Annotated in this window: 105 protein-coding genes and 2 pseudogenes (1 of these 107 running past the window's edge); 34 read left to right on the top strand and 73 right to left on the bottom strand. The window is 44.3% G+C overall.

All coding sequences use genetic code 11. The features are described 5' to 3' along the window. The 4 genes from L4D74_RS09600 to L4D74_RS09615 all read right to left on the bottom strand — a co-directional run. On the bottom strand, positions 1-175 hold a 175-nt coding region (locus L4D74_RS09600; protein WP_428752112.1), incomplete at its 3' end, for a redoxin domain-containing protein. Between the two features lie 404 nt (positions 176-579). Next, the gene (locus L4D74_RS09605) at positions 580-1,254 is read right to left on the bottom strand and encodes a DUF1868 domain-containing protein (RefSeq protein WP_428751919.1); all 675 of its coding nucleotides are present in this window, start codon (positions 1,252-1,254) and stop codon (positions 580-582) included. Between the two features lie 21 nt (positions 1,255-1,275). After that, positions 1,276-2,400 (bottom strand): ROK family protein, encoded by a 1,125-nt coding sequence (locus tag L4D74_RS09610; protein WP_428751921.1) that lies wholly within the window; start codon positions 2,398-2,400, stop codon positions 1,276-1,278. 80 nt (positions 2,401-2,480) lie between these two features. After that, complete coding sequence (locus L4D74_RS09615) at positions 2,481-3,308, bottom strand: glycerophosphodiester phosphodiesterase (RefSeq protein WP_428751922.1); 828 nt, start codon at positions 3,306-3,308, stop codon at positions 2,481-2,483. 241 nt (positions 3,309-3,549) lie between these two features. On the opposite strand from L4D74_RS09615, the gene L4D74_RS09620 reads away from it, so the two are divergent. The 6 genes from L4D74_RS09620 (at position 3,550) to L4D74_RS09645 (ending at position 9,343) form a co-directional block, all read left to right on the top strand. Further along, a complete protein-coding gene (locus tag L4D74_RS09620) occupies positions 3,550-4,620 on the top strand; it encodes an ABC transporter ATP-binding protein (protein ID WP_428751924.1) in 1,071 nt (356 codons plus the stop codon). Next, the gene (locus tag L4D74_RS09625) at positions 4,617-5,486 is read left to right on the top strand and encodes an ABC transporter permease (protein WP_428751925.1); all 870 of its coding nucleotides are present in this window, start codon (positions 4,617-4,619) and stop codon (positions 5,484-5,486) included. Before L4D74_RS09620 ends, L4D74_RS09625 begins: the two co-directional genes overlap by 4 nt. Beyond that, on the top strand, positions 5,483-6,328 hold the full coding sequence (locus L4D74_RS09630; protein WP_428751927.1) for an ABC transporter permease: 846 nt from the start codon (positions 5,483-5,485) through the stop codon (positions 6,326-6,328). The genes L4D74_RS09625 and L4D74_RS09630 overlap by 4 nt, the downstream gene beginning before the upstream one ends. Positions 6,329-6,343: 15 nt before the next feature. Continuing rightward, entirely contained in the window at positions 6,344-7,441 is a 1,098-nt protein-coding gene (locus L4D74_RS09635; protein ID WP_428751929.1) for an extracellular solute-binding protein, read from the top strand. A gap of 330 nt (positions 7,442-7,771) precedes the next feature. After that, positions 7,772-8,392, top strand: coding sequence for a hypothetical protein (locus L4D74_RS09640; protein ID WP_428751931.1), 621 nt, complete (start codon positions 7,772-7,774; stop codon positions 8,390-8,392). A gap of 300 nt (positions 8,393-8,692) precedes the next feature. Further along, positions 8,693-9,343: a hypothetical protein gene (locus L4D74_RS09645; protein WP_428751932.1), complete on the top strand. Its 651-nt coding sequence runs from the start codon at positions 8,693-8,695 to the stop codon at positions 9,341-9,343. 503 nt (positions 9,344-9,846) lie between these two features. On the opposite strand, the gene L4D74_RS09650 is transcribed toward L4D74_RS09645, so the two are convergent. The 6 genes from L4D74_RS09650 to L4D74_RS09675 all read right to left on the bottom strand — a co-directional run bounded on the left by L4D74_RS09650 (position 9,847) and on the right by L4D74_RS09675 (position 15,226). Then, positions 9,847-10,185, bottom strand: a complete 339-nt coding sequence (locus L4D74_RS09650; RefSeq protein ID WP_428751934.1) for a HopJ type III effector protein — start codon at positions 10,183-10,185, stop codon at positions 9,847-9,849. A 258-nt stretch (positions 10,186-10,443) separates the two neighbouring features. Continuing rightward, on the bottom strand, positions 10,444-11,001 hold the full coding sequence (gene ahpC, locus L4D74_RS09655) for an alkyl hydroperoxide reductase subunit C (protein WP_428751935.1): 558 nt from the start codon (positions 10,999-11,001) through the stop codon (positions 10,444-10,446). Between the two features lie 550 nt (positions 11,002-11,551). Continuing rightward, complete coding sequence (locus L4D74_RS09660; RefSeq protein ID WP_428751936.1) at positions 11,552-12,568, bottom strand: HupE/UreJ family protein; 1,017 nt, start codon at positions 12,566-12,568, stop codon at positions 11,552-11,554. A 3-nt stretch (positions 12,569-12,571) separates the two neighbouring features. Next, a complete protein-coding gene (locus L4D74_RS09665; protein WP_428751937.1) occupies positions 12,572-13,375 on the bottom strand; it encodes a peptidyl-prolyl cis-trans isomerase in 804 nt (267 codons plus the stop codon). Between the two features lie 258 nt (positions 13,376-13,633). Then, positions 13,634-14,689 carry an arginase family protein gene (locus L4D74_RS09670; protein WP_428751938.1) on the bottom strand — a complete coding sequence of 352 codons (1,056 nt, stop codon included), beginning with the start codon at positions 14,687-14,689 and terminating at the stop codon, positions 13,634-13,636. Between the two features lie 120 nt (positions 14,690-14,809). Beyond that, the gene (locus L4D74_RS09675; RefSeq protein WP_428751939.1) at positions 14,810-15,226 is read right to left on the bottom strand and encodes a hypothetical protein; all 417 of its coding nucleotides are present in this window, start codon (positions 15,224-15,226) and stop codon (positions 14,810-14,812) included. 499 nt (positions 15,227-15,725) lie between these two features. On the opposite strand from L4D74_RS09675, the gene L4D74_RS09680 reads away from it, so the two are divergent. From L4D74_RS09680 to L4D74_RS09705, 6 genes and pseudogenes are all read left to right on the top strand, one after another. Continuing rightward, on the top strand, positions 15,726-16,829 hold the full coding sequence (locus L4D74_RS09680; RefSeq protein ID WP_428751940.1) for a dimethylarginine dimethylaminohydrolase family protein: 1,104 nt from the start codon (positions 15,726-15,728) through the stop codon (positions 16,827-16,829). A gap of 72 nt (positions 16,830-16,901) precedes the next feature. Continuing rightward, positions 16,902-17,651, top strand: a complete 750-nt coding sequence (gene tatC / locus L4D74_RS09685) for a twin-arginine translocase subunit TatC (protein WP_428751941.1) — start codon at positions 16,902-16,904, stop codon at positions 17,649-17,651. Positions 17,652-17,656: 5 nt separating this feature from the next. Next, positions 17,657-17,803, top strand: a pseudogene (tatA, locus tag L4D74_RS09690) (twin-arginine translocase TatA/TatE family subunit); the annotation flags it as partial. Positions 17,804-17,838: 35 nt separating this feature from the next. Continuing rightward, positions 17,839-18,030, top strand: coding sequence for a Sec-independent protein translocase protein TatB (gene tatB / locus L4D74_RS09695; RefSeq protein WP_428751942.1), 192 nt, complete (start codon positions 17,839-17,841; stop codon positions 18,028-18,030). A 37-nt stretch (positions 18,031-18,067) separates the two neighbouring features. Beyond that, complete coding sequence (locus L4D74_RS09700; protein WP_428751943.1) at positions 18,068-18,958, top strand: transporter family protein; 891 nt, start codon at positions 18,068-18,070, stop codon at positions 18,956-18,958. Positions 18,959-19,039: 81 nt separating this feature from the next. After that, positions 19,040-20,113 carry a GGDEF domain-containing protein gene (locus tag L4D74_RS09705; RefSeq protein ID WP_428751944.1) on the top strand — a complete coding sequence of 358 codons (1,074 nt, stop codon included), beginning with the start codon at positions 19,040-19,042 and terminating at the stop codon, positions 20,111-20,113. Positions 20,114-20,398: 285 nt separating this feature from the next. Here L4D74_RS09705 and L4D74_RS09710 read toward each other — a convergent pair whose 3' ends face one another. Further along, complete coding sequence (locus L4D74_RS09710) at positions 20,399-20,737, bottom strand: HopJ type III effector protein (RefSeq protein WP_428751945.1); 339 nt, start codon at positions 20,735-20,737, stop codon at positions 20,399-20,401. A 258-nt stretch (positions 20,738-20,995) separates the two neighbouring features. Beyond that, positions 20,996-21,553, bottom strand: coding sequence for an alkyl hydroperoxide reductase subunit C (ahpC, locus tag L4D74_RS09715; protein WP_428751946.1), 558 nt, complete (start codon positions 21,551-21,553; stop codon positions 20,996-20,998). A 260-nt stretch (positions 21,554-21,813) separates the two neighbouring features. Between ahpC (L4D74_RS09715) and L4D74_RS09720 the strand changes: the two genes are divergently transcribed. Continuing rightward, positions 21,814-22,794, top strand: coding sequence for a hypothetical protein (locus L4D74_RS09720; protein ID WP_428751947.1), 981 nt, complete (start codon positions 21,814-21,816; stop codon positions 22,792-22,794). A gap of 367 nt (positions 22,795-23,161) precedes the next feature. Here the strand turns inward: L4D74_RS09720 and L4D74_RS09725 are convergent, their stop codons facing one another. The 3 genes from L4D74_RS09725 to L4D74_RS09735 form a co-directional block, all read right to left on the bottom strand. Then, a complete protein-coding gene (locus L4D74_RS09725) occupies positions 23,162-24,319 on the bottom strand; it encodes a winged helix-turn-helix domain-containing protein (RefSeq protein ID WP_428751948.1) in 1,158 nt (385 codons plus the stop codon). 76 nt (positions 24,320-24,395) lie between these two features. Further along, positions 24,396-25,187, bottom strand: a complete 792-nt coding sequence (locus tag L4D74_RS09730; RefSeq protein ID WP_428751949.1) for a metallophosphoesterase family protein — start codon at positions 25,185-25,187, stop codon at positions 24,396-24,398. Positions 25,188-25,227: 40 nt separating this feature from the next. Beyond that, on the bottom strand, positions 25,228-25,503 hold the full coding sequence (locus L4D74_RS09735; RefSeq protein WP_428751950.1) for a hypothetical protein: 276 nt from the start codon (positions 25,501-25,503) through the stop codon (positions 25,228-25,230). A gap of 198 nt (positions 25,504-25,701) precedes the next feature. Between L4D74_RS09735 and L4D74_RS09740 the strand changes: the two genes are divergently transcribed. Next, positions 25,702-25,941 carry an RNA recognition motif domain-containing protein gene (locus L4D74_RS09740; RefSeq protein WP_428751951.1) on the top strand — a complete coding sequence of 80 codons (240 nt, stop codon included), beginning with the start codon at positions 25,702-25,704 and terminating at the stop codon, positions 25,939-25,941. Positions 25,942-26,074: 133 nt separating this feature from the next. Here L4D74_RS09740 and L4D74_RS09745 read toward each other — a convergent pair whose 3' ends face one another. From L4D74_RS09745 to L4D74_RS09795, 11 genes are all read right to left on the bottom strand, one after another. Next, positions 26,075-26,491 (bottom strand): GNAT family N-acetyltransferase, encoded by a 417-nt coding sequence (locus tag L4D74_RS09745; RefSeq protein ID WP_428751952.1) that lies wholly within the window; start codon positions 26,489-26,491, stop codon positions 26,075-26,077. Between the two features lie 29 nt (positions 26,492-26,520). Further along, positions 26,521-27,060 carry a GNAT family N-acetyltransferase gene (locus L4D74_RS09750; protein ID WP_428751953.1) on the bottom strand — a complete coding sequence of 180 codons (540 nt, stop codon included), beginning with the start codon at positions 27,058-27,060 and terminating at the stop codon, positions 26,521-26,523. 144 nt (positions 27,061-27,204) lie between these two features. Next, entirely contained in the window at positions 27,205-27,621 is a 417-nt protein-coding gene (locus L4D74_RS09755) for a hypothetical protein (RefSeq protein WP_428751954.1), read from the bottom strand. Positions 27,622-27,643: 22 nt separating this feature from the next. Continuing rightward, positions 27,644-28,063 carry a hypothetical protein gene (locus L4D74_RS09760; RefSeq protein WP_428751955.1) on the bottom strand — a complete coding sequence of 140 codons (420 nt, stop codon included), beginning with the start codon at positions 28,061-28,063 and terminating at the stop codon, positions 27,644-27,646. Positions 28,064-28,091: 28 nt separating this feature from the next. Continuing rightward, positions 28,092-28,514 carry a hypothetical protein gene (locus L4D74_RS09765; RefSeq protein ID WP_428751956.1) on the bottom strand — a complete coding sequence of 141 codons (423 nt, stop codon included), beginning with the start codon at positions 28,512-28,514 and terminating at the stop codon, positions 28,092-28,094. 106 nt (positions 28,515-28,620) lie between these two features. Then, positions 28,621-29,076: a hypothetical protein gene (locus L4D74_RS09770; RefSeq protein WP_428751957.1), complete on the bottom strand. Its 456-nt coding sequence runs from the start codon at positions 29,074-29,076 to the stop codon at positions 28,621-28,623. Continuing rightward, positions 29,076-29,459 (bottom strand): hypothetical protein, encoded by a 384-nt coding sequence (locus L4D74_RS09775; protein ID WP_428751958.1) that lies wholly within the window; start codon positions 29,457-29,459, stop codon positions 29,076-29,078. The genes L4D74_RS09770 and L4D74_RS09775 overlap by 1 nt, the downstream gene beginning before the upstream one ends. Before the next feature lie 275 nt (positions 29,460-29,734). Beyond that, positions 29,735-32,008: a hypothetical protein gene (locus tag L4D74_RS09780; RefSeq protein WP_428751959.1), complete on the bottom strand. Its 2,274-nt coding sequence runs from the start codon at positions 32,006-32,008 to the stop codon at positions 29,735-29,737. Between the two features lie 236 nt (positions 32,009-32,244). Further along, a complete protein-coding gene (locus L4D74_RS09785) occupies positions 32,245-35,361 on the bottom strand; it encodes a chondroitinase family polysaccharide lyase (RefSeq protein ID WP_428751960.1) in 3,117 nt (1,038 codons plus the stop codon). 87 nt (positions 35,362-35,448) lie between these two features. Beyond that, entirely contained in the window at positions 35,449-38,562 is a 3,114-nt protein-coding gene (locus L4D74_RS09790; RefSeq protein ID WP_428751961.1) for a chondroitinase family polysaccharide lyase, read from the bottom strand. A 29-nt stretch (positions 38,563-38,591) separates the two neighbouring features. Further along, a complete protein-coding gene (locus L4D74_RS09795) occupies positions 38,592-39,971 on the bottom strand; it encodes an autotransporter outer membrane beta-barrel domain-containing protein (protein ID WP_428751962.1) in 1,380 nt (459 codons plus the stop codon). A gap of 324 nt (positions 39,972-40,295) precedes the next feature. On the opposite strand from L4D74_RS09795, the gene L4D74_RS09800 reads away from it, so the two are divergent. The 3 genes from L4D74_RS09800 to L4D74_RS09810 all read left to right on the top strand — a co-directional run bounded on the left by L4D74_RS09800 (position 40,296) and on the right by L4D74_RS09810 (position 43,280). Further along, the gene (locus L4D74_RS09800) at positions 40,296-41,759 is read left to right on the top strand and encodes an OprD family outer membrane porin (protein ID WP_428751963.1); all 1,464 of its coding nucleotides are present in this window, start codon (positions 40,296-40,298) and stop codon (positions 41,757-41,759) included. A 116-nt stretch (positions 41,760-41,875) separates the two neighbouring features. Then, entirely contained in the window at positions 41,876-42,760 is an 885-nt protein-coding gene (locus L4D74_RS09805; protein ID WP_428751964.1) for a winged helix-turn-helix domain-containing protein, read from the top strand. A 1-nt stretch (position 42,761) separates the two neighbouring features. Continuing rightward, positions 42,762-43,280, top strand: coding sequence for a regulatory protein ToxS (locus L4D74_RS09810; protein WP_428751965.1), 519 nt, complete (start codon positions 42,762-42,764; stop codon positions 43,278-43,280). 122 nt (positions 43,281-43,402) lie between these two features. Here L4D74_RS09810 and L4D74_RS09815 read toward each other — a convergent pair whose 3' ends face one another. The 11 genes from L4D74_RS09815 to agaR form a co-directional block, all read right to left on the bottom strand. Next, the gene (locus L4D74_RS09815; RefSeq protein ID WP_428751966.1) at positions 43,403-44,128 is read right to left on the bottom strand and encodes a carbohydrate-binding family 9-like protein; all 726 of its coding nucleotides are present in this window, start codon (positions 44,126-44,128) and stop codon (positions 43,403-43,405) included. Between the two features lie 74 nt (positions 44,129-44,202). Further along, entirely contained in the window at positions 44,203-45,252 is a 1,050-nt protein-coding gene (locus tag L4D74_RS09820) for a glycoside hydrolase family 88/105 protein (protein ID WP_428752113.1), read from the bottom strand. 157 nt (positions 45,253-45,409) lie between these two features. Beyond that, positions 45,410-46,240: a 5-dehydro-4-deoxy-D-glucuronate isomerase gene (gene kduI / locus L4D74_RS09825; protein ID WP_428751967.1), complete on the bottom strand. Its 831-nt coding sequence runs from the start codon at positions 46,238-46,240 to the stop codon at positions 45,410-45,412. Positions 46,241-46,256: 16 nt separating this feature from the next. Further along, positions 46,257-47,414, bottom strand: a complete 1,158-nt coding sequence (gene nagA, locus L4D74_RS09830) for an N-acetylglucosamine-6-phosphate deacetylase (protein WP_428752114.1) — start codon at positions 47,412-47,414, stop codon at positions 46,257-46,259. Between the two features lie 3 nt (positions 47,415-47,417). Next, complete coding sequence (gene agaF, locus L4D74_RS09835) at positions 47,418-47,861, bottom strand: PTS galactosamine/N-acetylgalactosamine transporter subunit IIA (protein ID WP_428751968.1); 444 nt, start codon at positions 47,859-47,861, stop codon at positions 47,418-47,420. Positions 47,862-47,907: 46 nt separating this feature from the next. Next, on the bottom strand, positions 47,908-48,813 hold the full coding sequence (locus tag L4D74_RS09840) for a PTS system mannose/fructose/sorbose family transporter subunit IID (protein WP_428751969.1): 906 nt from the start codon (positions 48,811-48,813) through the stop codon (positions 47,908-47,910). Further along, the gene (gene agaW, locus L4D74_RS09845; RefSeq protein WP_428751970.1) at positions 48,803-49,573 is read right to left on the bottom strand and encodes a PTS N-acetylgalactosamine transporter subunit IIC; all 771 of its coding nucleotides are present in this window, start codon (positions 49,571-49,573) and stop codon (positions 48,803-48,805) included. The genes L4D74_RS09840 and agaW overlap by 11 nt, the downstream gene beginning before the upstream one ends. A 14-nt stretch (positions 49,574-49,587) precedes the next feature. Continuing rightward, complete coding sequence (agaV, locus tag L4D74_RS09850; protein WP_428751971.1) at positions 49,588-50,088, bottom strand: PTS N-acetylgalactosamine transporter subunit IIB; 501 nt, start codon at positions 50,086-50,088, stop codon at positions 49,588-49,590. A 13-nt stretch (positions 50,089-50,101) separates the two neighbouring features. Then, positions 50,102-51,265 (bottom strand): SIS domain-containing protein, encoded by a 1,164-nt coding sequence (locus L4D74_RS09855; protein ID WP_428751972.1) that lies wholly within the window; start codon positions 51,263-51,265, stop codon positions 50,102-50,104. Positions 51,266-51,274: 9 nt separating this feature from the next. Next, positions 51,275-52,558, bottom strand: a complete 1,284-nt coding sequence (gene kbaZ, locus L4D74_RS09860; protein WP_428751973.1) for a tagatose-bisphosphate aldolase subunit KbaZ — start codon at positions 52,556-52,558, stop codon at positions 51,275-51,277. A 63-nt stretch (positions 52,559-52,621) separates the two neighbouring features. Next, complete coding sequence (gene agaR, locus L4D74_RS09865) at positions 52,622-53,395, bottom strand: transcriptional repressor AgaR (protein ID WP_428751974.1); 774 nt, start codon at positions 53,393-53,395, stop codon at positions 52,622-52,624. A gap of 406 nt (positions 53,396-53,801) precedes the next feature. Here agaR and L4D74_RS09870 point away from each other — a divergent pair, with 406 nt between their 5' ends. Further along, positions 53,802-55,376, top strand: coding sequence for a sulfatase-like hydrolase/transferase (locus L4D74_RS09870; protein ID WP_428751975.1), 1,575 nt, complete (start codon positions 53,802-53,804; stop codon positions 55,374-55,376). A gap of 189 nt (positions 55,377-55,565) precedes the next feature. Here the strand turns inward: L4D74_RS09870 and L4D74_RS09875 are convergent, their stop codons facing one another. The 5 genes from L4D74_RS09875 to L4D74_RS09895 all read right to left on the bottom strand — a co-directional run bounded on the left by L4D74_RS09875 (position 55,566) and on the right by L4D74_RS09895 (position 61,825). Beyond that, entirely contained in the window at positions 55,566-56,168 is a 603-nt protein-coding gene (locus L4D74_RS09875) for a DJ-1/PfpI family protein (RefSeq protein ID WP_428751976.1), read from the bottom strand. A gap of 181 nt (positions 56,169-56,349) precedes the next feature. Continuing rightward, positions 56,350-57,204: a tagatose bisphosphate family class II aldolase gene (locus tag L4D74_RS09880; RefSeq protein WP_428751977.1), complete on the bottom strand. Its 855-nt coding sequence runs from the start codon at positions 57,202-57,204 to the stop codon at positions 56,350-56,352. Between the two features lie 113 nt (positions 57,205-57,317). After that, on the bottom strand, positions 57,318-58,799 hold the full coding sequence (locus L4D74_RS09885; protein WP_428751978.1) for a DUF2264 domain-containing protein: 1,482 nt from the start codon (positions 58,797-58,799) through the stop codon (positions 57,318-57,320). 141 nt (positions 58,800-58,940) lie between these two features. Then, entirely contained in the window at positions 58,941-60,545 is a 1,605-nt protein-coding gene (locus L4D74_RS09890) for a sulfatase family protein (RefSeq protein WP_428751979.1), read from the bottom strand. A 32-nt stretch (positions 60,546-60,577) separates the two neighbouring features. Beyond that, complete coding sequence (locus tag L4D74_RS09895) at positions 60,578-61,825, bottom strand: anaerobic sulfatase maturase (protein WP_428751980.1); 1,248 nt, start codon at positions 61,823-61,825, stop codon at positions 60,578-60,580. Positions 61,826-62,144: 319 nt separating this feature from the next. Between L4D74_RS09895 and L4D74_RS09900 the strand changes: the two genes are divergently transcribed. Together L4D74_RS09900 and L4D74_RS09905 are read left to right on the top strand one after the other, a co-directional pair. After that, the gene (locus L4D74_RS09900) at positions 62,145-62,885 is read left to right on the top strand and encodes a DUF6250 domain-containing protein (RefSeq protein WP_428751981.1); all 741 of its coding nucleotides are present in this window, start codon (positions 62,145-62,147) and stop codon (positions 62,883-62,885) included. Positions 62,886-62,896: 11 nt separating this feature from the next. Then, positions 62,897-64,441, top strand: a complete 1,545-nt coding sequence (locus L4D74_RS09905; protein WP_428751982.1) for a sulfatase family protein — start codon at positions 62,897-62,899, stop codon at positions 64,439-64,441. Between the two features lie 446 nt (positions 64,442-64,887). Here the strand turns inward: L4D74_RS09905 and L4D74_RS09910 are convergent, their stop codons facing one another. The 9 genes from L4D74_RS09910 to L4D74_RS09950 all read right to left on the bottom strand — a co-directional run bounded on the left by L4D74_RS09910 (position 64,888) and on the right by L4D74_RS09950 (position 77,662). Beyond that, positions 64,888-65,298: a hypothetical protein gene (locus L4D74_RS09910; RefSeq protein WP_428751983.1), complete on the bottom strand. Its 411-nt coding sequence runs from the start codon at positions 65,296-65,298 to the stop codon at positions 64,888-64,890. Next, positions 65,295-67,529, bottom strand: coding sequence for a pesticin C-terminus-like muramidase (locus L4D74_RS09915; protein ID WP_428751984.1), 2,235 nt, complete (start codon positions 67,527-67,529; stop codon positions 65,295-65,297). Before L4D74_RS09915 ends, L4D74_RS09910 begins: the two co-directional genes overlap by 4 nt. A 546-nt stretch (positions 67,530-68,075) precedes the next feature. Continuing rightward, the gene (locus L4D74_RS09920) at positions 68,076-71,174 is read right to left on the bottom strand and encodes a chondroitinase family polysaccharide lyase (RefSeq protein ID WP_428751985.1); all 3,099 of its coding nucleotides are present in this window, start codon (positions 71,172-71,174) and stop codon (positions 68,076-68,078) included. 466 nt (positions 71,175-71,640) lie between these two features. Further along, complete coding sequence (locus L4D74_RS09925) at positions 71,641-72,384, bottom strand: TerC family protein (protein WP_428751986.1); 744 nt, start codon at positions 72,382-72,384, stop codon at positions 71,641-71,643. A gap of 244 nt (positions 72,385-72,628) precedes the next feature. Further along, positions 72,629-73,267, bottom strand: a complete 639-nt coding sequence (locus L4D74_RS09930; RefSeq protein ID WP_428751987.1) for a hypothetical protein — start codon at positions 73,265-73,267, stop codon at positions 72,629-72,631. A gap of 12 nt (positions 73,268-73,279) precedes the next feature. Then, positions 73,280-74,278 (bottom strand): 5'/3'-nucleotidase SurE, encoded by a 999-nt coding sequence (locus L4D74_RS09935; protein WP_428751988.1) that lies wholly within the window; start codon positions 74,276-74,278, stop codon positions 73,280-73,282. A 135-nt stretch (positions 74,279-74,413) separates the two neighbouring features. Then, positions 74,414-75,496, bottom strand: coding sequence for a hypothetical protein (locus L4D74_RS09940; protein WP_428751989.1), 1,083 nt, complete (start codon positions 75,494-75,496; stop codon positions 74,414-74,416). Next, positions 75,490-76,314 carry a hypothetical protein gene (locus L4D74_RS09945; protein WP_428751990.1) on the bottom strand — a complete coding sequence of 275 codons (825 nt, stop codon included), beginning with the start codon at positions 76,312-76,314 and terminating at the stop codon, positions 75,490-75,492. The genes L4D74_RS09940 and L4D74_RS09945 overlap by 7 nt, the downstream gene beginning before the upstream one ends. Positions 76,315-76,777: 463 nt before the next feature. Continuing rightward, complete coding sequence (locus L4D74_RS09950) at positions 76,778-77,662, bottom strand: LysR family transcriptional regulator (protein WP_428751991.1); 885 nt, start codon at positions 77,660-77,662, stop codon at positions 76,778-76,780. 157 nt (positions 77,663-77,819) lie between these two features. On the opposite strand from L4D74_RS09950, the gene L4D74_RS09955 reads away from it, so the two are divergent. The 6 genes and pseudogenes from L4D74_RS09955 to L4D74_RS09980 all read left to right on the top strand — a co-directional run bounded on the left by L4D74_RS09955 (position 77,820) and on the right by L4D74_RS09980 (position 85,209). Continuing rightward, the gene (locus tag L4D74_RS09955; RefSeq protein WP_428751992.1) at positions 77,820-78,221 is read left to right on the top strand and encodes a RidA family protein; all 402 of its coding nucleotides are present in this window, start codon (positions 77,820-77,822) and stop codon (positions 78,219-78,221) included. Positions 78,222-78,324: 103 nt separating this feature from the next. Further along, positions 78,325-79,782, top strand: a complete 1,458-nt coding sequence (locus L4D74_RS09960; RefSeq protein WP_428751993.1) for an aldehyde dehydrogenase family protein — start codon at positions 78,325-78,327, stop codon at positions 79,780-79,782. Between the two features lie 93 nt (positions 79,783-79,875). Continuing rightward, positions 79,876-80,865: a membrane dipeptidase gene (locus L4D74_RS09965; RefSeq protein ID WP_265674237.1), complete on the top strand. Its 990-nt coding sequence runs from the start codon at positions 79,876-79,878 to the stop codon at positions 80,863-80,865. 230 nt (positions 80,866-81,095) lie between these two features. Then, positions 81,096-82,607, top strand: a pseudogene (locus L4D74_RS09970) (BCCT family transporter); the annotation flags it as partial. Between the two features lie 137 nt (positions 82,608-82,744). Continuing rightward, positions 82,745-84,484: a hypothetical protein gene (locus L4D74_RS09975; protein ID WP_428751994.1), complete on the top strand. Its 1,740-nt coding sequence runs from the start codon at positions 82,745-82,747 to the stop codon at positions 84,482-84,484. After that, on the top strand, positions 84,478-85,209 hold the full coding sequence (locus L4D74_RS09980; protein ID WP_428751995.1) for a DUF3726 domain-containing protein: 732 nt from the start codon (positions 84,478-84,480) through the stop codon (positions 85,207-85,209). The genes L4D74_RS09975 and L4D74_RS09980 overlap by 7 nt, the downstream gene beginning before the upstream one ends. A gap of 179 nt (positions 85,210-85,388) precedes the next feature. On the opposite strand, the gene L4D74_RS09985 is transcribed toward L4D74_RS09980, so the two are convergent. Together L4D74_RS09985 and L4D74_RS09990 are read right to left on the bottom strand one after the other, a co-directional pair. Further along, positions 85,389-85,544 carry a CCGSCS motif protein gene (locus L4D74_RS09985; protein ID WP_428751996.1) on the bottom strand — a complete coding sequence of 52 codons (156 nt, stop codon included), beginning with the start codon at positions 85,542-85,544 and terminating at the stop codon, positions 85,389-85,391. A gap of 289 nt (positions 85,545-85,833) precedes the next feature. Beyond that, positions 85,834-87,276, bottom strand: coding sequence for a PTS transporter subunit EIIC (locus L4D74_RS09990; RefSeq protein ID WP_265674242.1), 1,443 nt, complete (start codon positions 87,274-87,276; stop codon positions 85,834-85,836). A gap of 264 nt (positions 87,277-87,540) precedes the next feature. Between L4D74_RS09990 and L4D74_RS09995 the strand changes: the two genes are divergently transcribed. Further along, positions 87,541-88,740 (top strand): enolase C-terminal domain-like protein, encoded by a 1,200-nt coding sequence (locus tag L4D74_RS09995; protein ID WP_265674243.1) that lies wholly within the window; start codon positions 87,541-87,543, stop codon positions 88,738-88,740. Between the two features lie 46 nt (positions 88,741-88,786). Here L4D74_RS09995 and L4D74_RS10000 read toward each other — a convergent pair whose 3' ends face one another. Next, a complete protein-coding gene (locus tag L4D74_RS10000; RefSeq protein ID WP_265674244.1) occupies positions 88,787-89,494 on the bottom strand; it encodes a GntR family transcriptional regulator in 708 nt (235 codons plus the stop codon). Between the two features lie 375 nt (positions 89,495-89,869). Between L4D74_RS10000 and L4D74_RS10005 the strand changes: the two genes are divergently transcribed. Together L4D74_RS10005 and L4D74_RS10010 are read left to right on the top strand one after the other, a co-directional pair. After that, complete coding sequence (locus tag L4D74_RS10005) at positions 89,870-90,706, top strand: DeoR/GlpR family DNA-binding transcription regulator (RefSeq protein WP_428751997.1); 837 nt, start codon at positions 89,870-89,872, stop codon at positions 90,704-90,706. Between the two features lie 5 nt (positions 90,707-90,711). Continuing rightward, a complete protein-coding gene (locus L4D74_RS10010; RefSeq protein ID WP_428751998.1) occupies positions 90,712-91,752 on the top strand; it encodes an oxidoreductase in 1,041 nt (346 codons plus the stop codon). Between the two features lie 154 nt (positions 91,753-91,906). On the opposite strand, the gene L4D74_RS10015 is transcribed toward L4D74_RS10010, so the two are convergent. From L4D74_RS10015 to L4D74_RS10025, 3 genes are all read right to left on the bottom strand, one after another. Beyond that, positions 91,907-92,107: a hypothetical protein gene (locus L4D74_RS10015; RefSeq protein ID WP_265674247.1), complete on the bottom strand. Its 201-nt coding sequence runs from the start codon at positions 92,105-92,107 to the stop codon at positions 91,907-91,909. A gap of 427 nt (positions 92,108-92,534) precedes the next feature. Beyond that, complete coding sequence (locus L4D74_RS10020; RefSeq protein ID WP_428751999.1) at positions 92,535-92,792, bottom strand: hypothetical protein; 258 nt, start codon at positions 92,790-92,792, stop codon at positions 92,535-92,537. Between the two features lie 234 nt (positions 92,793-93,026). After that, on the bottom strand, positions 93,027-93,335 hold the full coding sequence (locus tag L4D74_RS10025) for a Fis family transcriptional regulator (protein ID WP_428752000.1): 309 nt from the start codon (positions 93,333-93,335) through the stop codon (positions 93,027-93,029). Between the two features lie 622 nt (positions 93,336-93,957). On the opposite strand from L4D74_RS10025, the gene L4D74_RS10030 reads away from it, so the two are divergent. From L4D74_RS10030 to L4D74_RS10045, 4 genes are all read left to right on the top strand, one after another. Beyond that, positions 93,958-94,350: a hypothetical protein gene (locus tag L4D74_RS10030; RefSeq protein WP_428752001.1), complete on the top strand. Its 393-nt coding sequence runs from the start codon at positions 93,958-93,960 to the stop codon at positions 94,348-94,350. Beyond that, positions 94,350-95,414 carry a hypothetical protein gene (locus L4D74_RS10035; RefSeq protein ID WP_428752002.1) on the top strand — a complete coding sequence of 355 codons (1,065 nt, stop codon included), beginning with the start codon at positions 94,350-94,352 and terminating at the stop codon, positions 95,412-95,414. The genes L4D74_RS10030 and L4D74_RS10035 overlap by 1 nt, the downstream gene beginning before the upstream one ends. Before the next feature lie 611 nt (positions 95,415-96,025). Beyond that, entirely contained in the window at positions 96,026-96,550 is a 525-nt protein-coding gene (locus L4D74_RS10040; RefSeq protein ID WP_428752003.1) for a hypothetical protein, read from the top strand. 628 nt (positions 96,551-97,178) lie between these two features. After that, positions 97,179-98,474, top strand: a complete 1,296-nt coding sequence (locus tag L4D74_RS10045) for a DEAD/DEAH box helicase (RefSeq protein WP_428752004.1) — start codon at positions 97,179-97,181, stop codon at positions 98,472-98,474. A gap of 173 nt (positions 98,475-98,647) precedes the next feature. Here L4D74_RS10045 and L4D74_RS10050 read toward each other — a convergent pair whose 3' ends face one another. Both L4D74_RS10050 and L4D74_RS10055 read right to left on the bottom strand, forming a co-directional pair. Continuing rightward, on the bottom strand, positions 98,648-99,436 hold the full coding sequence (locus L4D74_RS10050) for a helix-turn-helix transcriptional regulator (protein ID WP_428752005.1): 789 nt from the start codon (positions 99,434-99,436) through the stop codon (positions 98,648-98,650). A 35-nt stretch (positions 99,437-99,471) separates the two neighbouring features. Continuing rightward, a complete protein-coding gene (locus L4D74_RS10055) occupies positions 99,472-100,005 on the bottom strand; it encodes a YbhB/YbcL family Raf kinase inhibitor-like protein (RefSeq protein WP_428752006.1) in 534 nt (177 codons plus the stop codon). Between the two features lie 250 nt (positions 100,006-100,255). On the opposite strand from L4D74_RS10055, the gene L4D74_RS10060 reads away from it, so the two are divergent. After that, complete coding sequence (locus L4D74_RS10060) at positions 100,256-100,708, top strand: exoribonuclease R (protein ID WP_428752007.1); 453 nt, start codon at positions 100,256-100,258, stop codon at positions 100,706-100,708. Between the two features lie 100 nt (positions 100,709-100,808). On the opposite strand, the gene L4D74_RS10065 is transcribed toward L4D74_RS10060, so the two are convergent. From L4D74_RS10065 to L4D74_RS10130, 14 genes are all read right to left on the bottom strand, one after another. After that, entirely contained in the window at positions 100,809-101,654 is an 846-nt protein-coding gene (locus L4D74_RS10065; RefSeq protein WP_428752008.1) for a GNAT family N-acetyltransferase, read from the bottom strand. A 159-nt stretch (positions 101,655-101,813) separates the two neighbouring features. Continuing rightward, a complete protein-coding gene (locus L4D74_RS10070) occupies positions 101,814-101,963 on the bottom strand; it encodes a hypothetical protein (protein ID WP_428752009.1) in 150 nt (49 codons plus the stop codon). A 153-nt stretch (positions 101,964-102,116) separates the two neighbouring features. Further along, positions 102,117-102,998, bottom strand: a complete 882-nt coding sequence (locus tag L4D74_RS10075; RefSeq protein ID WP_428752010.1) for a hypothetical protein — start codon at positions 102,996-102,998, stop codon at positions 102,117-102,119. A gap of 185 nt (positions 102,999-103,183) precedes the next feature. Further along, complete coding sequence (copI, locus tag L4D74_RS10080; protein WP_428752011.1) at positions 103,184-103,834, bottom strand: copper-resistant cuproprotein CopI; 651 nt, start codon at positions 103,832-103,834, stop codon at positions 103,184-103,186. Between the two features lie 76 nt (positions 103,835-103,910). Further along, a complete protein-coding gene (locus tag L4D74_RS10085) occupies positions 103,911-107,069 on the bottom strand; it encodes an efflux RND transporter permease subunit (protein WP_428752012.1) in 3,159 nt (1,052 codons plus the stop codon). After that, a complete protein-coding gene (locus L4D74_RS10090) occupies positions 107,066-108,811 on the bottom strand; it encodes an efflux RND transporter periplasmic adaptor subunit (protein ID WP_428752013.1) in 1,746 nt (581 codons plus the stop codon). The genes L4D74_RS10085 and L4D74_RS10090 overlap by 4 nt, the downstream gene beginning before the upstream one ends. Positions 108,812-108,882: 71 nt before the next feature. Next, entirely contained in the window at positions 108,883-110,256 is a 1,374-nt protein-coding gene (locus L4D74_RS10095) for a TolC family protein (RefSeq protein ID WP_428752014.1), read from the bottom strand. Between the two features lie 89 nt (positions 110,257-110,345). Beyond that, on the bottom strand, positions 110,346-110,822 hold the full coding sequence (locus L4D74_RS10100) for a hypothetical protein (RefSeq protein WP_428752015.1): 477 nt from the start codon (positions 110,820-110,822) through the stop codon (positions 110,346-110,348). A 118-nt stretch (positions 110,823-110,940) separates the two neighbouring features. After that, complete coding sequence (ribB, locus tag L4D74_RS10105; RefSeq protein WP_428752016.1) at positions 110,941-112,050, bottom strand: 3,4-dihydroxy-2-butanone-4-phosphate synthase; 1,110 nt, start codon at positions 112,048-112,050, stop codon at positions 110,941-110,943. A gap of 12 nt (positions 112,051-112,062) precedes the next feature. Further along, positions 112,063-112,905 (bottom strand): sugar phosphate isomerase/epimerase family protein, encoded by an 843-nt coding sequence (locus L4D74_RS10110; RefSeq protein WP_428752017.1) that lies wholly within the window; start codon positions 112,903-112,905, stop codon positions 112,063-112,065. A 16-nt stretch (positions 112,906-112,921) separates the two neighbouring features. Further along, positions 112,922-113,836, bottom strand: a complete 915-nt coding sequence (locus L4D74_RS10115) for an AEC family transporter (RefSeq protein WP_428752018.1) — start codon at positions 113,834-113,836, stop codon at positions 112,922-112,924. Positions 113,837-113,839: 3 nt separating this feature from the next. Continuing rightward, on the bottom strand, positions 113,840-114,634 hold the full coding sequence (locus L4D74_RS10120; RefSeq protein WP_428752019.1) for a triose-phosphate isomerase: 795 nt from the start codon (positions 114,632-114,634) through the stop codon (positions 113,840-113,842). Further along, positions 114,631-115,263: a dihydroxyacetone kinase subunit DhaL gene (dhaL, locus tag L4D74_RS10125; protein WP_428752020.1), complete on the bottom strand. Its 633-nt coding sequence runs from the start codon at positions 115,261-115,263 to the stop codon at positions 114,631-114,633. Before dhaL ends, L4D74_RS10120 begins: the two co-directional genes overlap by 4 nt. A 3-nt stretch (positions 115,264-115,266) precedes the next feature. Further along, positions 115,267-115,343, bottom strand: partial view of a dihydroxyacetone kinase subunit DhaK gene (locus tag L4D74_RS10130; protein ID WP_428752021.1) — the end only. The gene runs 922 nt beyond the window's last position; only the last 77 of its 999 coding nucleotides appear in the window; its start codon lies beyond the right edge, outside the window; it ends in the stop codon at positions 115,267-115,269.

Consider the following 115,343-nt stretch of genomic DNA (forward strand, 5'->3'; position numbering starts at 1 on the left):
GCGTAGCGTAATGGTCTGCCAGGTCACCAAGCTCTGTAGGACATACAAACGTGAAATCTGCTGGGTAGAAGAAGAAGACTGCCCACTTACCTTTCACGTCTTGCTCTGTGATTTCTACGAAGTCGCCTTGTTTGAATGCCGTTGCTGAAAATGGCTTGATAGTCGTGTTAATCATAATATCGCTCTCTCTTAACTTGTTCTTTTTTAGAAGGTTAAGCGCTGTTTTGCGCCGATGGATGTATATTGCAACATCGGAGAGTTTTAGGAAATTCGTCTGTTCCTATCTATTTGATAGGAGTTTCCTATTAAAGGAGTGCAGTTCGAGAAAAGTCTTTATGAAACGGAAAAGGTGTAATGCCAGATGAACTGGCACTGATCATTCAACGAAGCGCCGCTTTACAGATAATGCCATCGGTATCACTGTTCAAAGCGGCTAAGAATGTTGATGTTTAGCTACTTCCAATATTGGAATAGACGCTGTGTTACATATTAAGAAACGCCCAAAAATCTGGGAAAAACATAATCTTGTATGAGATTGATGCCGTATTTAACGTTCACTTTATAGGAGCGAATGAAAGGTTAGACTAATTTAAGTACAGGTGTGAATTTAAACATGTCTTGGAAAGTACAGAACTCAACGGGTCCATGAGTCAATCTTCCAAAAGACTGACTCATACGTTCACTTATATTTTGTGTGACTTGTTCAATTTCGCTCTTATCTTGCTCTTCCAGCTCAATAACACGGTAGCTTAATGTAATATGAAAATGATAATCGTCGAAATCCGGAACACTGATGCCCGTCGCTAATTTTAAGGCTTCACGGCACTGTTTAAGCGCTTGGGCCGATTGCTCATTCGCCGGTTTAATGCGGATTGCAGTACCACCAATCGGGCAGTTGTAAACGTAGTCAAACATCATTTCGAAACCACCCTGCGCACCCACTAGGCTTGCTCTAGTCGCAAATAAATCGGTTGTTGCTGAAAGTTCAGCATCTAGGTCTAATTTCGATGTCCACTTATGCGCTTCACGAACCTGATCACATACGCCTTCAAATACCGTCATATGCATACTTTCAATCGGAAGAAAAGCGAATTTATTTCCGCAGTTCATAGACTTAAGCTGATTTTGTGCCCAACGTAATTCGTCAATTAAAGGTAACGATTGATTAAGATGACAAATAAAGGTGTTTCCTGGGAATGTTCTTACACTTCCATTTTCATGGAACTTAACACCCACACTTGGTGCATATTTCATAACAATTATCCGATGTTTTTATTAAATACCTAGCGTGCGAAATACAGGGAACATACATGCCCCATAGGTATTTAGCGACGATCCAATTTTTGAAGGGGAAAACTGAGCCATTGGGTACGAACGTTCAAACTCGACCCAATTTTTTTCAAGCGCCATTTCATCAATAAGGGCTTGGCTGATATGTTGTGGGCAAGAACCACCAATGATCACACAGTCTGGGTCAAACCAGCCTAGCGTCAGGACCAGCATTGGCTTTAATTGAATAGCAGCAAATCGAACCCATTCAGCCACTACCGCATTTTCCAAACCGGGAATATCTTCAGGCCCATCTAGCTCTAAACCTGACGCGACTAATTGATCCAATAAGCCACGGATCGTTGGCTTATTTTCTTCACCTAGCAGGTTAAAGTACGTTCCGATTTCACCGGCATTATGGCGGCTACCACGGTAAAGTTTACGATTGATGATCACACCACCACCCACACCATGGCCTAATTCGAACAACACCATATTTCTTACCTCTGGCCACTGACCAGAATAAAACTCTCCAACGGCTGCAACGTTACAGTCATTATCAATCCAAACTGGCCACTCGAACACATCACCAAAAACCGTGGCTAAATCGACATCGCGCCAATGCTCCATCTGAACAATCGTACGAATCGATTTTCCGTCACCCTCTGAAGGCCCCGGCATAGATACACCGATACCAAGAATTCGAGCATGTTGGATTTTGTGCTTATCCACTAGTACGTCGATTTGAGTTTTAATATTCTTCAGTACATCGACAATGGGTGCCTCTTCAGCGTAATCGATGATTTCAGTATCAATCACTTCACCACAGAAATTTGCCAAACCCACTTCAATCCTATGAATATGGAAGGCGATACCAAATGAAAAAGCTGCATATGGGTTCAACTGTAAAGGGATGATTGGCTGACCACGGCCAATTTTCTCTCTTGGCCCTTCTTTGATCATGTTCATTGCCAGTAACTCTTTAGAAATGCTAGTCACAGAACCACTACGCAAACCTGTTTTTTCAACAATTTTTGCACGCGGTACTGAGCTATGCTGTCGACAAACCGCCAGTAACTTCTTCTGTCCTGGTGTCAATTCTAGTTGTAATGGTTTTATCGGAGTTAACATGTTCAGCTATTCTCTATTTATGGTTCAGTCGTGCATTATTAGTTATGTAGATAGTGCATAATCAGTCAAAAAGTGCGGCGTTAAATCGCCTCCATACCCGCTTCTTGTACTAGCTCTTTCAGCATATCAATATCGTCATGGCTAATCATATCAATGAGACCTTCGCGCAACCATTGAATAATGTCACTATGTACGTCGTAGCCATAATATTGATTAAGCCATTGAGTTGGTTTCATATTTTTATCTTTGTTTGGTAAATACAAACGTGTGACTAAGCCCGAGTTTTTATAATCTTCGAGCACACTTCGCGTTGTATAAGGGTATTCCACGCACACAGCAGAAGCATTTGATTCCAATACGGCATTTAACTGATTTTGATAGCGAGCTAACGTCACGGCTTGCAATTGAATGTCCGGCAAACGAGTTTTCACCAGATTAATTACAGTATGGTCAAACCCCAGTAGTTGGATATACGCTGATGAATTCGGAGTGTGTTCGATCAATTCTGCAAACTTTTCAGCAAAACGGTGATGGTTTCGCCTTTGTTTCACCTCAACAATTAACCCAACGTCATGTTCAATCGCCCATTCAAGCACTGCGTTAAATTTAGGAATAGGCGTACTTTCAAATGACGAGTGGAACCAACTACCGAAATCCAAAGCTTCTAGTTCTGCTAACGTCATTTGTTCTACATAGCCACACCCATTAGAAGTGCGGTTAACACTTGGGTCATGGATCACCACCAGCTCTTCATCTGCTGTCATTGCGATATCGATCTCGATACAGCTGGTATTTCGCTCAACGGCACTAATGAATGCTGGCATGGTATTTTCGGGGCAGCGTATACAGTCACCTCTATGGCTATTTACTAGCACTTTTCCCGTTTTCGCCACATTAAAAGTAAACATAGAGCACCGTACATTAAGTTATATGAAAAAGGTTAATGTAGAATACAGAGATATAACACTTACTGTCAACAAACAAAATGCAACAAAAACCCAAAAACAAAACACACTTTAAAACAATTACTTATTAAACTTTCTGTGATCGACAAGTGATTTTAGCGTAAAAAAATCCGCTCAATAACAAAACTGAAATAAACTACAAATAATCTAACTACAAATTTAAACTTTCACAAAAAGGTTAATCATGGCAATTTTGGAACTTCGTTCTGTTACTAAAACTTATGGTGACTTTTACGCGTCTAAAGCGATCACTTTCTCTGTAGAACAAGGCGAATTTGTCACTCTGCTTGGCCCAAGTGGTTGTGGCAAAACAACATTGCTAAAAATGATCGGCGGATTCCAAACGCCAACATCAGGTGAAATCTTGATGAACGAGCGTGTAGTAAACCGAATTCCACCAGAAAAGCGCGAGACGGCAATGTGCTTTCAATCCTATGCTTTATTCCCACATCTAAGTGTTTCACACAATATTTGTTTCGGTATGGTTCAACAGAAAATCGACAAAAATGAGCAAAAACGTCGTTTAGCTGAAATCTTGTCTCAGGTTGGTCTCGTTGAGCACAAGGATAAGCTGCCAGCACAACTATCAGGTGGTCAACAACAGCGTGTAGCACTGGCTCGTGCGATGGTGACTCGTCCTGACATCATCCTATTTGATGAGCCATTATCTAATCTTGATGCGAAAATGCGTGAAGGTGTACGTTTCGAAATAAAAGAGCTGCAACGTCAGCATAATCTAACTTCTATCTATGTAACGCACGACCAAGCTGAAGCGTTGGCAATGAGTGACCGAATTGTCGTACTTAACGGTGGCAACATTGAACAAATAGGGACACCTGAAGATATTTATTACCGCCCAGCGAATCGCTTTGTCGCAGACTTTATCGGCGCTGCAAATATCCACCAAGCTTATGTTGAGCCAACTTCACAGAGCCACCAATACCGCGTGAGCTGCAACATGGGTGAATTCATCATTGAGTCCGCAGAGGAACCACAAGCGAGTGAGATCTTTCTTTGCTGGCGTCCAGAAGACGCTGAAATTTGTAAGAAAGGCGAACCGAACAGCTTTGAAGTCAAAGTCGAATCATCGGCTTTCCAAGGCAATAACTTGGACGTATTTGGTTGGATTGGGACAGAGACTCCACAAAAAATCCGTTTACAGCTGAGTGGCCGAGTTTCAGCTCACCAAGGTGAAACCATTCACGTCAAACTGCCTGAGTTTGGTATTCGTTTCTTAGAGGGAGTTGGAGCATGAATCTAAAACCCTACTTATTGCTGATTCCCGGAGTAGGCACCATTGCCTTGCTCATGGGAAGCGCGCTCTACGTGGTGGTCGCGCAAAGCTTTGGTTTGTTTAGTGTGATGGGCGAAACCAATGCGACTTTTGAATACTGGCAAACCACTCTGAGTGACCCTATTCTATGGCGCTCGGTGGCTTACTCTCTAAGAACTTCAGTACTCGGTACATTAGGCGCAGTTATGCTCGCCTACCCTATTGCGCTTTGGTTACATAAGCCTATGCCGGGTAAGCCTGCCATTATTGGTGTTTTACGTGCACCTATGTTTGTTCCTGGGCTCGTTGCAGCATTTTTACTGATGAACGTGATCGCTTATCACGGTATTTTTAACGAGTCACTATTAGCTCTCGGTATTATTGATAAACCGATGCGCCTGTCTAACGACAAGTTCGGCTGGAGCATTGTGGTGCTGCAAGTTTGGAAAAACTTACCGTTCGCATTAATCCTGATCAGCGGTTCAATTGCGAGCATTCGAGGCGATCTAATGGATGCAGCTCTAGACCTTGGCGCAACTCGCTGGGCAAGATTCTGTCAGGTGATTTTTCCATTAACGATTCCAGCATTACAAGCAGCGTCTATTCTAATTTTCATTGGCGCTCTCGGTGACTTCTCATTTGCTTCAGTAGCTGGTTCACGCAGTAGCTACTCACTGGCTATGTTAATGAACATTACCGCAACTCAGTACTACGAGTGGGAAAACTCGGCAGTTATCGCGATGGTCATTATGCTTCTAGCCGGTTTATCCGCTGTTGTTCTAACTTTACTAACTCAACCATTTGTTACACGTAAAAGCGTTGTTGTGGATATGGAGAAAGCATCATGAGTCGCCTACGCAACTTAACGAACACCCAATGGGTCATGTTGATTTCCATTGGCTTCTTTGTGCTAGTCAACTTACTGTGGCTTGGTGTGCCATTTGCGATGGCTATCATCTGGTCTCTTGTGGATCCAAACCACCCGTGGAGCTACCCAGACTTATTCCCACAAGTTCTCTCTTTTGGGCGTTGGGTTGAAGTGTGGGAAAATACTTCCCTCCCTGAAGCGCTGCGCAACAGTTATTCGGTTGCACCTGCGGTAGCTATTTTAACCATAACACTAGCAATGCCGACAGCCTATGCCTTTGGCCGCATGGAGTTTCGTGGCAAAAAGCTTGCTGAAATGGTGTCACTGCTACCTATGGTTATGCCTTCAATGATTTTGGCAGTCTTTTTCAGTGCAATGCTCCTTGAACTAGGGTTAACCGACCCATACGTCAACATTGTCATCGCTCACACAGTATTGGCTTTACCTTATGCTATTCGTATTTTGTCGGCCGGTTTTAAAGCCATTCCGCAAGATTTGATTGATGCCTGTTCAGACATGGGCGCAGGCAAAATTGGGACTTTTAAGCACGCCTTTTTGCCTATGCTTAAGCCAAGCTTACTTGCCTCATCAATCTTCTGTTTGGTTATCAGTATTGAGGAATTCAACATGTCCTACGTACTTGGTGCACCTGATTTTATTACGGTTCCAACCATCTTATATTCATTTTTGGGTTACTCCTTTATCAGGCCTGATGCTGCCGTTGTATCTCTGATCCTTGTAATTCCAAATGTACTACTGATGTTACTAATTGAACGTCTATTGAAAGGAAACTACTTGTCTCAATCGACAGGTAAAGCTTAATTTCGTGAGGATACAATGAAAAAAACTCTACTAGCAGCACTACTAAGCACCACAGCATTTTCTAGCTTTGCATACGATGTAAATACAATGACCTGGGAAGAAATTGAAACTCAAGCGAAAGAAGAGGGCTCGGTAACTTTCTCAGTTTGGTATCTTCAACCTGGTTTTCGAAAATTTGTGAAAAGCTTTGAATCAGAGACGGGGATTAAAGTTCGTATCCCTGAAGGCACTCACGATGGTAACCGCAACAAGCTTCAAGCTGAAAGCCGTCGTAATGAGGGCTCTATGGATGTCGTGGCACTTGGCCCAACAGCATTAAACACATTCAAGTTAGAAAACACTCTATTAAGCTTAGATAAACTGCCAGAAATTAAGAAGCTGAATCAATCAGCAGAAGGGATTAATTCTCAAGGCTATGGTGTGACGTTTTGGGGCAACCAAAGCGGACTTGCTTACGACCCTAGCCGTATCAGCGAATCTGATTTACCACAGACGTTCAAAGAGATGGAGAGCTACATCAAAAGCAACCCTAAGGCATTTGCTGTGAATGATCCTAATGGCGGTGGCGCAGGTCAGCGTTTCATCGAGTCAAGCATTCGTCATGTATCAGGCACGTTCGATATGACGGACAAACTTGATAAAAAAGTCGTAAAATCGTGGGCGCAAACTTGGGATTGGTACCAAACAAACGAAGAAGATATGCTGATCACAGCATCTAACGCAGACAGCTTAACTCGTATCAACGATGGTGAAATCACACTAGCTCCGGCTTGGGAAGATCACCTAGCCGGTTTACAAAAGCGTGGCGCGATTACTGATCGCATCAAATTCTACATCCCTGAGTTTGGTATGTCGGGTGGCGGTAACTTCGTTACAGTTGCAAAGAACAGCCAACATCAAGCTGCTGCTTTAGTTTTCATTAACTGGTTAACATCTGCCGAGACTCAAACCGCATTAAACGCAGAGTTTGGCACAGCACCACAGCACCCTGATGCCGACGCATCTAACGCACTAATCTCACAAGAGATGCGCAGTAACTCAACTGAACCGTTTAACTCTGAGTATAGTGCTTACCTGAAGAAGCAATTCACTCGTAACGTGCTAATGCGCTAGTGTCTCGTTAACGATCGATACACTCAAAAATACTAAGGCCTCGTAAACACGAGGCCTTAGTTCTATTCATTACTAGAGAATGATCAGCTCCAGACATGCTGAACACCAAGATAAGCGACTTGAGCTTGCAATACATGGAGTGAGTCATTATTTACTAAGATCGCTAACAAGCTCCTGTCCAAAAGCGAGGTTGGTCTCCACGTTAGAGAACAAGTCGCGTGCCATTTTGAGGCCTGATTGTGACAAGGTTGATATAACTGTTAGCGAGATCTGACTGAGTGATGAGTCATTTGCTATCTTTATAAAAAACCAAGACACAAGGACAGTGCTATGGAATTTGATTGGGTTGAATGGTTTGGTTATCTGGCATCGCTCGTGGTGCTTATCTCTCTAACGATGACATCAATAGTCAAGCTAAGAGTGATTAACTTCATCGGTTGCTTACTGTTTGCAGCATTTGCTTATTTTATTAACTCTTATCCAACGATGTTGATGAATCTTGGTATTGCTTGCATCAATGTCTACTACCTTTACCAGCTTGCGGGGTCGAAAGATAAGTTCAAACTGGTAGCGGCCACCATCGATTCTGAATACTTCGAGCATTTTGTTTCAACCAATGCTAAAGATATCGAAAAACAGACCACCGTAAAGGAATTGAGAGCAGGAAACTCAGCATTTTATCTACTAAGAAATAACGCCATTGCCGGTCTTCTAGTCGGGACTAAGCAAGATAATGGAGTATTCAACGTTTCACTAGATTACGTGACTCCTGAATATCGAGACTTAAAGCTGGCTTACTATTTTTATCAAACCAACCCTGAGCTAATAAAAAGTCGAGGAATAAGTGTGCTTAAAGCAACGGCAAGTACCTCTGAGCATAGCGATTATTTAATACAAGTTGGCTTTAATAAATCGGAAGGCAGTGACTATAGCTATGAAAAAAGATTGTAGCTCCATTGTGAATCACATGCCTAAAGAAGTTTCTTCGCCATTCCCTAGAAAAATGGAATCTTATCCAAGCGCGTTGAGTGGCTAAATCTGCATGTAGCGCTAACTCATCTCTGTCCAAAAGTGAGTTTTAGTGGGCTTGTTGCCACAGTAAAACCTATGCCCCCCCCCCCCAAGACATATACCGTAACATTTACCACCACTTACACACATAGTTTTACATTTTTCCTCTACCTATATGCACCTGCACACCTACACTTTATCTGCCCAACAAAGGGCAAATACCTTTAGGAGTAATTGGTCATGAAAATTAATATAACGCTATTAGCAACCCTTGCTTCACTATCTACGTCAGCTGCTTTCGCTGACACTATATGGATTGAAGATTATTTAGGTGAAGACATAAAGATATATGATGGCACAAATCATATTAAACCATACACTAATGCAAACGGGCGTATTGGCTACTCATTCAGGCCGACAGCATCAAATGTTAAAATGATTATAGGTCAAGAAGAGTACCAAATGCTTACGTCTCGTGGTACTTACGCACCCTATGGTTGTAATTACACGTTTATGTTTAGTGAGGATGGAAAATATCAATCAAACGGTGGGTATTGCACCTCACTTTTTGACAGCCCACCAGAGAGAATCGTCTTACAGAACGATTCTCTGAATGATATTTACCCAGCTTTTGATGCGGGATGGGGTTATGCTGCCGATTCAATCTTTGGCTTCCTAAAGAAAGAGCAAAGTCAGCTATATACTCCTAATAATAAATTTCTGTCATCAATTGGTATTTCATATGGCAATACAATTAAACAAGTAGGTTTCTACGATCAAACTACTACAGAATACGTGACATGTTCAGAGAATCTTGTATTTTCGGGTGTAACTCAATTCAAGTATATTTTTGATGAAAAAACACGCCAAGGTCAATGTGAGCAGTTCTAGATAATAATAGGACTTACGCATTGATGGCTCTGACCTATTTTGGTAGTTGGTTACCTTTTTCTTCTTAATAAATTCACAGAAGTACCAACTACCTCTTTAAATAGCTCACGTTGATGCCGTTACGTATTATTAATACTGGACACCAAGTTACGCAACTTTCCATACTAATAGTTATTCATGAATTGCTAATCTAGGAAACTCACGGGTAAATAATAGTCCAAAGGTGTGGTGTGCTAACTCGATCTTAGCTAACGCATTTTTGTACCATCATGAACTACGACCGATTAGCCACTCAGTTCACGGAGGTATAATTTGACCTACATTTAGTCATTCCAAAAATACGGAATTAAAGTCAGATTATACCTCTATCTAAGTGACCAAGTTCAGTCTGTCATTACATAATAGCATCTCGCTCAACTTAACCTCTAAGGTGAGCAAGATAGTATTGTTTACTGATGGTTGTGTATATGAGCCTGTATTTTGACATGAATCATGTCAACGGCTTACTTAGCTGTTAACGCAACACCATCGAATTGAATACCGACCCAACCGTGTTGGATAAAGTTGCGAATGTTGGCATGATCGCTGCCATTTGGATTCTTTAAAACGTCATCACGATAGAATTGACCAAAACAGGCCAGCGTAGATGACTCATCTAATCCCTGTCTCTGAGCAAAAGCAAAAATCTTGCAAGACCCATTATTTTGGCCTGCTTGGTTTTCGGTTTCTCCGTTAACAAAGCTGACTGGGTTAAAATCAAAATGTTCGTCAATCACTTGCATCGTCTGCTCAAACATGACTTCATTCGGCTTTGTCGCCAGCAACTCTAGAAATTTATCCATATTATCTCGTCCCTCTCTATTGATAAGAAACCGCACTATATCATCAGATAAATATAAGGTGGCGATACAAAAGCAGAAAAACTTGTGACGGACAGTTACGAGCTCGCCGCTAGCTTATCACTTGGAACAGCCCCTTTGCTTTACCACAAAAGCACACGCCCCAATTCGCTAGGCGATATTGGGGCGTGTAACACGGACTCAAACTTCCGTTTAAACTCATTCTTAGTTAGTTGGTATTCGCTAACTTAAGATACTCGCTTAGATTTTGCCAACTAGGTCTAAAGACGGAGCAAGTGTCGCTTCACCTTCTTTCCATTTTGCAGGGCAAACTTCACCTGGGTTAGCCGCTACGTATTGCGCTGCTTTGACTTTACGCATTAGGTCTTCTGCATCACGGCCAATACCTTCTGCTGTGATTTCCATTGCTTGAATCACGCCTTCTGGGTCAACTAAGAACGTTGCGCGGTCTGCAAGGCCTTGACCTTCACGCATCACACCGAAGTTATTGGTGATGTTGCCCGTTTGGTCGCCAACCATGTAGTAATTGATTTTGCCAATTGTGTCTGAGCTGTCGTGCCATGCTTTGTGAGTAAAGTGAGTATCTGTKGATACTGAGTACACTTCTACGCCACGYGMTTGWAGCTCTGCGTAATGGTCTGCMAGGTCACCAAGCTCTGTTGGACATACAAATGTGAAATCGGCTGGATAGAAGAAGAAGACTGCCCACTTACCTTTCACGTCTTGCTCTGTGATTTCTACGAAGTCGCCTTGTTTGAATGCCGTTGCTGAAAATGGCTTGATAGTCGTGTTAATCATAATATCGCTCTCTCTTAACTTGTTCTTTTTTAGAAGGTTAAGCGCTGTTTTGCGCCGATGGAGGTATATTGCAACATCGGAGCGGTTTAGGAAATTCGTCTGTTCCTATCTATTTGATAGGAGTTTCCTATTAAAGGAGTGCGGTTCGAGAGGGAGAGTGTTGTAACACTCGACAACACGCTATTCCATGTTGTCCAAATTCTGTCATTAATCAGGAATCAACACAGGACTGTACAACGTCGCTTGGTGATCACACTGACGGGGTAGATCGTCGTAACGCAGATCTGCCCCATAACGTGTTAAAGCCAATTTAGAGATCATTAATTAAACTAATGGGTGTGAGCTTTATTTTAAACCAAAGGAAAAGCTCTTCGCGTTGTTTTAGGTGCGTAAATATCTTAGCTCGTTTTAAACTTGCTTTTTACAGTGCAGATAGTTTTTCTACTACCAACTTACCCACGTCGAGTAAGCAAACATCGATTTAAGCGAGACATGGTAGAAAGTCCTTTTTTCATTGTATAAATACAAAGCTAGTTAAAAGATTTTGTTTTCATCCTACAGTGCCAAGTAAACTCAAGCGCGTAAATAGCCAATAGGATGCAATCCCACCCAAGAAGTAAACAGGCATATTTACAGTTACTCTACTCAACTTAACGCCAATGGCGCGTATGTTGTATGCCAAAATCAGCATAACGACGACAAACGCAAGTTGCCCTGCTTCTACACCTAAGTTGAAAAACAAAAGTGCTACCGGCACTTCACTGTCAGGTAAGCCTATCTCAGCGAGAGCCCCTGCAAAACCAAGCCCATGAAGTAAGCCGAAAGCAAACGCGACCAACCAGGGACGACGATAAGTTAGCCCCACATGTCCCCTTAGAGCACGAACGATTTCAACGGCAAGAAAGACGATACTTAAAGCAATACACGCTTCAACTGGACTAGATGGGAGCACTAGTAGACCAAATGTTGCCAACCCAAGCGTTATACTGTGTGCAACCGTAAAAGCAGTAATCGTTTTTACAAGGTTCAGTTTCCCTTTTACGATCCAAAGCAACCCGAGAACAAACATAAGATGGTCAATACCGAGCAAAATATGCTCAAATCCCAATAGGAAATATCTCTTCGCTGCATCTAGAAAAGAACCTGAGCCTGCTTTCAACTGATCCATTGAAAGAGTGATCACGCCAGACTCATTCCTAATAAGCTTGTCAGCGACACTGCCATCTCTCCAATACACTTTTAGCATTATGCCATCTCTGTTCCATGGCAATAAAAGCTCATCCCCTGCCTGAAGTGGGCGCTCTCCGGTGAACTCGAACACTTTCCAACCTAGCATCTGGCTGCCGTTAGGCAATGATACAAATTCAAAATCATCTGGAAGAATTGGCGGTGAGAAGACATTTGATACTGTCGGTCCAGCTTGTACTTGGATTGTGTAGGAATAGTTATCGCTCTCTCTTAACTCTGTTCTGGATATTCCAATATCATGAGCAAAAAGGGGCTTTCCCAATAGCAATAGCAATAGCAAGATAGCCAGTAAGTACTTCAACGCTAATCCTTTGCTCATTAACTACCGCTCTATCACTATCTGATAATTGTTACGCACGTTTGCGAGCTCTAACTGAACAAGCTTGCGCGCCTCGGTTAGTTCCCAATCCATTCTCAGATAATCCTCAATATCCTCATAAGGAGCCGTCACAGGAGGGATACTTCGTAGCTTTCGAACAAAATGAACACCTTGATTGGAAACAAATGGTCCCATCCAATCATCCGACTGTGTTTCTGCTAAAGCTTTTGCCGCGTCAAAACCAAATAGATCCGTTAGTTCTCCTTTCGTTCCTTGTAAGGTTTCTTGCCCTAGAGATGGGCGGTGAAAGTCTCCTTTAATGGAAAGATCTTGATGACTTTGAAGTGCCGCCAATAACGCCGTTGGTACTCGACTTTGCTCAGAGAAAAACAGGTGCTGAGTTTCTAGTAGTTCTGGGGTGGTATATTTTGCTAGGTTTTCTTTGTAGTAGGTTTGAAGCTGACCATTTGTAGGTAGAGAAACTTCCGATATCAGTAGACCCCTCATTTTTAAAATCATGTTGTGACGCATTCTTGAATCGCCGACGTTCAAGCCTCGCCTGTATGCCTCTCGATACAAAATCTCATCGTCTATGTACGCGGCGATTAAGTTGTCAATGTCTTGCTTAGACAGAGTGTTTAATTCTAGATTCTGACGTTTCTTAATCAGAAATTCGATACTGTCTTGGTCGACAATAATCAGCTCTTTCTGCTCTGGTACTAAAACCCTATCTACGGCAAAAATCAGAGCCCCTATGAGCAAAAAGTGAATTAAGGGTTCCCGCCATAACGTTGATTTAAATTCCATTTACTACTTAATCCTCGAAATGAATAGCTAAACTAGGCCAGGTTGGTTTAGCTATTCCGTCACTTTAATTTATTTTATTGGGCTATCGTGGCTAATCCGCTCTGGTTGGTAATACATTGGATCCGTTATCCCTTCTTTTCGACCTTGCATTCCAGCAAGTAGAGAGCGGATCAAGCGGTCCATCAATATGCCAGTATGATTATGAAGGTCGTCCAGTAGTGGGTTGTACTCATTAAACTCAGCTGCGACGATTTCATTTTAAATGCCAAGTGCTCGTACAAGTTGCATTGCCTGGCCAGCAGTCAATCCATCAGGCTCAGCAGTACCTACTCCAGGAGCATAGGCCGGATCTACCCCGTCCATATCAAAAGTAATATAGACTTTTCTGCCCTTGGCTTCTGCCAGTACTTTTGCAAGTACGGCATCCCAACCATCTTTCTCTATCTCTGATTGAAAGTGGAACTTGATCTTATGTTTTCTCATCCAGTTGAGGGTTTCTACCCCGGGGGTAGAGCCTCGCAGTCCCACTTGAATCAAATCACTCCCGTTTATAAGTCCTTTTTCGACCGCCATCTTAAAGAACGAGCCGTTGTGTACGTAGCGTCCAGCTCCCGCTTTATAGGCATCATAGTGCGCGTCAACATGGACAACCAGTACTTCACCTTTCCCGTACTTTTGGGCAAGTGCGGTCATAAAGCCGTAACTTTGAATGTGAGTACCGCCAATACCGATTGGCACCACATCTACATTTAACGCGCTGCCAACTACTCTGTGAATCTCATCTAGGTTGATCTGGTTATCAGCCATCCAGTTGGCGGCAACGTTTCCGTAATCAGCAACGACAAGGTTAGCTAGGTCAACACCGATAGCCTGATCCTCACCCTGAAATGGATAAGAAATATAGTCCACTAGCGACCGCATCCTCATAGCGGCATAACGCCCTCCAGGGATCATTTGGTCTCCCACAATCAACCCTATGAGGGCAACGTCTACGTTGCCTGCCTTTAAGTCTTCCGGGGTACGAGCCAGTGGCGCGCCGAGAAACGTTGGTATGGAACTCCACATTGGGCCGAATTCATATCGGTTTGGGTAATACAATCCGGGGGCATTTTTGGGGTCTTCAGAGAGATTACGCCTTTGGAACAATACATCCTTATCTTCGGCCAAATTGAGCTTACTTTCGTCGTTTGGATCTTTCCAAGGCGCCCACTCATAAGGGATATTGTCTGTAACGTTTGCCTTTTCGGCAAAAGCTAAGCCAGACGCAAAACAGCATAATGAACTGGTTAAAACTAGTTTTGATACAGTGTTCACAACTCTCTCCTTAACCCACAGAGAACACTTTTAAGCGTAGAACGATATGAAGAAAGAGCAATTATCGCTCAGCCTAGCGTAACTAGGCTGAGCGGCACACATAGAAAGTTATGGTTGTATCTAGTTACTTGGCAGAGTTTTAGCGAGCATGGCTTCTGCCTCATCAAACGTGTAATAACCGAGGTCGTACATAGCTTCAACGATTGAGCCCAAGGCGCAATTAATAGTTGAATTTGGCTGTCCGTTATATAACCGAACACTCTTGTCTACAAACTGCAAAATCATTTTTTTTGTCGTAGTACGATCGCTTTCGCTGTGCATTGCCATCGGTTCGCCGAAATCTTCTATCTCCCCTTTTGATATTTGAATCGCATCGCCTAGGGTTCCATCCAAGGCCAATTGATAGGGCAGACCTTCAAAGCACTCTTTATTTTCGACAACTATCTTTTTTATCAACTCTATGCATACAGTGGTATCTGCACCATTTCTAAGAGTACTGCAGTATTTACTATCTGACCAATAGGTATAGTTCGACATCAATATCTCCGTATCCTCAATTATTCAACACGTTAACAGATTAGGGCGAGCGCCTCGTATTCAAGATATTGAACTTTCTTTTTGCATTCCAAATAGAAACCATCGAGAAACTTCATACATGAACGCTTCGGCAAACAAGGTAACACTCAAATAATCTGTAGATTTTTAGCGAAAGAAAAAGACCTTCTTTAGAACTTTAGTATAACGCTAACTGTCGATTCCTGTTCAAGAAAGCTTGTTTCTCACCTGAATCAGAAAAAAGTTATAAATTTTCTGCCACCATTCCATTTAATTAGCCGTTAGTTCAAAGCGATTTCAACCGTCTCCTAACACGCAAATTAATAGTTGATGACAGCTGGCATCAAAATCACCCCCAAGCATCAGTTTACCTGATGGATACTATCTATAGCATTTTTAGTCAGGTTGCTACCGTTTCTACAAGCCAACGGAATGGTAAACAACCAATGGATTGTCACAATCACTAATTTAGGTAAATGACATGGCTAATAACGTATCTCGCAGAAATTTCTTCAAAATGGCAGGCGCTACAGCAGCAGTAGGCGCGGCAGCGGCGGTAGCACCAGCAGCGATAGCACAAGCGATAACTCCAACACTACGCGATAAGAACGGTGTTGGGGTATACAACGAATGGGACCGAATGGAGTCTGTACTGGTAGGTCATCCAGACCGATTCTTAATGCCAGAGGTAGATTGGCCAATTGAGAATTACCAAGGTCTTGATGAAGAGATCAAAGTAGAAATGCGCGAGCGAGCAGGCAACTATCTAGAAGACCTACAACCAGAGACGCATAAACAAGCTCAAAAAGAAATGAATGCTTTGGCTGAGTTATTCGAAAAGCACGGAGTTCAGGTGATTCGTCCTGAGCAACCAAGCGATGAGCTGTGCCGTGGCGAGCGTATGGGGCAATGCGCAATGTATGAGCGTGACAACACGCTAGTGATTGAAGACGAAATCATCGACACCTACTGCCGTATTCAATGTCGTCGTAAGAGTCATGAACTGATGTACCGTGATATTACCAAGCACGCAGAGGAAAATGATCAATACCACTTAGCGATGCCGCGTCCTTCTATTCATGTAGATCAATCCGATGAAACGATCCCGTACTTAGAGGGTGGCGATGTTTTCATTCTGGACAAAGATATTCTCGTGGGTCACGCTGGTATCGGCTCAAGTTATGCGGGTATTGAGTGGCTACGCAACCGCATGGAACCGAAGGGCTACCGCGTTCACACCATAGAGTTGAGTCGTAAGTTCATCCATTTGGATTGTGTATTCATGACACCGCGTCCAGGACTAGCAGCGTGTAATCTTGACGGCGTAAAAGGTGGCAAGGCGGCATTCCCAGCATTCATGCAAGATTGGACTTGGATTGACGTTACTGAGAAAGAGTGCAAAGCAATGGGCTCTAACAGTGTCAACTTAGCGCCTAACAAACCGATTATTGGTGCTGAACACACAAGACTCATCGCTGAGCTAGAAAAACATGGTGTAGAGTGTATTACTCTGCCATACACAACGACCTCAATGTTCGGTGGCGGCCCTCGCTGTTCAACTCACCCACTAAAACGCAAAGCATAATCAAGCTCAGTGTTGGCCGAGAATACTACTCGGCCAACCGAGAGAAGAGCAGGGCTAACTGAGAGAAGCGTTATGTCAGAGAAACTAAGTATTTTAAGTCACTTAAATGAGTTAAAAGCCGTGTTGTTAAAAGCAATAACATCGGTGTTATTGGTATTTTTAATTCTGGTTTACTTCGCTGGCGACATATACGAATTTGTTTCAGCACCGCTTATAGAAACCTTACCCAGCGGTACAAGTATGATTGCTACGCAAGTGGTTTCACCTTTTTTTACTCCACTCAAGCTCACGCTTTACGTGTCAGTATTCTTAGCTGTGCCTTATTTGCTTTTCGTGATGTGGCGCTTTGTCGCTCTGGGGCTTTATCAGCATGAAAAGAAGGCTGTGCTACCTCTTGTTATGAGCTCTTCCGTTTTGTTCTATGGCGGTGTTTCATTTGCTTTTTTTGTTGTACTACCTATCGCATTTTCTTTCTTCAGTTCCGTGGCACTGGAGGGAGTCAACATAGCGACTGATATCGATAGTTATCTAAGTTTTGTTCTAAAGATATTCCTCGCATTTGGGTTAGCGTTTCAAATGCCTGTCGCCACAGTATTAGTCTGTTTAACGGGAATATCGTCACATCAGGATCTACGGAAGAAAAGAGCCCATATCATCGTTGGCGCATTTGTTATTGGAATGATGTTAACACCGCCCGATATGTTTTCGCAGACACTTTTGGCCATCCCAATTTGGCTTTTATTTGAAGCTGGTTTATTAGTCGCTCGCTTCTATGAACCTAATTGTAATCACATTGATTCTACACTTTACACAGAGAGATAATCATCATGGCAGGTATTTCTATTTGGCAACTCGCTATCATCGCAGTCATCGTCGCCCTTGTATTTGGCACCAAACGTTTAAAAACCATTGGTGGTGATGTAGGTGAGTCTATTAAAGGGTTCAAAAAGGCGATGTCCGACGATGAATCATCAGGAAAAGATCAATTACCGAAATTATAGGTGGCTCTATGTTTGATATTGGTATGGTCGAAATGGTGCTAATTGCTATCGTCGGATTGGTGGTGTTAGGCCCCCAAGAAATGAAGTTAGCGGTAAAAAGCCTATCACGTCTTATTAAAAAATCGAGAGCGTTGGCGGCGGATATTTCCAAACAATTAGAGGCGGAAATAGAAGTTAAAGAAAAAGCACAAAAAAAATAGTTACATCGCCACGGATGGCTCTCATCAGGTAATTTAAATGAAATTGAGAATATTCTTCGCTCTAGCTTTCGCTATGAGTGGCGTTGCTGCACACGCCAACGTTGAGGGTACTGCAAATCAACCAGGGTTCAATGCTACTGCAAACGCTGGCGTTTATCCTGGAAAAGGACTACTTGGCGTCGTCACTTATGGTCATTACCGCCTTCAGGGTGTGAATGAGCATGGCACTGATCATGCCAGCCCAAAATACACATCTGTCGACGTACTCTTACCACACTTGAGCTACTACACAGATAAGAAAGTCTTAGGAGGCTTCTACAGTTTTGGCGCAACCGCCGTCATTGGTGGTCTGTACTATGACCATAGCGGGGTTCAATCCGGCGTGTCACGGAGTCCGTGGTTCACGCCGATACGATTAAACTGGACTTTAGGTGATGATGTCCATATTGCCGCAGGTTATACCTTCCGGCTCGGAAGCAGTCTTGCGAGTACATCTACTGACAAAACCTATGATGTTCATATTTTGAATTCCAATTTTACGTACAACATCAATGAACAATGGCAGTTAAATGGTTCCGTTTCTATCGAGCATAGAACGAAAGACCTGCGTCAAAATCAAAGCTGGCAGCCCGGCAATATTGGTTACTTTGAGGGTTCAGCCGTCTATAAATTCGAAAGTGGCCGTACATTGGGAGCCTACGGCTACCATGTGACACACCTAAATAAAGATAAAGGTACTCAGTTTACTCCTGAGGGTTCACTAATAATGGGCAGTGGCTATGCCAACTTAACGGGTATAGGTGCAGAGTTTACATCTCCAATTTCGCTTTTAAAAAGTACTATGTCAGTGCGCGTTTTTTCTGAACCAAGTCGCAGTAATCATATGTATGGCACTCGTGCGTTTGTTTCGCTGACTCACAAGTTTTAATCACACTTAATCATTTCGAGCAGATATAGCAAAGCTTGCTGTCGCTCTGATCATTCAATCGTTTCTGAGAGGAATCAAATTATGTTGAATAACGAAGCCCTGTTGGCAGCGCAAGCAATGCTTGATTTTGAGATAACTATTTATGCTATATACGCTATCTTAATTATCGGCGCATTAATAGAAATGAACATCGATACGGATGGAAGTAAAGGCAATGCCATCGATGGTTATAGCACATATAATTTAATGGCTAATGAAGTATCGAACCAATTATTTCTGAGTGCCTTTAATAGCCTGGATAAACAGATTGCGATTATAGATGAAACAGGTCGAATTATTTTCACAAACACAAGCTGGAATAATTTTGATACTGACCTCGATAATGCTCTCAACTGGTTTGGGCTAAATTACATTAAGTACTGCGAAGAGGCGGCATCGGAGTATGGCGATGATGCTCTTAAGGTCTTGGATGGCCTAAAGAAAGTCATCACATCGCAAACCAAGGTTTTCAGTTATGAATATCGACGCTATTACTCCTATAATATGGGATGGTACTTAATCCGCGCAGCTCACTTTGCTGTGAATGATAATGTGTTCGCCGTAATTTCACATTGTGATATCACGTCAAGAAAGCTAGCTGAAGAAGAATTACTCAGACTTGCTCACAAAGATGAACTCACGCAAATAGCAAACCGAAGGAACTACGATCTAAGAATCAAGCAACTGTGGGATTCTGCAATCAAGCAAAGAAGAGTCTTAGGCATGCTACTGCTCGATATCGATGACTTCAAAGTGATCAATGACAAACATGGCCATCAAGTTGGTGATGAGGTATTAGTTAAGCTGGCAGAAGAGCTCAAGCGGGTAACCAGAGAAGAGGATATATGTGCTCGTATTGGAGGTGATGAGTTTGTCGTGGTAATTGATGGAGCGAACTTGGATATCGCGACCAACATAGGTAAAGCACTCATCAGTAATATAGAACTACTTTGCAACAGTACAGACAGCGTGAATAGAGCCCACTGCTTTAGCGTGAGCATCGGTGTAAGCTCTATTCAACCTAATGAATCGAATACCTATCGCGATTTTTTAAAGGATTGCGATCTGACACTCTACACTGCTAAGAAGCGCGGTAAAAATATGATTGTGTCATAGGGTATTTATCAATACCTTAGCTAATGCGCCGTTATCTAATTTAGTACAATGTGTAACACATTTATGTCCAAAAAATGAGTTTCAACGTGCGGAAAGTAACTATCGCAACAACGGCTGTATTATTAACGAAGCGGCTTGGAGATAGTAAAGCCATTACGCATACTGTTGAACTCATTGCACCTTGCTCAACTTAATCTCTAAGGAGAGCAAGATTGAATTTATTGCTGATACTTCGGATGAGGTTGTCTATAAGGCAGGGTTATTAACATAAATCATGTCAACGGCTTACTTTGCTGTTAACGCCGCGCCATCGAAGCGAATGCCTGCCCAACCGTGTTGGATAAAGTTGCGAATGTTGGCATGGTCGCTGCCGCTTGGATTCTTTAAAACGTCATCACGATAGAATTGACCAAAACAGGCCAGCGTAGATGACTCATCTAACCCCTGCATCTGAGCAAAAGCAAAAATCTTACAAGACCCATTATTTTGGCCTGCTTGGTTTTCGGTTTCTCCGTTTACAAAGCTGACTGGGTTAAAATCGAAATGTTCGTCAATCACTTGCATCGTCTGCTCAAACATAACTTCATTCGGCTTTATCACCAGCAACTCTAGAAATTTATCCATATTATCTCGTCCCTCTCTATTGCTAAGAGACCGCACTATACCATCAGATAAATATAAGGTGGCGATACAAAAGCAGAAAAACTTGTGACGGACAGTTACGAGCTCGCCGCTAGCTTATCACCTGGAACAGCCCCTTTGCTTTGCCACAAAAGCACACGCCCCAATTCGCTAGGCGATATTGGGGCGTGTAACACGGACTCAAACTTCCGTTTAAACTCATTCTTAGTTAGTTGGTATTCGCTAACTTAAGATGCTCGCTTAGATTTTGCCAACTAGGTCTAAAGATGGAGCAAGTGTCGCTTCACCTTCTTTCCATTTTGCTGGGCAAACTTCACCTGGGTTAGCCGCTACGTATTGCGCTGCTTTGACTTTACGCATTAGGTCTTCTGCATCACGGCCAATACCTTCTGCTGTGATTTCCATTGCTTGAATCACGCCTTCTGGGTCAACTAGGAACGTTGCGCGGTCTGCAAGGCCTTGGCCTTCACGCATMACACCGAARTTATTMGTGATGTTGCCCGTTTGGTCGCCAACCATGTAGTAGTTGATTTTGCCGATTGTGTCTGAGCTGTCGTGCCATGCTTTGTGAGTAAARTGMGTATCTGTTGATACTGAGTACACTTCTACGCCACGYGCTTGAAGCTCTGYGTAATGGTCTGCMAGRTCACCMAGCTCTGTTGGACATACAAATGTAAAATCTGCTGGGTAGAAGAAGAAGACTGCCCACTTACCTTTCACGTCTTGCTCTGTGATTTCTACGAAGTCGCCTTGTTTGAATGCCGTTGCTGAAAATGGCTTGATAGTCGTGTTAATCATAATATCGCTCTCTCTTAACTTGTTCTTTTTTAGAAGGTTAAGCGCTGTTCTGCGCCGATGGAGGTATATTGCAACATCGGAGAGTTTTAGGAAATTCGTCTGTTCCTATCTATTCAATTGGCAAGTCCTATCAAAACATTACCATGCTGTTGTTTGAAATACGTCGACGCCATTCTTTATGGTTTCAAACTCTGACAAACCAGTACAGACGGCAACACGAACCTTTGCTAACTTGATTAAAAAAGCAACGGAATGCCAAAATGAAAGCACTCAGCCAATTACTATTGATCACTATCTCTTTTTCTCTCTTTGCAGGGGCAACAGAGCTTCATCTCAATGCAATACCGGAATCCCAACTCAATCGTTATATCCAAACCTTCCAACAGCAACAGCAAGAACTATGGATAAAATACGACGGACAGCGTTATCCGCTTACTCTCGCAACAATTACCGAAGACGCATTAGTCGCTCGTTACTCAAAAGGATTGGTGTACATATCGTTTAATTTTGAAAGTGGTCCCGGAAAAAACGTAACCTTACTGAAAGGGGCGTTTGATGACGAACACAGTAATGTCGATCCAATGGATAACGCAGACAGTGTATGGGTGTCTTCTCACGTCAGCTTTGATGAATCTGACGATGGTTATAGATACCGCGGCACATTAAGCCATGCTGGCGACCCTAGCACTGAGTTTACACTCAACTTTAATGACTCCCTCATTGATGCAGGCACCAGCCAATTCAAGTTCGATGCTAACGAAGCAGTACTGACAGGCGAGTTAGGGACGAAAACCTACTTACAGCTGAAAGATATTGTTCAAAACCACCAACAAGTCGACACTATTGTCATCAAAGCCGTTCGAGGCTCATTGAATGACGATATCAACTTACATACTGGAAACTTACTACGAAATGCAGGCCTGAATACGACGATCCCCGAGAATGGGTTTGCTTATTCAGGAGGCGTCGATCTGTTCAGCGCTGGTGTGATCAGAACGATAGAACCCGGCGCGCGCGTTGGGGTGCACTCTTGGTGTTGTTCGGATGATGGTAAAACAGCCAGTGAATTAAAAACAAGCGATCCTGCGCACCATGACCAACTTACCTATTTCAGTAAGATGTTGGGCAAGGAAACAGGCCCTAAATTCTATTTTTATACCCTTTCTGCTGCGCCATTTGACGGTATACATACGATGAACCAAAGTGAAATGAAGCGATACGGCTTATTAACCGAGCAATAGCAACACCTTCACCATCGTGATCAGATGTCAGTCTTAGCGCAAGTCCACTGCTGTGCTCTTGAAGAAGTAGCCCTGAGGACATAAGCGAGTGTCCATCAAAAATGATCACATACTTGTTTACACTAAAAGCACACGACAAAGATGCAATCTAAGTTTGTAAGTATCATACTATTTATACCTCTTTAGTCTAATTCTTCAAACTGATGGATCCCGATAAGATCCAAGTACTACTCACAAAGTAGCCGATCATCCTATAGAGAATTCAACCGGAAACTCAGCCCTCTGGTTTTGATTACTATCTTTATATTCCGCAGCGCTCACCCGCTGCGTTTTTTTTTGCTATTGAAAAGTGCTCAAGTGATAAGATTTACGGAGTGACCCGTATGATTTTGAACGTATCACAAGCATTAAAGCGAGCAAATTGCTGTAGTTCCTGCTCAATCGCCTCCATAAAGGCAGCTTTTTCTACTAACTTTGGCTCTAGGATTAAGTGGAGCACTTCAAGCGTCGCGGTTGCTTTATTGACCTTACAATCCGCTCTTGCCACCAGCTCTCCCGCCCACAATATTGGTAAACAAAAATAGCCAAACTGGCGCTTTTCTTTTGGCACATAGCACTCAAGAAGATAATCAAAATTAAATAACGTTTTTAGACGCTGACGTTGAATAAGGCAATTGTCGAAGGGGGACAAAATAACGGCCTTCGTTCGTGATATTGGACGCTTCAATTGGTCAATAGCACCGAGGCACGCGACATAATGATTTCCTTCTACATCAATGGTGACCAGCGTTTGCTCTTCGAGCATGTCATCAATCACGCCGCTGACCACCGTTTTTAATCCTTTGAGTAAATAGGTCATTTCAGAAACGCGTCCAAGACCGTTGGCCTGCAAATATTGAGTGACTAAAAAGCGCGCATACTCTCGCTCCGATGGGACGCTCACGTCAGTATCTATGGGGATCACTCGTTCCGTCAAATCGTAGACTTTATGAAAATTACGCCGTTCGCTGACCATCAAATCGCCTTGCATAAACAAGCACTCGAGCGCTTGCTTAGTAGGCTTACTACCCCAACCTTTACTGTTATTGCTGGCCCCCGAAAAATCCTTTGCCATTAAGGGACCTTCTTCTCTAATTCTCTCCAGTACCTGTTCCATTAGCGCTCGGTCGTGGTTATACCAATGGCGCAAACGCCCTTCTTTAAATGCTTGTTTGCGAAATAAGCTGAAACGATAATCACGCATAGGCAGATACGCGGCGGCGTGAGCCCAGTATTCAAAAATCGCGCGTTGTTGGGTGAGTTGCTCAATATGCTCTGGCAAATAGCGGCGATTTCTGTTCCACAAGGTATGGTGATGGGCACGTTGAACCACCGATATGGTATCAATCTGAACATAGCCTAGATGTTCAATCGCCGACAGAGTCGCGTCATGCGATTTACCCTTTTGATGTTTAGCAGGCAGCAGCTGTGACAATAACACCAACTTTTGTGCCTCTGATATCGACAATTTCTCAGAATAAACCACATGTGCTCCTTTCATGGTGGCCGCAAAGTCCAAGGACTCGACGTTAACAGTAAATATAATGCGAGCGAGTCCTCCCTCACTCCTGACGACGCCCTGTCGTCAGAAAGTGAACCCAGTCCATACGCCCTTGTTCACGAGCAGCAGCGACGGCTTTCGATACGTCATAAACCACTTTATTCAATGACACATTCCAGCCCCCATCTTCAGCTTGGGTAAGTAATGCATAAGACGCCATAGAGGAATACGTTTCCATCGCATGAGAAAAGGGCTCATCATCTTCATAAGCAGGCAAACCGACACTTCCCGGATTCACAACGCATTGCCCTGTCGATAATTGAACACATCGTGGCAAATGAGTATGCCCACAAAGGACTATAGGCGCGGTCACACCAGCCAATAGCTCAATAATGTCACCATCAGCGCGAACGACGGCACGTCCAGAAGAAGCGTCCTCTAACAAGTAGGTAAGATCATCGCTAGGCGTGCCATGACAGGCATAAATGCCATTGGGCAGGGAGAAGGTATTGGGAAAAGTTGATGTGTCAGAAAAAGCATGTGTATCAAAAGGGAGCTGCTGCATCCACGCTAATGGCTCTGCCCCTAACTCATCCAAGATAAACTGCATGGTTGGATTGGCTTGCACTTCACTGTCTGTCGCTTGAAAGATCTGACGATCTTGGTTACCGCAAATTGTCAGTGCGTTCAATGTCCGTAAATATTCATACGTTTCACGAGGCGCGATAGGCCCATAAAGTATATCGCCCAAGTTAATAAAATCGCTTACTCCTTTTGCGCGAGCATCGGCGACGACCGCTTTTAAGGCATACACATTACTGTGAATGTCTGAGATCACTGCAAATTTTTTCAACAACACACTCCTTGTGTTTCTGCGCCTACCTTAACGCGAACTATTCAACTTGGTCAGAACTCAGCATACGACTGACTTTATGTCCGCAGGCAAAGCTTACAACGGCAATGGTGACAAAAGTCATCACCGCATAAGCACTGCCTACCCACTTCGAAACGCCAAATCCCCAAACAAAACTAAATACCAAGCCATTAAACGCCTCTGGGACCCATTGGTAAATAGGAAACTGAGAGCCTTCTACAATAAAAAAGACACTCAAAAACAGGGCAATCAGTGTAAAAAGCCCACCCACGATATTATGACGATGAATATGCACCTGTTCCCCTTTCGAATCTGTCGTTTTATCAAAAATTTCATAGGAGACAGTCTACTCTGAGATACGCCATTGCTCAAAAATAACCATTCACTTTCGAGAGTTAGAATAATAAAGCGGAGTTAGTATCAATAATCCCTTGGTTTGCATCGGCTAACCTGAGACAATCGCCGACGGAATTCTTATATCAAACGGTTCATTATGAAACTTTTAGTTCGCAACCTTGCGCGTACAACGACAGAGCATGAAATTCGTGTTCTTTTTTCAACTCACGGCTCAGTGGCTGAATGCACACTCGTCCTAGACCAAGAAACGGGTCAATCGAAGGGCTTTGCGTTTGTTGAAATGCCAAATGAAGATGAAGCTAAAACCGCGATTACTGCATTGAACCTGAGTGACTTTGCCAAGAGCAAAATCCGAGTGAAACGCGCAGAAGGATAAACCTTAGCGATAGCATGCTACGGTTGACGCTGGCAAATCATTCACGCCAACGTATAGCGACATACAAAGAAGCCAGTCATAGCGATGAACTGGCTTTTTTATTGACAATGAACCGTACAAGCGCTCATCACTATCACAGCGATTTAGTGAGGTAATACCGCTCATAGGAAGCAAATGGGTGCTCACTTAGCGTCATTTGCACTTGGTAGCCATGGCGCTCATAAAACGGTCTCGCCTGAAAACTAAAGGTATCCAGCAAACTGGAATGGCAATGATGCTCTTTAGCGAATTGTTCCGCTTCATTCAGTAACTGACTACCAATTCCCTTCCCTTTAGCGCCATCATCAACCCAAAGAAATTTAATACTCAGCCATTGCCCTAAAATCTCAGCCGTCAGGCCACCCGATTTGGTGCCATCTTCATAATACGTGAAACACGCAAACTCAGTAAAAAACACATCCCCTAAATGCGCCACATTGTGGGCAATCACGCCGTTTCTAATGTCCGCGACATCTTCATCGGATGGGTTAGTCGTGATAGTAATATCCATTGTTCTTCCTACTGCCAGTTAAAAGTATTCTACTCAGGTCGGGGCGGTGATAACTTGCTGCAGCTTAGCCAATATCTTGCCAAAAGATTGGGAAAAACCTTTCCCATCACTACGTCCTGCAATATCCCGCCATTGGCTTCAATTACACCGCGAGACGCCATATTGTCTTCATCTGCGGTGATCATTACTTGAGCCAAGCCAAGCTGCCGCGCGTTAGGCAAAGCTTCAGCCAACATACGCTTACCTAGCCCTCGCCCACGGAATCTTGGCGCTATATCATACCCGATGTGCCCAGCTTCAAGTGAAAGGAATGGCGTGTCAATGCGATGCCGAATCCGAATCGCACCAACAATAGTGCCTTGATGCACTAACCAAAAGTGACTGCAGGGCACATACCCTTGCTTTAAGTTCACCCCTTGAGCTTCGTCCAACAAGCGTTGCACATAACCAGAGAAGTCCAACACGCCCTCACGGTAATAGTCACTGTTGCCCGCATCATGCTTTGAGAAATCGCTATAAAACTCACTAAAAGCCGCTTCGAATTTCATGGAAGGGGAAACTAGCTTCATCAGCGTTCTTCCTTTTTCGTTTTATAAACAAGGAATAAACATATCGAATCTAGCAAAGTGCGACAACAAGAAGAGAGGGAAAACAAAAAAGAGCAGATAAATACCTGCTCTTTCTTCAATACTGCACCAAATGAACGGTTGCGATTAACCGCGAATTTTTAGCACGGTGATGATTTTGGCTTGGCCTTGTTCGATTTCGCCAGCATCAAGGTCTATGCGTGCTTGAACTGGAAATTCGCCCGCATCAACAAAAGTACCACCTGTATCAGCCTCTTTCCCATCGATATAGACTATAATTTTGTCTTCATGATCGTTCAAGTTATCCGATATGATGCGAGTTTCCACCTCTACCCTTTCTTCTTTGTCTTTACTGTTTGTATATAGCTCAGCAGTGGCTGCAGCTTTGAGCTCTTCACCTTTCAATGCTATTTCTGCTTTACCTTCAGTGATCTTAATACCACGCACGAGTGGAATTTCACGAGTAAATTCAATTTTATTTGACTGGCTCGCACTTACCGAAAATGTAGCAAAAAGAGCGGCTGCGATAATACATTTTTTCATTTCTATTCCTAGTTTATTCCAATTAACGGATCTCAATGATCGTCATGACTTTAGCTTCGCCTTGAGTGATATCACGAGCAGGAACATTCAGCCGAGCTTGAACTAAATACACCCCACTTTCTAACGTGATATCATTTCTATTGTCGAGCTCATAGCCGCCAACAGAAATTTCAATTTTGTCATCCATTCCTTGGGTATTTCTCGATACGGGTCTTGAAATAAAAACCACCGATTCCATTCGACTTTCTGAATTGGTGGTGAGTCTAAATCTAGCCGCGTTACCTTGGCTAAATGACTCACCACCAAGCGCCAACGTGCCACGACCATCTAATATTTCAATCCCTCGCATTTGCGGAACATCACGAGCAAACTCAACCGCTTCTCGCGCCTGAATCGTTGACGACATCGCCAATATCAACGATATAAAAATGCCTTTATGCATGGATTTTCTCTCCGAAAAATCTGGATAATTAACGTAACTCTATAAACGTTTTTACCTTTACCAATCCACTCGTTAATTGATGATGAGTGGCATCGATTCGCGCCTGCACAGTATGCACGCCTTCAAAAAGCTCTATTTCGTCTTGATTGCGAATAATTTTTCCACCATTCACTTGGAGTTCAACATCCGGTTTCATGGTCAAGCTACCGTAGGACACGTCACTGCCAATAAAGACCGTCTCAGAGTGAGTGTCGCTGTTCGTAAACAAGCGAAACGTAATGGGACGCCCATCAGAAAACGCCTCATCGGCCAACGCTAATTCTCCCTGTGCATCGATAATTTCCACTCCTCGTACAGAGGGGATGTGTCGAGAAAACTCTATTTCATCCTCGGCGTGAAGCTGCGGCAAACTCAACGCAACCAATACACCCCAGCACCATGCTTTTGTCATTCAACTATCCCTTTCCCACTATTGTTGTTCTTATGTTGCCTCCCCCAAAAGACTGTTTATTGAGCGATGACTTTCTACTCCTCAAGTCGCTAAATGGAACGACCAGCTAACTCGCATTCTCGGTAAAAATTTGCTCACGACTTGTTGCCCCGGCTTCTAATGCGGCTTTCATTAATGCCACTTCTGCTTGCAACCGATCTATCTCTAATTTTCTATTTTGCAGTTCCATATCGTACAAACGGTTGGCGTCTGGTCGCTTGCGATCACCAAAGGTAATCGGAACGACAGCTTGTATGTAAAGCGACCCTTCGTTGCGTTCGCGATCAGAATGGCGATGATATTGATCACGGGTATATTCGTTGTTTAAGTCTTTTCCATAAGCCGTGCCAAACTGAACCGTCATATCTGGGCTATACTCCGCATCTATTTCAATTCCTGACTCGCCTTTGACTCTAATTCGGTCACCTTTGGCGTGCGTGGGGGATGGCATATACGCAGCCTCAACGGCAAGCGAAAAAAACGTCAAGCCAGTCACCAGCGTGATAAGTAACGAATTTTTCATTAGAGCTCCTCTTTCAGTGTTGGACGATAGAGCTCAACCTTGGTGTAAATTTGGCTGACGATCGTGTCTTCTTCACGTGGCACTGAACGAGTAGAAATTTCTTTGATAACCCAAGCATCCGCTCTATCAATATCGACAATGACTCGTAGACTTCGCTTAGCTTTAGCCGCTAACGTAAACCGACCAATGCGTTTTTCATCAACAAACAAGTCATAGCTTTGCGGGTAGGCGTTCAAGTTCTCGACGGTGACTGGCACACTCACTTGCTCGGTTGCGACAAACTTTTTATAGGTTTTGGGAATTTGACTATGAGCACTTGCGGTAGCACTTGTTATAAGCGCTATAACGAAAACAAGCGGATGACAGCAGATTTTGTAAAACATCAAGAGAACCTTTGGTTAGATAAATCGATGAGCTTGAACACTGAGCTCAGTCGCCGTTCCTTGACACACTCTCCATATTTGTCGGTTGCTTTATTCGCAGCCAAATTTGCAAAGGAGATTAATATTAATACGATTATTAGACGATGATAGGAGTATTAGAAATGAATAGTGATGGGTATATTGTTTAGGTCTAGAGGAAAAACAACAAAGCCCCACACACAAGGTAAGGGGCTTTGTTTATGTTTAGATTGCTTGTGTTACTCTTTCACAGCAGTCTAACGAACACTCACACAAGTCACGTAACCAGCCGTATCGACCGTCGTTGTCTGTGTATTACTACCTGATGCACCAACATAAAAACGTAGCGCATAGAAGTTTCCATCTTGAGCATGACCTGGGTCAGTACGTCTAGTGGCATTGGTATAGATTCTACGATCAGAGCCTGCATTTTCACCGGTACTGACCGGCCAACCCGTTACCGGACCCATTTGGTAATTGGTATCGCCATTAGAGCTGATCATTGTTGTCGTCAAATCAATCATCCCGTCAAGCTTGTTAGTGAATTCAGGCACGCCCGCATTACCACTATTCTCATAAAAGTTATTGTTGTAGACAGAACTTCTCGTCCCCATCGGCAAATACCATTGGCTATTTTCAGTGTATAAATTACGGCAAGATTTAACAATCTGAGGGTCAGCATCTAGACCAACATGATTATAAAGTGCCCATTCAATACCATTGATGGTTTCAAAATAATGGGCGTCTGGAATCAATGCCCCTAAGTTTGCTTGGTCTTTCAGCTTTGTTTCAGCAACCGTCAGCGGACGGTGGTAGGCAAGTGCACCAATTTCCATCTCACGAATAGGTTCGATACCACGTTTAGTTGCATCAGTGGCGTCAAAGTAAAGACCACCAGTCACACCTTTTGCCGAAGCACTTGATACGCAGCGCTCACCAAATTCGGTTGTCAGACAGTAGTTCACGTTTTTGCCAACGAAGTTACGAGCATCGACGGTTTGGGTGCCGTCAGCAAGCCAGTCGTAGTCATCAATCACGCTATTACCGTTCGAATCGGTGACGTTATCTCGCAAGCCGATCTTATAGATATTACCCGTGTGCTGCTCGGTACCAGCGCTATCACCCGCAGGGCCATTTTGATTGTCTGTTGCAACATTCCAAACGCCCGTTGATGCTGACTCTTTATAGCCATGAACCACAGCGGTGAGTTCTTTGTCATACTCAAGTGCACCAGTCAACACGATGCCCATTGCGTCTGCAGGTGCAGAGCAGAAGCTGGTGTTAGATGGCGTGCCCAACTGGGTACGCGGTTCAACACAGAACTCCAGAGAATTACCAACATGCTCCTGCGTTACCGTTAACTCACAATTTTTTGCATCTGCACAATTAGGTTGTGCTATTCCACCAATAGCCCAACGCGCAACTGAGTCACCTTCTGGAGCACCATCTACTTGATTATAGGTATAGGTACCAACAATCATCTCACCCACTTCTTGAGTACCGGTAAACGCCACATCCGTTGCTGTCGGAGGCGTTTCTAGTTTAACCGAAATATCTTCATCCATCGGAGCACACATTTCTGTACCATGCGTTGGAGTACCGGTTGCGGATACTGGTGTCACACAGAATGACAATCGAGTTTTGTCATCGAGATCAACGACGTTATAAGAAAGATCCGTCGCACCATCAATCGCGGTACTATTTCGTTGCCACTGATAGGTCGATTGGCCTTCTTTATCACCATCTTCATCATGGAACTCATAACTGCCCGTTACTCGTGCGCCAACGTAAGGTTCACCACCCGCGACAACCGTTTTCGCCTCTGGCGCCGATCCTGGTACGGGTACAATAATGCCTGTGGCATCAGAACACACTTGCTGACCAATAATAGGGACATTTTGTTGGGTCTTTGGTGTGACACAAAAACGAATCGCTTTATTTTCTGAGTTTTCAGCAGTCAAAGTAATCGTTGCTGATGTTTCATCCGCAATTGGCGTCATGTTCGCTTGCCATTCCAGCACACTGTTTCCTTCCGGAATATCTTCTGGATGGAAGTAATCATAACTGCCCGTCACCGTATCACCGATAGCAGGGTCTGTGTTATCTAGCACAACATTGCTCGCTTCTGGCGCATCACCTAACGGTTCACCGACTTCTCTCGCTGAGCTACAAACCTCTTCACCGACAGTATTTACGGTACCACGAGCAATCGGTGTCACACAGAACTGAAGCATATCACCAACATTAACGCTTTCGTTCGTCAACAAAATATCGCGCTTTGTACTCAATACTTCGTCTGATTCATTAACCCACTGATAACGACTATCCGCTTCTGGTCTCGCTTCCGGGTTCGGGTCAAAATAGGTATAGACCCCTTCTACTCTCTCCCCTACGTTCAACGCCGGACTAGACACTTCGGTTGCACGTGGAGGATAGGTATTATTACCTTCACCAATATCCATATTGTCTTCAGAACAACCTATTAAGGCTGTCATCACCACGACTGCTAGGGCACTTTTTCTAAACTTCATATATTTCTCTTCCGCTAAATTATTTCATGATCAACTGACACGACCATACTTTCACTTGCTTTTGATTGTATTATACGAGCTTTCACACTCATTCGATTAGCTTTCATAGCGAAATGTGTGATCTAGAAATGATAGTTATTGAAAATGTGTTATTCAGATCTCGTAAGCAAAAAAAATAGCCTCCAAAGGAAGCTATTTTGATGATTACATTGTGTTTTCTAAGTGCTATTTGTTGCTTATTGCTTAATCAAATCAATTTGAACAGGCAGACCATCTTTACAGTTTACGCTCACAACCGTGGTTGGCCCTTTACGGCGCAATGTCACGTTATCCATAGGCTCACTCAGCTCCCAGGCACCGATCAAGGTGACCGCCACAGGTGCAACTCGGCTTAATGTGTGTCGTTCCATATTCAAATCTGGGTTTGCGACACTAAGCGCTAGCTTGTCATCTTCACCTTTCGCCATGACCACCGCAGAAGTGCTGATTGCACGTACCCATTTATCGTTCGTGCGGACAAAACCGAAAGCGGTATAACCGGTTACGCCAGTTTCTTTGTCGTGAACAATATGCGCATTACCATCTTTACGTATCACTTCGTATGGCTGGCTCGGTGAATAGGTCATTTCGTTTGCAACTTCAGCCATTTTTTCAGGCGTCGCATCAAGAATTACAATATATTCATACTCCTCACCTTTCGGGGCTTTACCGTGGTCAATCCACGCAGATGAGAAGTTGCCTTCTGTGGGTTTCATTCGCTGGTTATCAAGCGATTCTTGGTGCTGACGTCGTACATGGACATCCCCACCTTTGACCACATAATAACCGTTCCCCATCCCATCAATGACCCAATCCCCTTGAGAAAGGGTCGCTTCATATGGGAATTCGGTGATGAGCTCACCATTCACGTACATACTTTGCGTTTTATCCGTTAAACCGTGCTGGAACAACGTCGTTTCAGTATTGTAAGCGGAGCGACCATTACTAATATTGCTGCCGACCAAAATCAGGCGATTATCAAAACTAAACACCGACTTCTTCGCCGTAAAACTTGGGTCGATAAACTCAGGCCAACGTGTTGGGTTTTCTAGGGTAAAACCAAACGCACCATATTGACCTTTTAGATCAGTCGCCCCATTGAATCGGGATTCATTGTGCAACATGGTCGTGTGCTCACGAGGTGAATTTAACAGCTCCCATGGTAAGTGAATGGTTGTAGCACCAGGCATGCGGTTCCAGTCCCAACCGTCCTCATAAAAACCATACTCTTTCTCATCACCCCACTTGTGGATCTGTACGCTGCCATGACTTTGGTAACGGCCAAAGCGGTTCGCTTTTTGATAGATCTCAGAAGACCAAACGTAGCGGTTCCAGCCTTTCATTGTGACCATCTTGTCTTGGAAGCGATAGATTCCCATTGCGGCGTAGTTATACGTATACGCACCTTGTGGGTGAGCTTCTGGTGCGACGTCTGCACCAAAAATAGCCTTCCCTTCTTCTGCGGATTTATCGGTAATTCGCAGGTAAGCTTGGGCAAGTTCTCTATCAAAGCCTTCACCATGAACCCCCGCTTTCGCGAGCCACTCATAACCGTTCGCGACTCTCTCAATAGACACGCCAAAGAAAGGACGACGACCATTAGTACCAACCCCAGGGTTAGGGTTACTGTAAATACGCGCCGACATCATGGCGTGCTTGAGGTAATCACGCGATTCTTGAGACAGCTCAAATGGAGATTCACGTAGCAAATAGGCACCAAATGATGCAAAGCGTAATGCCGCAAATGAGTAGCCTGGGTAGTTACCACGGTGTCGCCAAGCTGTACCATCTGGTCGGAAACCATCCGCATAACCCACAGGTGTTTGCGCTAAGTTACCGGAAATGAAACCAGAGAATTTGTGATACAAGGCAACGCGCTCTTTCACATCATCTTCAAGTAACAACATGATCATTTGCGCCAGTAGTAGGGTGTTGTAATAGTCCATATCTGAACTTTTCGGCCCGACCTTCATGGCAAATCCACGCTCTCTAAATTCACGTGAGAACCACATCAATGAGTCATGAATTGGCTCTAATAGTCCAGCTTCACGCATCGGCTCTTCCATTAATAACACAGAAGCATACCAACCACGCGTTGGGTAACCCCAGTGGTGCGTTGCCACTAAGCTCGCTCCTTTTTGGAAACCTTGATCCAATAGGTGCTCGGTCATTAGCATGTATTTATCATGCATTTCTTGCTTGATTTCTGGATCTTTAGTGACTTTCCAAAGACGAGCAACGCGCTCCATCAACTCGGCATAACTACGTAAGCGCTGATATTCACCAACGTAAGCAGCATCGGTTTCGTTGAGATGCTCTGGCAAATAGATTTTAATCTGATTCTGAGTCAGTAGGTGAGCACCCGTGATCACGCCATCTTCTTTACGTAAGTTGTACTTGTCGTATTGATTACGGATCTCTTCGATAACACGCTTGCCAGATCCCATGTTAGCAACATGGTAATCAATCAATTCCGTTTTAATTCTATCGAGTGCCGCCAACTCTTGCTCTGTTGGCTCTGGCAATTCACTTGGCAACTCATAATCAATTTCAGGTAGCGTAATCTTGGTCGTGACCATATCGTCCGACCATTGATAACGAATATCATCCAAGCTCACCATCATACGGTCGATGTAGACTTCGCCACCTTCCTCGGAGTTTTGCGCCGTCACAGTCAGACCTTTCATTTTTGCAGAAGGCGACCCTTGCATATCACGATGGAACGCCAAACCAACGGTGCGCCAACCAGTGAAATTAAGTTTCATCGTGAAGTTACTGCTACTTGAACCAAACTCAAATTTCAACTCGCCATCGCTGGCTTTTTCATTGTAAACCCATAGGGAGAAAACAGAAGATGCGCCACGGCCAAAGGCGCGGAACGACTCTTCTGGAGTGTAGTAATTGAAAGTGTGATCGATGTGTAACTCATCGCCACTTTTCCAATTCCATTTCAGTGATTGTTCACCATAAATGGAGCGTTTCTTCGTGTACTCAATCGCAGAGTCTTCATTGACGGTAATGTAATCTGGAAGCGTCTCTTCTTCAAAGCCAATAATTTGAGATTCAAGTGGGTTGTGTTCTACAACCTCTACTGCTGTCTCTTGAACTTGTGGTTCTTCGCCAGCTTTTTGGACCTCTTGACCTTTTGGTAGGTCTTGTACATTTTGCACTTCTTGTGCTGGTTTTTCTGTTACCACAGGTTCCGCTATCGCGACACCACATAGAAGCAATGAAGAAACCATCGCTGCAATCGGCGTAGCTCTAAATGGCATAGCTCGAAACGTTGTTTTCAATAAAGATACGTTCGTCTTCATATAAGATTCCTTGTCAAAGGTGAGGATCACCTCACCTTTGTAATTGAGCCAAGCTAATGTTGTTCGGCTCATGTTAAGCGATGATAATTAGATATGTATTAAATTCAGTTGCACGCTTTCAGCATTAACCGTAGTCACACTCAATAGCGTATTACCCGCTTTGTTTACCGTGACTGATACCCCTTCAATTGGCTGTGCTAGCTGCCATTGACCATTTAGCACAACATTGGTTACAACCGGTTGAGATGGGTGGTCTTTCCATGGACGTGAGTAAATGCTAACTTCTTGAAGTACGCCATTTTCGTCGTACTGACTCTCATCTTTACCTTGGTAAAAACTGAAGTCTGGATTGACGATGGATAGTGAAAGCGCGCTGCCGTTCGGCGATGCCATCAACATAGCGGGCGCATCAATACTGCGTATCAAATCATCATCAAGCTTCGTGCTCGCTTCAAACATCGCGTATGCGGTTGTGTTTGTTGCTTTGTCCCACACGATATGCGCCGTCGAATCCTGCTGTAAAACATCCATAGGGCTGTCTTCCAACATCATTTGCTCAGCAAACTGCTCTGCCACTTTTTGCTCAGTATCAACCAAGACGATGTATTGGTAGCTAGCTGACTCTGGAGCATTGCCGTGATCAATCACTGCTGTGGCAAATTTACCCGCCGTTGGCTTACTGGTTTTCTGATGCACAGAAGCTTGCTCGCCCTGCTTTACCTGTACAAATTGCCCACTTGGAACAACGTAAGCGTTATTGGCAGGGTCCATCAATACCGTCGGCGCTTCTTCAGTAGTGGACACTCTGCGTCCATCAACCGAGAATGTGGCACCATTGACGATGGCATCCTCTCCTTCGTGACGAATAGCATGCTGGAACAAGGTCGTCTGAGTTGGATAACGAGCATCTTTAGACGCGATATCCGTCCCGAGCGCTACAATGCGATCATCAAAGAAAAACACCGACTTGTTGGCATAGAAAGAGGCATCATATTTAGGGTGCCCTTGAAGCTTTAACGCATACAAACCATTGCCGTTGTGGCTTAATCCACCGACATACGTTTGTTCGGTTAACAACATCTCTTCTAGGCCGCTGAATCGATCAACGTTACGCAGCTGTGCGTTAAGCTCTTCAAAAGGCAATTGAACCGAAGTAATACCCGGCCAGCGATTCCAATCCCAACCATCATGACTAAAGGCACGATTTTCGGCGTCGCCCGACATGATCTCTAACTGACCATAGTTGATATAGCGGCCGTAGCGGTTGGCGTTAGCGTAACTTTCATTACCAACTAAATAACGACTGAAACCTCGAACCGCAGCAACCCAGTCAGCACGACGCTGAATAGAAAGGCTTGCAAAGTTCATCGCCCAGTTTCCTCTCGCAACAGGCGCCTCTTCAATGCCCAATTCAAGCAACTGCTGACGATAGCTGTTTTTGGCCGGAGCCAAACGTAGATACGCTTGCGCCATTTCTACATCAATGGCTTGCTTACCATCAGGAGAACCTGCGTTGGCAAGGTGTTGGAATGGTTCTAAATCGATCGTTTGCTTACCCGTTGGGTGACGGCCCGAAACGGACATCAAGGTGTGCATATCTTGGCTATAGATTTCCCCCATCTCGACAACATGTTTCAGTTGCTCATGAGCAGGCCTATCTATTGCGTAAGTGGTTTTGCTTAATGCTTCAACCACAGGGGTTAAGCCCTTAAGTGCACCGCTGGCATACGCAGGATAATGCTGGATATGGTGGAACACTGAACCATCCGCTTTGAAGCCACCAGACATGCCTTCCGAAGTTACGATTGACTGTGATAACCAAGCGGAGAACTGAGCTAACAACGTCGCTTGCACCTGGTCATTCGGTTGCATCAAAATGCTATATAGCATGGCGCGCAATTGAGTGTTCATGATATCAACGTTGAAATTCGTCAACTCATTGTCTGGCGTATAGATACGGCCTGCATTTGAGAACCACGCCATCATTTGGCTTACATCGCCTAACAAGCCATGCTCTTCTAGCAACTCTCGGTTTAGGAAGTGCGCTTCGAATAAAGGTCTAAAACCATAGCCAATATGGTGAGAAGTACCTAAACCACTGCCTGACTCATAACCTTGATCCAACGCAAATCGCGTCAGCAGTAGATATTTTTGGGTTAACTCTGCTTTTTCTTGCGCGGAAATATCGCTATGTAACGCACGAGTAATTTGCAGCACAAGATCGCTGTACTGACGCACATCGATAACATCAAAGAGCGTGTCAAAGCCATCTTCATTTAGCAGCCCCTTATTCACTCCTTTATCAAGGAAGATCTTAAGGCGATTGCCGTTGCCAATCGTTGTACCCGATACGTAACCATCGATATCTTGCAGGCCGAATTCGTCATAGCGTTGCTGAATATCGGTAAGATCAACTGTACGCTTGCCGCCTTGTAAAATGAACGACTCCAGACGTGTGCTGACCTTTTCGACACTCGCCGCATCAATCGGAGCATTTTTAGCACCACTTAATCCGTCACGCATGTAACCATCATATAAATAATGGGCCAACCAGTGACGGTTTGGTGCGCTATCAGCGGCTAAGTTGATAAAAGAAACCACGTTATCACGAGTAGGCCAACGCGGATCAACTGGAATACTTGGCATGAGCTGATCGAAATAAAGCGTGCCTGGTTGAATGCTTTCAGGGACATCGACTCGTAAGAAGTTCATTCCTTCTTGTGGCGAACCTGTCATGTCTCTAAAAGGAATCAGCAAATGACGCCAACCTGTAAAGTTGAAGTCTATATCGAAATACACTTGTGCTTCACCGTCAGTACCAAAATTGAACCGTACCGATTCCTCTTGCGCGACGGCGTTATAAACCCAAGTCGAGAACGTACTGATTGACTGATCGGTGTCATTAGCAACAAAGTGTCGGTAGCCAACTGGTTGGTCAAAATTAAGTGACGCTCCCGGAGTAAAACGCCAAGCTAAGCTATGCTCGCCATCTTTGGCGTATTTCTGATTCAATACTAGCGAGTCTTTTTCAGAAGGATGAATCGTATCTGGCATCCCGTTTTCGAAGAAGTACATATAGCCACCAGGCTGTAAGTACGACTGCTTGTCTAACGTCTCTGTATTGGCCTCGTTGTCACCGCACCCCATCAAAGTGATGGAGCCGATAACTAATGCTAATTTAGATAATTTATACATATTCATTTATACAAAAGTCTGTCTTTAATGGGGGATTAAAAGGAGTAAATCGCACGACCGTACGCCATGGCATTTTTTGATGTGTCATCCCAGTCATACTGAACACCTAGGCTGTACGAAAAGCGTCCATCCGTTTCCAACATCATATCGAGGTAACTTTGATAACGGATATTTTCTCTAGAGTTTGCTTTGACAGTAAAGCTATCGCCACCGCTTGCTAAACGCGCCGTAACGGTTAAATCCTTATCCAGTGTGTCGTAGTTAACATGGCCACCTAGCCTAGTATGAATCGCGCCAATACCGGTAAACCAGGTATGACCCAGCTCTAAGCCAACGCCAAACAATAACTCGTCGTAAAACTGAGTGTCATAGACAAGTGCCGCAGCGGAACCTGTCGACTTTGTTAACACGCCATTGTTGTTGTACTCACGAACATAATCTTCGGAATAGCCGTCTAACATCACAGTGTTATAACTGGCAGACATCACAGGAACGATAGAGAAGCTTGAAACATAAAGTGGGTAACTCATGTCTAACTGAAAAGCGGTAGTCGTACTATGAGTACGCCCATCAGCATTATCATGCCCAGCAAAGCTTGAGCCACCTTCAATGGTACGCGTCATCTTGTGCGCTCCGCGACCAATAATGCCTCGGCCAGAAAAGTTCACATCTTGCCACATGGTTTGACCATAAACTGCGGCTTGAAACGTCCCGATTTCGGAAGAACTCGTCGACATACGTGAACCAGTTTCGATGTATTGATGGCTAAATGCCAAACCAACAAGACTGCCACTGGCTAGAATTTTATCAAAACCGAATGCCGCACCCGCAGATGAAGAATTGAACCCATCGTATCGATTTGCGCCATCAGAGGTGACATAAGAGGTTTGGTCATTACCTAACGCGCTAACCCAAAAGTTCGATTGTGCTGGAATACCAAGAATATTGTCGCGAGTTCGCTTCTTAATAGCATTAGCAAACAGTTCTTGCGATTGAAGTACGGCATAAACATTCGCCCCACTGCGATCTGGCGTGATGGTTCGCGCTAGACGAGCCGCTTCTTCATCGGTGGTTGCCGATGATAACAAAGCAAGTAGCTCCGTATTGCCACTCGCTTGCGCTTGCTCTAGCAATGTATTTAATACGTAAGCTTCGGTTGAATCTGCGCCGCCTCTAATTGCTGAATCAACAATAGAACTCGAAGCCGCTCCCACCTGATATTGAGACCAAGCTGCCTCATCAGTAACCAAGCCTTTATTCGCCAATGAATAAAGCGTTGTCGACGGTAATGCGTCATATGAGTGTGTACTGCTTTCAGCATTAGATTGAGCTGAAACAAAAGATAAACCAAACAACACCGCGATTGATAGTTTAGACCGTGATGATATCTGGCTGGCATGCTGTACTGCCATCATGAATTCCTCGTGCAATAAAACAAAAGTTAAACTTGTTAATAATTCCGTAATTAAAAGCGTTTATACGAACCAAAGCTTTCACATGCTTTCAATCTATAATATTCCAATTTTATTTTCAGTGATCACGACGTTATTTTTGAATTATACCTTATTTTTATTTTCGTGATGGATAACACGAAAGATTTCGAAAACATAATGTAAGATTATCTACAAGATTTTGGCATCCAATGAACCATTAACGGCGAATTCGATTTTTGGATTAAGAAAATTGTGGAGACTATGTAACCCATGTTTTTAAAAGCAGGCAGCGAAAGGAGCAAAACCATGAAGGTTAATGCTTTTGCCATGACAGCTGCGATAACCTTGTTATCAAATATTCCCACGGCAACTGCAACAACAGTTGGCCAATTTTATAATGAACTTGTTGCTGGGCAACAAGTTTCAATGACCTTTTTGAATCATTTGAAAACAACTGAAAGATATACTCGCTATCCAGATGCAAATGTGGATGGTATGTATCGCCAATATGAGTGGGGGCAATCGGTCGGTTTATTTTACAGTTCAGGCAAAGCGAGTTTTTCCAAAGATAACACTCTCGCGATGAGCTTTGATTTGGGCTACAACCACATGTTTAAGCTTGGCTCATCTTATCCAGGTGACGTTCACAACTGGAACGCTGGTGAGAAAATATTCATCAGTGAAGACTGTTTTTGGACAGGCGGTGAACCTTATAAAGGACAATACAAATGTAATGACAGTAGTGGCTATGGCAAACTTGCTGTTGCCAATGTCCGACTCGACTGGGGTAAAGGACGAGATCGTGGTTACGCTCGTGTCGGTGATGGTTTCTTTAATACCGGTATGATCACCTCGGCAGACTTGGACAGTGCACTACTATCAAGTTACCGCGGTGCCATGATGCAACACTCGCAAAACGGCTATACCTTTGACGCAGGTTTCGTCACCGGTTTTATGGGTGGTAATGAAGCTAAGATGGGCAACCTAACGGGTAACTCCAACTATTACGACCCTAACCCGCTAACGTACGATTATCTATACACGATGAGAATACGTAAAAACTACCAAAATGCAGGCTATCGTGCGGCATACGGTGAGGCACAAAATTACCTAAGACGTTCTCATGCAGAAGTTTGGTATCGCCATAACTTATCAGCCATGACCAATGTCTATATGAAAGGGCAATACTACTATAACCAAGCCGCGGGCGATTTATGGGAAGAAGATGTCAAGAAAGGCATGGCAGCCTTCGATCACTACGCGTCTGCCGCTACTTATGAGTTCCGCGTTCAGCACGATGCCTTTGAATTTATGTACGGTTTCACCCATATAGATGCCCCTAAACAAGGTGGTAATGGTGCCTTTAGTTATGGATTTGGTAACGCAAAAGGTTACCTCAACCTACCAACTAACGGTAACTACCATGGATTCCGACGTGATGGTGAAGATGCACGAGTTGTGCAAGTCAAATATGACTTCCGTAACTTCGGTCAGCCCGATCTGTTCATTGAATATGGTTATCACTGGGGCGAAGCTCCGGTCATGAACAAAATATCAGGTGGGACAGACTACGGCCGTGAAGAAGAGCACGCAATCACGATCCGTTACCGTCCACGCACTGGTATGTTCAAAGGTGTCGTCTTCAATCTGCAACAAGCCTTCTTTAGACCTGACGATACGATGGCTGGCGTCATTGATAATGACCCATTCCCGAACCGTGGTGACAGAACCGCAACCAAGTTTGCTCTAAGCTACAAATTCAACCTATAACAACCACTATAAAAGCTAGCTTATTCAATAAGCTAGCTTATTTAGCTTTACGGCTTTTATTATTTGTACCATTTCAGTTATCAGAATTAATCACTTTCAAATAGCGAGAAAACATCATGAATCATTCAGGGAAGACATTCATTCTCGGCCAAACTTATCTATTCAATCCAGTTAACCACTCACTTGTGGATCAAACCAACAACGATAAAGAAGTAAAACTGGGCAACAATGAAAACCGTATTTTACAACTGCTCATTGCACGCCCTAATGAAATTATAAGCCGCAGTGAATTTCATGACTTTGTTTGGCGTGAGCAAGGAATTGAAGTGGAAGATTCAAGTCTAACTCAAGCGATATCCACGCTTAGAAAGCAGCTAAAAGACCCAACAAAAACACCACTTTTTGTTAAGACAGTTCCAAGACGAGGCTACAAGCTCATCGCGTCTATTCAACCCTCAGAAACGGACGAATTTTCCGAAGAAGCTGAATCATTTCAGGCAGCGCCAATACCACGTTCTACGACCGTTCCCGATTGGTGTGACTCCGTAGCGGAAAACCAAAATTGGGCATCAACTACCGTCATGAAATCAGAACCAGTAGTCGATATTGTTCCGGCCATTAAACCGCCTTCGTCACTACGTGCAATGTGGGCGGTGATCGTTGCAACGCTACTATTGCCAATTTTGGCCTACGCATATGCAGATTCGCCAACCCATTCGTTTCAATCGCTTGGCCAAATTGATAGCATAGACATCGTGACTTCTACGCCACACGCTACGCTGTCTCAGTGGCACTCAACAATTGAACGATGCGTAACCAACTACACTCAAGGGGTACCGCAGGACCAACGTCCAACTGAAGTCATCGTCACAGGTGGAAAAAGTGCCCAGCTCGCTCTCAACTTCATTCACTCAGTTGAACAGTCAAGCCAGAATACAACTATGCATCTATTTAGTAGCACATCCGGTCTTCTAAATAATATATGTGCACGAGACGTATAATATGAAACGGTCGTATGTTTTCACTTTATTTTTCACCTCTGCGATATTCAGCTTTTGGCTGTATAATAAGAGCGACCGAAAAATAGAGCGAGCCCTTATGGCCAATGAATGGCAAACTCATATTTCAGGCGTAGTCAATGAGCATCACTATCTGGACACTGAAATCGTCCCTTTGCGTCACTTGAAAATCACGGCAAACGTTCGCTACCTACCCAATGGTGAATACTTTCGAGAATCGTCAATGCAGTGGTCAACAGACTCGTCAAACGAGTCTTCACTGATAAAAATATCTGAATTTGGTACTTGGAAAGTGACCGATAATTATCTGCTAGTGTCTCCCCATGAGTTTAAAGATACGAGCGTTAACCCATCCGAGCCACTAACTACAGCGCAACTCGCTATTATTATGCGATTTCTGAAAATTGAAGCGCAGCAAAGTCGCCGAGTTGATATCGTAAACAACAAAACTCTTCTTTTGACCAATTTAAGTCAAGAATCTTCATTACTGTTTTCTCGCTAATTCATCCTAGCTAACTATTTACGATTAACTATTAACTATTAACTATTAACTATTAATAAGGGTCGCTACCAAGTGACCCTTATTTACCATTGCAAGTAGCAATCTATATCAAAAACAGTCCGCTATTTGACTAACTGACACTCACCAAATGTGCCTGGATTGTGGAAGTTAGGCTTAGGGGTATTCGGATCGATCCAAGTCATCCACGCCATGTCTATGTCTCCATTCTCCATTTTGGAAAACTCCGCTCTCATCAGAGCACACAGTAGCTGGGTTTGATCATCATTTTGCCAAAGCTTGAGTTCTGTAATCGTTTCTAGTGGGATTTTCATTTCTACATGATAACCATCAGGCGTGGTGTCACCATAAGTTTCAACATTGTTCCAATGCCAGACATCATCGCGACTGCCGATCTTTTTCGCTTTTTGGTCATATTGAGCGTGCATGCTGTAAAACTGGGTGGTGGCATCGACTTCCAAGGTATAGTAATTCGTTAACTGACGGTCTTGCGCTAAGAATATTTCCACACGATCAGAATCTAATGCGCCACGCTGTGGATCGCTTCCAATGACAACATTGCGGTCTTCTACGATATAGCGAATATAGATAGCGTCTTCGTTCCAAAGTGCTTTAAATTGAGTTTTTGGTGGTGTCGTCGTTCTCCAAGGTAATGTAAAGCTCGTTAATGTATTGGCGCTCTCCCACAGTGTATTACTGTCTTTATCACCGAGTTGTGGCGTTATTTTTGTGTATTGGATTTGGTAAATATTTTCAATATCGTTAGTTTTTTCAGCAGCAATAAGTGAACCACTAAGGAGTAGTAACGCTGGTGCTAATTTCTTTATCATATTTATTTCCTTTACTAATAAAAAGGCCGATTTCAATCAAGTCAAAATCGGCCTTGTAAACGCTAACTATGTAATTACTCGCTCAATATTGCGACTTGAGAGGCCGCCAACATAAAGGCACCCGCACCATAGTCAATATTGTGCTCAAACTTAACATCTCGTGGATTGAACGCTGGCAGTTGAACCCATCCCATCATTCCATTCTCATGGATACATGGCTGTAGCACTGCCCATGCTTTTTCTACCACTGGCATGTAGGTTTCACGGTCTAAAAGACCATTATTGATGCCCCATGCTAAACCGTAACAGAACAATGATGTAGCACTGCTCTCTGGTGCTGGGAAGCTTTCTGGGTCTAGCAAGCTTGTTCGCCAAAAACCATCTGCCTGCTGATACTTAATCACTTCAGCCGCAAGGTCTTTGTACATGGCCAAGTACTGCTCTCTGCCATGAAAGTCTTCTGGCATACGCTCCATTAAACGAGGTACTGACGCTAACACCCAACCAATACCACGGCTCCAAAATACCTTTTCGCCATTGCTTTCACGTAGCTCTCCACCTTTGCCGTCCGGAATATAGCGGTGATCTCGGTAAAATAAGCCAGTTTCAGGGTCTAATAGATGATTGACGCTATCCCAATAAGCAGTATGCATATAATTTAAGTAGCGCTCATCGCCCGTTTGCTGAGAGAGCGCAGCAAAAGAAGGCGGAGCCATAAACAATGCATCACACCACCACCAATCTTTGCGGCCAGGCGCTGGCTCATCTACCATAATATCGAGTGCTTTGATGGTTGGCTCTAGCGCTTCAATTTGATCAACGGTTGGGTATACATCGATATACGCTTGGCAACAGATATGATCATCGGCAAAGCGAGCATTGGGGCCTGTTCTAAAGCCTGTATGAAGGGCGTAATCTAAAACACCTTCAAGATATTCATTGTCATCCGTTGCTTTCCAAGCCGCCGATGTACACGACCAAAACACACCACGCTCCCAATCGGTATCTTTAATAAAGCGCGTTTTACCACTACGACGAACAACACTACGTGTTTGATTGTTGGCTTGATAGCGATATACACGCTTCATCGTCGCCAAAATTTCTTCTTTTGTTCCTAAGCTCATCATTCAATCCTTACCTAAAGAAACAGTAATACCAACAAGTTGTATTTGCCCTTATTACTGTTCTTTAAAATTAATAATTCTATCTACGAGATGACTTTCAAATAACAGATTAAAAACAGATCAGCGTTATTTCCTCACGCTAGTCGTTATTTTTTGGCTATTTCAAGTCGCTCATTTTTACATGGTCCATATCATGGAATGTCTGGTTTTCACCGACCATTGACCATATGAACGTGTACGCCGCGGTACCGACACCGGAATGTATCGACCAGCTTGGGCTGATTACCGCCTGTTCATTGCGAACCACAATATGACGAGTCTCTTGTGGCTCGCCCATGTAATGGAACACCAAGTTATCCGCTTGAATGTTGAAATAGAGATACACTTCCATGCGACGCTCATGGGTATGGCATGGCATCGTATTCCAAAGGCTTCCTGGTGCGAGTTCTGTTAAGCCCATTGATAGCTGACAAGTCGGCAGTACGCTTGGGTGCAAATACTTATTGATGGTTCGCACGTTACAGTTCTCAGGAGAACCTAACGTTTCTACCGACGCATCTTCAACGCCAATTTTACGCGTTGGATACGTTTGATGGGCAGGTGCGCTGTTAATATAGAAACGCGCTGGAGACTCTGCCGATACGCTACTAAATTGGACATCTTTTGCCCCTTTACCAACGTAAAGGGCTTGGCGAGTACCAATCTCATATTCGACGCCATCAACCGTGATGATCCCAGGATGACCAATGTTGATCACACCCAACTCACGACGCTCTAAAAAGAAATCAACACCTAACTCTTTGCCACCTTGCAGCGCCAACGCACTCGCCGTCGGTACCGCGCCACCAACAATAATTCTGTCAATGTGGCTGTATGTCAGATTGATCGCATCTGGCTGGAACATGTCTTCAATCAAGAATTGCTCACGGATCCCCGCGGTATCCAGTTGCTTAGCATGATCACTGTGGATCGGTTGACGAATATTCATAATTATCCCTGAAATTTTATTTACTTACGGATTGGTATGCCCAATCACCATCAATCATTGTGTGATGTATATTTAGGTCGCTGTCGACCAAGGTGAACGAGGCGTTCTTACCAACAGCAATGCTGCCAAGCTGATTGTCTAGACCAAGGTATTTAGCCGGTACCGAGCTCGCCATCTGCACCGCTTCCCATTCAGGAACACCCGCGCTAAAGATCATGTTGCGAACTGCTTGGTCCATGCTACAAGTGCTGCCCGCTAAAGAGCCGCATTTTGTTCTGGCTTGGCCATCTTTTACTGAAACGGTTTGAGCGCCCAGTTGGTAATCACCATCTTCTAGACCACCTGCTCTCATACAATCTGTAATAAGGGCAATGCCTTGATAGGTTTTCATGCGATAAGCGAGTTGCATCATGACAGGGTTGACGTGAACTCCATCGGCAATCAATTCCGCTAGCATGTCGTGGTAAAGAATAGCGCCAGCACAGCCCGGTTCACGGTGATGCAAACCACTCATGCCATTAAACAGATGAACACCACAATCGGCGCCTTTATGGAAAGCTTCTGTGACTTGGGCATAATCGGCAGCGGTATGGGCGACAGAAACTTGAATATTTCGCTGTTTTAACCATTCAATACAATCCATCGCACCCTCTGTTTCGGGAGCAATGGCCACACGCATTAGCGTGCCATCAGCAACAGAGACCAACTCATCCAATTCAGCAATGGTGGCCGATTTTAAAAACGCAGTTGGGTGAGAACCACGATTGGGTTCAGTGAAATAAGGTCCCTCTAGGAAACTACCTAGGAGACGAGCGCCATGTTTCTGGTCTTCAGTCAGGTAGCGCTTAACGTTACTCAATGCATCAAGAATATCTTGCCATGGCGCAGAGACCGTCGTTCCTACCCATGCAACAACACCCGTTTCAGGAAGTGCATTGGCTATCGTTTGTAAAGACTCGGTGGAGGCATCCATAACATCCGAACCACCGCGTCCGTGAATATGAATATCGATAAAGCCAGGCAATAAAGAGAGATTTGGGAAGGTATGCACAGGCATACCTTCTGGTTTCTGCTTAGTTATCGCTTCGACTTTGCCGCTATTTATCACAACATAACTGTCTGATTCAATACCAGCGCCAGTAAATGTTCGTGCACACTTCACAGCAAAAGTCATCACTTATAGTCCTTCCTCGTCGCACAGCACTGGCTCTGCCTTCATAGACTCTTCAAGCACTTTACGCATGTCTTGAAGGCAGCTGATACCAATTTCTTGCAGCGTCTCAACTAGCTCGTTTAACGTTGTGTCTTCGCGCTCAAACGCAGCATTGGCAATCATTGGTAAGTTTACGCCAGCCAGCAATTCAACATTAGGCGTATCCATCATGATCGTCATTGCACGATTACACGGCGAACCACCTGGAATGTCTGTTAGAAACAACACACCACTACCCGTTTCCACTTTATCTCGTGCCGCTCTTAACTGAACTTCAAGGTCATCAGTAGACATTGTTTCAAGAAAATCGACGAACTCAACATGTTGCTGTTCACCAGCGATTGCACGCATTGCAGATTGCATACCCGTAGCAAAGTTTAGGTGACCGGAGATAACCAGACCTATCATAATAAAACCTCAAGAAAAGAGAGGGGCGAACGCCCCTCTATAACACTTACAAAATACCGAGAGCGTGACCGATTACACCACCGATCAAGGCTGAGAAGATAAGAACAGGTGGTTTAGCCCAGAAGCCTGTTCCTTTCACCATTTTGAACATTAAGAACACCAAACCAAGCGGTAATAAGTTTGGCATTATCTTGTCGAAGAGATCGGTTTGCAGATTAACCACTGCCCCTCCCAACTCCAAGGTGGCGGTGGTCTGTACCCGTATAAAGGTGGCGGACAAGGCCCCAATTACGAAGATACCCATAATGTTCGCCGCTTTAGCCAACTTCTCAGTAGCACCACTTAGGTTCACCATGGCAGCAGTACCCGCCTTGTAACCCATGAACATCAACCAGAAGTAAACAAAGAAGTGCACGGCTTGGTATAAGATGAAGAACACAAACGGACCAGCAATCGACCCTTCAAGTGCAATCGATGCACCTAAAGCAAGAGTCAGTGGCATTAGCGTCATGTGGTCAATCGCATCACCGATTCCGCCTGTAGGGCCCATACCCGCGACTTTAACCACGTTAACCGTAGACGGCTTTTCTTTGTTCTCTTCCATCGCTATCGCAGTACCGAGTAGGAACGTAAATAGTTTTGGACTCGCATTAAAGAACTGAAGGTGGTTCTTTAGCGCTTTAGCAAAGTCACGCTTGTTATTGCCGTGAATTTTTTTCAGTGCTGGGATAATTGAGTAAGCGAAACCACCGGCTTGCATACGCTCAAAGTTAAAGTTACCTTCCATGAAAAGTCCGCGAATTGAACAAATCCACAAATCTTTCTTGCTAATAACCTGTCTAACCGTTGTATCTTCATAACCATCAACGTCGTCAATAAGGCTTACGTGTTGGTCATTTTCTTTGCCCGTTTTCACGTCCAAAGTGTCAAGTAGTGTGGTATCAGATGCCATCTTCAAATTCCTCAACCTGGTTGTTATTGTTAGAGTCGCCATTGCCGCTAAAGAAGTAGTACAGAGCCGCGATTGATGCACCGATTACCGCTACTGCCATAATTGGTAGTTCTAAATACGTTGTCATAACGAAACCGATAAAGAACACACCCGCCACTTCTTTTGACCACATGATTTTAAGAAGCATCGCGAAACCAATTGCCGGAACCATACGAGCACCGATACCAAGACCTTCAAGAATGACAGTTGGAGCATTCTCATCAATCCATTTCGCACCTTGCTCACCGAAGTAAACAGTGACAAATGCAACCACAGCGTAAAGTAAGGCACGTAACGTGATAGTGACAATCAACAACATATCTATGCCGCCACTATTCCCCCGCTCCGCAAATCGGTCTGCTTTACCCATCGTAAATGATGTCATTGCAAAGAAACCAATCACTAGCATTTGCATAAGAACCGCGATTGGCATACCAACACCCATAGCAACTTCTGCTGAGTGACCTGTCATCACTGCAAACGCAACCGCAGCAATCGTACCTAGCGTTACATCAGGCGGCTGAGCACCCGCGTTTGGCACTAAACCAAGCCATGCAAGTTCGAGAGTTGCACCAGCGATAAGGCCGATTTGCATATCTCCCATGATCAGGCCCACGACAGGGCCTGTAATTAGTGGTCGGTGGATGTTTAATGCGACATCGTATTTATCGATACCACAGAAAAACGCCCAAAGTGCGACCAGAAGTGCTTCCATTACCATTATCTAAGTCCTCGTTATGCTGTCGCTTTCGCTTGTTCCAAAACATCAACTGGTGTTTGGTCAGGTGTGTTTTGAATCGTGCATGTCACGCCTTTTGCGGTTAAACGCTCAAACGCTGCAATGTCTTTTGCATCTACTGATACCGTTTTTGCAATTTGCTGTTTTCCTTCATGGAAATGCATGTTACCCACATTGCAGTGCGTGATTGGCACGCCACCTTCAACAAGACGAGCAACGTCTTCTGGGGTATTACATAAAACGAAAATCTTTTGTTTTGGCGACGCTTTGTGAATCACCTCGATGGTTTTTTGAATAGAGAAGAAGCGCACTGCGTATTCACCGCCAGCCGACGCTTTCATACCTGCTTGCATGAAGGCCGCATTTGACCCTTCAGCAGCTTCATCGTTAGCAACTAAGATTAAGTTAGCTTCTGTGTGTTTACCCCAAGTGATACGAATTTGGCCATGTAGCAAACGTTCGTCGATACGGGTCCATACAATATTTGGTGAAGTCATAGTCATACCTTTATTAATTATTTAATTTATGGATATTCACACCTTGAACCACGCGGTTTACTTCACCGGTTGGGCAAGGGTTATCAGGGGTATTTCCAAGGCCCAATGCGCTATGGAATGCATAGATTTGGGCAAAAGTGATATAAGGGAATAAGAGTTGTACATCAGCAGCTGCAGACATGCCTGGGACAAGAGAGCAATTTTCATCGACAGAGATATCATCGGCTTGAGCCGTGATTGCAACTACCCGCTTGGCAATGTTGTCTCGACGTAATTCAGCAATTAAATCAAGATCATACTTGCGCGTGTAGGGGTCGTTAGAAACAAAAACAAAGATAATTGTTTTATCGTCAACGATAGATTTTGGTCCATGGCGGAAGCCCAACGGAGAGTCAAAACAAGACACAATCTTGCCCGCTGTGAGCTCTAGAAGCTTCAGCGAAGATTCCTGTGCCAAGCCTTGTAATCCCCCGCTACCAAGGTAAATTACTCGCTCAACATATTCGCCTGACATATTAGTCAATAATGGATTTATTTCGTTGATCCATGCCTCAGAATTCGCGCAAATATTTTCGATTTCTTGTTTATTGAAAGTATTTTCGGAAAAAACGATACATAGTGAAAGCATCATCGAAGTGAAACTTGATGTCATGGCGAAAGATTGGTCATTACTTTCTTCAGGCATTGCCAATGCAAAGCGTCTTTCGTTATTTAAACTACTTTTATAAAGTTCGCCTTCAGTGTTACACGTTAAGAACAAGTGGTAACAGTTGCTCAAACACTGATCAGCCAATTCCACCGCAGCGACACTTTCCGGGCTGTTACCTGAACGAGCAAATGAAACTAGCAGTGTTGGGTAGTCCTCAGAAAAATACTCTGTCGGATTTGAAACAAGGTCAGTACTAGCAATCGCCTCAATGCGATGCTTGGTCACTTTCGTTAGCGCCGGAGCAACCGCACGACCAGCAAACGCTGACGTACCCGCACCTGTTAAAATGATTCTAAAGTTAGGTTGGTTAATGATCGGACTTAAAAAGTCAGTTAACGCAGGACGGCACTCACTCACGATATCGAACGTTTTACGCCAGCAGTCAGGTTGCTGCATCACTTCTTTTGCAGTCCAATAGCCTTTATTATTATTAAGTTCAGATTCGGTATAACCTAGATAACTGTTCATTGATTTTCCTTAGTTTTGAAGCTTACAAGCCTTCGCGTAAGAACGAAGTACTTGCTGGATTTTGTCGATAACAACGGCTTTTGGCGTGCCTTGCAGCTCACCCTTACGGATGGCATTAAATTGGTCAGGTAAATACTGACTGAGTAGCGGGAAAGGCAAGCCTGACTGAGTTAAGTTCTCAAACAGTTTGTTTTGCGCCACGCTAATGGCTTCATCTGGCCAGTAATAGCGAATACGGTCACTAAAGCTATAGCTTCTAGCGAAACGCTGCTGATGAGAGTCACCTTGGTAGTATTTTTTCCAGTTATCTGGCTTCAAACACATTTGTTGTTCAATTTGCTCTTTTAGATGAGAGCAATGTGCTTTCGTTACGATTTCTTCTTCGATATTGCAAAGGCTAAATAACGCTTCGCGCATGGCGAATGTTAATGCCGGACCAACTTTAAGGATGGCAAAGTGGTCACGAACTAAATCTTGATAAGCTTGCAGTGTTTGGTAATCGGTAGAGTGAGCCTCAAAGATCATGTGCTCATGTTGCTCTATCATGTTGCTAAGCTCTGTCGCCTTTTCTGGGCGGTAGTCAATGACTGACGTATGGTCAAACTCAACACCAGGCTGAACTACTAGCCCAACAACACGTGGCCAACAGTCAGTAATGCCTTCGTTTTCAAATGCAACGCGATGGCTATTGATGGTTTCCGTTGCGGCTTCCGCAGTCGTAACTTCAAGCTCTTCAAGCTCTTCAGCAGCCCCACCTGGAACTGGTACTTCAGTCCCAATAACGTAAACCACATCACTTGTGCCAAACTCTTGAGTCGCTGTCGTTTCAGCAATTTTGGCCAAACGAGCCGCACGCTTAGCGACGATTTCGTCGGTCAACGGTACTGGGTCATCGGCACATGACATGCTGCAATCTAAGTGAATTTTCTTGAATCCAGCCGCAACATACGCTGCGATCAATGCATCGGCTTTAACCATTGCCTCAGAGGCAGGCAGATCTTGCCAGCGATTTGGACCTAAATGGTCACCGCCTAGAATAAGATTAGATAGGGGGAACTGACAGTTTTCAGCTAATTCAAAAACAAAGTTTCGAAAATCTTCTGGAGTCATTCCAGTGTAGCCACCATACTGATCGACTTGATTTGACGTAGCTTCGATCAATAATACAGAGTTGTCATTTTTGGCTTGCAACAATGCAGCTTCGATGACAAGCGGGTGAGCAGAACAAACGGAATAGATGCCGTTGCATTCTCCCTGCTTATGACGTTGAATAATATTTAAAAGGGTGTTCATGTACTAACTCCACAATCAGGACTGAATGCCTGCTATGGAGTTAGTTTGATAGGGAGGAAATAACTATTTTTTCTCTACTAAGATAAGATTTACACCTAACTCGCGTAACCCCTGAACATACTCATGTGGGATATCGGTGTCAGTAATCAGTGTATGTATGTCACCAAATTCGCGAATCATATGACAACTACGCTTGCCAAACTTACTCGAATCAACGACTGCAATCACTTGTTCGGAAATTTCACACATCAGCCGATTTAAACTGGCTTCTTGTTCATTGTATGTGGAAATACCGGTTCGTAAATCAAATCCATCCACGCCCAAAAAGACTTTGTCAAAGCGATAATTCTTTAAACTGCTTTCTGCTTGTGAACCTGAAAAAGATAGCGCCTTCTTTCGAAGGACTCCACCCGTCATCAATACTTCTACACCCGAAGATGATGACAACTCCATCGCTACATCCAGACCATTGGTCATGACTACCACATCCTCAATATTTTTGAGGTTTGACGCGATCTCTCGCGTGGTAGTACCAGAATCTAGAATGACTGTGTCACCACTCTTAATGAGCTCTGCTGCTGCTGCACCTAGCAAGCCTTTTGTGCCTGCATTTTGATGGCGCTTTTCTTGAACAGTCAGCTCAGCTAAAACCCCAGAATTTGGAATAGCGGCGCCATGCGAACGCACAACATAACCATTCTTTTCCAAAAAGCTCAGGTCACTTCGAATAGTGACACTCGAGACACCAAATCGGGATGCTAAATCTTCTACACGCGCTTTACCGTCGCTGTTGATAACATCAACGATTTCCATCCGCCTTTCGATCGCACTTTTCACTCTTTAGTCTCCTACTGAAAACAAACCTTCGTTTGCTTTCGAAATTAATACTACACCCAAAAAACACCGTAACAACTCGAAAGGTGAAAACTTGAGATCTCTTTCACAATCTTTCGTATGATTCCGATTTTTTACTAAAAGAAAGTTATAACTATCGTCATAATAACAATCGTAATCATGTTATTCATTTACCTTGCAACCTTTGTTCTACTTAGGTTACTTGGTAAACGAAATAACGGTTGAATCACCTTTTAACGCACGCAATTGACGTTGCTTCTTGTCGTTATTAATAAAAGTGTAACTTTCGTTATCTTGCGATGGACATCAACGTAAACCTACTACGTTTTCGAATAGAATAAATCTTCCTTGCAGGATTACAAGCAAAAACTCAACATGTGAGAATAATATGTCAATATCACGAAGAAACATTCTTAAAGGCATTGCAATTACTGGCGCTGGAGGGTTAGCGACCTCACTTGCTGGTTGCTCCTCTTTCACTCCGAAAGCCCTTGCCGCCGACCAATCCGAAAATAAAGAAGGTGCATCGCAAAAAAAACCAAACCTACTTGTACTATTTCCAGACGAGCTTCGTACTCAATCGCTTGGCTTTATGAAACAAGACCGCTCTATTACGCCCAATATGGACAAGCTGGCTAAGCAAGGTGTGTTCTTTAGACAGGCGGTTTCAAACTTCCCGCTTTGTACTCCGTTTCGTGGCATGCTCATGACTGGGCAATATCCATATCGAAATGGTATTCAAGGAAACAGTCACACTGGTGTCCCTGGCAACTTTGGCGGACACGACTTTGGTATTGAACTAAAGAGAAATGACATTACTTGGTCGGACGTTCTAAAAGATCAAGGTTACAGCATGGGCTATATTGGCAAGTGGCACTTAGATGCACCAGAAGCGCCATTTGTTCCTGGCTATAACAACCCAATGGGCGGACGTTATTGGAATGACTGGACCGCACCCGATCGTCGTCATGGTTTTGACTTCTGGTACAGCTACGGTACGTATGACCTGCATATGAACCCGATGTATTGGACCAATGACACGCCAAGAGATAAACCTCTGCTTATTGATCAGTGGAGCGCTGAACATGAAGCGGACATTGCCATCAACTACCTACGCAATACCAATGGCAAATATCGCGATAATGACAAACCGTTTACGCTTGTGGTTTCGATGAACCCTCCTCACTCGCCTTATGATCAGGTTCCTCAAAAATATCTCGACAAATTTGACGGTGAAACGTCTGAATCACTCAATACTCGTAAGAATGTTGTATGGGATAAAGACTATGATGAAGGCTATGGTCCTAAGTACTTCAAAGAGTACCTTGCTATGGTCTATGGTGTGGACGAGCAAATCGGTCGTATTGTCGATGAACTCGACAGATTACAGCTCACAGAGGATACGCTGGTAGTGTTCTTCTCAGATCATGGTTGCTGCCTTGGTTCAAACGGTCATCCAACTAAAAATGTCCATTACGAAGAAGCCATGCGCATCCCAATGGTCTTCAGATGGCCTGGAACTCTGAATCCAAACCAAGATGATATTTTGTTCTCTGCTCCGGATATTTACCCAACACTCATGGGACTGTTAGGACTCGCAGAACATATCCCTGGTACTGTAGAAGGCAGTAACTTTGCCAACACGGTAAAAGGAATTGCAGGAGATGAAAGACCAACGTCCCAGCTCTATACCTTTATGCCTTATGGTGGGCAGTCGTATGGTCGCCGAGGGGTGAGAACCGGAGACTATACTTTGGTGGTCGACCGAAAGGTAGGTAAGCCTCTTAGCTATGTTTTGCATGATATGGCCAATGACCCATATCAAATGAAAAACGTGGCCGATCAACAACCACAAATCGTCGAAAAGCTCATTAAAGAAGAGCTGCTACCATGGCTTGAGCGCACAGGTGATCCATGGAGACCAACCGAAGTGCCTGAGCACGTGCTTAACGCCTACACTTAGTAAGCATTCGCGCGCTATTGTTAAAGCCTCAGTTTATTACTGAGGCTTTTTATTTGATATCGTTACATGATGTGGACACATTGCGTAACGTTTTGATGGCTATGTATCGCTATTTATTATAATAAAAAACGGCAACGTTTCCGTTGCCGTTTTTGTTACCCTATTTTCCGAAAGCGATCGGAAGGCATATCAATCTTGTAATGGCCAATGATCAAAATAGATGTGCTGCGCTTGCCAATCCACTTTTTCCTGATTGTCCGCTAGCAACATTTTCGCGACAGTAAACGCAAATTCAAAACTCACGCCAAGCCCTTTACCTGAAATAAAGTTGCCATCAATCACCACTTTCTTATCAACAAAGTTACCGTCTTCAAATTTCTTCTCCAAGCCACCACCAGTTGTATACGTGCGACCTTGGAGTAAACTATTGGCTGCCAGTACTTTAGCGCCTGAAGAACACAAGGCACAAATCAATTTGCCCTGTTCAATATGCTTATTCAAAAACGCCAGTACGTTAGCGTTCGCGGTAAGGTTATCCGTTCCTTTTGGACCACCGGGCATCATAACCGCATCATAACTTTCGTTTAGTTTATTCGTTAACAAATCATCCGCAGAGATACGAGTTTCGAAATAGCTATTCAGTGTGGTTGTTTCCATGCAAGATAACACATCAACATTGATATCAAGACGGCGCATAATATCAATAAATACGACCGCCTCTGCTTCTTCAAAGCCATCGGCAAGTAATACGGCTACTGTTTTAACTGGGTTAGTGGCTTGAACCTTAGTCATGATTGTCACTCCAACCTCTTCAGCGAGATTCTGATTGTTTTATTTGGGAAAAATAAAAGCGGCATTGAAAATCAATCCCGCTTAGAGTCTGTGATGGATGCACTATTGTTAATAAAGCGAAAGCGTTAATACGGCAGTAGCGTTAACAAAACAATCGCGTTAATGCAGCGCTAACCGAAAATTACAACTTACCTTCGCTTCCGCAGACACGAATTTTCTGTTGAACAATTTCCTTCATCGCTTGCTTACCAGGAATGATGTAATGTCTTGGGTCATTCGCTGTAGGGTTCTCAATAAAGTAACCTTTCACTGCATCAGAGAACGCAATCTTAAGCTCTGTCGCAACGTTTACCTTGTTAATGCCGAGCTCGATGCAACGACGTACATCTTCATCAGGCACGCCCGATGCACCATGCAGAACTAATGGAAGATCGGTCTTGTTGCGAATCTCGCCAAGACGGTCAAAGTCTAGGTTAGGGTCTTCTTTGTACATTCCATGAGCAGTTCCGATAGCGATAGCGAGCGAATCAATACCAGTACGGTTAATAAACTCAACAGCGGCATCAGGGTCGGTAAACAGTGCATTTTTTGCATCAACGATCAAGTCATCTTCTTGGCCGCTTAAGCGACCCAGTTCAGCTTCAACAGAGCAATCCCAGCCGTGGCAGAATTGTACAACTTGACGTACTAAATCGATGTTCTGCTCAAAATCAAAGTGTGAACCATCAATCATTGCCGACTTAATACCCGCTTCCACTTTCGTTTTGATATCTGAAAATGATTCGTGATGATCTAAGTGCAACGCTATCGGCATTTTATGTTTCACCGCAGCTTGTCGACAGATAGACACTAGATAGTCAGTGCCCGCATAAGAGAACGTGCCCGGTGTACCTGCTAGGATAACTGGAGAACCCATTTCAGACGCGGTTTCAACAATAACCTGAACGGTTTCCAAGTTGTGAATATTAAACGCAGGGACAGCATAGCCACCCAGTTGCGCTTTCAATAACATTTCTCGCGAAGAGACTAAAAACATAAATTACCCCAAAAGAATCCTTCGTTAGCTTTCAATTAGCATACTACCCGAAAACAAAAGCAAATTAGAGGATCAAGATCACACAAATACTTTCGAATTAAAGAAAAATGAAACTAAAAGAAACCATTCATTTTTGAAGAGTAAGTAGTGACACCTTGACGTAATAGATTGTTCTTTGGTCTTTGCGCGCGCCCAGTCAGCTTTTCTTGAGTACTAGCAAGCCATGACTGGCTTTTGAGTGCACGGGTGAACGGCGACTGTTCCTGGGTATAGTCATGCTGGAAGGTCACTACGACTTCTTGAGTTTTCTGACAACCTGATACCATGGCTTCAATACTTTCGATCTGAAAACAAAAATCAGCAAGTTCAATTTCTAATTTTCCTTCGTAGGCAGACCACAGCCCGGTCTTCTCCCCATTGTAAAAAGCGATAATCAAAGCTCGCAGCGACCACAAGCTGCTCGCAGGACCGCTATAGTTATCAACCAAACGAACATCATCACCATAAAGCCCTTGAGTCGGTAAGCCTGACTTAAGCGCCCCGTTACTGATAAAGGTATTCAAACAAGAGGAGAACACTCGCTTTGCTTGCCTAACCGACACTTTTGAATCGGCGTACTCAAGAACAGATAACAGTGGCGCAGGTGCCGAAAGTCGGTAACACGCGCTGCGCCCAAAAAATGGAAATCCGTGCGGAGAAAAGAAATAACGATAGTTATTGGTAAACTCAACGGCAGAGCGGCGTATAAACGTCGCATCAAACGTGGGATCAATTTGATCTATCCAGTAGAGAGAGTAGTGAAACCCCCAAGCATTGTAATAATCGTAATTACCATTGGCACCATCTCTAAACCAACCATCACCAACATAGAACTCTTTCACGCGACGGTACCGTTCTCGCTGGACTCGGTCTTGCCCAGTCAAACTTTTCATGACCACTTGTACGGTAAGCGGAAACAAGTGCCAATTGTTATCCACGGTTTTACAGTCATTCACTTGCAAAAACCAATCAGCAATCTGTTGTTGTTGCGACGCTTTCAACGTTTTCCAAACCCAGCGTCGACACAGCCATAGCGTTAACGCAAGATCGGCACTTTCACACACCTTTTGGTCGTAATCAGTGAGGGTGCCCCAATAGCCAGCATGCTTGGGGTTGGTGCCCGCTAAAAATGCTTTCTTAATGATCTCAACAACGTTAAAACTCTCACCGTTGAGTCCGGTTAAATACGGCGACTGAGTAGAAGATTGATTCAGCCAAGCCGCCAACAGAGGAAGCAATCGAGAACAGCCTTCTAGTGCATCAGTTCGAGCATTTTGTTGGCTAGGTCTTCCTGGATAATAGGCATGGCTGTGATCCCAAACCGAATAATGGACAAACGCCTCGGCAAAATATTTAAGCAACGCTTCGCACTGCTTTTTCAGATCATTTTCTCCCCCAGAAAAGGCCGCCTGAATCGCTTCATCATTCCGATTCAATGCCGTTCGTTTTTTACATTGACGAATGACATGCTCTCGCAGCGTAGCAAGGTGCATTTTAAAGTCGGGATGTTCGTATGCGATAACAGGGCGTGGGGTAGAAGCAATGAATTTTGACATGACGCAACCTACTAGTATTCCAAGGGGTGAAGGTGAAAAGCCGTTATCCGAGATATCACACTCTCACGAAACTCGGCTCTAAATGAAATTAAAGGCACAACAAAAAAGTCAGCCTCATCGCAATGAGACTGACTTTTCAGGTTATTTTGCTGACTCAGTTAGCACTTCGTAGCGATCTTGCCCCCAATTGACAGGTGCAGGCTTCTCTTTGATCCACTCATAAAACGCCGCCTTAAGCTCTGCGACTTTTTCCGGGTGTTTATCGGCAAGGTTTTTCGACTCTGCTGGATCTTGTGCATAATGATAAAGTTCGTATTCAGCCTTACCATCATCATAATAATGCAGCGACCACTCTTGGTCTTTTATCGCCCACTCACCTTTCGACAGTCTTTCAATATGCTTACTTGGAACAAACTCGTTCTCGTTATAAGTAATCCACTGCCAGTAATGGCTCCAAAATTCCGCATTAGTCGCGTCATAGTGATGCGCTCTTGGGCCCGCCCAATATAAATACTCATGAGGCTTTTGATCTTCACCTTTTAGCAACGGCAAGATATTTTGTCCGTTAATATCTAAGCTCTTAGGAACATCAATATTTGCCGCTCCCATCGCCGTTGGTATGATATCCATCGCCGAAATCATCGTGTCATTAACTTGGCCTTTTGGAATCACGCCATTCCAATGCACCACAAATGGGACATGTACACCGCCACGATAGCGCTGGCCCTTAAAGGCTCGGTCCATTCCATTCATTGGCATTGGTGATTCAAACACCGCACCATTGTCTGAAAGGAAGAAGATTAACGTATTGTCAAATTCACCCAACTCTTTGAGCTTATCGATAATTTGACCAATGCCTTCATCCGCAGCGTTAACGTGAGCATAATAATTGTCCACTTCAACATTACCGGTATCGAATCTGTCCATATACTTTGCAGGAGCGTGTTGCTCCAACGGGATATGCGGCACACTTAATGCCAAGTTAACGAAGAATGGCTTGTCTTTCGCTTGGCTTTCGATGAACTGAATCGTTTTATCTGTTAGGTTTTTCGTTAAGTAACCTGGCGCGGGTACATTGACGCCATTTTCAAATACGGATGGTGAGTTGTATAACGCAGCCCCTGAAGCATAAAAGCTATAGGAATAATCAAAGCCGCGCTCTTCAGGCCCAAAGCCTGGTTCGGCGATAGAGATTTCATTTTCATGATAATCACGGCTACGCAGTTCTTCAGCGATCTTTTCTTTGCGAACCTTAGCGTTATGCCACTTACCAATGTTGGCTGTCGCGTAACCATTGTCATTCATTACTTCAGGTAGAAGCGTAATATCTTTTGGAATACCTAACGATGCATCATCGTTACTATAGGTACCAAAGCTATGGGGATTTCGCCCCGTCATCATCGCAGCGCGAGAAGGGCCACATACAGGCGTCGCCACGTAAGCATTCGTCATACGAACACCATCATTGGCTAACTGTGTAACATTGGGCATCGAGCGTTTGGCAGCGTCATATAACTTCTCGAAATCACCGTCATACCTCATAGGAACGGGCCGTTTCTTCAGCGTATTTTTATCTACCGTATCAAGCATAAAGTCCATTTGTGCTATACCGAGATCATCCATCACAATGACCAGTACATTAGGTTGCTCTGTTTGGTCATTCGCGGTGGATGTAAATGGCACAGTAGCGCATGCTGCCGCCACAATGCCCGCTACAGCCGTCTTCTTAAACGAGGACAGTTTCATTGTTATCTCCTGTTAATATGAATACTGTGAATCTATCGATAGCCAGCCAACATAGGCATGACGTTTGCTGCAATCCCGCCCCGCTGAATTTCCTGCACCATTAAGTGCATAACTGGCGCGGTATGATTGAAAATTTGAGCATATGACTCGCATAAATAGTTCTGTTTATGCTTTTCGCCTTCTTTAGAAATAATGCGATGTTTTGGACACCCGCCGTAGCACAGTGCTTGAAATTGGCACTGCTGGCATTGTGTGGTTAGACGAGAAAACTTAGCCGCACCGAAGCGTTTTTGCTGCTTGCTTGTGGCTAGTTTTGCAATATCGGTATCTTCGATATTGCCTAATTTGTTGGCAGGATAGACATAGTGGTCACAAGAATAGAGATCGCCGTTAGATTCAATCACTAGCGCCTGACCACACTCTTTCGACTGAACGCAAATAGAAGCAGGATAGCCCATCCAAGTCGCTAACATGCTGTCAAACATGCGAATGAAAATAGTGCCTACATCTTCCTTAACCCACTCATTAAACACTTCCGTCATAAACTGACCATAACCATGAGAAGGCACAGAAAATGAGGTTAATTTGGCGTCAGCACTAGGAGAATAATGACCTGTGGTACTTTGCTGGCAAGAAGCATCAACTTCAACAATAGGAATAAACTGCAAGTGAACAGAACCCAGTGCTTTAAGCGCATGATAGGTTTCTTTTCCTTTGTCCCAGTTTTGATCGTTGATAACCGTTAGCGTATTAAACTCGACCTTATATTCTTTCAATAGCTCAATGGCTTTGCGCACACGCTCAAAGGTTGGACGTCCGTTAACGGAGATTCGATATTTATCATGAACATCGGCGACACCGTCAACCGATACGCCAATAAGAAAGTTATTGTCTGCAAAAAACTGCGCCCACTGACGATTAATCGCCACCGCATTGGTTTGAAAACTGTTGGTGATCACTTTGCCGCCACTATAGCGTTTTTGGTACTCCACCACTTTCTTATAAAAATCGATGCCAGCCAATGTCGGCTCGCCGCCTTGCCATGCAAAGTCGATTTCTTCGCCATCTTGAGAGGCGATATAGTCGCGTACGTATTTCTTCAACAGCCTATCAGACATATTGTGAGCACTGGTTTCATTGCTTGATTCGGTACTCTCCCCACTCGACATCATGTCTTCTTTCTCGAGGTAGAAGCAATAATCACACTTTAGGTTGCATCGATAGCTTGCTGGCTTAGCCATCATATGAAATCGAGTAGATCGAGCATTTGCCTTAGCCATGAGTGATGCCTCTTTTATTTGTCATTCAAATCTTGTCGTTAATATAACAAAACGAAAGTATATGAAAACCACATTTTCAAGCGAAAGTGACGGCTGTCACAGCAAGTTTCACTTTACATGAAGACGATTTATTCTAACAAAGCTATATAAACAACTAATAAACAAAGCCATAACGAGAAACTAAAGTAACAACCACCAGCCTAATTTAATCTGGCGTTATTTTAGTCACACTTTTAAATGACACCTCTTGATTACACCCCTTCGATTGCTTACGATGCGTAATATATTGAAAGTTTTCAACTGACTTCGAGAAAAGATAATGACAACCTATAGAAACATGATGCTCACTGCTGGCTTAATCGCCGCAACGCTAACCCCAATTAGCGTTTTCGCAATCTCCGATCCCATTACATTCATAGAGGAAAATACCACACTCATACATCAAGATAATTTCCAGCAAGGACTCGACAAATGGGTCATTGAAAAAACCGCTGCGTCACACGTTTCAATCATCGATAACAAGCTGGATATTGATGATGGTGCTGGCGTAACGGTTTGGTTTAAAAACGAAATATCCGCACCGTCAGTGATTGAATTTGACGGCGCTGTCGTCGTTCAAGGCGGGCCTAATGATAGAGGGACCGATTTGAACTTTTTCTGGATGGCTAACGCGCCAGAAGGAGAAGGTTTCTTCGAACGTTCGCAATGGCGAGAAGGCGATATGCGTAAGTATGACCCCTTCAAGCTTTACTACATTGGCTATGGCGCTAACGACAATTCAACGACTCGTTTTAGACACTATCCAGGTGATGGCACGAGACCACTTTTACCGGAGTACGACGTTAGCGAAAAAGCATTTATGAACACACCGAACGTTATGACCAATATCAAGATCATCAGTCTAGAAGATAAGACTATCGTCTTCGCTAATGACAAAAAACTCTATGAAATCAGTGATATTGAACGAATTCCTAGCGGTATGTTTGGGTTCAGAACTTGGAAAAGCCACCTAGAGATCGAGCAATTTAAAGTTTACCAAATCAATAACAAACTGAAATAATAGGATGAATTATGTCTCTTTCCCGACGTAAGTTTATAAAAGGGGTCGCTGGCGCAGCCGTCACAACTGGTGTAGCGACAACCTTTTCTGCATCGGCAAACACGCCAGCAGAGCAAATAGCAGAAAAAATGAAAGGCCAAACGGTCAACGGTAAACCGGTGAATATCCTCATCATTACCGCCGACCAATTGGCTAAAAAAGGCATTGCTGCCTATGGTAATACGGTTGCAAAAACCCCAGCAATCGACTCGATAATAAATAAAGGTACGCGGTTCAATTCAGCCTTTACCGCTTACCCACTATGTGGCCCTTCGCGTGCCTCGTTTTGGACTGGTCGCCTTCCACACCAAAATGGTGTGCACGGCAACAATAGCCCTGATATTCCAACCACAATGCCAACGCTTGGCAAGTTGTTCTCCGAACAAGGCTATGAATGCGTTCACTTTGGTAAACAACATGACTTTGGCTCACTGAGTGGGTTTGAATGTGCTGAACAAATTGAAATGGAGCTCGACGCTCCCGATGCTTTCCCTGTCGATTATGACTCACGCGAAGACGTCTATGCTGAACAAAAGAGCATCGAATTTTTAAACAAGAAACACGATAAACCCTTTGTCATGGCAGTGGATTTCAACAACCCTCACAACATTTGTGGCTGGGTGGGTGAATTTGCAGGCCCCCATGGCGACATTCCAGGTATTGGCCCGCTGCCTAAATTACCAGACAATTTCGTCAACGACGATGACATCACCAACCGTCCACTGTCTCTTCAATATATGTGTTGTCGTCACCACCGTATGCACCAAGCGGCGCATTGGAGTGATTTAAATTATCAACAATACTTAGCGGCCTATTACCATTACACAAAAATGGGTGATGATTGTATTCGCAACGTACTGAACGCACTGGCTAACTCAGATGCGGCTGACAACACGTTAGTGGTATTCTTTAGTGACCATGGCGACGCAATGACTAGCCATAAAAACGTCACCAAGTTTAGCTTTTTCTACGAAGAAACCACCAATGTGCCATTTGTTATGGCTGGCCCGGGCATTCCAGAAAACGCGCAAAACGACGCATTACTGTCTTTGTGTGATTTAGTCCCAACCCTTTGCGATTACGCGGGCATCGAAATTCCTGTTGGTTTGTACGGCCGTAGTGTGATGCCACTCATTCGTGGAGAGCAACCCGCTGACTGGCGCGACAATGTGGTTTCACAGTGGTATACCAGCCGCGAAACCATTATTGAACCCGCTCGTATGTTGCGAACCAAAACGCACAAATACACCGTATATCAAGAAAACAAAGACGAAGAGCTTTACGATTTAATCAATGACCCTGGTGAGAAACGTAACCTCGCGAACGACGCAGCTCATGCTGAATTGCTGGCAGAGTATCGCCAGAAGTTCGCCGATTACAGCCGCGAAACCGTCGATCCTTTTAAGGCACTCGCAATCAATGTCGACCCTAAATGGGCAGCGCATGAGCCGGGCTATCACAACCATACTGGCGACTGCGCCATTGACGAGTATTTACGCTCTGTCGGTAAACTCTAATCCCCAAAGCGCTCCCCCTCGAGGAGCATAAAATAAAGCCAAGTCGCTATGAGCGACTTGGCTTTTCTTTTGCAATAATCCTTCCCTAGGACTTTCCACGCCTTCTGTCGGAGGACATTAAACTTTGATCGGAAATGTGCCGCTTCAAGCGATTCGTACGCTATAAAAAGATAAAGTCTGATCACTTTTGAGACGCATTACTACCAGAAATACGATGGAAATAACAATAAAGATTGATCAATTTCTGAAACGTTTTTGGACAAAACCTTGCCAGCGTTTTTACTAAATTAGAAAATAATGAATAACTACAGGTATGGCAAAGCTGTTGTGCTAGTGCGATCAGTAAAATCGCACTAGCAACAAAGCTCGTTCTTGGTTGGTATAAACAAAATTATTGTTAAAAACGCCCTGATAACACTAGTGTACAAGCTATAAAATCACACACTTTACTTAGCAAGTCGGTCACACCCTCCCTCAAGAGGTGTAGGGTCTAAAGCAAGAGCAACATATGTTGTGTTATATTTTCTTATAACAATGGGATACCTAGCGTCATAAGTACCACCTTTAGACTTGTCCCAAACGCAAAGATATAAATCCCCATTCCATTCATCTAACAGCTTAAATTTATAAAACCAACTATCACCTTCCATCACGATCTCATCTTGAGTTATTTTGGGATTCAAGAGGTACTCCATATGCTCTCGTCCTTTAAAATCAGGCAATTTTTTTTCATCTATTCTTTTAGGGTTCAGTGATATGGGGAATGATGTAAAATCCAAATTATTATAGATATCATCCATGACATTGGCGTGAACTATCGTCGAAAAAAAACTTATCATAAAAACTAAAATTTTCATTTAACTAATTCCTTAATTAGCATTGCTTCTGTCTTTCTCCTTGTTGGGGTTGTATCACCAAACCTCATCAGATTGCGATACATATCCACCCAATCTTGATTAATCGCTTGCCTCCAGAAATTAGGCGTTTCATCGATAACTCCTTGAGAACCAAACTGATAAGCAACTGAGGCGATCACCGTTTGAGCTTGTTTAGGTAAACACTCAAACTTAACAACAGAATCTTTGTTATAAGCTGACACTATTTTTTTAGTTTCGCTTTCTTTAACCAACATAACAATAGTTTCTAATTCTTGATCATTAATCAATAAAGGATGTGAATTTAAGAAAGATTCAGCTTCAAATTTCTTTAAACCAAGATAAGGGGTAAACCTTTCTATCAATTCCACCGATAGTCCTAATCGTTTGAGGTCATCTATGTTTCTAGCACCTAAGTCAAAGCCAACAGCGATAGTCACACCACTATTACTTTTTTCTGGAGCGGGAACATAACCATTCTTCTCACTCCCCTCTAAAATCCCTATGAATTCATGGTCAATTGATAAATTACAACTCTCATGACTAATCGCATTAATGCGTTTCCAATTTTCATTAACCGCTTCATCCAAAGCAAGAATTGTGTTCTTACCAACAGTCCCATCGACTTCCCCACTTTGATAAGTTTGATGTGTGGTATGTGTCGGTTCATAGACCTTTTGAAACTGTTTGATAGCGCTTTCTGTCGCTTTGCCAAAATCACCATCGGCCCCCTCAGGACCTAAATCGAAACCTAAGTCAATCAATGCCTCTTGAATGGCTTTGACCTCAAACCCTTTACTTCCCTTACTAAGGGGCTCTCCATAACCAGAAGCCAATAACTCCAATTTATCAGGTGTTGACAGCGGCTCTGAACGCAAAATGAGTTGCTTAACTTTAATCACAGGAGTGTTCTTATCAGCGCCCGAATCACCAACAATAAAATGCACGTTACAGTGGGTTTTACTGCTAACTTCACACTGAACATTGGAATGAGCAAACGCTGTTTTTGATGTTGTTACGTCTTCAGCAGGTAAAGCAGAACGAACGGAAGATTGACCACTCGATTCTTTAGGTAATGTGACTTGCAGCTTATCACCAAGTGATAACGCAGAAGGGTCAGCATCATAATCTGGATTCATACCTAATAGGGACTTAGCCGATAGCTTATACAACGCAGCAATACTACTCCATGTTTCACGTTGATTCGTCTTAGTGTCAAGTTGACAGGTATGGTACTCAGGTTCAAATTGCGTCATTTCGTCAACTTCAATGATAATTTCATCACCGACATTCACTCTGTCTGGAGAGTCCTTGTACTTAGGGTTTAAAGTCAGTAATTCTTCGAGTGTTATTCCCTGTCTGTGCGCGACTTTAGACAGACTATCCCCGCTCTTAATGATGTAAATGACTTTACCATCCTGCTCTTTCTCTTTGTCTAAAATCGATGCCGTTCGAGTAGAAAACACCACATCCATATCAAGAAGACAGGCGTATTTATCAAGCCACTCCGCCGTAATGTCATCCAGAAGAACGTTTTGTGGGAGTTTCTCTTTTCTATACAAAAGGTGTTGCCTTGCAATCACTTGATTGTCGGTTTTATAAGGTAGTAAAATCGTAGATTGCGATTTGGATACGATGATTTCATCGCTAAATCCCTCTTTAGTGGACTCAGTGACATTAAAGCCCCACTTGTTATTGCCCGCGATTTTGTATTCATGGGTAAGTTCATCATCAACAAAGTGGTAGAAATACCCCTCTGTAGGCCAACCTAAACGCTCATCAACTTGAACAGAAGGCTTAACAGGAATAAAGACATCGCGATAAACGGCACTGCCTTTTTTAACAGGAAGGACGTTGTCATAGCTCAACGCTGTTTTCTTAGAGCCTGCAAACTGATAGAGCAAAGTTTTAGGCTCATTAACCAATATCGGAGTACTCAAGATAGTACTGATATCATCTGAACCTCTTGATTTAACCCAAGAGTTGAGAGGGCTCTTTTCTTTTTCAGTTTCAGCTATAACAAACGAATCAATACTGAATGCTTTTACCTCATCGAGTGAACAAGCTAACGCCACATTGTATTCCAAGGTGGCTTCTTGAGGGTCATCCGTTGACATAGGATGATGAGGGGTGTTGGTTTGTGTCTTCTCTTTAAATGTATCTTCAGGTGCCATAAGTGGCATTGAATCTACAGGTTTACTTTGATATCTCATCAACTCGACCAGTACAGGTAAATATCGGTCAATTATAGCTAAATAGCGACCGTGTTTGTGTTGGTTTACCTATGCAAGATAACTAAAATTGATTTGAGGCGTGTACTCTCCCCATCTAAGTTTGGATAACTTTTTGTAGGGCAAACGCACATTAACAGGATGTGAGTGAGTAAAAGGTCTACCTTAAAATGGGGCAAAGGTGTGTTTGCTATCGTCGGTTCATTTTTCCTCTGCCAAGCGGGCTGGCAGAGGAAAAGTGACACACTTTATTGGAATCGATCAAACTATATTGTCTTCTGACACCTTCTGCTTGGTTTATTACTCGGCTTATTAATTGGTTACTTATCGATACCGTTGGTTATTTAGTTCCCGACTCTTGATTCACGTAACACTTCTTAATGAGTCAAATCACCTACTCCTCTTGGGTAAAGCTGAAAATCATAGACAAAAAAATGCGACTTTAGAAAAGTCGCATTTTAACCATTATGGTTACCAATATACGTTACGCGCCCCTCACGCGCTCGATATGGCGTATGACTCTATCATTTACTTTGTTGACCCAATAAAACGGCGTCGCAGAAGTAACACCAACATCGAAAAAGACAGCAAACCTACACTGCCCGCGCCCTTACTTTCGCTTGGAGGCGTCCCGCCACCACCAGAACCTGAGTCTTCGCAATCACCTTCGACAGGACAAAGGGTTAATTCTGTGGCTTGCCCAAATTGGCTGCTGGTGTGTACGATTGTGTTGTCACCTTGAATGTACAGCGCTGGGTTATGCCCTTCTTCGGCTCTCCAGTGTCCAGCCAGCTCAACCTCAATCGATACTGCTGGTGTCGGCTTATCATCGGCTTGAATGGCTAATTCGCTTGATGAAATACTCACTAACAAACGCTTAGCCTGCTCTTTAACCAGGACTTGCGCTGCGGTGCTAATGTAACGTACTGGCCCTTGGGTAAATTCACCCTCAGTAAAGTTGCTATAGCCATACAAATAATTGCTGTGCGATACCATTAATTGACCGCTATCGGTGCGCTCTATAACCTCATAGATTGGCGTGGTTTGCATCTGTAAGGCCAGTTGCGTCATTGCAGAAGGTGACGCGTTCATCACCACAACATATTGATAACTGGCATTATCCGGTGCAACGCCATGGTTAATCCAAGCGGTAGTAAACTCCCCCGAGGTAGGCTGCTTAGTTTTGTTATGACGAGAAGATTGGCTCTGACGTTTGACGGTCACTTCCGGCGCATCAATGAGGTAGTATCCCACACCGTTGTCATCAATAATCCAATCCCCTGAACTCAAGGTGTATTCAAATCGAGAGCGGTTTTCATGCATGCCATTGACCCAAATTCCATTTGAGCGGTCTGAATAAGCCACTTGAAACAACGTTGTTTCCGTTGGGTGTGCGCCATCTTGGTTACTGATACCATCGCCAGTTAGGTACAGGTTACCTTGAGAAGACAGCACAAATTTATTCGCCACAAAGCTTGGCTCAAAATTCGCTAAATGCTGGGGCGCTTTATGTTTAAAAGCAAACACACCATATTGCTCATCAAGTGACGTTGAGCCACTGATGCCTTCATCAGAACGCAGCATCAAGGTTGACGTTCTTGGACTCTCTAACGTATCAAAATCGACATGGATTGTTGTCGTACCAGGGTTTCTATTCCAATCCCAGCCCGCCTCTACGTGTCCAGCGTCGGCATTTTCACCATAAGGAACAACCTGTACGCCGCCATGGCTTTGATAACGACCATAACGGTTATCATTGGTATAGATCTCCGCCGACCAAACGTCTTTATTATACCCCTTAACCAAGGCTAAATTATCGCCACTTCTGTGAACCATAAACGCACCACCGTTGTAACTCCAGTTACCTTGCGGGATGGCTGCAGGCTCTATACGTTGACCAAAAATCCCAACGCTATCAGCCGCCGTTTGGTTGCTTATTTGCAGGTAAATTGCCGCCAGTTCTGTATCGAGCGGACTATAGGTTTTGGCGAGTCTTTCAACGCCATAGGCATAACGAGTAGAGCTTAGCGTCGTGAACGGGTGTCGACCTGAGATCCCGATAGGCACTGCAGGGTTGCTATAACGCCAGCCAGCGACCATCACTTTTTTCAATTTATTTAACGCATCATCCTGAACATGGTAAAGCGTGTCCGAGAGTAGGTGCATCACGATCGCTGCATTTTCAAACGCGGCAAAAGCGTACCCAGGATAGTGACCGTTATGGCGCCACGCTGTACCATCATCACGAAAACCGTCATGATAACCAGGTGGCGTCTGTGCTATTGCGCCGGAGAAGAAGTGAGAAAATTGCTTCAATAACGCAACACGCTCGTCATCTTCTGGAGTCAGAAGAATCAATGCAAGATGCTGAATAGACAACGTATTGAAGTAATCTAAGTTAGAGCTATCAATATCAAGATCCATATCGAAGCTTTCTTTGAATTCACGTGACAGCCATAGTAGAGCTTCATACGTTGGCGACAGCAGATTAGCGGTAATAAGTGAATCTTCCATCAAAATAGCAGAGCTATACCACCAGCGACCACTGTACCCCCAATGGTGAGTTGTCACCATTGAGCTACCTTGTGCAAAACCTTGATCAATTAAGTGACGGGTTAGCAAGACATACATTTCTTCTAATCGAGGCTGATAGGCCGCAAAACTTGGCTCATGATAAGCGGCAGCAATATCAAGCATTAACTTGGCGTAGCCCGCTATTTTATCGCCATCACCATCTGAGTCTCCTAAAATTGCATACTCATCAAATAATGCCTTATCTTCAGCACTTAAGTGATTGTGCTGATAAATAACCTGTTGTTTATCGGTAAGGATATGACGACCAGTAATAGTGCCGTTAGGTGCCATCTCGACATTAAAGTCCGCGAACTTGCTTTCAAGCGCTTCCATATTGCCGGAGTAACCCTTTATCTCTTCGATCAATGCCTCTTTAATGCGATTGGCATCTTCGATTTCGGCTTGGCTGGCATTGGGAATGTTAGCTGGCAGACCAAAATCAATCTCAGGAATGTCATAGCGCGTTTGCACTTGATAGTCAGACCATTGATAGCGCTCATCATCGACCGACACCATCACCCTATCAATGTAGAGTTCTCCCTGCAGATTGCTAGGAGCAACTAGCTGAATTTTCGCAAAGTTGTGTGTCACTTCTGGAGTAAAGTCTAAATTCAACGACACGCCAACAGCTCGCCAGCCGGTAAAATTAAGCTGGACAGGAAACTCCGTCACACTGGTAGGTTGCTGGTGACTATCGGATAACCGAACGGTTAACTCAGCGTCAACCGCCGTGCCATTGTAGATCCAAAAAGACAGCGCTTGCGTCGCTTTTCGCCCATAGGCATCGGTGGCTTCACGATCGGTTAGGCGCTGAAATGCATGGTTGATATCTAGCGTATCACCATTATTCCAACGCCAAAGCAGCGATTGGTCACCAAGAATCGCGCGAGTCGATGTGAGCTCAACTGAATTTGCCTCCACCCAACTCGGTAATGTCGTTTCTTCAAACGTAAGGATCTGAGAGCGTAGCGGATTCGCATGACTCTGACTCAGAAACAAGAACGGTAAAATTAGGAATGCACTTCGCACAAGGCGAGCATAGTTAACTTGCATAGAGGTTCTCCAACCACACAATGAAAGACACCGAAAACAAAATATCGACAACAATTAAAATGCAATATATCAAAAGCAATTTATATTTTCGTTTAATTTCGATAATCTTTCGCTATCTTTGTGATCGTCACCATTAACTAATTAAAACTGTACACAAACATCATGCATAGCCGTCAAGATGAGTGGTAATCAAACTTGAACAAACGATGAGAAATAAGAGAAGACACAACAAATAAAAGCGAAGAGTAAGCACAAAGTTGCATTCGTGCCATTGAAATAAAAGAAGAGCAATTAATAAGAAGAAAAAAATCAGCGCTTCAGTCGGCCGAGACTCCATGCGCTGCTGAATTTAGCGGCTGGCACTTCCGTTAGTGATTTGCATCACCACAAAAATATACCGTGTTATTGCACTAACTGAGCTAGTTCTGCAACTAGCCCAGCATTTTCTTTGTTGTCGCTTGCAGTATCAGTTAGGCAATGGACGAATGGCAGTAATCACTCGACGATGCTTTTTCTTTAACTGAATATGGCAAAGCTCCAATACCAAGCCAAACGCCATCGCAAAGTACACATAACCTTTGTTTAGGTGAATACCGGCACCTTCTGCCATCAACAACGCCCCTAGCAATACTAAGAACAGTAAAGCAAGCAATTTAAAACCAGGGTATCGAGTGACAACGCTGTTAATTTTTTCAGCCGTCAACACCATTACGACAGCGGAGGCAAGTATTGCGGCGACCATAATAGGCACCTCACTTGTTAAGCCAACGGCTGTGATGACCGAGTCCATCGAGAAAACCGCGTCAACCGCTACAATCTGTAGCAATACGACTGCGAGTCCCGTTCTAGCATGGGTAGAATGCACCACTTCGCTATGAGTTAACCAACTCCATAACTCTTTCGCGCTTTTTGCTAACAAGAACGCGCCACCACCAATCATGATCAAATCTTTACCACTTAGCTGTACGGTTTCAAACTGCAGTACCGGTTCAGTGAGTGACATGACCCATGAGATAGAAAACACCAACACAATACGAGCCGCTACGGCCAAGGCGATACCAAGGTTTCGAGCCAGTGCTCTTTGCTGTTGAGGTAAGCGTTCACATAGCACTGAAATAAACACAACGTTATCAACGCCAAGTATGATTTCCAGAGCAAATAGTGTGGCAAATATGGCCCAGGTCTCGGGCATCATGAAAAGTTCTAGCATAGTGATGACTCCATAGAAAAGAAGTACATCGATTGGTTCAGCCGACTATAGGGGTCGTCCATTAATGGGGTATTCCTCTGTAATTAAGAGCCGACAGTAAATCACTTAGTCACCAGCAGCACAATAGCCTTAAATGTAACCAATGGTATCCGCCATTCATAAATTTATACTTGTCCTTTTGACATGAAAATAACCCTGACAAACACCGTTCATCAGGGCTAAGTTGTCATGTGATGATACTATTTCACTTAAACCAATACCCCGCTAAATCGCGGTTCGACGACGTGACGTAAATCGTATCCCCTTGCTGATTCAACGTTTCGCTATGGAGCATACTGATCGTCGCTACCGAGAAGCACTCGCCGGGGGGAAACTGAATTTCGTTTCCGCTGACTACATTTGCATACTGGGCGCAGTGACTAAACTCAACATATACCTGTTCATTCCCACGGGTTAGGGTCATGACTGAACCCTCTCGGTTTTCAAACCGGCCTTCCATATCCGAAATACTAATCTCATTAGAATCAAGGACCTTACCCACCATATTGGTCGCGATCCCTTCTACATAACACTGCTGCGTTTGATCGTTAAGCAAACACGTCGTATCAAGTTCGCTAAACGCCATTTCACCGCTTTGCTGATCGTAAGTCCCCACCGATAACACAGACGTGTTGTCATCCAACCGTTTCGTTAAATAGAATTGCCCGTCATTTACCGTTAGCTCATAACTCACCGCCGATTCTTCGATGAGTTGTGTGCCAACGTAAGTGCCTCGGTATTGCTCGACAAATTCGCCTTGAGAGGTAACATCAGTACCGGAGTCTGAATCATCACACGCGGTAAGCAATGCCAGTGTAGAAACAGCAAGTAATAATCGAAACATACCGTCCCCCACTTACAGTTCACGTAATTGATAGCGGGTCCACTCTGACTTAGCAGAGGTAGCTTGGACATTCGCTTCAATCGTCGAAATGGTTACATAGCCTTTGGATAACGCCACGCCTTCACTATCATCGGCTTGATCAGGGTAGTTTTGGTCAAGATCAATCACCACACCACCTTTATCAAGGTACATCTGTTTCGCCATTGCGAGTGCTTCTTCTTTGGTCATACCTGGGACATTGGCCATAATCCCTTCAGCCACCAACTCCATCGCCATGGCATTCTCAGACATATCACCAGCAAATTTCAGTACCAAGCCTCCATTGCCAGGGTTCCACCCGACTTTGGTATGCTTAAAGCCAAGGTGATTTTGCGGATCCACCGGAGTATTTACATTCAGCCCGGTGTAACGCGGCAACAAAGGCGCTCCAGCTTGTTGTTTTGCCACCAGCTCTTCTAGCAAGGCGACGACAATGGCAGCAACATAAGGGGCTTTTTCTTCGTCGCCATCAGCAGCGCTCACCGCTATCGCTGGTATTCCTTTCGCAATAGAAACATTGGCGGCACCCAACGTCCCTGAATTATTGGTTAAGTAACCTAAATTATTCCCTTCATTGGGTCCGGAAATGACGACATCTGGCGCCTGCCCCCACTTCTCTTGAGCATAGACATCAATCCCATAAAGCGCAGCCATGGTTGGCGTGCCCTCAACAAAGTCTTTGAATGCAACGCTCTCATCCGTGTCACCAATACAAACTTGATTGTTGGCCAACTGTTCTCGATTCACGTTTACCGCTTCAAAAAAGTGCACCGCGCCGCCTTTACCACTTTGCCCAGTACAAGGCGCAGACATAATAACGTCATGGCCTGCTTGTTGGAGTTTTTCATGAAGCACTTGAATATTATTGGTTGCCCAACTGTCATCGTTAGTAAGAACAATATTAAGTGCATTCGCATTAAACGTGGCAGCAAGACCAATGGCTAAAGACAGGGCTGCAAACTTGGTGTTCATGTTGATTCCTTTCCTAAAGGGTTAATGTCGCCAACTACATTAGGAAAGTGATGTGACAGTTTGGTTTCAAGCATCACTCTAACAATTTATAGATATCTCAAACTAGTAAGTAGTTGTTTTAAAGGGATTTAACTATCAACTATCAACTATCACCAACTTACTTGATTTTAATTGATACTGATATCGCCCAGTTTTCTGGTCTCTAGTTTTCGTAAATAAGAAATCCTCGGCACAATTACCAAGTTGGTTTAACAATTCATCCTTAATCTTATTTCGATTTTGATCGAGTGTTTTCGCCCGAAGCCCCTGTAGCTCAAGATCGTTAATTGCCCGGGCATGACCACCAAACTCACGCATCAGTTGGGCTAACTCCTCACCTGCACGAATGTCAGGATGATGCATCGACGGGTTAACGAAAGGAGGCAAACCATTTAGCTGTCTCTGGGCGTACCACAAATAATAGAAAAATGGCGTTTTAGGCATGACAATCCGCCGGCCGTCAATCACCACGGTCTGAGTTGTTGGCTCAAACTGTAATTCGTACGAGGGATTTATGACCAAGTCAGGTACTTGATCACCTATATTTAGGGCTTGTGGCGCTTTTATAGCCAGCGTTTGTGGCTGCTCTAAACTTGAGGTTAGTGCTACGTCGTTACCCTTTTGCAAAGGAGAGCGTGTATGACTACGCTCTCCCTTATGTCTGCGCCATAGCAATAGGATAAGTAGTGTGACAAAAACTGGGTTAAGTAATATCAGTGCCAACAGTTTGGCGTGTTCCCAAACAACCTCAAGTGACCAATGAACGCCATATTGGCGCTGGTCAAATATAAAGTGTACGTCTGCATCTACCGCTTCATTTGTTAAGGTTAGAGATATCTCTAAAACATTAACGTGCTTTACCACCGCCCCTAACCAGCCATAGTTAAAAGAAATACCTTCAATCAGTGTTTTTAGGCTCGCTTCACTTTTTAATACCAATGCATGGGCATCAAAACTGTTCACCGCAGCTTGCTGAAAAAGTATCGGGAGTTGCTGCTGCAATGCTTGAGCCAGACTCTTTTCCAGTATGACATTCACAACAAGCCAAAATAATGGGAAAGAACACACCGCGGTAATGAGCCCTAACCATTGCACAGCACCAACACGGCTCGCATATGGACTGAGATTAGCGGAAAGAATACGTTCCACATTCCAAAAAAATAAACGGCGACTTAGCATGACTCACCGCCATCAACCGCCGAAGAAGAAAACAAGCCATGCGTCTCTTGACTAACGAAATAACGCTGAATAACACACCCAATCGATGATTCAACCGTTGTCGCAAGAAACCAACTGCCGAGTGAAGGCATCGTTTTTAATAAGGTTCGTTGCTTCATTGGCCAGCTTGCTAACCCAGACTCAATGCCTAGCGCTGGAATAAAATCGACTTCCCGATTAGAAAAAGCGCGGATCATTTGTTCACGGTTATCAAACCAACGCAGTTGCTCTGCAGGCACCACTATCTGGCGCTGTTTCAAAGCCAATAGAGGAATTAAATGTCCAGACTGACTCTTTTTGTCGCGCAATAATCCTACCGTTCGTTTGTAAAATACACTCTGGGTGACCGAATCTAATCTCATCTGAGCATACAGATAAATGGGGTATTGAGGATAAGAAAGCAGTTCATGGTAAAGCGTTGCATAATCCGGAACCAAACCATTAAGCTCTCTATGACGACTCATTACTAAATCGAACTCTTGCAGGAGCAACTCGTCAGCAGACAAACTCTCGCGCGATTTCCACGAAATAATGACGTCTTGATAGTGCGTCCCCCTGAGCAGTTCCTGACAAAGCACGGTCGCCAATTGCTGCGCACGCCAATCGGTTGGAATATAGATTCGAAACGAATCTTGTCCTGTCGATTCACTTACAACACAGTGGGTTTGAGCCAACCACTCCGGCGTATTCACCGTAATTTGAGGTCGTATCGTATATAAATAGACACAAGATACCACCGCAAATAACGCGATAGCCTTGAGGTGTAGGTTAAATGACATAGTATTCCCTCACTATGCCTATCAAAATAATCTTCAAAGATGACAATTACATGAAAAGAGCCACATCATGCCAGAGTCATTAAGAAAACGGTCATCTTAGCTCTTAACCTCTAGCTTTAACTTTTAACTAGGCATTGAATAATGCTGGTACAACCATGTCTCTATACTCAATGAGCCCACGGTCATCACGAAAAGTACCGCAAGCAGCAGCCCCACTGCATACTGGATAACACTTAAAGGTCGGGGGCGGTTGAATAGTGTTGGGCTTAATCGACACAAAACGAATCGAAATAATACGAGCTCAGCTAACGTTAATCGCATGACAGTTATCCTGTTCCTCAATCTTTGCTCACCGATAGTACCCATCGGTCATGACAAACATATGTCTTCGAGCGAAACGTGACTCTGCAACCCTATTTTTCAATCGATGTCGTAGTCGTTGGCATAAGATCTCGTTGCTCCTTCACGAGTCGTTATAGTTTAAGTACTCCACACACAGGTCATAGAAGGCTTGCGCTTGAGGCGAAATGGTTCGCTCCGCTAAACGAAAGATGCCAATTTGACGTTCCAATGGCGGATCAATGAGCGGAATCCAAACCAATCGTGTCTCGTTCGTTGGGAACGCTAACTTAGGCAAGGTGGTAACACCAATACCCAGTTCTAATACCGAGAATAAAGACGTTATATTCTCGACAGAGTACAAAGCTTGCTCACTCAAAGCGCGTGCCGGGGTTGCATCCAGCAGTGTGCAAGTTCCATTACGAATAAATGGCTGCTTCAATAACGTTTGCCACTCAATACCATTAGGTTGCGATGCTATGGGGTTATCTTTCAAACAGACCACGCCTATTTGATCCGATATTAACGGGGTAAAATCAATCGTATCTTGTTCTAAATTGGAACTATTTCCTAACGCCAGATCCACTTCCCCTAAAAGCAATCTAGCTTCAACCCCAGCAGCATTATCATCGATTAAGCTCACTTCGACCTGCGGATACTTTTCACAAAATGCGCCTAATACGCTAGGGATTAATTTCGCGGCGACCGATGGAACACTGGCAATTCTCACCCTGCCTTGTTGCCCAGCCGCCGCCGCTCGGAGATCGTTATCTAGCGCTTTATAGACATTTAAGAATTTATGTACTTTTGGCAAACATATTTCACCAAAGGGCGTGAGTGTTGATTTGTTGCCCGATTCAAACAAAGGCTGCCCTAGAATTCTTTCCAGTTCTTTGATCGATGTTGATAGTGCAGCCTGTGAACGATTAGCCCGGTGGGAGGCGGCCCGAAATCCCCCTTCTTCGACCACCATCACAAAGTGATTCAATTGCTGAAGCTTAATCTGCATATGCTCTATCCCTTGCCAGCCCTTTATTTACCTTACTTAACGCAAGGTGATAAGTTTTTATTATCAAATGTAAGATATTTACCGTTAGATTTATCATATATCAGAAGGCACTATTTAACCATCTCGAAACATTACTGTTACATGGTTGGATATAAACGTGGACATTCAAACAAAAAAACGCCCAGTTAAGACTGAACTTTTCGCCTCAAAAGCACCGCTTGAATGGGCTATTGTCAATAATGGTACGCTTTATACCGCTCAAATTCCGATTGATACGACGGGCGCTGTCGTTGAAGGGGGGATTGAGGCTCAAACTCGTCAAACCTTTGCCAACCTCGCCCATACATTAGAGTGCGCTGGAGAATCTCTCGATTCCGTACTGCAAGTCTTGATTTACGTCACTGACCGAGAATATTTAAAAACCGTCAATGCGGTTTACGCCGAGCATTTCAACGCCCCCTACCCTAACCGAGCCGCCGTTGTCGTTGCTGGATTAGCGCGCGAAGAGATGTTGGTTGAATTCGTTGTCTATGCGGCCGTATCAGAATCACAGACATAAGCATGTCGCTGACTGACGACTAGCCCTGTTAATTATTGAATTACTTTACCTTTACCGACGTTGCCAGACTCACATGCAACCACATCATGACAAGGACACCATCATGACTATCGCTACCCTTCCTACTGAAAATGCACTTTATATTGCTGGAGAATGGCAATCTGGGATCACTACCATTGCCAATATCAATCCCTCTGATATCAGTGAAAACTTGGGGCAGTTCGCTCAAGCCAGCGAAGCGCAAGTTGAGCAGGCCATCTCTGCTGCTAAGCACGCGCAACCAGAATGGGAGAAAACCCCTATAGAACGCAAGCAAGCGGTATTGCAAGCCATTGGTGATGAACTCATTGCCCGCTGCGATGAACTCGGCACGCTGCTTTCTAAAGAAGAAGGCAAACCGTTTATGGAAGGTCGCGGCGAGATTTATCGCGCGGGTCAATTCTTCCAATATTTTGCAGCAGAAGTGCTAAGACAAATCGGTGACAGTGCCGACTCTGTTCGCCCTGGCGTCTCAGTTGAAGTGACTCGCGAAGCTGTGGGTGTCATTGCGATCATCTCACCTTGGAACTTCCCAACCGCAACGGCCGCATGGAAAATCGCCCCAGCGCTAGCATTCGGGAACAGTGTTATTTGGAAACCCGCTAACCTCACGCCAGCCAGTGCCGTGGCGTTAACCGAAATCATTCATCGCCAAGGCATTCCCGCAGGGACGTTCAACCTTGTCCTTGGCAGTGGCAGCAAGGTAGGTAACACCTTAATTAACTCGCCTGATATCAACGGCGTTAGTTTTACTGGTTCCGTTGAAACGGGTCGTAAAGTTGCGGCTGCGACGGCCCCTAATTTTGTTCGCTGCCAATTAGAAATGGGCAGTAAGAACGCCTTAGTCATCGCCGACGACGCCGATATCCAAATTGCCGTCGAAGCAACCATCGCAGGTTCGTTTTCTGGTGCGGGACAAAAGTGTACCGCGTCCTCACGCCTTGTGGTGATGGACGGTATTCACGATGCTTACGTCGAAGCACTCATTAAGCGAATGAGCGAACTTAAGGTCGGTCACGCACTTGAAGAAGGAGTGTTCATGGGGCCAGTTGTCGATGGCAATCAACTGGACGCCAATTTCGCGTGGATAGACAAAGCTCGCGAATGTGGCGCAGAGCTCGCGTTTGGTGGAGAAAAGCTCAACCTTAAGCATGATGGGCACTACATGTCACCCACTCTCTTTCTCAACACGAAAAACCACTGGGATGTAAACCAAGAAGAAGTCTTCGCACCAATGGCCAGCGTGATTCGCGTTGCTGATCTTGATGAAGCCATCGCAACCACAAACGACACGCGTTTCGGACTCACTGGCGGCATCATCACGCAGAGTCTACGTAGCAGCGCACTATTCAAACAACAAGCACAAACCGGTTGTGTCATGGTCAACTTGCCAACGGCGGGAACGGACTATCACGTACCGTTCGGGGGACGTAAAGAATCCAGCTTTGGACCTCGTGAACAAGGCCAGTACGCGAAAGAGTTTTATACCGTCGTTAAAACCGCATACCAACGTCCTTACTAAGACGCGTGCGTGGAGCTTTGCTATGCAAGGCCAAAGTAAAGCTCCCACTTCAATCGAAAACCCGATACGAACCCGTAAGCGTGAGGAATGGCTATGTACCAACAACGGATTGTTATAGATGGATTGCAGTACTGCAATTGGGACCGAGAATATTTTCAAACCCTAAAACGCAGTGGCATCACTGCCGTACATGCCACCATGGTTTATCACGAGAATGCCAGAGAAACACTCACTCGCTTCGCCGAGTGGAACTTAAGGTTTGAGCAAAACGCTGACCTCATTATGCCAGTACACTCAATGGCAGACGTTGAAACAGCGAAAGCTCAAGGGAAAGTGGGGGTCTTCTTTGGCGCGCAAAACTGTTCTCCCATTGAAGATGAAATTGGTCTCATTGAGGTCATGCGTCAGCAAGGGTTGCTGATCATGCAGCTCACCTACAACAATCAAAGCCTATTAGCCACGGGATGCTATGAAAGCCATGACAGCGGTGTCACGCGATTCGGCAAGCAAGCCATCGAAGAAATGAACCGAGTTGGCATGATCGTGGATATGTCACACAGCGCCGAGCGTTCAACGCTTGAAGCGATTGACTTATCTTCACGGCCCATTTGCATCAGCCATGCTAACCCAAGCTTTGCGTTTGACGCACTACGTAATAAATCCAACAACGTGATCAAAGCGCTCACCGCTCGAGGCGGATTAATTGGGTTTAGTTTATACCCCTTTCATTTGCCAAATGGCAGCCAATGCTCCTTGGAAGATTTCTGCCAAATGGTGGCAAAAACCGCCGATATGGTGGGGGTCGAGCACTTAGGTATTGGTAGCGATCTGTGCCTAAACCAACCTCAAGAGGTTCTAGAGTGGATGCGCAACGGGCGTTGGTCTAAAGCCATGGATTATGGGGAAGGATCAGCCAGTAACGCTGGATGGCCCGATGCGCTGCCATGGTTTTGCGGTAGCGCTGGAATGGAAAACATTTACAACGGATTAATGCGCCATGGATTCAGCGAATCCGAGGCAGGAAAAATACTGGGCGAGAACTGGTTTACCTTCTTACAACAAGGATTAGAGCCTATTTCGTAAAGTCGTAGCCCAAACATGGAACAGCCTGCTTAATAGCAAAAATAACAAAGCAGGTGTTAACTCAATCCTTTGTCGTGAACCCGAAATTCACGCAAAGAAACCTCTGGAGTCAGAGCATGTCAGATTTAACCAATAAAGTGAAAGCTACAAGTATCAAAGCTTCGAGAGTGCAGCCAGCGGAGATGACCGCTGCCTCCACTGGTGGCAAACAAGCCAGTACTGATAACGCAAGTACATACGAAAACCTTGGATTAAGCAACCCTGCCTTTTGGTACAGCGGCGGCTTCATCGGTCTTTTTGTTGCCATCGCCCTATACGATGCCAAGTTACTCTCTAATCTCGTTAACACCGGCTTTGCTTGGTCGGTTAATGTCTTCGGCCCTTATTGGCAACTCTTACTACTTCTGACTTTTCTTATTGGTCTTGGCCTTGCAGCAGGGCGAACAGGCAAAGTCATTCTTGGCGGAGTAAGCAAACCCGAAATGGACACCTTTCGCTGGGTGGCGATTATCTTCTGTACTCTACTTGCAGGCGGCGGCGTGTTCTGGGCAGCAGCAGAGCCTATCGCCCACTACGTGAGTCCACCACCTTTATATGGCGCGCAAGAAAGCACTTATCAAGGTGCGGTCAACGCCCTGTCTCAATCATTCATGCATTGGGGATTCCTTGCTTGGGCAATTGTGGGCAGCTTAACGTCCATAGTGGTGATGCACTTACACTACGACAAGGGATTGCCTCTTAAACCACGTATCTTACTCTACCCAGTGCTGGGAGAGCGCGCACTCAAAGGCCAAACAGGGGCCCTCATTGATGCCTGCTGTATCGTGGCGGTTGCCGCTGGAACCATTGGCCCTATCGGCTTTCTCGGCTTACAAATAAGTTATGCGCTTAATGCGTTGTTCGATATTCCAGATGGTTTCACTACGCAACTTATCATCGTAAGTTTTGCCATTGTGCTCTATACGTTGTCAGCGCTCAGCGGATTGAATCGTGGTATGCAGATGCTGAGTCGTTATAACGTGATCTTAGCGGTCGCGCTGATGATTTACATCCTAATTTTTGGACCAACCAATTTTATCGTAAATGGCTATATTCAAGGCGTAGGAAGCATGCTCAATAACTTCCTCCCAATGGCGACCTATCGTGGTGATGAAGGTTGGTTAAGTTGGTGGACGGTATTTTTCTGGGGCTGGTTCCTAGGCTACGGCCCGATGATGGCTATTTTCATCGCTCGCATCTCAAAAGGTCGCAGCATCCGCCAATTGGTGTCCATTATCAGTCTGGTTGCCCCACTGGTGACCTGCTTTTGGTTCACGATTGTCGGTGGCTCTGGCTTGGCTTTTGAAATCGCCGATCCTGGTAGCGTGAGTAAAGCATTTGAAGGCTTTAATTTACCTGGCGCGCTACTGGCAATGACTCAGCAGCTGCCGTTTCCAATGCTCACGTCCATTCTGTTTTTGATTCTCACGACGATCTTCATTGTCACGACGGGTGACTCGATGACTTACACCATTAGCGTGGTCATTAGTGGCGAAACCGAACCCAATGCGATTATTCGAACCTTTTGGGGGGTAATGATGGGGGTAACAGCATTAATCCTGATTTCACTTGGTTCTGGCGGCATCTCCGCGCTGCAATCATTCATTGTTATTACCGCTGTCCCCGTTTCATTAATTCTTTTGCCATCGCTTTGGAACGCACCGCAAATTGCGATGAAGCTGGCGAAGGAACAAGGATTGTAAGCGACATAACGTTCGCGACAAAAACAAGTTCGTCAGATAGGTGAACATACACTTAAGAACGACACGCATAGCGGAGCGAGTCACATCGCTCCGACTAGAACATCAACAATACTATAATTAAAATGGTGGTGAGCAACATGGATGCACATCCTACGACTTACACGACTACCCAACCTACACTACGCTCTGCTGACATCGTCATGGATCCGGCTAGATTAGGCGCAATGCATCAAAACCGAATCAGTTTTGTTCGCACGATCATTCGTAAAATGGCCAAGCAACAATGGACGGTATCCAAAGCCGACTGGCAACTTTCTCCGCAAGGGTTTGGTCATGTGACTTATAAGCTCACGACCCCTACACATACTTATCATCTAGTGGTATTTTGCGATGAGATCGCCGATGAAGATCGTAATGATCGCGTCATCGCTGAGCGATGGGATGTGACTTTCGCGTTAGTCGATGGCGAGGTTGATGTTGGACTCCTTGAGCAACTTCGAGCAAATGTCCCTTTACAAGAAGCAGGCAGAAATCCCAACAACGTTTTGGTGCTCGCTCGTGCCAACAAAAGTGTGCGTGTGTTCGAACACATCGTCAGTCACCTTGCCAAAGGTGACCAACCTAACCCAAGTGAACTGGCCAAGGTGGGTTATATTCTTAGAACGACTGCCGTTTATGGTAATGGTAAGTTTGGTATCGCAGACTTTAAACGACTAGAGAACAATCCCGATTTTAGTCAGTCATTTAGCGCCCAAATGTGCGCCGTTTATCTGCTACGTGAATTTAGCTTAGACTGGGTTAATTACCTCGCCACCCAACAAGGAGGCGAACACGCCACGTCACTAGCCCCATCACTGCAGCGTTATTTGGGCGTTGGAAATGCCACCGGGTTAGGTATGGCTCCTTATCTCATTAACCACCCAACGATCGTGGACCAGTGGATGACCACACGAGAGCAAGCACTGGCAGCGGTATTACATCATCCAGCGGAAGACAAACAATTATCTCCCCTTCAAGCGTTGCTCAGTAAAGCTCGCTTGCACTTACAGCAAGTGATCACTATTAACGATCAGCAGCGCCAATCCAATGCCAGCGCCATGGTTGAACTAGACCGCTTACAGCGTCAGCTACCCGTGTTAATTACGCAACATTCATCATGGGGGGAGATTATTCAGCATTGCACCGACATGAGCCTAGAAGCCCAAGAGATCGTTTTGTCGTGCTTAATGGAGGTCTACCCTGAATTGGTCGATACTTATCAAGAACAGATGAACAGTGATGAAACCTTGTTCTTGCCTAGTGGCAAAAAAGTTCATGATCTGCAGACGACAATTGAACGCGCCTACCAATGGGCTATCGATATCGATTTTTCTCTACCTAAAAACCACTATTGGTTTTGGTATCGCTCGCAAGACAAAGAAGAGCCCAGACTTGGCATTCGCGGAGAGGAGCTTGGCGAGGACAAAGAACTGCCGCTGGACGTAGCGCGCCAAGTTAACACCCTCTATCACGCATTGCGTCAACACGAGTCCGAGTTATCACTGGCTGAGTTTCTGGTACAGCATCCTCAGCACCGTGCGATTGCAAGGCGTGTTTGGACGCTCGGTCATAAAGAAATGGGCGATATTCAAATGAATGTGTTACATAAAGACGCATTGCCAATGCATCTACTACGCTGCAAGCTGGCGGTATTTGGGGCGACCAAGTTTGACCCGCGTTCAGACCGTTGGGTTCGCGTCACCTTTTTCCAAGGCGCCCCTTTACTCGATGAAGTTCACAACAATACCTTCGAGGATAATTGGATTTTCCCGCTATTACCAAGCAGCGAATCATTACAAAGCAACGAGCCGTTATCAGGAGGAAACGCATCATGTTAGTCTCTCATAATGAATTAGTCGCCGCGGTTAATAAGGCGTTTCTTGGTATGCGTCGCTCATGCGGAGAAGCTGACGTCATTGCCAACATGGTTGCCGATCTACAAATGGTTGGACTGCACGGGGTGCGTCACTTTAATAACGCCAGCCGTTATATTAGCCATGATCAAGATTGCCCAGCTGATATTACGCTCGCTCAGCCACAACTCATCAGTGTTGATCTTCACCGCTGTAGCTTAGCGTGCCACCTTCCAGTGATAATGGACTACGCCATTGAAAAAATGGTCGGCTCAAAGTCGATGACAATCGAACTGAATCATTGTCACAATCGCTGGCTGGCCTACAGTGAATTAGTCAAACTGGCAGCAAAAGGCATCGCCTGTATGGCAAGGTGGACCAATGGCAGCAGTCCTAAACATACCATGTATATTTTAAACCGCGGCTGTGTAGCGCCCGAATTATTCTTGTCAGATGCGCTAGAAGCACCGGAGTCAGACAGCAATAGCATGGTCATAGAATTATCCACCCAAGACTTCAACGTGAAGGCGCTTTCGCGAGGCTACAGCGTCCATATCGACTCTAATGAACTGTCGCAAGCGCAACAAGATGCTTGGCATAATGGTATTAATGTTGACTCTCAAGAGTGGGGACAGCTTAAACAAACGGCAACCGCGATACTGGTGGAAAACAGTGAACAGTCGGTGAAAGGGGCTGGTGAAGTGGCTTAGCTACCTGTTTAGTGATGGCCTTTGAGATTATGATCATTGGCATTACCGCCTTGAATCGCATAATTTCTAGTCTGACTGTTCTGTAACATCAATTGATAGCGCTCGTGGTTCAGATAAGCTCCGATCCAAAGCGCTATTCACTTTATCAACCCTATTTTGAACGGTCGATCTTTATTGTGTTACGAGCATGAACCACAGCAACCCGTTGGGGTATCATGCTTGCTTTTACCCTCGGCATTATTCTTATCCGCCATCTTTTCCGATGAGCTAGGCTTCTTTTCTTGGGTCGCTTGGGCGTCTTTCTTTTGAAAAATTTTCTTAATTGATAATGTCATGTCTGATTCCAAATCTGTTGGCTAAATAGTAGTCGCACAATACCATAGTAAAATAGTCAACTATTGATCTCGCACATCTTTTCTGTGCTTAACCTCAAACAGTCTATACATGCATACCAACAACACACATGAGCTGGCCGATGAAAAACGCGGCATCGCGACTCGATCAAATAACACACAAAAAAGCCCGCTCACTTATGAACGGGCTTAGTCTCTATTTATAGCCGTGCTCTTTGTGTATGAATACTCACGAACTCGGCTATTATTGTCAGCCAGTCACTATAGAAGCTTACTTGTCATCTAACTTAACAAACATCGAGGTTAGGACAAAGGAGAGAGCAAACACGCCGCAAACACCCAGCACCGCTTGAATAAAGTTTTGTGTACCACCCGATAGATACGCAGGCAAACTAAACACTGAAGACAAAATATAGCTAGTAAGATGCGTATCAATAGTCACAGAAATAGCACCAAAGATACCGGCCGCTAAGCTCGCTGTCAGCATCGCTTTGGTGTACTTCGTTAACACACCAAATAACGCAGGCTCTGTAATACCAAGAATTGCCGTAATGCCAGAACTCACTGTAATTGATGACTCTTCCTTAGACACGGTCTTGCGTTGCTTGTGCCAAATCGCCATGGTCGCCCCTGCAATCGCCAGATTGCCTAAACACATGATTGGCATTAGCAAATCTTTATTATACAGCGCAAAGTTGTTCAAGCTGATCGGCGTCATGCTGTGATGAATACCAAACACAATTGTAATTGGGCGAGTAATACCAAATACAAAGCCAGTTAACGTTGGGGAGATTTCCAATAGTGAACCCACTACCCAACCCGCACCATTACTTAACCAAATACCTAAAGGTCCGACAGCAGATAGAGTAATCGTCGACGTAATCGCAAACGCAAACAACGGCGTAAACACTGGTTTTGCCACAGATGGGATCAGTCTATCGACTAATGGCGTCACTTTAGACAGCAACCAAACAGCAAGTATCGCAGGAACGATAGCACCGCCATAATTGAGCAGTTCAACAGGGATAACTCCCATAACTTTTAGCTCAGCAAGCTCTCCAATGCCGTTTAACGCCGCTGCCTTATCTGCTAATTTTGGTGACAGCATCGCCGCTGCCACTGCCAACGCAATGTATTCGTTGACTCGAAACATCTTCGCAGCAGAAAATGACACCAGCATCGGTAAGAAGAAGAATACCGCGACTGAGATAGAGCGGAAAAAGAATACGGTATCTGAATCTTCGGAAATAACATTGGTCGCAATCAGTCCCGATAGTAGACCCATCAACATACCTGCACCTGCAATCGCCGGGACGACGGGGCCAAAAATACCCGCTACGATGCGCATCGCACCTTGGAACAATTTGCCTTTACTTGCCGTTTCTATCGCTTCTATGGAATCATCGTCAGATGCTGTGTTAGCAGGCAGTGATTTAAACCACTGCTCTACTTCAACGCCAACAATGACTTGAGTCTGTCCTTCCTGAAAAACCACGCCTTTTATACCATGAATACTCTTTATCACTTCGCCATCGGCAAGCGATTCATTTTTCAATTTGAATCGCAGACGCGTCATACAATGCGTCGAGTCTGCAATATTGTTAATGCCCCCAAGAGCATCAACCAACAGGCCTATTTTTTCTTTTATATTCATATTTTTAGATGAGGCTATCTTTGCTGGATCCAATGCATCCATAGGTTCATTCGCTTGCATATATCGTCCGAATTCTTATTTTATGATGAATTTGTCTGTTTGTATAATACGGAGACGGCCTATAAATCCAACTCGAAAAAGTGAGAAAGCAATCACACTTCAACATCGAATTTAGCACATTTCATGATATTTCCAGAATTGGTCTGTTTTTCATTAACTATTACCACTAATAATGAACCAATAAAAAATAGGCTATTTTTTACTTGATCAAACCTGTTTTTAGCGGTTAGATAATAGCAGTTAATTTATATAGGCAGCATCATTGTGAAAGAAACCATTATATCTGGTATTGAATGTATTATTACCAAACCAGACAGGCATAATTTAGTCACTGTCATTGTTGAAACCAATGCTGGTGTCACTGGCTATGGCTGCGCGACGTTCCAACAACGCCCACTCGCGGTTAAAACGATGGTAGATGAATACTTAAAGCCTCTGCTTATTGGGAAAAACGCCAATAATATAGAAGATTTATGGCAAATGATGATGGTTAATGCTTATTGGCGTAATGGCCCAGTTATTAACAATGCTATTTCAGGCGTTGACATGGCACTTTGGGATATTAAGTCCAAACTTGCTAATATGCCTTTACACCAATTATTTGGTGGTAAGTCTCGTGATGCTATTCCTGTATATACTCATGCCACGAGTGATTCAATGGAAGGTATTTACAAACTCGTTGATGGTTTCCTTGAACAAGGCTATAAACATATTCGCTGCCAACTTGGTTTTTACGGTGGTGTGCCAGAAAATATCCATACAACAGAAAACCCAACTTCTGGATCCTATTACGACCAAGACCAGTATATGGATAACACGCTGACCATGTTTAAATCGCTTCGCGAGAAATATGGTAATGAATTCCACATTCTCCATGATGTGCATGAGCGCCTATTCCCTAATCAAGCGGTGCAATTTGCAAAAGATGTTGAGCAATACAAGCCATTCTTCATTGAAGATATCTTGCCGCCAAGTCAAACCGAGTGGTTAGATAATATAAGAAGCCAAACCTCGGTATCTCTTGGGCTGGGTGAGTTATTTAATAATCCCGAGGAATGGAAGTCTCTTATTATTAATCGTCGCATCGATTTTATCCGCTGCCATGTTTCACAAATTGGTGGTATCACACCGGCACTAAAGCTAGGGTACTTCTGTCAACACTTTGGTGTGCGTATCGCATGGCACTGCCCGCCAGATATGACACCGATTGGTGCCGCAGTAAATACTCACTTAAACGTTCATTTGCACAACGCCGCTATCCAAGAGCATGTTGAATATAAAGAGAATACCCATGCGGTGTTCCCAAATGCACAAGAACCCAAGAATGGGTATCTTTATGCCTCTGAAGTCCCTGGTATTGGTGTTGAGATGAACCGCCAAGCTGCTACTGACTATCCAGTGGAATATCGTCCACATGAATGGACACAAAGCCGCTTACCTGATGGCAGTATTCATACACCTTAATGGGTGGGTACTATTCTAACCCATGAATAAAATAGCCGCTTTGCGGCTATTTTTTATCTCGATATTGAATGTTTTTACTATTAAATGGGGTGTGATACGTGCATTGATAATTTATATCTATAATATCACTGACAATAAACACTTCACCATTCGAGAGAAAACCACGGTTGGTAATATTCATTGCCGCTGCACCACGCTTACAATCTAGCAGTTGTGCTTCTTCTTTTGAAGTATTTACTGCACGGTAGGTTGTGAGATATTGTTCAATATCTAAACCTATGTCGAGTGCGTGCTTTTGCAAAGAGTTTTCTATAATCGTATCATTCATTTTTGGAAATAGTTTTACCGGCATTCTCGCTTCTTCTACTTGAATGACTTTTCCATCAATGAGCCTTAAGCGCTTTACATTCCATATATAATCGTCATCGTCCAAAAGAAACACACGTTTCTCATTTGAATCCATCACTCTTTTGTTCAATGTCAGCTTACTATACGACATACTCTTGAAACTATTTTCAGTAATAGAGTTATACACAAGGGGGTTATTATTAATGTCTCCATTAATAAATATACCAGAACCAGACTTCACGGTAACAATACCGATAGATTCTAATTTTTCTAGTGCTTTTCTTATGGTAAACCTAGACACCTCATAACTTTCTGCAAGCTCTCTTTCTGAAGGCAATTTCATCGTAATAACATTCTGACAGATCTTACTGATAACGTCTTGAACGATAAACTCATATTTTTTCATCGGATTATGAAAACCTAGTAATTAGAGGGGCTAAAAGAGTGTGAATACAACATTGCACATAAACTATCGACTATCGACTATCGATGCTAGCTTTTGAAAATACTTTACCTAACTCCATAATTTTAGGCGACTATTCTCTTGAGATCCATCTTTATTAAAAAGTTCTCTCTCGTCCTCTCGCTATCAAAAACACCACTCCCGAAAGGCCGTCTCTATCGTGAAGCCCCCCACTGAACAGCAAAGATTGTACGATGACTAAGCTAACGCGTGCAAAACCACTTAATATACCTTACAATCACGCAAAACCACTTAATCAAATTCCATTACGTTAACAAACACAATCATGTTAACTGCCTCATATGGCACGGTTTGAACATGAGTCTACCGATAACGATGACGCAAAACGCTATGACACAACAAGCTATGACCCAAGATGAACGATTACTAGCAATGCAAACCTTGCTCAATCAAAAAGGCAAAATTACCCTTAATGATCTCTGCGAGCAATACGCGATCTCCCGGGATTCTGCTCGACGTGACCTCGTCAAGCTTGCTCAACAACCCGGTATACAACGCATTCGTGGTGGTGCGATAATTTCTCCGGTCACTCCATATGCAATAGCCTATCAGCAAAAAACCATTAGTCAGGCAAAAGTGGACATCGGCCAACTCGCCGCCAGCCTAGTTGAAGCGAATGACTATGTACTGCTTGATACGGGAACGACAGTAACTGCAATGGCAACGTACCTACGCGCCCCGCTTACTGTCGTCACCAATTCGGTCGATTGTTTATCAACACTCACTCGTGGCGCAGACTCAATACACAATGCAGAGCAAAAGATTGGGGTTCATATTTTGGGTGGGGAGTTTGACGTGTTTCATCGTGCCATTCTTGGCAGTAATGCGACTAAGCAATTAGAAAGCTACCGAATTAACAAAGCATTCATAGGGGTTTGCGCCTTATCAGAACATGGAGTTTCCACCAGCAGCGAAGCCGAAGCCTCGATGAAGCAAGCGATGATCGCACAAGCTGAAACGACCATTTTAGTTTGTGATAGCAGCAAGTTTGGCCAGCAAAACTTTTTCCAAGTTTGCAGCTTTGAGCACGTTGATGTGATCGTTTGCGATCAAGCCCCGCCCGCTAACATTGCCAGTCAGCTTGCCAAGCACGATATCGACATCATTCTTACGACCCCTTCGACGAAGAGTTAAACACTATGGATTTTACCCCTATCAAAACCGCCGTCATTGGTTACGGATTTTCAGCAAAAACTTTCCACATCCCATTTATCAGCAGCATGGCTGAATTTGACCTGTGTGCGATTAGCAGCAGCCAAGCGGAGTCCGTTACCAATGATTGGCCTACCGTGGCGCATTATCACACCGCCGATGAGCTGCTCAATAACAGCGATGCTGAGTTGGTGATTATCACCGCACCCAATGACGTGCACTTTTCATTGGCGAAAAAGGCCCTAGAAAATAACAAGCACGTCATCATCGAAAAGCCATTTGTGACTCAGGTAGAAGATGGCGAGACTCTCGTTGCGCTAGCCGAGAAACAGCAACGTGTACTCAGTGTTTATCATAACCGCCGTTGGGATGGTGATTTTCTTACCGTCAAAAAGCTCATCGAAGAAGGTAAGATTGGCGACATTAAACACTTCGAATCTCACTTCGACCGTTTTCGTCCAGAGGTTCGTCAACGCTGGCGTGAACAAACCACAAATGGTGGCGGCATTCTGTTCGATTTAGGTTCACACCTTATTGATCAATCTTTAGATCTTTTTGGTTTGCCGGACGCGATTACCGCCCAATGCTTGATGCTAAGAGAAGGCTCTTCAAATGTGGATTACTTCAATGTCACACTGCATTATCCCACCCACGTCGCGCTGTTACACGGCGATCTCTTTAGCGCTGCGCCAAATCATCGCTTTAGCGTCAAAGGTACGAAAGGTAGCTATGAAAAATTCGGTCTCGATCCCCAAGAAGAACGATTGATCGCGGGTGTTTCGCCATCAGAGCCAAATTGGACAGAAGAAGCACCGGAGCATTACGGTAATCTGTATCACGCAGACTCCGTCAACACGGTGGTTACTGAGCCAGGCAATTACCAACACTATTTTGCAACCATGGCAGAGTCGATACGCAATAACGGTCGCCCACCTGTTGAAGCGAACGACGCGATTTGGACCATAAAAATTATTGAACTGGCGATGGAAAGCAGCCGACTCGGTAAGACCTTAACCGTTGAAAAGTAGTGGTTCAAAAGGAGCGATGAAAATGGTTCGGAACAGGAACGCTCTGTTTCGATACCAACGAGCACGGCTTTCCAACGTTAGTCAAAAAGTCGTGCTCTACAAAAGACATCAATTCGATGAAGTGAGCCGAGTGTAGTTTGCTAGGAGTGATTCTCTAGGAATAGACAATATCGCTCTCGATATAGTCTTCATCACTAAACCAAGTAACGGTGCCCACGTAGCCATTTTCATTCAGTTTGGTATCAATTTGCGCCGCAATTCGTGCGGTCATTTTGATCCAACCCTCTTCGTTTTCTAACCCTTCTAGCAATTCACCGGCGATAGCTTGCGCTGCCGCATCCAATTGCAAACTCATATAATGCATTCTTAGTTACCCATTGATGATACGATTCATCGTCGCTACCGTACGACAATTCGTCTGTCGCTTATCGACGTTACGACAGCTGAGCGCGCATTATGAGGGGAAACTCAGAAAACTGTTAGTGAATTTGCTCACTTAACCGCACGCGTCGTCATCACTTAATGAAAACAATCACCACAAGCATTCTTGAAATCGAATCGGTGAAATGATGGGTTCTGTAATTCTCACAAGAATAGTCTATTTGTTCTTATGAGAATCTCGATATTTTTTTGCAATCCACTGATGCAAATGAAGTCCTGTTTTACGCTTTAGGAATATATCGACCCCAGCTAAAATCAATAGCCCAATTATTGTTCCCATAATCATCTCCATGCTTAACTATAGTTTGTAAGTCAATCGAATCAACACTATCGAATTAAACCTAATCCATTGACTTGATTAATTTATCTACATTAAGTCCACCAAGTTCCTCTAGGTTACTTTTAATCTCTTCATCTATTGATAGGTGACGTTCGACTTTCTTTACTTCCTTCTCAAGGAATTTTTCAACTTCTTGAGATACGTTGAACATCAACCCTTGCTCACGTGCTGATTTTCTAGCTCGCTTAAGACGAAAATCTAAGTCTGATGAAATTTTAATGTTTAGTGATACTTTGGATTGTTTTTTCTGTAATGACATGTCGACTCTCTACTTCAACTTAATAACACCATAAACTTTTCTACCTTTTTAGCAAGAAAAATAGGTATTAAGTGTGACTAAATTGGAATCAGAACAGATAAGATGACTGTATATGAAGAAAATGTGCAAAATACTTTAGGTCAAAGGTAAGTTTGCCACGGTCAGAGCGGGGATAAGTGAACAAGAGTTCATCGCACTGATTCAGAGGGTAGACATTAGCCTTCTGGCTTTATATCAACTCTCGAACTTTTCTTGTGCATCGTAACTAATTTGCTTCTCTACATTCTTTAGTTGGACCCCAGCCTGGCTGAACGCCTTTTGGATGGTTGTTGAGACATGCTGCTGGCCGTCTCCCATTAAAAAATTGGTTCTATCTAGATTCGTTTCGAATACGCAGATAATTTTTAAGCTCTGTGGGAAGGACGAGAATTTAACCTTATGAGTCACCCAAACAAAACCGTCATAGCCTTTAAGGGTATCTTCACAAACTTTGGTTAACACTTCTCTAATCAGATTATCGATCTTCTTATCGGATTTTCGCATCAAGAAAATTTCCTATTTGTAGTGGATGAGTAACTATGACTGCATACTTTGCGAGCCCAATATTAGAAAAAGTATGTAATACAACAAGCTTTACTATTCGATTATACCCGCACCAAGCTCATAAAGGGGCAGAAGCGCGTCAGAATGAATGCTACAACGGCCTCTTGCAAAGTTGGTATTAGAGTCTATCCAACAAGCTGATTCGAGTTATTTTCTAATTGTGCAGCAGCTTGTTGCACAATTAGAAAATAGCTTGTTGGCCAAATCAATCTTATGATGATTTTCTAACATCTAAACTTGTTTTGGAGCAGAGCCAAGTAAACCATGAGCCAGTGGGTTCCACATCGGACACTTTGCACCAACTTAACCACATTGTTCTTTCCATCAAGGTCATTGGCAGATCTCATTGAGTAACGAGTGACAAACCTATCATAAAATCCAATACATTCAGACTGTACAGTTCAGTACTTCGAACCTATGATGCGCGTTTACAGCATCTAAGTGATTCGGCTCAAAGAACCACTTGCTATTTTGTATTATTAATAACTTATCAAGATGCCAGAGGGATACTGGTTCACATGTTAGAGCATAAAGGATCGCTGCATGTTAATAGAGTATTGAAATGAAATATGCCCTTCTTACTAAAAGAAAGTCAGTCGTAATTTGTGAGGAAGATGAGGTTGAGAGCCTTTCTAAAAAAGGCTACAAGCTCAAGCGTGAAGCTGACTCATTACAAGTACTAGAGATAGCCAAGCGCGATATTGAAGCTACCTTTTCAAAGAAAAAGCGTCGTCGCTACATTATTTTACTGGTTCTCTTGTTCGTGGGTTACTACTTCTTCCAGCTTTACGTTGGTGATGAAAGAGCTGGACAAGTTTTTGGTGAAAAAGGCGAAGCTTCTACGAGAGACTTATGTGCGGCTCGTTCAGAATTAGGGTCGATTGCTCGAAAAGGTTTCGACGACAGAGTTGACGGTGATTTAGGAATAGAATGTGTACAGCTAGGTATCAATTAATGATTATTCGTCTTTTTATTATTCTAGTTTTAGCTTTGCCAACTATGGCACATGCGATGTCTGCGCAATCCAAGTTAGACCAACTAGCGCCTGAATATAGAGACTGGATTAACAATTCATGCTCAAAGTCTTTGGGTCCATCATCTTGGAGCTCTTGTGTTAACCGCGATGTGGCTGCAATAAATAATAACTTTCCGGATAAAAGGCTGAAAGACGCAGAGCCTTCGATACGTAAGTGGGTGAACAATTCATGCTCTCGCTCCTTAGGTCCGAGTTCGTGGGCTTCTTGTGTCAATCGCGATTTGAACGCATTTGATAATGACTTTCCGGAATCTCAGCTCTCATTACTTAATTCATCGAGACAAGCTTGGGTGAATGAGTCCTGCTCTCGTTCCCTTGGTCCTAGTTCATGGAGCTCTTGTGTTAAACGGGATTTGAAAGCATTTAATGATGACTTTCCAGAGGATCACTTAGCATCTCTTGATTCATCTACTCAGGCGTGGATAAATGAGTCCTGCTCTCGCTCTTTAGGCCCTAGTTCATGGTCTTCTTGTGTTAAGCGAGACTTGAGAAGCATTGCTCAAGCAGCACCTCAGAAAGAGAAAGCAATCGAGAAGAAAGTTCATAAAACTTCCCACTCTCCGCAGGCTCAGCGAGCTAGTAATGACATAGTTACCAAATGGGAAGTAAATACCAATAACGTAGCTTTTCTTTCGATTAACAATAACATTTTCTCTGACTCGGGAACTGCTCTGGTTGCTTGGCCTATGAATAATGGCGAGATTACTGTTGGATACGCGACATTATGGGGGAATCCTGAAGATCTTGTATGTGATGAGTCAAGAGAAACGGTTCATCGCATTAATGGGCAAGCGGTTAGGTTTACTACTAGTCGTGTTGGCAAAACACAATGTATGGAAACTCCGAAGTCAGTTGCGGGTAGAAAGTTTGTCGCTGAAGCTTTTGTTAATGGCACATATGTACAGTGGAACAAAGTTCGACTCTCGGCGATCGGTTTTACTTCGGCTATGAATAGAGTTGCTGATGGCTATAACGCACTGTAGCTATTTGGTTGGGTTAAAAATCAAATGCTCTTACTTGTCGGGATGTTTTCTATGGTACTAACGTGCACCAATCCAAAGAAAGATGGTGCACGTTTATTAAGTCCTTGAGGAAAGTACTACTAACCATCTAAACAGCAGCCCAGTCTCAAACTGTTTGATACGCTGAAATGATACGCTGTTTGAACCCGCCAAACTGAACTTCATCGGGAAGGCTTGTACTTTTGGTGTGTGTCCTTTTATTCTTTTTTTTGGAAAACAATAGAGATTGATTAGGTTGAAACACTTTTGGACAAAAGCTACTTAGGGTAATCACGTAAACTAAGGAAATGCGGATAACTTTAAATATGGAAAAGTCGCTTAGTGAGTGTCCAGTTTCTCAGATGCAGATCATGCCTTCTTCTTTTGGTACTTGCGCTATGGTCAGGTTATGGGATGGCCATAACTTTTTGAGGACTGCCTCTTTTCGCTCTATTAAGTATCGTTCCACACGTTCTCTTTACGCCCTAACTGGTTAAAATTTGATATTGCCAGATAGGGCTAACCTGCTGTTATGTATACAGAGCATTGATCAATCATGGTATATTTAACCATTAATTCAATCTTGGGCTCTTATGAAAGAATCAACAGTAACATTGATACTTCTAGTTTTCCTGATGTTAGTTAGCTTTTATGGAGGTATGGCAACTAACGCCTCTGATCTCACATCATGGGAATTCTTGAAGGACGTTTCAACGATTGCTGCTGGATCCGCGACTGTTGTTGCTTCCTTTGTTGCGTTGTCCGCTCTACGTACATGGAAAAAATCCGCTTCGCAAAAACTAATACCTGACACGGTTGCTGAAATAGAAGAGCGTACAATCAGGCTTTATTTTGAATGCAGTCGCTTGAGAGAAGCAAGCAGCCTTGCCGATGAAGTAGATGTCGAAAACTACAAACGAATTACCATTCTTTCTATGAAACTTAGACTAAGAGGGTTTAGTCCTCCTGAGCTAGATGCATTGTTAGAAGCATGTAGAAACGTGATTAGCAAGGTGTTCATTGAAGATGTTGAGATTGACGTCAAGGAAATACCTAAACATGACTTAGAAAACTTGCTAAGGTCACTTACAAGTTTCATTAGTATATTTAAAGTTTAAGACCCATAGATTATTAGACTCATTTAAAATTTAAATAATCTCTAAAATTAGGATCAACGGTCAGTCTGAACAAATAGATCCGCAATCTTTTCAACGAACTCAGGGGAAGTGAAGTCAGCACCTTTCCAACCGTCCTCTGTCCATAGGCGTCTTAAACGAGTCTTACAGTCTCAAATTTGCTGTTGATATACTCGATTGACCTTAATATTTGTGCTCAGCAACTAGAATGCGGGGTTTATGACACGCTTACACCTATGTGACTTAAATATCGCCTTCCTAGTAGGTGCTTAACTGCATATTAGGTTGGTTAGGATATTTTACTCAAATGACACCTATTAGAACTCATACGAGCAATAGTTCTAACACGGAAAGGGCCAGAAGTGCTTTAGCTTACCTACCCCCCATCCAACTTGATCCCGCCAAAAACGATCTATCTTTATTGTATCTGAACAAACTTTATTACCTTCCGACACCTGTCATTGTACAAATTTACGTCAACACCTAAAATTAGTCACCACAGGCACTGATTATTCCTCTATAATCAGCGACCGTATTTTTGGTCAGCCGCTGTTTGCTACTTTTTGTGTTGAAAAGCACCCATAACAGCCACTGCTTTTAGGAACAAAGAATGTCATTTTTATCACAAGGTTTTTCAGCTGATATTGTGCGCGCACTAACTGAGTGTGGTTATGAAAAGCTCACTCCCGTTCAACAACAGGCTATCCCACACGCTCGTCGTGGTGCTGATATCCTTGCACATGCACAAACTGGCACAGGTAAAACCGCTGCATTTTCTTTGCCTATTATTCAGCAAATGGTTGAAAACCCGCAATCACGCCGCCGCTCACAAGTCCGCGCACTAATTCTTGCACCAACTCGCGAACTTGTTGACCAAATTGCACATAACATCGAGAACTACACCAAGTACGTAGATATCTCGGTAGCCGCCGTATTTGGTGGAGCAAAAATGTCCTCTCAAGAGCGTAAACTTAACGCAGGCGTAGACGTCCTTGTTGCTACACCAGGTCGCTTAATCGAGCACCTTGAACTGGGTAACATTAGTTTTGCTAGCCTCGAGTTTTTGGTTTTTGATGAAGCCGACCGCATGCTAGACATGGGCTTTATCAGCGCGATTCGTACCATCATGAATGGCATTGCTCAGCACCCACAAACCATGCTTTTCTCAGCAACGTCATCACCACAAATGAACTCGTTAGCGCAAGATTTATTGCGTAAACCAAAGCGTATTATTGTTAATGCTGAAAACTCAACAGCAGACACAGTTGCTCACGTTGTTTACCCGGTCGATGAAGACCGTAAGCGCGAGCTACTGTCTGAATTGATTGGCAGAAAAAACTGGCAGCAAGTACTGGTCTTTGTTAACTACAAAGAAACCGCTAATGAAGTGGTAAAAGAGCTTAAGCTAGATGGAATCAACGCGGTACTTTGTCATGGCGATAAGGCACAGAGCGCCCGTCGACGTGCGCTAGACGAATTTAAGTCTGGTAAAGCCCGCGTGATGGTAGCAACCGAAGTTGCCGCGCGCGGTTTAGACATTCAAGGTTTACCGCATGTGGTTAACTACGACATGCCATTCCTTGCAGAAGACTACGTACACCGTATCGGTCGTACGGGACGTGCAGGACAACAAGGCCATGCCGTTTCATTTGTAAGCCGCGAAGAAGAGCTGACACTTGTTCAAGTTGAAAAACTGATTCAACAAAGAATTAAGCGCGTTCAACTGGCAGGCTACGAGCCGGCAAGCCGTGATGCTCTTTTGACGAAAATGCAAAGCAAACCTGCTTTTAAAGATCGCCAAGGCCGTACTAACAATTCAGACGAACAGAGCTCGGCAGAGCGTCGCCTTCGTTTTGCTCGCGCGATTAAAAACAAATCAAACAAAAATACCCGCTTAAAAGGGTAAGAATTAGGTAAGGGCAGTGAAGCAAACTGCGTTCATCGGTTAACTTGTTGCTCCCCCATGATTAATAAAAACGGCCTGGCAAATCTTGCTGGGCCGTTTTTTATCCATATAACGTTATCTTGCATAGCGACATTTTCACACACATCTGCAAAAATCTGCCATTTCACGTGTTCTTAAGGTAAGGCATTTGAGGCTAACGTTTTCATATAGTCCGCAGGAGTCACACCAAACTTGCCTTTAAAACGCTGGCTAAATCGACTAGCCGATTGATAGCCGCACTGCTGTGCTAATTTGAGAACATTATCGTGGCCATTTTGCATCAACTGCAATGCATGGCTAAATCGCACTTCAGCTAACACTTCACGATACTGAGTACCTTCTTGCTTGAGCTTACGAATTAACGTCGCGCGACTCATCGCAAAACGTTCAGCGACCGTTTCCAATGCATGCTCCTCACCCGGATCATAAGACAAATAATGGCTTAGCTGCTGACTAAACGCGCTAGTATTAATAAATAACTGATGTAATACCCCTTTCTCTGCGAGTTGTTGAAACAGCCCCATCACCCAAAATGTCTGAGTAGTTTGGCTCATCCTATGCAGATCAAATGAAAATAGAGCATTGAGCGTATCTCGCAATGCAATATCCATTTCTATCGCGGGCGTCTCTGCCGTACTGGCGCTTTGGGCACTCAGCTCAAGCATCGCGTTTGTCGGTTGGCAATAAAAGCTAAACATCCTAGATAAAAACCGACCTTTTTGTGGAAGATTCTCAAAGCACAGTGATGCTGATGCCTCACATAACAAAATCTGAGATTGAGAAATATCCACAGCGGCATCTTTCCAAAATAAGCGCTTACTGCCTGATATGATCTGAATAATACTCGGGGAATGAATCCGCACATTGCGTAATTGTTGCAGCTGCTCTGCACGAAATAACGTCACTTGATATTGGTTGCTCATCCATTCCACTCCAAAACTCTAGTAGATATACGCTATTATCGGGTATATGTTGCCGTTAACGTCGCTTTATCGAGCGCCATACTATTCAACGTGAAACCCACGACCGCTGCCGGCGTATTTGCTTGTAAATTTAATGTATCGGTTGGCAGTGCCCATACGGTAAATTGATAACGGTGCATGCCCTCTTTTTCTGGAGGGCAAACCCCACCAAAACCGACTGTGCCATAATCAATTCGTGATTCCATACCGCCTAATTTTTTTATATCGGCGCCGCGAGGCAATTCGCTAACAGAGGCTGGAATATCAAAAGCGATCCAGTGCCAAAAACCACTTCCCGTAGGCGCGTCTGGGTCATAAGCTGTAATCGCAAAGCTCTTGGTTCCCTTTGGTGCATCTTTCCACATCAACTGCGGTGACAAATTACCTCCATCACATCCCCAGCTTGAGTATTCAAACGTCTTAGCCATTGGATGACCTTCTTGAATATCATTGCTGGTGATTTCTAATGCCTGAGCAGATCCTACCGCTAAAAAACTTAATGCGATAACCGACTTAGTGATTGCTTTCATAATGAGTACCTTTTGTTGAGTTCGGAGTAAGTATAACCGCGGACAAAAAACACAAGGTGACAATAAGTATCAATTTACGACTAATGAAAACTCAAACTGAGACTTATAGATACATTGTTACTTCTGCTTTATTAACTAAGCAACGGCGAAAACGCAAGAAATTATGCGACTTTCATTTCAACACTGGTAAATTTGCCGATAGAGATTAGAATGCGAGTTCGATTCAATAGCTAACTAGAGCGACTTATTTATGCTTCGTGATTACACCTTTAACTGCCTTGTCACCATGCCACGTCATGAACTCGAAGAGTTCAGTATGCGAATGATCAGTAAGATGGTGCCAGAAGAAGTCATGAGTGAACTGTTCACTTTTGAACAGGAAGAAGTCGACAGTGAAGAACGTATGATGTCGGCACGATTGGATGCGACATTGCGTATGACGGCCATAGCACTTTGTGAAATCCAGCAAGCGTTTGATGATTCAGATAATGCTAAACAAAATAGTGAACGAATGACACGACTCGTTCTTTGGCACTTTTATGCCATTTCATTTAACTTAGAACAAGCTATTACACTAGAAACGCATTGTGAGCACGTTGAAAAATTACTCATTGAGCCACCCACTGAAGCCTTTGGTTGGGTGAAAATACTCACTGAACTCCTACATACTTACGCTAGTATTAATGCCAAGCAAAACCCGTAAATAGGCCAACAGCGCTTTGTTTTCCCATCGAAGGCAAAGCGCTATTTAGCCTCTATCAATTTTGCATCTATTACTTTAGCACTGATTAATTTAGTACCGATTAACCGATTTCAAACGACGTGACACCATATGTACGCTCAATCTGAATATCTGGTGACGTTTTCGTATACATGCGCGCTGTTTCAAAACACGGCATCATTTGGTTTCGATGAGCAAGTGTCACCGCGGCTGTATTACTTTCTGGAACATCTAGATAAACAGGCGCGGTCTCTTCAACGTGAGATAGAAGGCTTCTATAGAGCTCATTAGCGATTTCGGCATTATCTGCAAATAGAGGTGCAACCTTATATCCGCTATGACATGAGCGTATTACACCGACACCTTTAATTTCATTACCATCAAGATAAAGGATGGCCACACTGTTAGGTTGAGTAAACCATGCATGATTAAATTCAGCTCTGATCGCAGGGAAAAAAGCCGCCAAGTAATGATTTAAATCATCTTCATCTACGCTGCTTACTTCCACGACCTTATCAGTGGTGTCGTCGCGCTTTCGAGTGACACCTTCATAACGGATATTGCGATGTGACAAGCCAAAACCAGAACGTTGATAGTTATCTTGCTGATCGACGACACCGTCTAAAGCAATATTGCACCCGTCTAAGTAAGCCATTCCATGTTGCCAAATTTTCCAACCATAACCCAAGCCACGATACTCAGGCTTAACGATGTAGAAGCCAAGAAAGCCAAAACTATCCTCATACCTAACGACAGAAATACAGGCAATTGGCTCACCATCCAGCACACCAACCAAGAACCCTTTCGGATCAGCTAAATAGTAGTTTTGAGCGTCATTTAATCCCGGGTTCCATCCCTCAGCAGCAGCCCAAGCGACCGCTATGTCTAACTCACTTTCGGTCATTGTCCGAATATGAAATCCTTTCATCGTTTCTTTAAGCCTCTGTGTTTGTATCCATTCAAAGATTAAACTAGTTTGGCTTAGCTTGTTAAACAAGAAAAAGAGTTGATTTACACGTTAAGAAAGTTCCCTCAGTGACAAGCTTTCAACGACACTACATACCCCGCTATTTCCCATCACCCTTGTTCAAAATAAATTAACCATAATCACGGCGGCGAATAGACCCGCAATAAAACTAGGGCTGTGGAACGAACGCCGTTGGGCGCGATGATACTCTTTGGCAATGTCTTCCTGAAAAGTCTTTGTTGCGAGTTCTTTTACATAATTATTTTGCATGACCTACCCCTTTCGTTGTTGTTGGGGTAAGCATAAAACCTCAAGCTAAGTTGAGGTCAAGGCATCATGTAAATAAAGTGAACATTGCGTGTATATTCTGGCTAATACAGTGTGACTAACATAGGTGGGTATAAGTACTTAGTTGGGAAGTATTTAGTCATTTCGTGCTTCAATCGACACGACCGTTTGCTGCCTATCAAGCGTTAAATGCAACGTCTTTGGCAATGACAATATTGGCTGCGATTTATCTTCTTTTACCTCAGTGAGAAGCGACAATGAAACTTCTGAGATAGCGCCTGTTACCGCTTTGATCAAATAAGCGCGGTTGTTTATAAACGCACTATTTTCAATCGGCAAAAAATAAACCAAAACAAATTCTTGTTTGGAATCTTCATAAATGGTGATACAAGAGTCGGACTCGTCCTGGCATTGAGGGATGGAACCTGGCAAATGATGACGATACTTTTCGCTGACCTCTCTCATAATATGAATATAGTCAGCTTGCTTATGAGGCTCTCCGTAAAAGTGGCTATCTTCGACACACAGCAACGAAACCAATTCACCTTTGGTTTCATGGGACACGGTTAACGACTTATTGATGGTATGGTGCGACATACTCCCTTCATTCAACCAAGGAATATTCACGCCACGATGGTCCAATTCTAATAGCAAATAATTCGCGTCATTGCTTCCATATAATGCATCGACAAAGTCATAGTAATATTGACCATTTACGGCTTGATACTCGGAGGCCGCGCCTCGAGAATAGGACTCACTGCTTATCTTCATGGCTCCAACTCTAGGCTCTGTGACTCTCAGTTCAACCTTGGCTGCTTTGCCATAGCGGTAAGTGATCAACCCTTCACTATCAGCACAGAAACTGACGGTTTTTCCATTTCTCAGTTCACAGCCTGTGACATCCACTTCATTCGACTGACACAAAGAGCCTGCATAGCTCGGTGCCGCTATCAACCTAGGTGCCACTATCAACATAGGTGCCGCTATCAGCATTGCAGTAAGAAAAAGGGACTTCACATCGCGCCTCGTTGGTTTAGTTAGACATTTAAGCATCGTGGATATGCCATTATCCGTGGCAAGCTTAACATAACCAATTAATGCTAACCTCGCTTTGTTACGTTAACTCCGGACAATGACGCGATAGGACATTTCTCACCACTATCGCGCCATTCCGTACTCAGAGCTCACTCAGCACTACAGTATTACTGTACTTCGATGGTTTTTGTCATCCCGTCTTCAGCATGACCGGGGATATTACACGCAAACTCTACTTGTTTTTCACCGTGAAAATGCCACAGAATCTGCCCTGCTTTACCTGGTTTCACATAAACAACATTATCCATTTTTTGCAGCTCTTGCGACGCTGGCATCGATTTTATCATCTCGCGCTGTTTAAGCTGTTCCGTCACTGAGCCAATAGAGAATTGATGCTCGACTTTACCGGTGTTCATTACGACAAATTGCACCACATCATTCGGCTTAATATCAACGCTTCGCTTGAAGGTGATTTTCATATCATCCCCTAATACTACATGAACCACTTTATCCGGCTTCGCGCCTTTAGCTGGCATGCCTACCGCCGACAACCCTTTCATGTTCATCATGTTGCCGTGGTCCATTTTCGCATCATCCATCATCGAGTGATCCATTTTGCTATGATCCATCGAACTATGATCCATCGAACTATGATCCATCGAACTATTATCCATAGAGCCATGATCCATAGAGCCATGCTCCATCGGCATCGCATGATTCATCTTGGAGTGGTCCATTTCATTAGCCATTGAGCTTGCCGAAAATAGTGTCATCGTTATGGTTAAAGTGTGAGTTAACGCGCGTAGTGATTTTTTCATGTTCTGTTCCTTATAATAGTGATGTTGCCGCCTAGCCGATAGCAAAGCGGCCTCTTTCTTAAATAATATCGATCATTTACTTCGAGTTAATTTCGTCAGGTATCACGATAATTTCAGGCTGGATTTCTTTCGACTTCCAAAGCTGATAAATGGCGGGTAGGACTAATAGTGTCAATAGCAACGCCGACGCCATGCCACCAATCATCGGTGCGGCAATACGTTGCATGACCTCAGAACCTGTTCCAGAGCCATACATGATGGGAATAAGACCAATGATCACGGTAAGCACGGTCATCATCACCGGACGTACACGTAGCCCAGCACCTTCTTGAATCGCGTCCGTTAACATCGCCGCGGTCAATGGCGTTCGCTGCTCTTGAGCGGATAGTTTTCGGGCATGCCATGCCTGATTGAGATACACCAACATGATGACGCCAATTTCTACCGCGACGCCCGCTAAAGCAATAAAACCCACCCCAACGGCAATTGAGAAGTTATAGCCAAGAAAGTGCATCAGCCATAATCCCCCCACCATCGCCAGCGGCAATGTACCCATGATGATGAACACTTCCCCTAATCGTCTAAAGCTTAAGTAAAGTAGCAACATGATAATGGCCAGCGTCACGGGAACGACGACACTTAAACGCTCTTTGGCGCGCTCCATATATTCATACTGCCCAGACCATGCCAACGAGTAACCGGCAGGCAACACGAGTTCTTCGCTCACCACTCTCTGCGCTTCACTGACATAAGAACCAAGATCTCGTTCAGCGATATCCACGAACACCCAACCGTTGGGACGTGCATTCTCGGTTTTAATCATCGGCGGCCCATCTTCATAACGAATATCTGCGACATCCGCTAAGGCAATTCGTGCCCCGTTTGGCGTGACTAATGGCAAATTTTGCAACTTCACCACCGAGTCTCGATAATCTTGTGGATAGCGTACATTTATTGGGTATCGCTCAAGTCCTTCAACGGTTTCCCCGACGTTCATGCCCCCTACTGCGGTGGAAATGACTTGCTGAACATCACTGACATTCAGCCCATAGCGCGCGGCTGCTAAGCGTTTAATATCGATCGTGACATAACGTCCACCCGCCACTCGCTCGGCATAAACGGAAACCGTTCCTTGCACACGATTCAATATTGGCTCAATGTCCGAACCAATCTTCTCGATGACCGATAAATCAGGTCCGGCAATCTTGATCCCTATTGGTGTTTTAATACCGGTTGCCAACATATCGATACGCGTTTTGATCGGCATGACCCAAGCGTTAGTGAGACCGGGGAACTGAATCAAGTCATCGAACTCTTTACGCAACGATTCTGTAGTGACGCCTTCTCGCCATTCATCTCTTGGTTTTAGCTGAATCGTGGTTTCGATCATTGTTAACGGTGCGGGATCCGTTGCGGTTTCAGCGCGACCAATTTTCCCCCAAACGGTGTTCACTTCTGGGATGGTTTTAATCAGCTTATTCGTCTGTTGCAATAACTCGCGCGCTTTGCCAATAGATATCCCTGGATAGGTGGTTGGCATGTACATCAGATCACCCTCATCCAAAGGCGGTATGAACTCACTGCCTAGTTGGCTTGTGGGGTAATACGCCGACCCCATCAGCGCAACGGCGACCAAGATCATGGACTTTGGATAACGCAGGCTGAGATTCAGCATTGGCCGATACAGTGCCACCAGCGCTCTATTTACCGGGTTCTTATTCTCTGGTAACACGTTGCCGCGAATAAAGTACCCCATGAGTACGGGCACAAGCGTAATCGCTAAGCCTGCGGCGGCGGCCATTGCGTAGGACTTGGTATACGCCAAGGGCGAGAACATCTTGCCTTCTTGTCCCTGCAACGCAAATACAGGCACAAAACTCAAAGTAATAATTAATAAAGAGAAGAAAAGCGGTGCGCCCACTTCTTCCGCTGCTTTACCAATCACTTGCCAGCGGTTTTTATCCGTGAGCGGGGTTTTCTCTATGTGCTTATGCACATTTTCAATCATAACAATCGCCCCATCCACCATCGCACCAATGGCAATAGCAATCCCTCCTAGAGACATAATGTTGGCGTTGATACCCTGCCAATGCATGACAATAAATGCCGACAAGATCCCAATAGGCAAGCTGATGGCAATAACAAGCGACGAACGAATATGAAATAGGAACAAAGCGCACACCACGGCGACAACGATAAATTCCTCAGCCAACTTCTTCCAAAGGTTGTCTACTGCTGCGTTAATCAGCGTTGAGCGGTCATAGGTAGCAACAATTTCGACTCCGTCAGGTAACCCACCTTGTAGCGCCTGTAGTTTGTTTTTTACATTATCAATAACCTGACTGGCGTTTTCGCCAAAGCGCATCACGATAACCCCGCCAACGGCTTCGCCTTCACCGTTAAATTCAGAGATACCTCGACGCATTTGTGGGCCAAGGTTCACATCGGCAACGTCCCCTAGAAGTAATGGCGTGCCTTTGCTTGTGACCTTGAGAGGTAATGCTTTGATGTCTTCAATACTGGTTAAGTAGCCCGTGGTACGAACCATATGTTCAGCTTCACCAACTTCGATAACGGACGCGCCCGTTTCTTGGTTACCGTTGCTGATCGCCATATTGACTTGTTGTAACGTTAAGTCATAAGCACGAAGTTTAGCGGGATCAATTTGCACCTGATACTGCTTCACCATGCCACCCACGGTCGCCACTTCAGAGACACCTTCAACGGTCTGTAATTCGTACTTCAAAAACCAATCTTGAAGGCTTCGCAGCTCAGCGAGATCATGCTGTCCGGTTTTATCTTGCAGCACATAGCTATACACCCAGCCCACACCCGTCGCATCCGGCCCTAACGTGGGTTTCGCTTGTGAGGGTAAATTCGGCGCCACTTGGCTGAGATACTCCAACACGCGTGAACGCGCCCAATACATATCCGTCTTATCGTTAAAAATAATGTAAACGTAAGAATCACCAAAAAACGAATACCCTCGCACGGTCTCTGCGCCCGGCACAGCCAGCATCGCCGTCGTTAACGGGTAGGTAACCTGATCTTCCACCACTTGAGGGGCTTGACCGGGATAGCTGGTTTTAATAATGACCTGCACATCGGATAAATCAGGAATCGCATCAACCGGGGTATTTTTAACGCTGTATAACCCTGCTAACGTTAATAAGCAGCTGGCAACCAACACTAAAAATCGGTTACTGATCGACCAGCGTATAATCGCGCCTATCATAATGCTCCCTCCCCACTTTGCAGTTCAGAAAGCACATATTCAGCACCATTTTTACTGACTAAAAAGCGAACCTTTTGCCCTTCAGAAAAATCGCTAAGCGCCACTTCACCATTGGTCGTGAAATTCATTTCTCCTGACGCCCAGCTCCACTCTGGCACCGCATCATGACTAAGCGTCACCATGCCAAAGTCCGCCATTAACATTGTGATCGCGCCATCAACCCAGACTTGCTCTGCCAATGCGTCGCTGCTGATCTTAATCTCCGTCACGACATATTGCCCTGACGTGGCCTTTTCCATCGCAAATTCAATCTGCTGACCTGTTTTTAGCTTCGATAGATCCACGTTTTCTTGCACAGAAAAATCCATGGTCATACCGGGCCAATTCCACTGAGGAACAGGCTGATGATTAATCGTCACCATGGCGTGCTGCGACATAACACTGCTAATTTCTCCTTTTGCCCACGCCGTTTCTGGCTCGGCTTCAACACCATTGATCCGCGCTAGATCCGCACTTTGGCTGGACTCTGAATCCAGCATAAATTGTGCAGAAGTCACCACACGCTCGGCAGACGTCAGCCCGGCTAACACTTCCACCCTGTCATTCGCTTCACGTCCAATCTCCACTCGTACAGAGCGATATTTCCCTTCGCCTTCAGACAGCACCACTCGCGTCATTCCACCAGAGCGAATGACACTAGAACGTGGGATCGTGAGTACCGACTCTTGGCTTGTCGGCTGGAGCGCAATGTTGGCAAACATATTGGGCTTTAACTGATAATCCGAGTTGGTAAATTTGAGGCGAACTCTTAGGGTGCGAGTCGCAGGGTCAAGAATGGGATAAACATAGTCAACCGCTCCACGCCACTCTTTACCTGATAGGGCATCAAGCGTCATGACCGCTTCACTCCCGGCATGAATCCATTGCGCCTGACGCTCAAAGACTTCCGCATCGACCCACACTTCATCGATTGGACCTGCGCTGATCACCGGCTGCGCGGGTGATAAATATCCCCCTTCCCGAATGTCTAATTTAGCAACAATGCCACTGCCGAACGCTTTAATATCAATGGTCTGAGAAGCCTTTCCCGTCTTAACCACTTGGTTGATTTGAGCCCTGTCTACCCCAAGAGTCAGCAAGCGTTCCGTCGCGCCTGTCACTAACGTCTTTCGTCCAGTGCGATAAGCGTTCAATAACTCTTCCTGCGCTTTAACCAACTCAGGTGAATACAGCTTAAACAACACGTCCCCTTTATTGACTCGCTCACCAACCGCATTGATGTATAGCTTTTCCACCCAACCGGATACACGTACATTGGTTTGCCATAAGCGACTTTCATCAAAAGCGATATACCCGACGGTCTCGATACGAGGGGAAAGCTTCTCTTGTTTTACTTGTTCTGTTTTTACCCCAAGATTATTTTCTACGGCAGGATTAATAATGACCGTTCCCGCCTTGTCGTTAGCACTGCTTGCATCCGTCGCATAAACGGGAATTAAATCCATGCCCATGGGTGACTTACCCGGTTGATCACGTTGATAATTCGGATCCATTGGCGCCACCCAATATAACGGCTCGTTACTATTACCGTTATTATTACTATCACCGCTACCATTACTACTGGTGCCATTTTGACTGCCAAGCATCAGAGCCATATCGTGCCCGATTAAATACTGGCTACCGACCCCCCCTACCCCTGCTCCAATAACTAAAGCAAGTAGCGCTATATTTCTCGTTTTCATATCCATTACCTTCTCAGAATTTGTACTTTATTGGCGCTATCGTTTATTAACCTTTGCTTATTAACGGTGACTTATTGACTCGTATTTGACGATGTCGACACCGTGGGCTGCTCAACGCGATAAGCGAACCCACCTAAGAAATAAGCCAAATTGCTATTGACCAAACTTAAGTCTGTTTCGAGTCTCAGCGCCTCTAATTCCATCGCCAGTTCATCCGTGGCAGAAGTAATCACATCACTAAACTGTGAGGTATTATTCTGATAACCACGTTCAACGGCTTGGGTCCTAGACTGAGCTTGAGGCAACAGATTCTGACGATAGCGCTCTGTACGCTCCATGAGATTTTGCCTATCCATCATTAACGCATTCACTTTGGCATTCATCTGAGAAAGCAACGCATCTTTGCTGGATTTCGATGCCACCACTTGGTACTCGGCAGCGGTGTGATTTTTATCTTGGCGATTGCCAGTAAATAAGGGGATATCCATGGTGACATAGGCACTTAATAGATCCGGTGCAGGTTCACCACGCATATTATTGGCACGACGATGCGCGTACATCGCCTCGACACCAAATTGTGGTTTATACGCCTCTTGCGCAATGGCAACTTGAGTCTCGCTGGCCGATATTTGAACATCTGCAATACGAACCATCGGATGACGATTGAGTAATGGATAGTAATCACGCTGGTTTGCTAGCGAGAGTTGTCGCTCCAACTCATACCAATCGGAGGAAGTGGCGGCGGTAATTTGAGGTTGCTGCGCAAGCCATGTTGTCCCTAGCCATTCAGAAAACTGAGACATAATACGCGCCTGCATTTGACGATTTGCTTGCAGCTTGTCATCTAATTTACTGACTTGCAGCTGAGCTTGGATCAGATCCTGTGATTCACTATTGCCAATGGCGTAATTGGTTTGGATAAACCGTTCCATTTCCTGCATCAGTTGCTGATTTTCTAGCAACACACGTTCTGACTGTTGTTGAAAACCCAGCTCATACCAAAGCTGAGATAGACTGTTCGCTACCTCCAGTTCTCGCACAGCCACTTGATACTCGACACCATTGGCTTGTTGTTGAGCTTTTTGGTTCTGCAAGTCAAGCGTTGAACCTCGCCCAAATTGCTGCATCAGCCCTACCGAAACGTTACTCATAGGATCTTGATCCAATGCAAAACTGTCAGTAGGTAAGCCACCGACTCCCACCTTGAACACGGGATCCTTAAGCGTTGAACTGGCAATACCCGACTCCCGCATTGACTGCGATTGGGCATAGTACTGCATACGATTCGCATCATTAGCAATCGCATACTCTATGAGCTCAGAAAGCGTGACAGAAGGTTGTTGTATCTGCTGTTTGCTCACAACGGGTAGTTTTGCATACACCGTTGATGGCACGAATAGAATTACGCTCACAGCAAGCGCAACCACATTAATGCTTTGATTCACAATAAATTCCAATCTGCGTGCTAAAAAACAAGCACGATTAAATCAACCCATAGCGCTAAGCTAAGGGTTCAACGAAAATTCAGATCAGATTAAATGGTCGGTGGGCGTTCTAATGATTCAATGCGGGTTAATATAGGAAGGAAGTGCTCACTGTTTCTTTTCGAAAAACGCGAGCTATGGCCATTGGTAATCAGTGCAATAGGCGACAAGCCAAGTGTGTTTCCACACGCCGTAGTACAGCACGTGTGAGCCATATCGCTGCTATCAGAGCAATCTACCATAACACGGCTTGACTCATGGTAAACCACAGCAGGAGAGCCTGAAGCGTCAGTATTCAAAACATTGGGTTTTAGACCGTGGGTCTTTGCCACTTGGCTAGTATGGTGTGACTCACGTATTGGGTGCGTGATAGCAGTTTGATTCATTTCGCAAGGTATTGAGGCAGACATAGCGTCCATACCTCCCATCATGCTCATTGCAGGCATACCTGAGACAAACGTTGAAACAACGAGTGCCACCAGACTCAAAAGAGTTAGCCAAATTTTGCGAGCATTTGAAAGACGCATACCACACCTGAAGAAACATAATCGGAGCGAGTATAAAGGTTACCCTTAGGGGAAGGTCAACCAATAATAAACACTCGCTCCATTAACCCAAAGCCGAGGGGAAACCTAGTCTCCAATGCTAACTTTCAATGTAATCGACCACGGTCAAGCCAAATCCCGACAAGGAATGATATTTCTTATCAGAAGACGACAACAAATTCATTCTGGTCACCCCTATATCCGATAGGATTTGCGAACCAACACCGACTCGCCTTGAGGTATCTAGCTTCTTACTGTTCTGAGAAACTTCACCTTTATCAAGCGCGGCAAAATGCTTCACTTTATTGATCTGAGCTTCTTGGTTTTCTTGTTGGCTAAGAATCACCATCACTCCACCATCTTCTGCTATTTTTTGCATCGCTTTGTGCAGCGGCCAAATATGGCGAGGTTCACGAGCAGAAAATAACACATCATGAAACGTATCCTGTACATGGACGCGTACATTGGTGGGCTCTTCTGTCACGCTGCCACTTTGCAATGCAAAGTGAACCTGATTGTCCACGGTATCGCGATACGTCACCATGTTAAACTCACCAAATTCAGTCGGTAATCGACATTCGGCGATTCGTTCAATGGTCGTTTCTGTATTGTTCCTAAATTCAATAAGGTCTGCGATCGTACCCAGCTTGATTCCATGCTTTTCTGCGAAAATTTCAAGTTGAGGGCGTCTCGCCATTGTGCCGTCTTCATTCAGAATCTCGACGATAACCGAAGAGGCTTCAAATCCTGCTAGCCTCGCTAAGTCGCACCCGGCTTCGGTATGCCCAGCGCGCACAAGGACTCCACCATCTTTCGCTGCAAGAGGAAAAATATGCCCTGGTTGAACCAAATCTTGCGGTCTAGCCTCTTTACTAACCGCTGCTTGTATGGTGACCGCGCGATCCTCTGCTGAAATTCCAGTGGTCACCCCTTCCGCCGCTTCAATGGAAACGGTAAATGCCGTTGCCCACGGCTCTGTCGGGTTCTGTACCATCGGAAATAACTTTAATCTGTCGCAACGCTGCTTGGTCATAGTTAAACAAATAAGCCCACGACCGTGGGTGGCCATGAAGTTGACATCTTGAGCGGTGATTTTTTCAGCCGCCATCATAATATCGCCTTCATTTTCACGGTCTTCGTCATCCATCAAAATAACCATTTTACCTTGACGGTAGTCTTCAATTACTTCTTCTATATTGCTAATTGCCATCGCACTTACACCCTACTGATTTTCAAGATTTTTAATAAAAGATACACTCTGCTCTAACGTGTCAGCGATAATTTGAATGCTTTCTGGCGAGCGTCCTCGAATGGGAAATGAATCTTTGCGGCGGTACATTCTCAACGGCTTCTCGATACTAAAAGGTATTTTCCTCATGGCTAATGACTCGATAATCGGAGTAAAGTTAACAATGCCATCTCCCAATGCCGGAAAGGTAAACTTGTCATCATGGACTTGTACATCTTTAACATGAAAATGGCGGCAAAATGGCATCGCTATTTTCGCTTCTTCACTGGGACTCAAGTTCGGTACGAGTGATACCGAATTGCCCGGGTCAAAATTAAGCGCTAAAGCAGGGTGCCCCACTTCTTGTAAAATTCTTATGCCATCGTGCGCAGTGGCAAAGGCATTAAAATTCAGATCGCCACCATTCTCTATACAAATGACGCACCCAAGCTCTTCCGCATAGGGCGCAAGTATCTTCAAATTATCCACAATAACCTGACGGTCAGCGATAGGACCAGTACAGGTATTGAGAAAACGAACGCCCAAATGGTTCGCAAAATCAATCCGCATTTTAAACTCTGCGATTGCGTTTGGGGCCGCCAAGTTCATCGTGCATCCCAACGCATTTGATTTCAGCGATTCTTTTTCCATAAGTGTTAATAAGTACTGAGCATGATTTTTGGAAAACATATCGCTATCAAGCTGCCCTACGTACCCTTGATTAAAGGCGAACTCAACATATTGGACACCGAGCTTACTAATTGTCTTCAGTGACGTTTTTAAATCATGCCCATCAAATATGGCCGTATTTATGGCTAACCTTTCTATAATACTCATAACGATAATCCTTTATTTAAGTCACAATATATCCAACCACTCGTTCCCAGCCCAAAAGAGATAACAGAGAGAATAGGGTCGTAAATAAAATCACGCTTGCGGTGGCTTGTTTGGCGACGTGATACCTTTCCGATAGAAGGTATACATTAATGCCCGTGGGCAAACTCGATAGAAGAACCAATACTTGGGTTTCTAATACACTCAAACCAATCACGTAATGGGCAATGAGTAACACTAAAAGTGGGAAAAATAGAATTTTAACCAGTAACAGTGACAGCACTTTTTCTTTGGCAAGCGACCTAAGTTGGTAGAAGCTTAAACTGGCTCCAAGTACACATAAAATGACGGGTAAGGCCACCCAACCCACCGCCGACAAACCGTTAACGAACCATGGGCTCAACGTCATCCCCCACAAATTCAACAATAATCCGCTAACAATCGCGATAAGAATGGGATCTGTGGCTACCTTGCGATAACTATAAAAGCCTGGCTCCCCAGAATGAATCATCAATACATTAAATAACGGAAGCACAACCAGTAAGTTGGTGACAACTATACCCATTAAAATGAGTTCAGCTTCCGCGCCATAAAGTGTAAATATCAATGGTACGCCGACCCCTACCGCGTTAGGGTATATCGCTGAAATGGCTTTAATATTGGCGCAAGAGGCCGTGTTCAGCTTGTTTTTCATCAGACTATGGCGTAAACCAAAAAAGAGCGTGCCGACACAAACTCCATAAGTGGCAATAACGCTCAGTGATGGCAGTAAATTAAGATCAGCTCGGTAAATAGATGAAAAAAACAAGCTCGGGGTGAGGTAACTAAAAGCAAAGCTTCGAATCCAATCAACCCGCGCCTGAGTCACTTGCGGAACCACTTTAGCAATGAAGAAGCCAAGGAATATCCATGACATTAACTTGGCTTGCTCCATAAGCTAGCATGGCTCCTTCACGGTACTGTTAGCTTTACTTTGTGCAATAGACAACAGTTCAAGGTACCCCGAGGCTTGCCATGCGGTTCGCCCGACAAAAACGCCATCAATATTGGGCTGGTCGAGCAATTCCGACGCATTGCCCAAATTAACACTTCCTCCATAGAGCAAAGTCATGTCGCGAGCTATTGGTTCTCCATACTGGCGACTCAACGCATCTCGAATTGCCTGGTGAACACCTTCCGCTTCTTCATTGGTTGCAGGGGTGCCATTTTCACCAATCGCCCAAATAGGCTCGTAAGCAATAATGACCTGACTAACTTGGGCAGGCGGCACTTGAAACAGCGCGATTTTCACCTGTCTAACAACAGATTCAATCGACACACCCCATTGTTTTTCATCGGCACTATCGCCTACGCACACTAGCGGTGTCAGACCATGCTTTAACGCCGCTCGTACTTTTTGGTTCACCGTTTTATCCGATTCACCAAACAAGCCTCTTCGCTCAGAATGACCAATTTCTACTAGCGTCGCGCCACAATCTTTGAGCATTAACGGCGAAACCTCTCCGGTAAAAGCGCCCTCATCTTGCCAGCACATATTTTGCGCACCCACTTTCATCCTCGTATCGCTGAAATCGCTCACAACATTAGTGATATAAGGGAAAGGAGGAATAACAAATGGTTGAACACCAGCACTGCAATTTTTAACCGACGTAGAGACCGTGTTAGCCCAGGCCTGAGCGGTCTCCCCGGTCTTGTTCATTTTCCAACTTGTCCCTACCCATATTTTTTTCATGCCGGAACCTGCTCACAGGCAAATTCACTCATGAACTCAAGAATGAAGGCCATCGACATGGCGCCTGGATCTGGGTGGCCTAGAGAACGCTCGCCTAACGTTTTTGCCTTGCCCGTCGTCGCGATCATATCTTTTGTCGCCTCAACGCCTTGCTTTGCTGACGCAGCAATAGCCGGAAGATGGTCCGCTAAATCGCCAGAAAGTGACTCTGATGTTTTCACCGCCGCAACCAAGGCATCGATCATAGTTTTGTCACCAGGCTTTGCACCACCACGTTCATAGACACCTTCTAACCCCGCAGTTAAAAACGCCGACAACGTCTGAGTATCTAACACCGTTGCGCCTTTAATAGCTTTAGCGCCCGAACGATACAACGTACCAAAGATAGCGCCAGATGCCCCACCCATTGACGCCATCATGGTGCTCCCGATTTTGAGTAATAACTTACTGACATCTTCTGGCTGATAATCACTTGCCAATAACTCAGCAACGGCTTTAAAACCACGCTCCATACCGATACCATGATCACCGTCACCAATGGCTTGATCATATTTGGTTAATACCGGCTCACTTGCGATCATTTTATCTGCTACATAAGCCATCATGTTTTTCGTTGTTAATGCATCCATTTCTTAATTCCTTAACGCAAAAGAGTCACAAGGTAGGTCGTAAAGTGATTTAATTTCTTCATCCAATTTGAGCATTGTCA

This window comes from Vibrio cionasavignyae, assembly GCF_050337155.1.
Classification (GTDB): Bacteria; Pseudomonadota; Gammaproteobacteria; order Enterobacterales; family Vibrionaceae; genus Vibrio; species Vibrio nomapromontoriensis.

Coding starts and splice junctions, on each gene's coding strand:
- L4D74_RS10025 (WP_428752000.1), bottom strand. CDS start 93,335: ATGCGAAAATCCGATAAGAAGATCGATAATCTGATTAGAGAAGTGTTA.
- L4D74_RS09660 (WP_428751936.1), bottom strand. CDS start 12,568: ATGAGCAAAGGATTAGCGTTGAAGTACTTACTGGCTATCTTGCTATTG.
- L4D74_RS09765 (WP_428751956.1), bottom strand. CDS start 28,514: ATGACAAAAGCATGGTGCTGGGGTGTATTGGTTGCGTTGAGTTTGCCG.
- L4D74_RS09905 (WP_428751982.1), top strand. CDS start 62,897: ATGTCTCTTTCCCGACGTAAGTTTATAAAAGGGGTCGCTGGCGCAGCC.
- tatB (WP_428751942.1), top strand. CDS start 17,839: ATGTTTGATATTGGTATGGTCGAAATGGTGCTAATTGCTATCGTCGGA.
- L4D74_RS09810 (WP_428751965.1), top strand. CDS start 42,762: ATGAAACGGTCGTATGTTTTCACTTTATTTTTCACCTCTGCGATATTC.
- L4D74_RS10090 (WP_428752013.1), bottom strand. CDS start 108,811: ATGAAAACGAGAAATATAGCGCTACTTGCTTTAGTTATTGGAGCAGGG.
- L4D74_RS09795 (WP_428751962.1), bottom strand. CDS start 39,971: ATGATGGCAGTACAGCATGCCAGCCAGATATCATCACGGTCTAAACTA.
- L4D74_RS09605 (WP_428751919.1), bottom strand. CDS start 1,254: ATGAAATATGCACCAAGTGTGGGTGTTAAGTTCCATGAAAATGGAAGT.
- L4D74_RS09750 (WP_428751953.1), bottom strand. CDS start 27,060: ATGAAGCTAGTTTCCCCTTCCATGAAATTCGAAGCGGCTTTTAGTGAG.
- L4D74_RS09875 (WP_428751976.1), bottom strand. CDS start 56,168: ATGACTAAGGTTCAAGCCACTAACCCAGTTAAAACAGTAGCCGTATTA.
- L4D74_RS09755 (WP_428751954.1), bottom strand. CDS start 27,621: ATGAAAAAATGTATTATCGCAGCCGCTCTTTTTGCTACATTTTCGGTA.
- L4D74_RS09645 (WP_428751932.1), top strand. CDS start 8,693: ATGAAAATTAATATAACGCTATTAGCAACCCTTGCTTCACTATCTACG.
- L4D74_RS09880 (WP_428751977.1), bottom strand. CDS start 57,204: ATGTTTTTAGTCTCTTCGCGAGAAATGTTATTGAAAGCGCAACTGGGT.
- L4D74_RS09945 (WP_428751990.1), bottom strand. CDS start 76,314: ATGTCATTTAACCTACACCTCAAGGCTATCGCGTTATTTGCGGTGGTA.
- L4D74_RS09925 (WP_428751986.1), bottom strand. CDS start 72,384: ATGCTAGAACTTTTCATGATGCCCGAGACCTGGGCCATATTTGCCACA.
- L4D74_RS10050 (WP_428752005.1), bottom strand. CDS start 99,436: ATGAGCAACCAATATCAAGTGACGTTATTTCGTGCAGAGCAGCTGCAA.
- L4D74_RS09790 (WP_428751961.1), bottom strand. CDS start 38,562: ATGAATATGTATAAATTATCTAAATTAGCATTAGTTATCGGCTCCATC.
- L4D74_RS09950 (WP_428751991.1), bottom strand. CDS start 77,662: ATGCAGATTAAGCTTCAGCAATTGAATCACTTTGTGATGGTGGTCGAA.
- L4D74_RS09935 (WP_428751988.1), bottom strand. CDS start 74,278: ATGAACACCAAGTTTGCAGCCCTGTCTTTAGCCATTGGTCTTGCTGCC.
- L4D74_RS10065 (WP_428752008.1), bottom strand. CDS start 101,654: ATGAAAGGATTTCATATTCGGACAATGACCGAAAGTGAGTTAGACATA.
- L4D74_RS10110 (WP_428752017.1), bottom strand. CDS start 112,905: ATGAGTATTATAGAAAGGTTAGCCATAAATACGGCCATATTTGATGGG.
- L4D74_RS09740 (WP_428751951.1), top strand. CDS start 25,702: ATGAAACTTTTAGTTCGCAACCTTGCGCGTACAACGACAGAGCATGAA.
- L4D74_RS09960 (WP_428751993.1), top strand. CDS start 78,325: ATGACTATCGCTACCCTTCCTACTGAAAATGCACTTTATATTGCTGGA.
- L4D74_RS09785 (WP_428751960.1), bottom strand. CDS start 35,361: ATGAAGACGAACGTATCTTTATTGAAAACAACGTTTCGAGCTATGCCA.
- L4D74_RS10005 (WP_428751997.1), top strand. CDS start 89,870: ATGAGTCTACCGATAACGATGACGCAAAACGCTATGACACAACAAGCT.
- L4D74_RS09900 (WP_428751981.1), top strand. CDS start 62,145: ATGACAACCTATAGAAACATGATGCTCACTGCTGGCTTAATCGCCGCA.
- L4D74_RS09700 (WP_428751943.1), top strand. CDS start 18,068: ATGAAATTGAGAATATTCTTCGCTCTAGCTTTCGCTATGAGTGGCGTT.
- L4D74_RS10100 (WP_428752015.1), bottom strand. CDS start 110,822: ATGCGTCTTTCAAATGCTCGCAAAATTTGGCTAACTCTTTTGAGTCTG.
- ribB (WP_428752016.1), bottom strand. CDS start 112,050: ATGGCAATTAGCAATATAGAAGAAGTAATTGAAGACTACCGTCAAGGT.
- L4D74_RS09760 (WP_428751955.1), bottom strand. CDS start 28,063: ATGCATAAAGGCATTTTTATATCGTTGATATTGGCGATGTCGTCAACG.
- L4D74_RS09745 (WP_428751952.1), bottom strand. CDS start 26,491: ATGGATATTACTATCACGACTAACCCATCCGATGAAGATGTCGCGGAC.
- L4D74_RS10045 (WP_428752004.1), top strand. CDS start 97,179: ATGTCATTTTTATCACAAGGTTTTTCAGCTGATATTGTGCGCGCACTA.
- L4D74_RS09680 (WP_428751940.1), top strand. CDS start 15,726: ATGGCTAATAACGTATCTCGCAGAAATTTCTTCAAAATGGCAGGCGCT.
- L4D74_RS09910 (WP_428751983.1), bottom strand. CDS start 65,298: ATGAAAATTTTAGTTTTTATGATAAGTTTTTTTTCGACGATAGTTCAC.
- L4D74_RS09610 (WP_428751921.1), bottom strand. CDS start 2,400: ATGTTAACTCCGATAAAACCATTACAACTAGAATTGACACCAGGACAG.
- L4D74_RS09650 (WP_428751934.1), bottom strand. CDS start 10,185: ATGGATAAATTTCTAGAGTTGCTGGCGACAAAGCCGAATGAAGTCATG.
- kbaZ (WP_428751973.1), bottom strand. CDS start 52,558: ATGAACACCCTTTTAAATATTATTCAACGTCATAAGCAGGGAGAATGC.
- L4D74_RS10070 (WP_428752009.1), bottom strand. CDS start 101,963: ATGCAAAATAATTATGTAAAAGAACTCGCAACAAAGACTTTTCAGGAA.
- L4D74_RS09965 (WP_265674237.1), top strand. CDS start 79,876: ATGTACCAACAACGGATTGTTATAGATGGATTGCAGTACTGCAATTGG.
- L4D74_RS10010 (WP_428751998.1), top strand. CDS start 90,712: ATGGATTTTACCCCTATCAAAACCGCCGTCATTGGTTACGGATTTTCA.
- L4D74_RS09815 (WP_428751966.1), bottom strand. CDS start 44,128: ATGATAAAGAAATTAGCACCAGCGTTACTACTCCTTAGTGGTTCACTT.
- L4D74_RS09630 (WP_428751927.1), top strand. CDS start 5,483: ATGAGTCGCCTACGCAACTTAACGAACACCCAATGGGTCATGTTGATT.
- L4D74_RS09980 (WP_428751995.1), top strand. CDS start 84,478: ATGTTAGTCTCTCATAATGAATTAGTCGCCGCGGTTAATAAGGCGTTT.
- L4D74_RS09665 (WP_428751937.1), bottom strand. CDS start 13,375: ATGGAATTTAAATCAACGTTATGGCGGGAACCCTTAATTCACTTTTTG.
- L4D74_RS09855 (WP_428751972.1), bottom strand. CDS start 51,265: ATGAACAGTTATCTAGGTTATACCGAATCTGAACTTAATAATAATAAA.
- L4D74_RS10020 (WP_428751999.1), bottom strand. CDS start 92,792: ATGTCATTACAGAAAAAACAATCCAAAGTATCACTAAACATTAAAATT.
- L4D74_RS09985 (WP_428751996.1), bottom strand. CDS start 85,544: ATGACATTATCAATTAAGAAAATTTTTCAAAAGAAAGACGCCCAAGCG.
- L4D74_RS09640 (WP_428751931.1), top strand. CDS start 7,772: ATGGAATTTGATTGGGTTGAATGGTTTGGTTATCTGGCATCGCTCGTG.
- dhaL (WP_428752020.1), bottom strand. CDS start 115,263: ATGGATGCATTAACAACGAAAAACATGATGGCTTATGTAGCAGATAAA.
- L4D74_RS10030 (WP_428752001.1), top strand. CDS start 93,958: ATGAAATATGCCCTTCTTACTAAAAGAAAGTCAGTCGTAATTTGTGAG.
- agaF (WP_428751968.1), bottom strand. CDS start 47,861: ATGATAGGTCTGGTTATCTCCGGTCACCTAAACTTTGCTACGGGTATG.
- L4D74_RS10060 (WP_428752007.1), top strand. CDS start 100,256: ATGCTTCGTGATTACACCTTTAACTGCCTTGTCACCATGCCACGTCAT.
- kduI (WP_428751967.1), bottom strand. CDS start 46,240: ATGAATATTCGTCAACCGATCCACAGTGATCATGCTAAGCAACTGGAT.
- L4D74_RS09625 (WP_428751925.1), top strand. CDS start 4,617: ATGAATCTAAAACCCTACTTATTGCTGATTCCCGGAGTAGGCACCATT.
- agaV (WP_428751971.1), bottom strand. CDS start 50,088: ATGACTTCACCAAATATTGTATGGACCCGTATCGACGAACGTTTGCTA.
- L4D74_RS09705 (WP_428751944.1), top strand. CDS start 19,040: ATGTTGAATAACGAAGCCCTGTTGGCAGCGCAAGCAATGCTTGATTTT.
- L4D74_RS09805 (WP_428751964.1), top strand. CDS start 41,876: ATGAATCATTCAGGGAAGACATTCATTCTCGGCCAAACTTATCTATTC.
- L4D74_RS09775 (WP_428751958.1), bottom strand. CDS start 29,459: ATGTTTTACAAAATCTGCTGTCATCCGCTTGTTTTCGTTATAGCGCTT.
- L4D74_RS09940 (WP_428751989.1), bottom strand. CDS start 75,496: ATGCTAAGTCGCCGTTTATTTTTTTGGAATGTGGAACGTATTCTTTCC.
- nagA (WP_428752114.1), bottom strand. CDS start 47,414: ATGACTTTTGCTGTGAAGTGTGCACGAACATTTACTGGCGCTGGTATT.
- L4D74_RS09915 (WP_428751984.1), bottom strand. CDS start 67,529: ATGAGATATCAAAGTAAACCTGTAGATTCAATGCCACTTATGGCACCT.
- L4D74_RS09920 (WP_428751985.1), bottom strand. CDS start 71,174: ATGCAAGTTAACTATGCTCGCCTTGTGCGAAGTGCATTCCTAATTTTA.
- agaW (WP_428751970.1), bottom strand. CDS start 49,573: ATGGTAATGGAAGCACTTCTGGTCGCACTTTGGGCGTTTTTCTGTGGT.
- L4D74_RS09885 (WP_428751978.1), bottom strand. CDS start 58,799: ATGTCAAAATTCATTGCTTCTACCCCACGCCCTGTTATCGCATACGAA.
- L4D74_RS09895 (WP_428751980.1), bottom strand. CDS start 61,825: ATGGCTAAGGCAAATGCTCGATCTACTCGATTTCATATGATGGCTAAG.
- L4D74_RS09720 (WP_428751947.1), top strand. CDS start 21,814: ATGAAAGCACTCAGCCAATTACTATTGATCACTATCTCTTTTTCTCTC.
- L4D74_RS09615 (WP_428751922.1), bottom strand. CDS start 3,308: ATGTTTACTTTTAATGTGGCGAAAACGGGAAAAGTGCTAGTAAATAGC.
- tatC (WP_428751941.1), top strand. CDS start 16,902: ATGTCAGAGAAACTAAGTATTTTAAGTCACTTAAATGAGTTAAAAGCC.
- L4D74_RS10085 (WP_428752012.1), bottom strand. CDS start 107,069: ATGATAGGCGCGATTATACGCTGGTCGATCAGTAACCGATTTTTAGTG.
- L4D74_RS09870 (WP_428751975.1), top strand. CDS start 53,802: ATGTCAATATCACGAAGAAACATTCTTAAAGGCATTGCAATTACTGGC.
- L4D74_RS10015 (WP_265674247.1), bottom strand. CDS start 92,107: ATGAGTTTGCAATTGGATGCGGCAGCGCAAGCTATCGCCGGTGAATTG.
- L4D74_RS09930 (WP_428751987.1), bottom strand. CDS start 73,267: ATGTTTCGATTATTACTTGCTGTTTCTACACTGGCATTGCTTACCGCG.
- L4D74_RS09890 (WP_428751979.1), bottom strand. CDS start 60,545: ATGAAACTGTCCTCGTTTAAGAAGACGGCTGTAGCGGGCATTGTGGCG.
- L4D74_RS09635 (WP_428751929.1), top strand. CDS start 6,344: ATGAAAAAAACTCTACTAGCAGCACTACTAAGCACCACAGCATTTTCT.
- L4D74_RS09820 (WP_428752113.1), bottom strand. CDS start 45,252: ATGAGCTTAGGAACAAAAGAAGAAATTTTGGCGACGATGAAGCGTGTA.
- L4D74_RS09710 (WP_428751945.1), bottom strand. CDS start 20,737: ATGGATAAATTTCTAGAGTTGCTGGTGATAAAGCCGAATGAAGTTATG.
- L4D74_RS09620 (WP_428751924.1), top strand. CDS start 3,550: ATGGCAATTTTGGAACTTCGTTCTGTTACTAAAACTTATGGTGACTTT.
- L4D74_RS09675 (WP_428751939.1), bottom strand. CDS start 15,226: ATGTCGAACTATACCTATTGGTCAGATAGTAAATACTGCAGTACTCTT.
- L4D74_RS09800 (WP_428751963.1), top strand. CDS start 40,296: ATGAAGGTTAATGCTTTTGCCATGACAGCTGCGATAACCTTGTTATCA.
- L4D74_RS09780 (WP_428751959.1), bottom strand. CDS start 32,008: ATGAAGTTTAGAAAAAGTGCCCTAGCAGTCGTGGTGATGACAGCCTTA.
- L4D74_RS09990 (WP_265674242.1), bottom strand. CDS start 87,276: ATGCAAGCGAATGAACCTATGGATGCATTGGATCCAGCAAAGATAGCC.
- L4D74_RS09840 (WP_428751969.1), bottom strand. CDS start 48,813: ATGGCATCTGATACCACACTACTTGACACTTTGGACGTGAAAACGGGC.
- L4D74_RS09770 (WP_428751957.1), bottom strand. CDS start 29,076: ATGAAAAATTCGTTACTTATCACGCTGGTGACTGGCTTGACGTTTTTT.
- L4D74_RS10040 (WP_428752003.1), top strand. CDS start 96,026: ATGAAAGAATCAACAGTAACATTGATACTTCTAGTTTTCCTGATGTTA.
- L4D74_RS10000 (WP_265674244.1), bottom strand. CDS start 89,494: ATGAAAAAATATGAGTTTATCGTTCAAGACGTTATCAGTAAGATCTGT.
- L4D74_RS10055 (WP_428752006.1), bottom strand. CDS start 100,005: ATGAAAGCAATCACTAAGTCGGTTATCGCATTAAGTTTTTTAGCGGTA.
- L4D74_RS10115 (WP_428752018.1), bottom strand. CDS start 113,836: ATGGAGCAAGCCAAGTTAATGTCATGGATATTCCTTGGCTTCTTCATT.
- L4D74_RS10120 (WP_428752019.1), bottom strand. CDS start 114,634: ATGAAAAAAATATGGGTAGGGACAAGTTGGAAAATGAACAAGACCGGG.
- L4D74_RS09975 (WP_428751994.1), top strand. CDS start 82,745: ATGGATGCACATCCTACGACTTACACGACTACCCAACCTACACTACGC.
- L4D74_RS10035 (WP_428752002.1), top strand. CDS start 94,350: ATGATTATTCGTCTTTTTATTATTCTAGTTTTAGCTTTGCCAACTATG.
- copI (WP_428752011.1), bottom strand. CDS start 103,834: ATGAAAAAATCACTACGCGCGTTAACTCACACTTTAACCATAACGATG.